This is a genomic window from Chrysiogenes arsenatis DSM 11915, assembly GCF_000469585.1.
Taxonomy (GTDB): Bacteria; Chrysiogenota; Chrysiogenetes; order Chrysiogenales; family Chrysiogenaceae; genus Chrysiogenes; species Chrysiogenes arsenatis.
On sequence record NZ_AWNK01000006.1, the window covers coordinates 115,344 to 230,686 of the forward strand.

107 protein-coding genes and 7 tRNA genes (2 of these 114 cut by a window edge) are annotated in these 115,343 nt (G+C 50.7%); 39 read left to right on the forward strand and 75 right to left on the reverse strand.

The genetic code is table 11. From position 1 onward, the window contains the following. From zupT to rdgB, 4 genes are all read right to left on the reverse strand, one after another. Positions 1-29 carry the start of a zinc transporter ZupT gene (gene zupT, locus P304_RS0104485; protein WP_027389566.1) on the reverse strand. It extends 805 nt beyond the left edge of the window, so the window shows 29 of its 834 coding nt (coding positions 1-29); the start codon lies at positions 27-29; the stop codon falls past the left edge of the window. Between the two features lie 59 nt (positions 30-88). Next, positions 89-164, reverse strand: a tRNA-Trp gene (locus P304_RS0104490). 35 nt (positions 165-199) lie between these two features. Next, complete coding sequence (locus P304_RS14035) at positions 200-1,699, reverse strand: bifunctional ADP-dependent NAD(P)H-hydrate dehydratase/NAD(P)H-hydrate epimerase (protein WP_051321407.1); 1,500 nt, start codon at positions 1,697-1,699, stop codon at positions 200-202. Further along, positions 1,696-2,283, reverse strand: a complete 588-nt coding sequence (gene rdgB, locus P304_RS0104500) for an RdgB/HAM1 family non-canonical purine NTP pyrophosphatase (RefSeq protein ID WP_027389567.1) — start codon at positions 2,281-2,283, stop codon at positions 1,696-1,698. The genes P304_RS14035 and rdgB overlap by 4 nt, the downstream gene beginning before the upstream one ends. A gap of 255 nt (positions 2,284-2,538) precedes the next feature. Here rdgB and ectA point away from each other — a divergent pair, with 255 nt between their 5' ends. Genes ectA through P304_RS0104515 form a run of 3 tightly spaced genes read left to right on the forward strand, consistent with a single transcriptional unit; the run spans position 2,539 to position 4,767 of the window. Next, a complete protein-coding gene (ectA, locus tag P304_RS0104505) occupies positions 2,539-3,069 on the forward strand; it encodes a diaminobutyrate acetyltransferase (RefSeq protein ID WP_027389568.1) in 531 nt (176 codons plus the stop codon). A gap of 29 nt (positions 3,070-3,098) precedes the next feature. Further along, entirely contained in the window at positions 3,099-4,373 is a 1,275-nt protein-coding gene (gene ectB / locus P304_RS0104510) for a diaminobutyrate--2-oxoglutarate transaminase (RefSeq protein ID WP_027389569.1), read from the forward strand. Between the two features lies 1 nt (position 4,374). Next, positions 4,375-4,767: an ectoine synthase gene (locus tag P304_RS0104515; RefSeq protein ID WP_027389570.1), complete on the forward strand. Its 393-nt coding sequence runs from the start codon at positions 4,375-4,377 to the stop codon at positions 4,765-4,767. Positions 4,768-5,222: 455 nt separating this feature from the next. On the opposite strand, the gene P304_RS17570 is transcribed toward P304_RS0104515, so the two are convergent. After that, complete coding sequence (locus P304_RS17570) at positions 5,223-5,501, reverse strand: DUF4143 domain-containing protein (protein ID WP_201766922.1); 279 nt, start codon at positions 5,499-5,501, stop codon at positions 5,223-5,225. Positions 5,502-5,780: 279 nt separating this feature from the next. Here P304_RS17570 and P304_RS0104525 point away from each other — a divergent pair, with 279 nt between their 5' ends. The 4 genes from P304_RS0104525 (at position 5,781) to P304_RS0104540 (ending at position 10,798) form a co-directional block, all read left to right on the forward strand. Then, entirely contained in the window at positions 5,781-7,337 is a 1,557-nt protein-coding gene (locus P304_RS0104525) for a PepSY-associated TM helix domain-containing protein (RefSeq protein WP_027389572.1), read from the forward strand. Positions 7,338-7,371: 34 nt separating this feature from the next. Further along, on the forward strand, positions 7,372-8,115 hold the full coding sequence (gene rph / locus P304_RS0104530; protein WP_027389573.1) for a ribonuclease PH: 744 nt from the start codon (positions 7,372-7,374) through the stop codon (positions 8,113-8,115). A gap of 104 nt (positions 8,116-8,219) precedes the next feature. Then, positions 8,220-9,476, forward strand: a complete 1,257-nt coding sequence (locus P304_RS0104535; protein WP_027389574.1) for a Crp/Fnr family transcriptional regulator — start codon at positions 8,220-8,222, stop codon at positions 9,474-9,476. A gap of 95 nt (positions 9,477-9,571) precedes the next feature. Continuing rightward, on the forward strand, positions 9,572-10,798 hold the full coding sequence (locus P304_RS0104540; RefSeq protein WP_152514489.1) for a hypothetical protein: 1,227 nt from the start codon (positions 9,572-9,574) through the stop codon (positions 10,796-10,798). An 18-nt stretch (positions 10,799-10,816) separates the two neighbouring features. Here P304_RS0104540 and gshA read toward each other — a convergent pair whose 3' ends face one another. From gshA to P304_RS0104555, 3 genes are read right to left on the reverse strand one after another with little or no spacing between them, the layout of a single operon-like run. Further along, positions 10,817-12,319, reverse strand: a complete 1,503-nt coding sequence (gene gshA / locus P304_RS14040; RefSeq protein ID WP_051321408.1) for a glutamate--cysteine ligase — start codon at positions 12,317-12,319, stop codon at positions 10,817-10,819. 3 nt (positions 12,320-12,322) lie between these two features. Further along, on the reverse strand, positions 12,323-12,589 hold the full coding sequence (locus P304_RS0104550; RefSeq protein WP_027389576.1) for a glutaredoxin domain-containing protein: 267 nt from the start codon (positions 12,587-12,589) through the stop codon (positions 12,323-12,325). A gap of 11 nt (positions 12,590-12,600) precedes the next feature. Then, positions 12,601-14,067 (reverse strand): YifB family Mg chelatase-like AAA ATPase, encoded by a 1,467-nt coding sequence (locus tag P304_RS0104555; RefSeq protein WP_027389577.1) that lies wholly within the window; start codon positions 14,065-14,067, stop codon positions 12,601-12,603. Positions 14,068-14,223: 156 nt separating this feature from the next. Here P304_RS0104555 and P304_RS0104560 point away from each other — a divergent pair, with 156 nt between their 5' ends. The 12 genes from P304_RS0104560 (at position 14,224) to P304_RS0104615 (ending at position 22,155) form a co-directional block, all read left to right on the forward strand. Further along, positions 14,224-15,648, forward strand: coding sequence for an FAD-dependent oxidoreductase (locus tag P304_RS0104560; protein ID WP_027389578.1), 1,425 nt, complete (start codon positions 14,224-14,226; stop codon positions 15,646-15,648). A gap of 61 nt (positions 15,649-15,709) precedes the next feature. Next, positions 15,710-15,787 (forward strand) — tRNA-Pro (locus P304_RS0104565). A gap of 16 nt (positions 15,788-15,803) precedes the next feature. Beyond that, a tRNA-Arg gene (locus tag P304_RS0104570) sits at positions 15,804-15,880 on the forward strand. Positions 15,881-15,915: 35 nt separating this feature from the next. Next, positions 15,916-15,991: transfer RNA gene (locus tag P304_RS0104575), tRNA-His, on the forward strand. 69 nt (positions 15,992-16,060) lie between these two features. Beyond that, positions 16,061-16,534: a phosphate-starvation-inducible PsiE family protein gene (locus P304_RS0104580; RefSeq protein ID WP_027389579.1), complete on the forward strand. Its 474-nt coding sequence runs from the start codon at positions 16,061-16,063 to the stop codon at positions 16,532-16,534. Then, positions 16,518-17,375 carry a class I SAM-dependent methyltransferase gene (locus P304_RS0104585; RefSeq protein WP_027389580.1) on the forward strand — a complete coding sequence of 286 codons (858 nt, stop codon included), beginning with the start codon at positions 16,518-16,520 and terminating at the stop codon, positions 17,373-17,375. Before P304_RS0104580 ends, P304_RS0104585 begins: the two co-directional genes overlap by 17 nt. Beyond that, positions 17,375-17,779: a peptide-methionine (R)-S-oxide reductase MsrB gene (msrB, locus tag P304_RS0104590; RefSeq protein WP_027389581.1), complete on the forward strand. Its 405-nt coding sequence runs from the start codon at positions 17,375-17,377 to the stop codon at positions 17,777-17,779. Before P304_RS0104585 ends, msrB begins: the two co-directional genes overlap by 1 nt. A 33-nt stretch (positions 17,780-17,812) precedes the next feature. Further along, a complete protein-coding gene (locus P304_RS0104595; protein WP_027389582.1) occupies positions 17,813-18,580 on the forward strand; it encodes an amidohydrolase family protein in 768 nt (255 codons plus the stop codon). A gap of 35 nt (positions 18,581-18,615) precedes the next feature. After that, positions 18,616-19,278: a paraquat-inducible protein A gene (locus P304_RS14045; RefSeq protein WP_034764166.1), complete on the forward strand. Its 663-nt coding sequence runs from the start codon at positions 18,616-18,618 to the stop codon at positions 19,276-19,278. Further along, positions 19,233-19,901 carry a paraquat-inducible protein A gene (locus tag P304_RS0104605; RefSeq protein WP_201766917.1) on the forward strand — a complete coding sequence of 223 codons (669 nt, stop codon included), beginning with the start codon at positions 19,233-19,235 and terminating at the stop codon, positions 19,899-19,901. The genes P304_RS14045 and P304_RS0104605 overlap by 46 nt, the downstream gene beginning before the upstream one ends. Then, on the forward strand, positions 19,898-21,556 hold the full coding sequence (locus P304_RS0104610) for a PqiB family protein (RefSeq protein ID WP_027389584.1): 1,659 nt from the start codon (positions 19,898-19,900) through the stop codon (positions 21,554-21,556). Before P304_RS0104605 ends, P304_RS0104610 begins: the two co-directional genes overlap by 4 nt. Further along, positions 21,556-22,155, forward strand: a complete 600-nt coding sequence (locus P304_RS0104615; protein ID WP_027389585.1) for a PqiC family protein — start codon at positions 21,556-21,558, stop codon at positions 22,153-22,155. Before P304_RS0104610 ends, P304_RS0104615 begins: the two co-directional genes overlap by 1 nt. Here P304_RS0104615 and P304_RS14050 read toward each other — a convergent pair. The 11 genes from P304_RS14050 to P304_RS14065 all read right to left on the reverse strand — a co-directional run bounded on the left by P304_RS14050 (position 22,152) and on the right by P304_RS14065 (position 34,788). After that, complete coding sequence (locus tag P304_RS14050) at positions 22,152-22,841, reverse strand: ABC transporter ATP-binding protein (protein ID WP_051321409.1); 690 nt, start codon at positions 22,839-22,841, stop codon at positions 22,152-22,154. The two genes, P304_RS0104615 and P304_RS14050, sit on opposite strands and share 4 nt — an antisense overlap. After that, positions 22,838-24,004 carry an ABC transporter permease gene (locus P304_RS0104625; RefSeq protein WP_027389586.1) on the reverse strand — a complete coding sequence of 389 codons (1,167 nt, stop codon included), beginning with the start codon at positions 24,002-24,004 and terminating at the stop codon, positions 22,838-22,840. Before P304_RS0104625 ends, P304_RS14050 begins: the two co-directional genes overlap by 4 nt. Continuing rightward, a complete protein-coding gene (locus P304_RS0104630) occupies positions 24,001-24,357 on the reverse strand; it encodes a single stranded DNA-binding domain-containing protein (RefSeq protein ID WP_034764286.1) in 357 nt (118 codons plus the stop codon). The genes P304_RS0104625 and P304_RS0104630 overlap by 4 nt, the downstream gene beginning before the upstream one ends. A 224-nt stretch (positions 24,358-24,581) precedes the next feature. Next, positions 24,582-27,809, reverse strand: a complete 3,228-nt coding sequence (locus tag P304_RS0104635) for a SpoIIE family protein phosphatase (RefSeq protein WP_027389588.1) — start codon at positions 27,807-27,809, stop codon at positions 24,582-24,584. Continuing rightward, positions 27,806-28,072, reverse strand: coding sequence for a hypothetical protein (locus P304_RS0104640; protein WP_027389589.1), 267 nt, complete (start codon positions 28,070-28,072; stop codon positions 27,806-27,808). The genes P304_RS0104635 and P304_RS0104640 overlap by 4 nt, the downstream gene beginning before the upstream one ends. Before the next feature lie 26 nt (positions 28,073-28,098). Continuing rightward, entirely contained in the window at positions 28,099-28,476 is a 378-nt protein-coding gene (locus P304_RS0104645) for a hypothetical protein (protein ID WP_027389590.1), read from the reverse strand. Between the two features lie 13 nt (positions 28,477-28,489). Then, on the reverse strand, positions 28,490-28,945 hold the full coding sequence (locus P304_RS0104650; protein ID WP_027389591.1) for a hypothetical protein: 456 nt from the start codon (positions 28,943-28,945) through the stop codon (positions 28,490-28,492). 146 nt (positions 28,946-29,091) lie between these two features. Then, the gene (locus P304_RS14055) at positions 29,092-31,653 is read right to left on the reverse strand and encodes an EAL domain-containing protein (protein WP_330216749.1); all 2,562 of its coding nucleotides are present in this window, start codon (positions 31,651-31,653) and stop codon (positions 29,092-29,094) included. Positions 31,654-31,736: 83 nt separating this feature from the next. Further along, a complete protein-coding gene (locus tag P304_RS0104660; protein ID WP_051321410.1) occupies positions 31,737-32,387 on the reverse strand; it encodes a response regulator transcription factor in 651 nt (216 codons plus the stop codon). Next, positions 32,384-33,799 (reverse strand): HAMP domain-containing sensor histidine kinase, encoded by a 1,416-nt coding sequence (locus P304_RS14060; protein WP_236613303.1) that lies wholly within the window; start codon positions 33,797-33,799, stop codon positions 32,384-32,386. The genes P304_RS0104660 and P304_RS14060 overlap by 4 nt, the downstream gene beginning before the upstream one ends. Before the next feature lie 56 nt (positions 33,800-33,855). Beyond that, on the reverse strand, positions 33,856-34,788 hold the full coding sequence (locus P304_RS14065) for a substrate-binding domain-containing protein (protein WP_051321412.1): 933 nt from the start codon (positions 34,786-34,788) through the stop codon (positions 33,856-33,858). 201 nt (positions 34,789-34,989) lie between these two features. Here P304_RS14065 and P304_RS0104675 point away from each other — a divergent pair, with 201 nt between their 5' ends. From P304_RS0104675 to P304_RS16005, 4 genes are all read left to right on the forward strand, one after another. After that, on the forward strand, positions 34,990-37,527 hold the full coding sequence (locus tag P304_RS0104675; RefSeq protein WP_027389593.1) for a molybdopterin-dependent oxidoreductase: 2,538 nt from the start codon (positions 34,990-34,992) through the stop codon (positions 37,525-37,527). A 20-nt stretch (positions 37,528-37,547) separates the two neighbouring features. Further along, positions 37,548-38,327: a 4Fe-4S dicluster domain-containing protein gene (locus P304_RS0104680; protein ID WP_027389594.1), complete on the forward strand. Its 780-nt coding sequence runs from the start codon at positions 37,548-37,550 to the stop codon at positions 38,325-38,327. Between the two features lie 121 nt (positions 38,328-38,448). Continuing rightward, the gene (locus P304_RS14070) at positions 38,449-39,102 is read left to right on the forward strand and encodes a TorD/DmsD family molecular chaperone (protein WP_051321413.1); all 654 of its coding nucleotides are present in this window, start codon (positions 38,449-38,451) and stop codon (positions 39,100-39,102) included. Between the two features lie 244 nt (positions 39,103-39,346). After that, the gene (locus P304_RS16005) at positions 39,347-41,329 is read left to right on the forward strand and encodes a methyl-accepting chemotaxis protein (RefSeq protein ID WP_051321414.1); all 1,983 of its coding nucleotides are present in this window, start codon (positions 39,347-39,349) and stop codon (positions 41,327-41,329) included. A gap of 77 nt (positions 41,330-41,406) precedes the next feature. On the opposite strand, the gene arsA is transcribed toward P304_RS16005, so the two are convergent. The 10 genes from arsA to P304_RS16015 are packed head-to-tail and all read right to left on the reverse strand — an operon-like array spanning position 41,407 to position 48,125. Further along, positions 41,407-43,119: an arsenical pump-driving ATPase gene (arsA, locus tag P304_RS14080; RefSeq protein ID WP_051321415.1), complete on the reverse strand. Its 1,713-nt coding sequence runs from the start codon at positions 43,117-43,119 to the stop codon at positions 41,407-41,409. Continuing rightward, a complete protein-coding gene (gene arsD, locus P304_RS14085; protein ID WP_051321416.1) occupies positions 43,119-43,514 on the reverse strand; it encodes an arsenite efflux transporter metallochaperone ArsD in 396 nt (131 codons plus the stop codon). Before arsD ends, arsA begins: the two co-directional genes overlap by 1 nt. Positions 43,515-43,546: 32 nt before the next feature. Then, positions 43,547-43,825: a 4Fe-4S dicluster domain-containing protein gene (locus P304_RS14090; protein WP_034764169.1), complete on the reverse strand. Its 279-nt coding sequence runs from the start codon at positions 43,823-43,825 to the stop codon at positions 43,547-43,549. Positions 43,826-43,856: 31 nt separating this feature from the next. After that, a complete protein-coding gene (locus P304_RS16010) occupies positions 43,857-44,234 on the reverse strand; it encodes a hypothetical protein (protein ID WP_051321417.1) in 378 nt (125 codons plus the stop codon). Positions 44,235-44,268: 34 nt separating this feature from the next. Next, positions 44,269-44,526, reverse strand: coding sequence for a hypothetical protein (locus tag P304_RS0104715; protein WP_027389595.1), 258 nt, complete (start codon positions 44,524-44,526; stop codon positions 44,269-44,271). 57 nt (positions 44,527-44,583) lie between these two features. Beyond that, positions 44,584-45,459 carry a universal stress protein gene (locus P304_RS0104720; RefSeq protein ID WP_027389596.1) on the reverse strand — a complete coding sequence of 292 codons (876 nt, stop codon included), beginning with the start codon at positions 45,457-45,459 and terminating at the stop codon, positions 44,584-44,586. Positions 45,460-45,473: 14 nt separating this feature from the next. Next, positions 45,474-46,532, reverse strand: coding sequence for an ACR3 family arsenite efflux transporter (gene arsB, locus P304_RS0104725; protein ID WP_027389597.1), 1,059 nt, complete (start codon positions 46,530-46,532; stop codon positions 45,474-45,476). After that, positions 46,532-46,912, reverse strand: coding sequence for an ArsR/SmtB family transcription factor (locus P304_RS14100; protein WP_084417535.1), 381 nt, complete (start codon positions 46,910-46,912; stop codon positions 46,532-46,534). Before P304_RS14100 ends, arsB begins: the two co-directional genes overlap by 1 nt. Before the next feature lie 47 nt (positions 46,913-46,959). Then, positions 46,960-47,646: an aromatic aminobenezylarsenical efflux permease ArsG family transporter gene (locus tag P304_RS0104735; RefSeq protein WP_027389598.1), complete on the reverse strand. Its 687-nt coding sequence runs from the start codon at positions 47,644-47,646 to the stop codon at positions 46,960-46,962. Then, entirely contained in the window at positions 47,646-48,125 is a 480-nt protein-coding gene (locus P304_RS16015; protein WP_051321418.1) for a nitrophenyl compound nitroreductase subunit ArsF family protein, read from the reverse strand. The genes P304_RS0104735 and P304_RS16015 overlap by 1 nt, the downstream gene beginning before the upstream one ends. 214 nt (positions 48,126-48,339) lie before the next feature. On the opposite strand from P304_RS16015, the gene P304_RS0104745 reads away from it, so the two are divergent. Genes P304_RS0104745 through P304_RS0104755 form a run of 3 tightly spaced genes read left to right on the forward strand, consistent with a single transcriptional unit; the run spans position 48,340 to position 49,975 of the window. After that, positions 48,340-49,296 carry a permease gene (locus P304_RS0104745; protein ID WP_027389599.1) on the forward strand — a complete coding sequence of 319 codons (957 nt, stop codon included), beginning with the start codon at positions 48,340-48,342 and terminating at the stop codon, positions 49,294-49,296. Positions 49,297-49,304: 8 nt separating this feature from the next. Further along, positions 49,305-49,742, forward strand: a complete 438-nt coding sequence (locus P304_RS0104750) for an arsenate reductase ArsC (RefSeq protein WP_201766919.1) — start codon at positions 49,305-49,307, stop codon at positions 49,740-49,742. Then, on the forward strand, positions 49,739-49,975 hold the full coding sequence (locus P304_RS0104755) for a thioredoxin family protein (RefSeq protein ID WP_027389601.1): 237 nt from the start codon (positions 49,739-49,741) through the stop codon (positions 49,973-49,975). The genes P304_RS0104750 and P304_RS0104755 overlap by 4 nt, the downstream gene beginning before the upstream one ends. 56 nt (positions 49,976-50,031) lie before the next feature. Here the strand turns inward: P304_RS0104755 and P304_RS14110 are convergent, their stop codons facing one another. The 14 genes from P304_RS14110 to P304_RS0104830 all read right to left on the reverse strand — a co-directional run bounded on the left by P304_RS14110 (position 50,032) and on the right by P304_RS0104830 (position 61,839). Further along, positions 50,032-50,385: an ArsR/SmtB family transcription factor gene (locus P304_RS14110; RefSeq protein ID WP_160165011.1), complete on the reverse strand. Its 354-nt coding sequence runs from the start codon at positions 50,383-50,385 to the stop codon at positions 50,032-50,034. Beyond that, positions 50,352-50,627: a 4Fe-4S binding protein gene (locus tag P304_RS14115; RefSeq protein ID WP_084417536.1), complete on the reverse strand. Its 276-nt coding sequence runs from the start codon at positions 50,625-50,627 to the stop codon at positions 50,352-50,354. Before P304_RS14115 ends, P304_RS14110 begins: the two co-directional genes overlap by 34 nt. Further along, the gene (locus P304_RS0104770; RefSeq protein WP_152514490.1) at positions 50,624-51,589 is read right to left on the reverse strand and encodes a hypothetical protein; all 966 of its coding nucleotides are present in this window, start codon (positions 51,587-51,589) and stop codon (positions 50,624-50,626) included. The genes P304_RS14115 and P304_RS0104770 overlap by 4 nt, the downstream gene beginning before the upstream one ends. A 123-nt stretch (positions 51,590-51,712) precedes the next feature. Further along, positions 51,713-53,344 (reverse strand): response regulator, encoded by a 1,632-nt coding sequence (locus P304_RS0104780; protein WP_027389604.1) that lies wholly within the window; start codon positions 53,342-53,344, stop codon positions 51,713-51,715. Continuing rightward, entirely contained in the window at positions 53,337-53,732 is a 396-nt protein-coding gene (locus P304_RS0104785; RefSeq protein ID WP_027389605.1) for a response regulator, read from the reverse strand. Before P304_RS0104785 ends, P304_RS0104780 begins: the two co-directional genes overlap by 8 nt. After that, entirely contained in the window at positions 53,725-55,689 is a 1,965-nt protein-coding gene (locus tag P304_RS16020) for an ATP-binding protein (RefSeq protein ID WP_051321419.1), read from the reverse strand. Before P304_RS16020 ends, P304_RS0104785 begins: the two co-directional genes overlap by 8 nt. A gap of 34 nt (positions 55,690-55,723) precedes the next feature. Continuing rightward, the gene (gloA, locus tag P304_RS0104795; protein WP_027389606.1) at positions 55,724-56,116 is read right to left on the reverse strand and encodes a lactoylglutathione lyase; all 393 of its coding nucleotides are present in this window, start codon (positions 56,114-56,116) and stop codon (positions 55,724-55,726) included. A gap of 11 nt (positions 56,117-56,127) precedes the next feature. Then, the gene (locus P304_RS0104800) at positions 56,128-56,616 is read right to left on the reverse strand and encodes a peroxiredoxin family protein (protein WP_027389607.1); all 489 of its coding nucleotides are present in this window, start codon (positions 56,614-56,616) and stop codon (positions 56,128-56,130) included. Then, a complete protein-coding gene (locus P304_RS16025; protein ID WP_027389608.1) occupies positions 56,613-57,875 on the reverse strand; it encodes a DNA-binding response regulator in 1,263 nt (420 codons plus the stop codon). The genes P304_RS0104800 and P304_RS16025 overlap by 4 nt, the downstream gene beginning before the upstream one ends. 12 nt (positions 57,876-57,887) lie before the next feature. After that, positions 57,888-58,709, reverse strand: a complete 822-nt coding sequence (locus P304_RS0104810; protein ID WP_027389609.1) for a 2,3,4,5-tetrahydropyridine-2,6-dicarboxylate N-succinyltransferase — start codon at positions 58,707-58,709, stop codon at positions 57,888-57,890. Positions 58,710-58,741: 32 nt separating this feature from the next. Continuing rightward, on the reverse strand, positions 58,742-59,884 hold the full coding sequence (gene dapC, locus P304_RS0104815) for a succinyldiaminopimelate transaminase (protein WP_027389610.1): 1,143 nt from the start codon (positions 59,882-59,884) through the stop codon (positions 58,742-58,744). 119 nt (positions 59,885-60,003) lie between these two features. Then, positions 60,004-60,079: transfer RNA gene (locus P304_RS0104820), tRNA-Phe, on the reverse strand. 105 nt (positions 60,080-60,184) lie between these two features. Beyond that, positions 60,185-61,261, reverse strand: a complete 1,077-nt coding sequence (gene dapE, locus P304_RS0104825) for a succinyl-diaminopimelate desuccinylase (RefSeq protein WP_027389611.1) — start codon at positions 61,259-61,261, stop codon at positions 60,185-60,187. Continuing rightward, on the reverse strand, positions 61,258-61,839 hold the full coding sequence (locus P304_RS0104830) for a LolA family protein (protein ID WP_027389612.1): 582 nt from the start codon (positions 61,837-61,839) through the stop codon (positions 61,258-61,260). The genes dapE and P304_RS0104830 overlap by 4 nt, the downstream gene beginning before the upstream one ends. Positions 61,840-62,036: 197 nt before the next feature. On the opposite strand from P304_RS0104830, the gene htpG reads away from it, so the two are divergent. Beyond that, complete coding sequence (gene htpG / locus P304_RS0104835; protein ID WP_027389613.1) at positions 62,037-63,920, forward strand: molecular chaperone HtpG; 1,884 nt, start codon at positions 62,037-62,039, stop codon at positions 63,918-63,920. Positions 63,921-63,982: 62 nt separating this feature from the next. Further along, positions 63,983-64,705: a SapC family protein gene (locus P304_RS0104840; RefSeq protein WP_027389614.1), complete on the forward strand. Its 723-nt coding sequence runs from the start codon at positions 63,983-63,985 to the stop codon at positions 64,703-64,705. A 691-nt stretch (positions 64,706-65,396) separates the two neighbouring features. On the opposite strand, the gene P304_RS0104845 is transcribed toward P304_RS0104840, so the two are convergent. The 6 genes from P304_RS0104845 to ribE all read right to left on the reverse strand — a co-directional run bounded on the left by P304_RS0104845 (position 65,397) and on the right by ribE (position 70,871). Next, positions 65,397-66,302 (reverse strand): NotI family restriction endonuclease, encoded by a 906-nt coding sequence (locus P304_RS0104845; RefSeq protein WP_034764177.1) that lies wholly within the window; start codon positions 66,300-66,302, stop codon positions 65,397-65,399. Continuing rightward, complete coding sequence (locus P304_RS0104850) at positions 66,295-67,476, reverse strand: DNA cytosine methyltransferase (protein WP_152514491.1); 1,182 nt, start codon at positions 67,474-67,476, stop codon at positions 66,295-66,297. Before P304_RS0104850 ends, P304_RS0104845 begins: the two co-directional genes overlap by 8 nt. A 98-nt stretch (positions 67,477-67,574) precedes the next feature. Further along, entirely contained in the window at positions 67,575-68,168 is a 594-nt protein-coding gene (locus P304_RS14130; RefSeq protein ID WP_051321420.1) for a hypothetical protein, read from the reverse strand. A 286-nt stretch (positions 68,169-68,454) separates the two neighbouring features. After that, positions 68,455-68,898, reverse strand: a complete 444-nt coding sequence (locus P304_RS0104860; RefSeq protein ID WP_027389617.1) for a deoxycytidylate deaminase — start codon at positions 68,896-68,898, stop codon at positions 68,455-68,457. A gap of 4 nt (positions 68,899-68,902) precedes the next feature. Then, complete coding sequence (glyA, locus tag P304_RS0104865) at positions 68,903-70,165, reverse strand: serine hydroxymethyltransferase (RefSeq protein ID WP_027389618.1); 1,263 nt, start codon at positions 70,163-70,165, stop codon at positions 68,903-68,905. 43 nt (positions 70,166-70,208) lie between these two features. Beyond that, complete coding sequence (ribE, locus tag P304_RS0104870) at positions 70,209-70,871, reverse strand: riboflavin synthase (protein WP_027389619.1); 663 nt, start codon at positions 70,869-70,871, stop codon at positions 70,209-70,211. Positions 70,872-71,240: 369 nt separating this feature from the next. Here ribE and P304_RS0104875 point away from each other — a divergent pair, with 369 nt between their 5' ends. The 4 genes from P304_RS0104875 to P304_RS0104890 all read left to right on the forward strand — a co-directional run bounded on the left by P304_RS0104875 (position 71,241) and on the right by P304_RS0104890 (position 74,339). Beyond that, a complete protein-coding gene (locus P304_RS0104875; RefSeq protein WP_027389620.1) occupies positions 71,241-71,435 on the forward strand; it encodes a hypothetical protein in 195 nt (64 codons plus the stop codon). A gap of 237 nt (positions 71,436-71,672) precedes the next feature. After that, entirely contained in the window at positions 71,673-73,010 is a 1,338-nt protein-coding gene (locus P304_RS0104880) for a PhoH family protein (RefSeq protein ID WP_027389621.1), read from the forward strand. Positions 73,011-73,061: 51 nt separating this feature from the next. Continuing rightward, positions 73,062-73,868 carry an energy transducer TonB gene (locus tag P304_RS0104885; RefSeq protein WP_027389622.1) on the forward strand — a complete coding sequence of 269 codons (807 nt, stop codon included), beginning with the start codon at positions 73,062-73,064 and terminating at the stop codon, positions 73,866-73,868. A 90-nt stretch (positions 73,869-73,958) separates the two neighbouring features. Further along, complete coding sequence (locus tag P304_RS0104890; protein WP_027389623.1) at positions 73,959-74,339, forward strand: desulfoferrodoxin; 381 nt, start codon at positions 73,959-73,961, stop codon at positions 74,337-74,339. A 7-nt stretch (positions 74,340-74,346) separates the two neighbouring features. Here the strand turns inward: P304_RS0104890 and pseC are convergent, their stop codons facing one another. The 7 genes from pseC to P304_RS16030 all read right to left on the reverse strand — a co-directional run bounded on the left by pseC (position 74,347) and on the right by P304_RS16030 (position 84,282). Then, positions 74,347-75,579 (reverse strand): UDP-4-amino-4,6-dideoxy-N-acetyl-beta-L-altrosamine transaminase, encoded by a 1,233-nt coding sequence (gene pseC, locus P304_RS14135; RefSeq protein WP_051321421.1) that lies wholly within the window; start codon positions 75,577-75,579, stop codon positions 74,347-74,349. A 3-nt stretch (positions 75,580-75,582) separates the two neighbouring features. Then, complete coding sequence (rnhA, locus tag P304_RS0104900; protein ID WP_027389624.1) at positions 75,583-76,038, reverse strand: ribonuclease HI; 456 nt, start codon at positions 76,036-76,038, stop codon at positions 75,583-75,585. A gap of 4 nt (positions 76,039-76,042) precedes the next feature. Beyond that, positions 76,043-80,614, reverse strand: coding sequence for a flagellin N-terminal helical domain-containing protein (locus P304_RS0104905; RefSeq protein WP_027389625.1), 4,572 nt, complete (start codon positions 80,612-80,614; stop codon positions 76,043-76,045). A 66-nt stretch (positions 80,615-80,680) separates the two neighbouring features. Further along, complete coding sequence (gene flgK, locus P304_RS0104910; RefSeq protein WP_027389626.1) at positions 80,681-82,393, reverse strand: flagellar hook-associated protein FlgK; 1,713 nt, start codon at positions 82,391-82,393, stop codon at positions 80,681-80,683. 56 nt (positions 82,394-82,449) lie between these two features. Continuing rightward, positions 82,450-82,914, reverse strand: a complete 465-nt coding sequence (locus P304_RS0104915; protein WP_160165012.1) for a flagellar protein FlgN — start codon at positions 82,912-82,914, stop codon at positions 82,450-82,452. Positions 82,915-82,968: 54 nt separating this feature from the next. Next, the gene (gene flgM, locus P304_RS14140) at positions 82,969-83,265 is read right to left on the reverse strand and encodes a flagellar biosynthesis anti-sigma factor FlgM (RefSeq protein ID WP_034764182.1); all 297 of its coding nucleotides are present in this window, start codon (positions 83,263-83,265) and stop codon (positions 82,969-82,971) included. Between the two features lie 114 nt (positions 83,266-83,379). Then, entirely contained in the window at positions 83,380-84,282 is a 903-nt protein-coding gene (locus P304_RS16030) for a peptidoglycan DD-metalloendopeptidase family protein (protein ID WP_051321422.1), read from the reverse strand. 56 nt (positions 84,283-84,338) lie between these two features. Between P304_RS16030 and P304_RS0104930 the strand changes: the two genes are divergently transcribed. The 3 genes from P304_RS0104930 to P304_RS0104940 are packed head-to-tail and all read left to right on the forward strand — an operon-like array spanning position 84,339 to position 86,120. Continuing rightward, positions 84,339-84,674 (forward strand): hypothetical protein, encoded by a 336-nt coding sequence (locus tag P304_RS0104930; protein WP_027389628.1) that lies wholly within the window; start codon positions 84,339-84,341, stop codon positions 84,672-84,674. Positions 84,675-84,714: 40 nt separating this feature from the next. Beyond that, positions 84,715-85,332, forward strand: a complete 618-nt coding sequence (locus P304_RS0104935; RefSeq protein WP_027389629.1) for an ABC transporter ATP-binding protein — start codon at positions 84,715-84,717, stop codon at positions 85,330-85,332. After that, on the forward strand, positions 85,320-86,120 hold the full coding sequence (locus P304_RS0104940; RefSeq protein ID WP_027389630.1) for an ABC transporter permease: 801 nt from the start codon (positions 85,320-85,322) through the stop codon (positions 86,118-86,120). Before P304_RS0104935 ends, P304_RS0104940 begins: the two co-directional genes overlap by 13 nt. Here P304_RS0104940 and P304_RS0104945 read toward each other — a convergent pair. The 9 genes from P304_RS0104945 to P304_RS0104985 form a co-directional block, all read right to left on the reverse strand. Then, on the reverse strand, positions 86,113-87,144 hold the full coding sequence (locus tag P304_RS0104945) for a hypothetical protein (protein WP_051321423.1): 1,032 nt from the start codon (positions 87,142-87,144) through the stop codon (positions 86,113-86,115). The two genes, P304_RS0104940 and P304_RS0104945, sit on opposite strands and share 8 nt — an antisense overlap. Continuing rightward, on the reverse strand, positions 87,144-87,971 hold the full coding sequence (locus tag P304_RS0104950) for a pyruvate, water dikinase regulatory protein (protein WP_027389632.1): 828 nt from the start codon (positions 87,969-87,971) through the stop codon (positions 87,144-87,146). Before P304_RS0104950 ends, P304_RS0104945 begins: the two co-directional genes overlap by 1 nt. Next, a complete protein-coding gene (locus tag P304_RS14150; protein WP_051321424.1) occupies positions 87,968-88,870 on the reverse strand; it encodes a formyltetrahydrofolate deformylase in 903 nt (300 codons plus the stop codon). The genes P304_RS0104950 and P304_RS14150 overlap by 4 nt, the downstream gene beginning before the upstream one ends. A gap of 81 nt (positions 88,871-88,951) precedes the next feature. Further along, entirely contained in the window at positions 88,952-90,424 is a 1,473-nt protein-coding gene (gene hldE, locus P304_RS0104960) for a bifunctional D-glycero-beta-D-manno-heptose-7-phosphate kinase/D-glycero-beta-D-manno-heptose 1-phosphate adenylyltransferase HldE (protein WP_027389633.1), read from the reverse strand. After that, a complete protein-coding gene (locus P304_RS0104965) occupies positions 90,421-91,764 on the reverse strand; it encodes a M16 family metallopeptidase (RefSeq protein WP_027389634.1) in 1,344 nt (447 codons plus the stop codon). The genes hldE and P304_RS0104965 overlap by 4 nt, the downstream gene beginning before the upstream one ends. Before the next feature lie 14 nt (positions 91,765-91,778). Then, positions 91,779-92,387 (reverse strand): phosphoribosylglycinamide formyltransferase, encoded by a 609-nt coding sequence (gene purN / locus P304_RS0104970; protein WP_027389635.1) that lies wholly within the window; start codon positions 92,385-92,387, stop codon positions 91,779-91,781. Then, on the reverse strand, positions 92,380-93,426 hold the full coding sequence (purM, locus tag P304_RS0104975) for a phosphoribosylformylglycinamidine cyclo-ligase (RefSeq protein ID WP_027389636.1): 1,047 nt from the start codon (positions 93,424-93,426) through the stop codon (positions 92,380-92,382). The genes purN and purM overlap by 8 nt, the downstream gene beginning before the upstream one ends. Beyond that, on the reverse strand, positions 93,423-94,895 hold the full coding sequence (locus P304_RS0104980; RefSeq protein WP_027389637.1) for a PleD family two-component system response regulator: 1,473 nt from the start codon (positions 94,893-94,895) through the stop codon (positions 93,423-93,425). The genes purM and P304_RS0104980 overlap by 4 nt, the downstream gene beginning before the upstream one ends. After that, on the reverse strand, positions 94,892-95,911 hold the full coding sequence (locus P304_RS0104985; protein WP_027389638.1) for a deoxyguanosinetriphosphate triphosphohydrolase: 1,020 nt from the start codon (positions 95,909-95,911) through the stop codon (positions 94,892-94,894). Before P304_RS0104985 ends, P304_RS0104980 begins: the two co-directional genes overlap by 4 nt. 103 nt (positions 95,912-96,014) lie before the next feature. Here P304_RS0104985 and P304_RS0104990 point away from each other — a divergent pair. The 3 genes from P304_RS0104990 to corA all read left to right on the forward strand — a co-directional run bounded on the left by P304_RS0104990 (position 96,015) and on the right by corA (position 97,283). After that, positions 96,015-96,091 (forward strand) — tRNA-Met (locus tag P304_RS0104990). An 11-nt stretch (positions 96,092-96,102) separates the two neighbouring features. Continuing rightward, positions 96,103-96,179: transfer RNA gene (locus tag P304_RS0104995), tRNA-Met, on the forward strand. A gap of 144 nt (positions 96,180-96,323) precedes the next feature. Further along, the gene (gene corA, locus P304_RS0105000) at positions 96,324-97,283 is read left to right on the forward strand and encodes a magnesium/cobalt transporter CorA (protein WP_027389639.1); all 960 of its coding nucleotides are present in this window, start codon (positions 96,324-96,326) and stop codon (positions 97,281-97,283) included. A 17-nt stretch (positions 97,284-97,300) separates the two neighbouring features. On the opposite strand, the gene P304_RS17505 is transcribed toward corA, so the two are convergent. From P304_RS17505 to P304_RS14170, 9 genes are all read right to left on the reverse strand, one after another. Next, positions 97,301-99,874, reverse strand: coding sequence for a flagellin N-terminal helical domain-containing protein (locus tag P304_RS17505; RefSeq protein WP_027389640.1), 2,574 nt, complete (start codon positions 99,872-99,874; stop codon positions 97,301-97,303). A 151-nt stretch (positions 99,875-100,025) separates the two neighbouring features. After that, positions 100,026-101,696 carry a methyl-accepting chemotaxis protein gene (locus P304_RS0105010; RefSeq protein WP_027389641.1) on the reverse strand — a complete coding sequence of 557 codons (1,671 nt, stop codon included), beginning with the start codon at positions 101,694-101,696 and terminating at the stop codon, positions 100,026-100,028. Between the two features lie 294 nt (positions 101,697-101,990). Further along, the gene (locus P304_RS0105015) at positions 101,991-103,625 is read right to left on the reverse strand and encodes a methyl-accepting chemotaxis protein (RefSeq protein WP_027389642.1); all 1,635 of its coding nucleotides are present in this window, start codon (positions 103,623-103,625) and stop codon (positions 101,991-101,993) included. 28 nt (positions 103,626-103,653) lie between these two features. Beyond that, on the reverse strand, positions 103,654-104,319 hold the full coding sequence (locus tag P304_RS14155) for an HD-GYP domain-containing protein (RefSeq protein ID WP_051321425.1): 666 nt from the start codon (positions 104,317-104,319) through the stop codon (positions 103,654-103,656). Between the two features lie 377 nt (positions 104,320-104,696). After that, a complete protein-coding gene (locus P304_RS0105025; protein ID WP_027389643.1) occupies positions 104,697-105,455 on the reverse strand; it encodes a hypothetical protein in 759 nt (252 codons plus the stop codon). Between the two features lie 221 nt (positions 105,456-105,676). Continuing rightward, positions 105,677-107,107: a sigma-54-dependent transcriptional regulator gene (locus tag P304_RS0105030; protein ID WP_027389644.1), complete on the reverse strand. Its 1,431-nt coding sequence runs from the start codon at positions 107,105-107,107 to the stop codon at positions 105,677-105,679. Between the two features lie 42 nt (positions 107,108-107,149). Beyond that, positions 107,150-109,477, reverse strand: a complete 2,328-nt coding sequence (locus tag P304_RS16035; RefSeq protein ID WP_051321426.1) for a PAS domain-containing sensor histidine kinase — start codon at positions 109,475-109,477, stop codon at positions 107,150-107,152. Then, positions 109,474-111,642 carry a putative bifunctional diguanylate cyclase/phosphodiesterase gene (locus P304_RS14165; protein WP_034764187.1) on the reverse strand — a complete coding sequence of 723 codons (2,169 nt, stop codon included), beginning with the start codon at positions 111,640-111,642 and terminating at the stop codon, positions 109,474-109,476. Before P304_RS14165 ends, P304_RS16035 begins: the two co-directional genes overlap by 4 nt. 3 nt (positions 111,643-111,645) lie before the next feature. Beyond that, positions 111,646-112,290 (reverse strand): histidine phosphatase family protein, encoded by a 645-nt coding sequence (locus tag P304_RS14170; RefSeq protein WP_051321427.1) that lies wholly within the window; start codon positions 112,288-112,290, stop codon positions 111,646-111,648. Positions 112,291-112,746: 456 nt separating this feature from the next. On the opposite strand from P304_RS14170, the gene P304_RS0105050 reads away from it, so the two are divergent. Next, complete coding sequence (locus P304_RS0105050) at positions 112,747-114,729, forward strand: HAMP domain-containing methyl-accepting chemotaxis protein (protein ID WP_027389645.1); 1,983 nt, start codon at positions 112,747-112,749, stop codon at positions 114,727-114,729. A gap of 63 nt (positions 114,730-114,792) precedes the next feature. Here P304_RS0105050 and P304_RS16040 read toward each other — a convergent pair whose 3' ends face one another. Beyond that, a protein-coding gene (locus P304_RS16040; RefSeq protein WP_051321428.1) for a cache domain-containing protein crosses the window boundary here: on the reverse strand, positions 114,793-115,343 show its final stretch. 958 nt of this gene lie beyond the right edge of the window; 551 of the gene's 1,509 nt are visible here — the last part of the coding sequence; the start codon falls outside the window, past its right edge — the gene reads right to left on this strand; its stop codon occupies positions 114,793-114,795.

The following is a 115,343-nucleotide window of genomic DNA, read 5'->3' on the forward strand; positions in this document are numbered from 1 at the left end:
AAGACAATCGCGCCAGTCGAAAATTCCACTCGACACCTCTCACAACAGAAAAAGCCGAAGCGTACAGGCTTCGGCAGAAATGATACGATGGCAGGACACGAGGGACTCGAACCCCCAACCCCCGGTTTTGGAGACCGGTGCTCTACCAATTGAGCTAGTATCCTGTATAGGCAACGGGTATGACTTGTAGCGGAACATACTACTGTTCGTCAAGTATTTTCAGCACACCGCCGATTTCGCTGATCAATTTTTGCGGAGTTCCTGCGAATAATCCTGTTTTCTGTCGCATACTCTGCCCCGCTCTGGCATGCACGAGGGCGCCGCCGAGCGCTGCCTGAACAGGCGGAAGCCCTTGTGCTAGGAATCCGCCGATAATGCCACTCAGCACATCACCACTTCCCCCTTTTGCCAGCGCATTATTGGGTGTGTCGAGTAGCCAGCACTCTCCCGCGGGAGTAGCGATGGCCGTACGAGCCCCCTTCAGAAGCAGAACACAACGATGCGTGGTGGCAAAGCCGGCGACAAGGTCAAACTTATTGGCTTCAATTTCAGCCGAAGCTATCCCCGTCAGACGGCTGAATTCACCGGGATGCGGCGTAATAATAGTTGGGATTTGACTGGCCGCCAGTGCATCCAACAGATCGCCGCGTGTTGTTTCATCGCAATAAAGGGCGTCGGCATCGACAACCATCGGAATTTGACTGTTGCGCAATAGGTCGATTACCACGTTGAACGAACGCGGCTCGCGCCCCATGCCCGGACCAATCACGCAGGCATTGGCGTTGGATTGAGTCATCAGCTTGAGATTTTCCTGATGATGTGAAGAATCGAGCGGCATAACCATACTCTGGGGTACAAGCGTTTGCAGAATGGGGATAATTTCGGTTGGCGCCGCAATAGTTACCAGTCCCGCACCTGCCTCAAATGCGGCACTGGCGCTAAAAGCAATAGCACCGGCCTTTCCCATAGAACCGCCAATGCAGAGCAAATGCCCGAAACTCCCTTTATGCCCCTGCGCTTCGCGCTTCGGGACTGGTGGATGATCGCCCAACGACAGCAGGACGGGCAAATGGGCGGGCAAACACGTATCGCTGATTCCAATGGGAGCCACCAACAGTGCACCACACACACCTGCACCGGGAAGAAGAAAATGACCCTGCTTGGGAAACTCAAACGTTACCGTAAGATGCGCACAAAATGCGACACCCTGAATACGCCCAGTCGTGCCGCACACACCGCTGGGAATATCGACCGCCACACGGAAGGGAACTTTCTGCGCGCGAGTAATCACTTCCGCTGCCATCCCAGCTAACGAGCCTTTAAAGCCGGTACCAAAAAGAGCATCTATCACGGCATCCCATGCTGCAGGGTCAAAATGTGCCACGTCATGACAAGGGATAACAAGACGCTCTGTACATGCGGCCATAGTTTGACTGTCTGGAGTTTTCGGAAGGCCAAGGCGAAATATTTCTACCTGATAGCCCCGCAGATGAAGGTGACGCGCAATGACATAGCCATCGCCACCATTGTTGCCCGTACCGCAGAGGATGGCGATTTTCTTCGGGCAAGGTAAGTGGTTGACAATAGCATTCACCGTTGCAACACCAGCGTTTTCCATCAGCAACATGCTAGGAATACCCAGCGTTTCGATAGTGTACCGATCTGCATCGGCCATCTGTGCTGCCGAAAGGATATTCATACAGATTGCCCTGCATATTGTTTACGAAAGGCTTCCAGCGCACGATACCGGTGCGATATCCGATTTTTTATATCGTGCGGCAGAGCAGCAAACGTCTGCGCCTGCCCATCAGGAAGGAAAAGGGGATCATATCCAAAGCCGCCGCCACCGTCTGGAGCGTGCAAAATGGTGCCGTGACATTCACCCGTCGCCACCATTTCGCCCGCTTGATCGACAAACGCAATGGCACAAGCAAACCACGCATGACGATCTGGCACTCCACTAAGCGCTTTGAGCAACGTATCGTTATTGGCTTCGTCGCTCGCACCCACGCCACTATAGCGCGCCGAATAGACGCCAGGGGCGCCATCGAGTGCCGACACGCAAATACCACTGTCGTCAGCCAACGCTGGAATTCCGGTAGCGGCAAACGCGCTACGCGCCTTTTTCAGGGCGTTCGCTTCAAACGTGTCGCCATCTTCTTCCACTTCAGGAAGTTCGATGCCAAGTTGTTTCGGGGTTGCTATCGAAAAGCCAAGATCAGCAAGAATCGCCTGCAGTTCGATGAGTTTTTTCTGATTGTGGGAAGCGAGAATAACTTGCATGGGGAAATTCCTCTCTCTTTCAGCATTAACGATTTATCCTACCTCAAGTGCTTGTGAATGATAAAGAAAAAGTCACGCGATAATGGAACTTGTGATTTAGCCTCGTGTTACAGGATAAAGCTACCTATAGCGTAACTTGAGTGACATCGCCTAAGCAAAACACATTTCTATATTTTTGAAACAAAATATCGTATATTTGACCAGCAAGCAAACATTGTGTATAGTTCCCATCAAAACGTTCACGAAAGGTTTTTTATGGGACTGACAGAAACATCTGATCCGTCTACGGTTCACTTTTCTCCGCCTACATTGGCTGATGGCGCAGAAGTTTATCAACTCATCAAAGCCTCGCCTCCGCTCGATGTTAATTCACAATACTGCTACCACATCGTTTGCGAACACTTTGCGAAAACCAGCGTGGTGGCGCGTCTTGACGGCGCAATTGTCGGGTTTATCAGTGGCTATACGCTGCCACAACACGATGACATTCTGTTTATTTGGCAGGTCGCCGTCTCCACAAAAGCGCGGGGCAAACAGTTAGCATCGCGGATGTTGCAAGAAATCATCGCACGTCCACGCGCGGTGACGATCCGCTTTCTGCACACGACCATTAGTCCGTCGAACATTCCGTCGCAAAAGCTTTTTCTGGCATTCGCACGAAGCGCCAACGCGCCCATGCGCGAGCGGGAATTTTTGGATGCACGCGTTTTTGGCGAGGGGCATGAAAGCGAAATGCTCTACGAAATCGGCCCGATCCGGCACGTGAATAGTAAACCAATCAAATAACATCACAACCAATCAACAAGGAGTTTCACATGCGTATTTTTGAACAGATGGAGTCACAAGTCCGAGGCTATATCCGATCCTTTCCCGCCATATTTGATCGCGCGAAAGGGTCGTACCTCTATGACGAACAAGGCAACGAATACATCGATTTTTTTGCCGGAGCCGGTACTTTAAATTACGGACACAACAACGACCGCGTCAGCAACGCCCTGATTGAGTATATCCAGAAGGATGGCGTCGTCCATGGACTCGACATGGCAACATCGGCCAAAAAACGATTCCTGAACAAACTCCACGAAACCGTTTTTGCACCACGTAACCTCGAATATAAAGTGCAGTTTACCGGCCCTACCGGTACCAATTCCGTAGAATCGGCACTCAAACTCGCCCGCATGATAAAAAATCGTTCCAATATCGTCGCGTTCACCAACGGCTTTCACGGCCTGAGCATGGGATCGCTGGCCGTTACCGGCAATAACTTCTACCGAGACGAAGCACACATCAGCCGCAGTAATGTCAGCTTTATGCCGTACGACGGCTATTTCGGCCCCGATGTCAACACACTCGACTACCTGCGCAAGTTTCTGGAAGACGGCAGCAGCGGACTTGACCTTCCGGCAGCGATGATTGTCGAAACCATTCAGGCCGAAGGTGGTATTAACGTTGCCAGCGTCGAATGGCTGCAAGGGCTCCAGCAAATCTGCCATGAGTTCGACATTCTGCTGATCGTTGATGATATCCAAGTTGGCAATGGCCGCAGCGGCACCTTCTTTAGCTTTGAGCGGGCAGGAATTTTCCCTGACATGGTTACCCTTTCCAAGTCAATCGGTGGCGGCTTGCCGCTGGCACTGCTTTTGATGCGCCCAGAACTCGACCAATGGAAACCCGGCGAACACACCGGCACGTTCCGTGGCAATAACCTCGCGTTCGTTGCGTCTGTCGAAACGCTGGCGTATTGGGATAACAACGACCTGAGCGACGCCATTCAGTACAAAGAAGCGATCATTCGCGAAGAACTGGAAAAAATCGCCGCGAAATATCCCGACCTGAACGCTGCGGTACGCGGACTCGGCATGATTTACGGGCTGGAAATCCCAGAACTCGGCTTTGCCAAAGAAGTATCACGCATTGCCTTTACCAAAGGGCTGGTGATCGAACTTTCCGGCGCAAGCGATCAGGTGGTCAAGCTGCTACCACCACTGACCATTGACGAAACCACCTTGCGCAGTGGACTTGCCTTGATCGACGAAACCATTGGCGAGATCATCGCCACCAAGCAAGAGCGCCTGAGCGGGGAGTTTTAAGATGTTGATACGTCGACTGGAGGGAGCCGAAGGCAACGAGCGCGATGTTATAGCCGAAAACGGCCAGTGGCGCAGTCAGCGGCTGCTGCTCAAAGATGACCAGATGGGGTTTTCTTTCCACATCACCACGATCTATGCCGGCAAAGACAACTTTTTCCATTACAAAAATCACCTAGAATCCGTCTATTGCATCAGCGGCGAAGGGGAAATTGAAGAACTGGATAACGGCACCGTGCACCAAATCCGCCCCGGCACCGTATATGCGCTCGACAAACACGACCGCCACCGCCTGCGTGCGTTTAGCGAAATGACGATGGCCTGCGTTTTTAACCCACCCGTTTCGGGTCGTGAAGTGCACGGGCCGGACGGGGCGTATCCGGCGGATGTTGATTGACAAGCAATGTAACGTGAACAATAGGATAATGTTGAATAGCTTGAGAATTTGGCAATAGCGCATAAAGAAAGCTTTGCGTCTTAGGACGCCGTGATATATGTCATGGCGTCCTAAGTTCAAGGGGGACAGAATAAATTCGGGATGGACTATGGCAACAGGCAACCCTCGCACTCAAAGACATCACTTTGGGCCTTCGATGCACTGACGCTGTGAAGTACGCTGTTATCGCAGCATTGGCAGGCAGCGCTGAGATACCGTTTTACGAAATCTTTAATGACGGAAAACATTTCAAGCTTCGACGAAAACTTGTCGATACTGGTGAGATGTGCGCATACTTTCCGTATAATGCCCAAACATCAATAGAGTCTTTCGAAGATATAAACTAATCGCCGAATAGCATCAGACACTTCACAGATAACAGAAATATTCCCAGAAAGGCTTCACGTCGATGCCGTCTAGGTGATAATAACCCGCTCATCGACGGCAAATGGAAGCTTCAGCAGGCCATTCAATTCTCTTTTCTGGTTGTGTTCATTCAGTTCGTAACAGACCTGGATAGCAATGGTTCGATCCGCTTTGCGGGCGATAAAGTCGCATTCAACTTCTTTGTGGTAAAAATAGATTTCATAACCGTTTTTCTGGAGTTCGTTGCATATAAGGTTTTCGAGCAGTTTCCCATGATTTGCCGAAATGCTCTGGCCAAGGCTCAGGAACCCGTTGTCGCTCGCGTACAGTTTTTTTTGTTATTCTGTTGCTCTCTTAGCGAGTAGGCATAGAGCTTGAGTTCGCTAAAATTGATTTTTCTGCCTGAAACAGTCGGGGAAGTGGCGGCTAATCAATAGTTTTTTCGCTACAGTGTAATTCGCTCGCACTATACTCCATGAAAATGACGCTTTTCTCGCACTGTAATATGAGATAGACGGAATCTGGACGTTTGGATTTGATCTCCGTCAAGTTCTTTTTGGCGCACGCGTGGTAAGCAACCCGCATTCAGATGCTGGAGGTTTCCTACTGTGCGTTATTTTTTCCGCCTTTCGCGTTTTCTTCACAAATATATCGGTCTGTTTTTGCTGCTTTATTTTCTTGCTATGGGGGTCAGCGGCTTACTACTCGCCCATCCGCAACTCATCCGTACCCTGCATGTTCCATGGTCGTTCCTGCCTGACAATTACATTCCCGACAATTGGAATCGCATGTATGCCCGCACCGGAGCAGTGATTGACGATACCAGTGGTCGCGTGCTGCTGCTGGCGGGAAAAGCTGGCATTGAATACAGTCGTGACGGTGGACACACGTTTGATCCGCTTTCGCATGGTTTGCCTTCGTCATACTACGAACGCGATGTCACGGCACTGCATGTGGAGCACGAAGCCAGCGGATCACCGGTCTTATATGCCGCAACACGTGGTGGACTGTTCCGCATGGAGTGGCACGAGCGAGTATGGCAGCAGGTGACGCTGCCAAATCATGGCACAGACCCCGTAGTGGATCTGATTCGCACACCACAACACCTGATAGCGGTTACGCCATACGCACTCTTTCGGAGCGAGGCAGGTGCGGATCATTTTACGCCAGTAGCATTTGATATTCTGACGCCGGAGCCGCGCCAAGTAGCATGGTTTCGCATTCTACATGACATACATAACGGCGCGATATTCGGGTTTGTCGGAAAACGTGTTGTCGATATCCTCGGTATTTCCCTGATTTTTTTCTGCATTACTGGCGCGCTGCTGTGGTATGTGCCATGGCATAATCGTCAGTTTACCAATAAGCGGATTCAGCCGGCGGGTGGTTTTGTTTTCAGTTGGCGCTACCATCTGAAAATTGGCATCTGGGTTGGTGCCTTCATGGCGATTTCCGCGCTCAGTGGCGCCTTGCTACGTCCGCCACTCTTGATTGCGGTAGCTCCGTATTCCGTGTCACAAGAAAACCCTTGGCTGGCATTTTCCGAGCGTGGCAGCGGCTTTGGTGGCAAAATGCAGCGTGGTATCTACAGTTCGGCGAACAATTCGATTATCGTGGCGACAGAGGGGGGATTTTTTGAAGCCCCAGCGCACCTGAATGCTCCGTTCATTCCACTGCATATTCCCGTCATGGTTCACGGGATGGGTACAACCGTTTTGCGCGAAGTCGAAGATGGCGGCATTTTGATTGGTTCATTTTCCGGCCTCTTCCTGTGGCACCCCCAGCAAGACGCGGTATGGCGTCTGCCACGTCCGGGATTACAGGGAACAAATCCGTTCATGAGCAATGATTTGGTGAGCGGCATTGTGATGCTCGGCGCCTATCCATATTGGCGTATTGACTATCACGATGGCCTACTACCACTCCTGCCTGATCGCCCAGCGCATGCGGCAACGATGCCAGCAAGAGTCATCGAACAAAGTCCGATGTCGCTCTGGCACTACTTGTTTGAGTTTCACAATGGAAGAATTTTTGAAAAGTGGCTTGGCAACGGGTACATGCTCATCGTACCATTGGGTGGTTTATTGTTGATGATTCTGTGCCTCACGGGGATTTTTGACTGGTGCTACCGTAAGGTAAAGCGCAAATCCCATACCGTCACATAATACCCAACGAACGATACCAACCAAAGAGGTTTGCATGCGTCAAGGACGAACACCACAGGAATTACGCCCCATCACCATTCAGCGCCAGTTTACAAAATATGCCGAAGGGAGCGTCCTGTTTTCCAGTGGTGACACGGTCGTACTCTGCAATGCGACCATAGAAGAGCGAGTCCCTCGATTTTTGCAGGGAAAAAACCAAGGCTGGATAACTGCCGAATACTCGATGCTGCCACGCGCCACGGGGCAACGGACGAAGCGCGAAGCGCGCAGCGGCTCGCAAAGCGGACGCACGCAGGAGATTCAGCGCCTTATTGGGCGGAGCCTACGCAGTGTGGTTGACCTAAAAGCCATGCCGAACATTACGATTACGCTCGATTGTGACGTTTTACAAGCCGATGGCGGCACCCGTTGTGCGGCGATTAACGGCGCGTGCGTGGCTCTTGCCGACGCGATCGATATTCTTTTAGAACGCCAGAAAATCACCACGTCGCCACTGTGCGATACGGTTGGCGCAATCAGTGCCGGAATTTATCAGGACTGGCCGATTCTGGATCTTGATTACCTTGAAGATAGCACCGCCATGGTTGATATGAATTTTGTCATGACCGGCCGCGGATTGCTGGTCGAAGTACAGGGAACGGCGGAAGAAAAGCCTTTCTCGAAAGACGATATGGACACGATGTACCAGCTCGGAAGCGATGGTATCGCGCAAATTAGTGCGCTGCAGTATCACCATTTACCACAACGGGTACAAGAAGCACTCCGCCACCACGCATAGGATTATTCTCTCCCGGGCTACGCTCGGGAGTTTTTTTTTTATTTCGCACGTGATACTATGCGCCTCTATCCCACTGAAGGGAAATCCAGCACCCGGGAATCGTTATGGCAAAATCGGATGTTCTCTTTTACCGGAAAGGGACTATCGTCTTTGAAGAAGGCGATAATTCGCGCGATGTCTTTGTCATCAAAAGTGGCCGCTTCGAAGTTTTCAAAAAAGTTGGCGGCAAAGTCATTACGATTGCTATCGTTGAACCTGGGGCAATTATTGGCGAAATGGCGTTTATTGACAACAAGCCCCGCAGTGCTGGCATCCGCGCCTACGAAGATGGCTACCTGATTCGCATCAGCGAAGATCAACTTCGCCGCGAAATCGGCAGCATGCCCAAGTGGCTGGGATCGTTGTTCAAAGTCCTTTCCTCACGCGTTCGCTCCACTTCCGAAGAACTCGCTAAACTCAGCTACAACAACTGGGTTACGATGGCCAACACGCTGGAACAAGATTTCCCGAAAAACCCAACCTTCCGCTTTACCGATTACGAAGGCGACAAAGTGTACATTCACTGCGATGCCACGGGGATCGATGTCGAAGACAGTATCGACCTGAAAGGGATTGTTTCCACCTACTTGACAGTTGGCCGGAAAAAGTTTTTTATCGACCTCAGCTCTCTTCTGAGTTTTGAAATGTTCAGCGTTGGTGTTATTTATTCGATTGTGATTGCTATTCAGCAATGCGGTGGCGAAGTCACGCTTTCCATCCGCTCCGGCCTTTTCAACCGGTTCATTGACGTATACGATACGACAGATCTCGATAAAGCCTGCCTCTACAGTGAAAACGAAAACGAAGCACTGCAAAAATATCTTGGCGATATCATGGGTCTGAACGAACGGTTCCGCACGACAAAAGTTTGCGGCTATTGCGCCTACGAGAATGACACCAAATCGCGCTACTGCATATCGTGTGGAGCGAGCTTTGTTGGCTATACCGTCGATAAACTCTTTTCAAAAATTAAAGGTCGCGTGAAAGTCACCCGCGAACAACCACTGATTCCACTGATTTCCCCATCGCAGGTCACGCTCTACCCTTTGTGTATCGAAGGGATGGCATCGCGCGTAAAAGGGTTGGTAATGAAAATCGCCCCCGACCATATTGAAATTGTGGCCAAGAATCCTGTCCCCAAAGACCAACTCTACGGGCTTGACTTCCAGTTGAGCGACCGCGCCATGAAGCTCATCGGGCTTTTAGTGAAAATCGAAGCACCCCAAGGGCAGCGCAATATGGTGCTCCGCTTTGATCTGGTAAAGGCCAATAAAAACGAGCTTGATGTAATCGCCGCTATCGTGACAAAGGCGCGCTCTTGACCCCTCCCCCCACGTTTCCCGGAGGAAGTGAAACACCGCCGGGTTACCGCGAAATTCTTTTTTTCTCCATCCCACTGCTGTTTACGACTCAATTTATGAGCATCAGTCATACCATCGTGCACGCTTTTTTAGCGCGCATGGACGAGGCAATTGTGATCCTTGCCGGCTATGGCATGGGGATGGCACTGTACCTTTTTATTGGTTCGCTCAGTTACTCGAACAATACCATTGCCTCGCGCACCGTGCGTGGGCGGCAGAGTTTTTTAACCGTCATGCAGTTTTCTCTGACGATTTCCGCACTGGTAGCAAGCCTGATTCTTGTAGTGCTTTTCAGTGGCTTGAGCGAATGGATCTTTTCCCGCTGGTTTCATGCCTCACCGCTCGTCGTGCAATACGCCAACGAAACGCTCCTCTATGTTTTGCCGTTGGCGCTGGTGACATCAACCCGAGGCATCTTCCAGGGAATCCTTGCGCAAGCGCGACAAACACCAATCATCACAACAGGCGTTGTCGTCCGTATTAGCGCGATGTTTCTCTTACTGCCGATTTTTTTTGGCTGGGGGCAAGGGTCATGGGTCGGCGCATTGGCCGTTACGGGGAGCGTCACCATCGAAACACTCTATGTACTTTTCATGGCGCGCCGTCCGCTATCGCGCATCTGGAATGAACACAACGAGACAAACCCCATGCCATTCTGGAAACTTGTCCGCTTTTCGATGCCGCTGATCTTTTCGATGAACGTCAGCCATCTGAACACCCTTTTGGTCACCGGCATTGTGTCACGCCTCTCTCCCACCGGTGAAGGGCTTGCCGGATTTACCGTTGTGCGTGGTTTTTTATTCCTGTTTTACGGCCCGTTTATCAACATGCAGCAAACCGTGGTAACGCTGGCAAACGGCGTCGAAGCGTTCCGGCGCATCGTGAAAAGTGCCGGATTCTTGTTCGCCATTTTTTCAGCCTTGTTACTCGGAATACAGTTTTTGTTTTACGAAACGGTTTTGGTCGGCTGGATGGGGCTTGATCTGATACTCGTTGACACCATCGCTCCCGCCATGGCGCTCATGGTGTTCTTCGGCATATTCTATGCGTCCAATCATCTGATGAAAGGGCTTTCAACGCGACAACTCAGTACGCGCAATGTCGGTGTTTCGAGTATCACAAAGTTGATGGCTGTACTGCTGGCAGGCGCTCTCACCCTTTGGTTCGGGGATATCAGCAATGGCGCACTGGCCGGGGTGGTCATCTTAATTATTGCCGAACTGACGGAGTTTTGCGTACTGCTCTACTCACAACGCAAACGGGGAACGTTGGGCATAACGTAAAATATCGTTTACCACCAGTTATACCTCATCAAATGCCAGTTGACACTCAGGACACTGTAGAAGCGCCTGCAGCGTCGGGTTCATTGAACCTTGCAAATAAATTTCCCGATACTTGCGTGCTTGCTTCAGGCCAAATTCCAGATAGCTACAGGTATGTTCGCGCATTTCCTTGAGCATTTGCGCCGAGGGGCAGAGATCGGGCTGCGTGAGTTTGCCAAATTGCGCGGCCACCGCACTACTGTGGCACACCGTCCCCGCTGCGGCATCAAGCAGTGCGGCCACTTGCATCATATCATTCAGGAGTGCCGTGCCAATTTCTGCCAAAGGTAGCGGCGCCCCACCGTGCGTCACGGTAAAGCCCGGCATGCGCCCTTCATGGGCAACACGGTACTGGTTTTGATCTATCTCCTGCATCGCTTCAGTGCTTAAATACGGACTTTCCTGCAGCAGACATGTGACCAGCATCGTGTGCATGAAATACAGGCGATGGTAGTCGACACCGCACGGATTAAAGGGATCAAGATCGGATGCGCGCACTTCGATATACGCGACACCACGCTTTTCCAGCGCATCCAACGAGCTTTCTTCGCCGTGCGGCGTCCGCTTTACGCGAATCGGCGCGTAGTATTCGTTTTCAATTTGCAGTTGATTGACGCTGAGTTGATGCGGCTCGCCATTCTGCGACAAACCAAAGGCTGCATACGGCGGATGCGGCGTCGCAATGGCGCGCCGTAAGTCGGCAATATACTGCTCCAGCGAATTAAAGCTGATCGACAGCTCGGCTCCTTCGGCATTCGAGTAACCCAGACGGCTCATCCGCAGCGAAGTGGCATACGGCTGATAATAGGTTTCACCATCAAACAGTTCCATCTGTTGCAGCGCTTTCGGAGTGTAGGAAGCGTCAACCGCCGCCGATGCACCAAAAAGGTAGATCACCAGCCAACGATAGCGCAAAAAGTTCCGTGCCAGTGCGAAGTAGTGACGGTTGATAAATGCTGGTAACGGTTCACGGCTCTGCGTGTATTGATGCAGTAATGGCCACAGTGCTTCACAAAACGAAAAATTGTAGTGGACACCGCATACCATCTGAATCGCCTTGCCATAGCGCAGCGCCAAACCACGTCGGTAGATTTCCTTGCTTTTGGCCGAGGGCGTATCGCCGTAGCGCGCTATCGGAATAGCGGCTTCGTCTGGCAAACGTGGCGGCATACTGGCCGTCCACAACAGCTCATCTCCCGCTGCCGTCACGGCAAAAGCGTGAATTTCCTGAAGAAATTCGTACGCGGCACGCGGGGTATCGAATGGCGGCGTGATAAATTCGGGCTGGCTTTCCGAAAAATCGGTCGTAATGTACGGGCAATGGAGTGGACTGCCAAGACCAACAGGGTGTGGCGTCAGGGCAAGTGCACCGTTTTGCGTGATGCGCAACGCCTCTTTTTCCAACCCGTGCTTTCCGAGCCCAAGGTGTTTCGCAAGATCATTCGGCAGGGTTTCGGGGTGGAATCGCCACGGTTGCCGCATAGACTAGGCTTTTTGCTGAAGCGCGGGCAACAGTTTCCCCGTTTTGTGCAGCGCGTCGATATCGCTGAATCCGCCCAGACAGGTGTCGCCAGCAAAAATCTGTGGCACGGTATTCAAACCGGAGCGCATTTTAACTGCGCGATAGGTTTCTTCGTCATGGGTCACGTCGATATCGGTAAACGGGACACCAAGATCCTTCAGAAGCGCTTTGGCTTTATGGCAATAGGGGCAGTAATCTTTGGTGTAGGTGGTGATTTTTTTCCATTGCATGAGAAGCTCCTTTATCGTCTTCGGTAATTGAGTGCTTGCAAAAGTGCAGCACGGTCAATCTGCGGTATTGGTCGCATATCGCTGAGGGTTCGCGCCACGCGCACAATGCGGTCAATGGCACGCCGCGAGAGGGCATATTGCGTGGTCGCACGGCGCAGCAACTCGTCTAGTTCGGGTGCAAGAGCGCACTGTTCGCGCATCGCTTCACCGCTCAGTTTTCCATTCAAACACCCTTGACGCTCCAGTTGGACGGCGCGGCATCGCGCAACCTGCTCCGCTAGTTCCGCAGAAGTGGGGTTGGTCGCTTGCGTGCTCTCTTTGCGCAGCGATAGATGCAGGTCTATCCGATCGAGCAGTGGCTCGCTCAGTTTCGCCTGATAGCGAATCCGGTCATATTCTTTGCAGGTACACTGCAAATCGTCAGCTCCAGTTTTGCCACACGGGCAAAGGTTCATGGTGCCTACAAGCAAAATTTCCGCCGGATAGCACTGTTTGGACGATGAGCGCGAGATATGAATCGTCCCTGTTTCGAGCGGTTGTCGCAAGGCATCGAGTGCGGCGCGATTAAATTCAGGCATTTCGTCGAGCAGCAAAATAGAGTGATGTGCCAAGCTGATTTCTCCCGGCCCATGACTCCCTCCAATCAATGCCACTAGACTCGCCGACGAATGCGGCGCCCGCAGTTTGCGACTGCGCTGCTGATAGGGAAATCCAGCGGCGCTGTGAATCTTTAATACTGCCATATAGTCGTCGGTGTCAAGCGGCGGAAGTATTCCTGTCAACGCTTGAGCAATCATGCTTTTGCCAATGCCCGGCGGGCCGCTCAAAAGAAGGTTATGGTGGCCGCAGGCTGCAATCAGAGCGCCCTGCACGCCGTGGCTTTGCCCGATGATATGCGCGAAATCGGTAGTGCTCTCGGAATCGCCATAAGGCACGTCGGGCGGCGTGAATGGTTCGACGCGAATTTCGCCATTCAAAACGCGAATCGCTTCACCAAGGGTCGCAACGGGGATCAGTTCGAGTCCAACATTGCCAAAGCAAATCAACTCACAACAGTCTTGCGGAATAAGCACTTTCGTGAAGCCAAGCTCATAGCAGGCAATCAGCAAACCGTTTATCCACGTACCGCCGTGCAAGGTACCGTCTAAACCCAGCTCGCCGACCAACGTCGTCCCTTCAACAATCGGCGGCACTGCCCCAAGATGGCTGAGGAGCGCGATGGCAAGTGGTAAATCGAAGTGAGTTCCCTTTTTACGAATGTCGGCAGGTGCCAGATTGATAGTTATTTTGCGTGGCGGAACTTTATGTCCTACTGCCCTGATAGCCGACTCCACCCGTTCGCGGCTCTCTTTCAGGCCAGTATCGGGAAGGCCGGTAATGATGAGCGAAGGGAGCATCCCCTGTGAGCTTGACACCTGAATAGTGATGCGGGTGGAATGGATACCGTCCAGCATGACGGTCGGCAGATTGACTATCAAATTTCCCTCGCTTTGGTAACATTCGCCTGTTTTAGGTTTTTAATGATACCATACTATTGCAACAGGAAAAATAGCGGATGTCATTATCCATTACTTTCTGCGAGGATGGTTGCAACGAACCAACAACTCGACCGAACAAACACAGGAGGCGACGGCATGGCGCAACTCTACGACTACGATCTGATTATTCTTGGCAGCGGGCCAGCCGGTTTAAACGCCGCACTTCAGGGGGTAGAGCTCGGCAAACGGGTAGCGCTTGTCGAAGAGCATGGTTTTGAAGGGGGCAATTATCTGCACAATGGAACAATCCCCAGTAAAACACTCCGCGAAGCCGTGCTCAAACTAACGGGACTTTCCAGTGTCCTCAGCTCACGAGCCTCGCTCCTACAATCCGGCGAATGCGAGATCGACACTCACAGCCTTGATCATTGCTCACACGTCACCTTTGCTGACTTAGAACGGGAAACGCGCGCCGTCATTGCCTACGAACTTTCCACCGTCAGGAAGACTCTGCAACGGCATAATGTCGCAATTATCAGCGGCAAGGGGAGTATTCAGGGCGCCCATTCGGTACAAGTGCGTTACGAAGGAAAACTTTCGGTGTGCAGCGGTGAACATATTGTCATCGCCACCGGCTCGGTGCCACGTCGTCCTGCCGATGTACCAATCGACAATGAAATTATTTTTGATAGCACCGGCCTACTTGCCGCCGGGCGCATCCCGCGCACTATGATTGTGGTTGGCGGTGGCGTCATTGGTACCGAATACGCAAGTATTTTTGCTCACCTCGGGACACAAGTAACACTCCTTGATAGTGGCCAACGTCCGCTGCGATTCTTGGACGAAGAGATTGGCGATCACTTGCTCGACTCACTCGGACGCCGTGGCCTGCGTTTTGTGCCGAATCAAGCTATCGTACGCATCTATCGCGACGAGCATGATGGCGTGGTTGAAACAACGGATGGAACATTTCGCGCTGACCTCGTGCTCTACGCCCTTGGTCGCCTTGCCAACACCACGGGGCTTGGGTTGGCCGAAGCAGGCATTGCACTGGATAAATATGGCTATATTGCGGTCAATAGCTTGTACCAAACGGCCATCCCCAGTATTTACGCTATTGGCGACGTGATTGGCTGGCCAAGCTTGGCATCTACCAGCGCCCTCCAAGGGCGGAAAGTCGTCGCGCAAATCTACCGCGCATCATCGTGCCATTTCCCAGAAACATTCCCCTTTGGTGTCTATACCATCCCAGAAATTAGTATGGTCGGACGCACCGCCGCTGAGTGTCGCGCGCTTGGTTTTGCGATTCAGGAAGGGAAGGCACACTACCACGAATTGCCACGGGGAATTATTTCGAGTGATATCGAAGGGATGCTCAAACTGGTAACGCATCGTGATACCGGTGAAATCCTCGGGGTGCATATCATCGGAACGTCGGCGACGGAACTCATTCATACAGGGTATGTTGCCATGATGCACGCTGATAAAGCTAGCCTATTTCGGACGCTCGTTTTTAACACGCCAACCTTCAGCGAGGCCTATCGCGTAGCCGCACTTTCGCTGCTCGCAAAAGAAGAATGAAATAATCGGTTGACATTATGCGAGAGTTGCTCTACAAATCCATCCCCGTGGGCAAAAGTGTCGGGATGTAGCGCAGTCTGGTTAGCGTACCTGTCTTGGGAACAGGGGGTCGGAGGTTCGAATCCTCTCATCCCGACCATCCACTTTAGCATTGGGCGCCTGTAGCTCAGCTGGATAGAGCAACTGACTTCTAATCAGTAGGCCTGAGGTTCGAATCCTCACAGGCGCGCCATATTAGAAGTCTTCAGGATACCAAAGCGCAATATGGTGGCTGTAGTTCAGTTGGTAGAGCACAGGATTGTGGCTCCTGGTGTCGCGGGTTCGAGCCCCGTCAGCCACCCCACCTTTCAAATATCCCCCTGATGAGGTATTCTCATCAGGGGTTTTTTACGTTGCACGCAAGGAGAAGTGTATGAGTACTACAATGGGGCTTTTTCAAAAGGTCAATGATCTCATTTTTAAGTTGATGATCCCACTGGTTATCTTGGCACTTTTAATTGGCTTCGCTAAAATAATTTTCGATCTCGGCGATTTATTCGGCGAAAATTCACTAGACCGCTCTTTTGCCATACTGGTTACGAATATCCTTTCCATGTTTGTCGTTATCGAACTTTTCAAAGGAATTGTCGAATATTTCGAAATCAAACGGATGCGGATCACCAGCATTATTGATGCGGGGCTGGTATTTCTGCTGCGCGAAATTATGATAGCCGTGTATCAACATAAACTAAGCGCTTCGGAAATTGGTTTTCTCTCGCTGGCACTAATAGCAGTAGCCATTACACGCACCCTTGCCGTCGTGTATAATCCGAATTATTACTACATGGATAAAGAGCCAAAAAAAACCGAGGAAGGGGAGCAAAAATCCGATGCTACTGGCCAGTAAATGGAAAGACTACCAACTGCTTGACTGTGGTTTTGGGATGAAATACGAGCGCTGGGGACAATACACTTTGGTGCGTCCCGACCCGCAGGTTATTTGGCCGGGCAAACACAGCGGAGAGTGGTCGGAATTTGACGCGTGCTACCACCGCAGTAATGCGGGTGGCGGACAGTGGGAGTACCGCCGCAAACTGCCGGAACAGTGGACGATTTGTTATGGCGACTTAACCTTTAAAATCAAGCCAACCGGCTTTAAGCACACCGGCCTCTTTCCCGAACAGGCGGTCAATTGGGATTGGATTCAGCAAAAAGTACAGCATGCGCCGCGCGCACCGCACGTACTCAATCTTTTTGGCTACACGGGTGGGGCAACGGTTGCCGCCGCCAAAGCTGGTGCCCAGGTCTGCCATGTCGATGCCGCCAAAGGGATGGTGCAGTGGTGCCGCGAAAACGCGGAACTCAGCGATATCCCTCACGACCGCATTCGCTACATCGTTGACGATTGCCTGAAGTTCGTGCAACGGGAAGCCAAGCGCGGTAAACGGTATGACGCAGTCATCATGGATCCCCCTTCCTATGGGCGCGGCAAAGAGGGCGAAACATGGAAACTCGAAAAGCACCTGTGGGAACTCTTGCAAGCCGTCAACGAAATCCTTGCGGAGCAGCCACTCTTTTTCCTGATTAACTCCTACACCACGGGGCTTTCGCCAACCGTTACGGAAAACTTGCTGCGCGAAATACTGGAAGGCCGCGGCGGGACATTCAGCTCCGGCGAAATTGGCATCCCGATTCAACATGATGGCAAAGTATTACCGTGCGGCATTTACGGGCGCTGGGAACAGTGATGAACGGAAAAACACAAAAAAGCCATGACGAGTGGCGCGCCCAGCTCACACCCGAGCAGTACCGCATCACGCGCGAACAAGGGACGGAGCGTCCATTTACCGGAGCAACGTGGAATACAACCGAAAAAGGTATCTACATTTGCGTTTGCTGCGGCAATGAGCTTTTTTATTCCGAGCATAAATTTGATGCCGGTTGCGGCTGGCCGAGCTTTTGGCAGCCAAGCACAGCAGACAACATTGAAACTCGGGCGGATCATAGCCATGGAATGGTGCGCACGGAAGTTGTTTGCCATCGTTGCGAAGCACATCTGGGACACGTTTTCCCTGACGGCCCACCACCCACGGGAGTGCGTTACTGCATGAATTCAGGTGCCATGACGTTTGTGCCAATCAAGACAGAATGAGCTGCATGCTGATATTATGACTGGAGGTAACCTATGTCGCTTGCAGATTTTCCTCTCTTTGACAGCCACCTGCATATTATCGACTCGCGCTTCCCCCTTATCCCCAATGAAGGCTATCTTCCCAATCCGTTTCCCTGCGAAGCCTATCTCTCCCAAATGCAAGCATATACACTGGTTGGCGGTGCAGTGGTTTCCGGCTCGTTTCAGGGATTTGATCAACACTACCTCATCGACACACTGCGCACGCTCGGCCAAAATTTTGTCGGTGTCACGCAATTGCCGGCGACGGTCTCCGACGCAACACTTCAAGAGCTTGATTGTGCTGGCATCCGTGCGATCCGTTTTAACCTGAAACGTGGCGGTTCTGCCGAAATACAGGATCTCGACCGACTAGCGCGACGCGCCCACGAAGTCGTCGGCTGGCATGCTGAGTTATATATCGATTCGCGGGAACTGGAGGCGCTCTATCCCGTACTGATATCGCTACCAGCCGTCAGTATAGACCATCTTGGCCTTTCTCTCGCTGGGTTCCCTACATTGCTCAGACTGGCCGAAAAAGGGGTACACGTCAAAGCAACGGGATTTGGCAGAGTGGACTTTGACATCGCAACCGCCCTGCGTACCCTTTGTCACGCAAATCCCGACGCGCTCATGTTCGGCAGCGACCTCCCTTCTACGCGTGCACCACGACCATACCAGCATAGCGATTTCACGCTGATTTTTGAAACACTTGGCGAAACAAATGCACAAAAAGTTTTACTGACAAATGCGCTTGAATTTTACCGCCAAGTAGCGGCATAGTAGGGGGCGATTCCTCACTCATTCTGGAGCATCTCATGAACCTCCCGACACTTGACTTGAGTACAGAAAACCTTACGGCCTGCCCCGATTGTGACCTACTCCAGCACATCCCACCACTGAAAGGGTCGCAAAAAGCACGTTGTCCCCGTTGTGGCGCTCTCTTCCGTAGCGACCGGGCAGAACATTGGCAACGGACACTAGCACTGGCACTTGCTGCGGCAATCATGTTTGTGGTGGCTCACTCAATCCCACTGATGGGACTCAGCGTCGTTGGCCGTCTGAACGAGGCGACTATGATCGATGGAATCATCGAAATGTGGTCACTTGGCGAGCACATCACCGCCACTATTGTAGCTTTCTGCGTCTTGATCGCGCCCGCCATCCAAATTGGATTTATACTGGTTATCCTGATTACCGCACGCCGGGAGAGTGTTCCTGCTTGGGTTGGCTCACTGCTACGGCTATGGGATTTTTCGCGCATCTGGTCGATGTCAGAAGTGATGTTGTTGGGCATTTTGGTGGCACTCGTCAAGCTTTCACAAATCGCAACTATTCTGCCAAACATCGGCTTTTACGCCACCGGCATCTTAGTCTTTCTCCTTGCGGCCATGATTACCAGTTTCGAAAGTGCTTCGATCTGGAGCCGCATCACGTGGCACAATGGAACCAGAAATGGGGACACATGCCGCCTGCCATGAAAAGCGCCCACCAACTTGGTCTTGTCCGGTGTAAAAGTTGCGGTCTTCTGTGCCGTGCCACGCAAGAAGAGGTAGCACACTACTGCCCCCGCTGCGGCAAAAAACTCCTGTATCGAATCACCCGCTCAGAGCAACGGACGTGGGCATTTACAATTGCCGCCGCCATTTGCTACTTGCCAGCGAATCTTTTACCCGTCATGAATTCCACTTCGTTAAGTGGCACGGTGGCCGACACTATCATCAGCGGCATTGCGAGTTTGTACGCTTCAGGCTCATGGCACCTTGCACTCATTGTACTGGTCGCCAGCATCTGCATTCCACTCGCAAAACTGTTGGCGCTGGTACATTTGCTAACCGCACGATATAATCATAAACAGTGGGGCAATCGCGAACGAACGCGACTGTATCGCGTCGTACGCTATATCGGGAGATGGTCCATGCTGGATGTTTTTGTGATCACGTTCGCCGTTGCACTGGTACAATTTGACTCACTCATGTCAGCAACACCTGGCCCTGGGGTGATCTTTTTTGCTGCTGTTGTTGTGCTCACAATGCTAGCGGCAGAATCATTCGACCCACGGATCATTTGGGATAGAGAGCAGACAGAAAAGGAGATACGATGAACGATACCCTGAACACTCTCCCAACAGCTGAAATTGTTGCACCCAAACGGAGCACGCTTTCTATCGTCTGGATTATCCCGATTCTGGCAGCGATTATCGCCATCGGCATTGCCGTGCAGAGCCACCTGAGTAAAGGGCCAACCGTCACTATCATCTTTCAGGCTGCAGCTGGCATAGAGGCGGGGAAAACATTTGTAAAATATAAGGATATCAATATTGGTCACGTAAAGTCGATCAGACTATCAGAGGATTATCAGAAAATAGAAGTCACCGCGCAAATCGACAAGCACGCGGCTGGGTTGATGGTCGAAGGGACGCGCTTTTGGGTTGTGCAACCGCGCATTACCATGAGCGGAATTTCCGGTATCGGCACACTCCTCTCCGGCAACTATATCGGGGTTGAACCGGGCAAAAGCGAGCAGGAGCAGCATGTATTCGTTGCACTCGACACTCCGCCGGTCATCCCTGACGACCAGCTTGGGAGCGCGTTTACCTTACAGACCGACAACCTTGGCTCGCTTGGTGTTGGCACACCGCTCTACTATCGTCAATTGAATGTCGGACAGGTTACGGGGTACGGCATCGACGACGATGGTAAAACCATCACTATCCAAATCTTTGTTCATGCACCGTACGACCGTTTTGTCTGGGACGACACCCGCTTTTGGCATGCCAGCGGAGTGGACATTTCGCTTGATGCGGGTGGGCTGGCGGTGAAAACACAGTCGCTTCTCTCGCTGTTTATGGGCGGTATTGCCTTTGAAGAGCCTATCGGAACACCACGCGGAGAACCCGCCGCCACAGCGTCTACCTTTACTTTGCACGACGACCGTCTGAAAGCTTTCAAGCCCATAGAAACGCAGATACATCGCTACACGGTTTCTTTCCAAGAATCGCTGCGCGGACTCACCGTTGGCGCTCCCGTCACCTTCCTTGGGCTCCCGATCGGCGAAGTGACCTCCATTCAGCTCGAATATCATCCAACCACATTTGGCATCCACCCGCGCGTAGAAATTGCGATTTACCCCGACCGACTCACCGGGCACCTCTACGGCGGAGCAGCTATGAAAGAGCACATCGTCAGTGATCTTGACCAAAAAAATCTCCTGCAAAATCTTGTCAAAAAAGGACTCCGTGCCCAACTGCAAACTTCCAACCTTTTAAGTGGGCAACTTTTTGTAGCCTTTGACTATTTCCCCAACGCGCCACAGGTAACGGTCGATTGGACGCGCGACCTGCCTGAACTTCCCGTTATGGCGGGTGGTATTGCGCTGTACGAAAAGAAACTTCTGACCATTCTTGATAAATTCGAGCGGCTCCCGCTCGAAACGCTGGCGCAAGAACTCACGACGGCATTGGCAACTTTTAACACCACCTTGCAGGAAACCAGACAACTGGTAAAACAGATTGATGGCGAAATCGCTCCTGAGGTACGCCAAACCCTCGACGCCTTGCAACAGGTGCTGGCAACAGCGCAAGGGGCGCTGGCCAAAGCAGAAACAAACCTGCTGGATACCGATGCACCGTTGCAACATGAACTCCGCGATATGTTGCGCGAAGTGACGCGTGCTGCCCAAAGCCTGCATCACTTAACAGAATACCTAGAGCGGCATCCCGAGTCGCTGCTACGTGGAAAAACAGGAGGAAACAACTGATGAAAAAAACACGAAACTGGCTCTTCGCTCTCATAGCGAGCCTCGGCTTCCTCAGCGGCTGCGCCACAACTCCGCCGGCCTCGTTCTACACACTCAACCCCTTGGCTATGACACACGAACAGGTGCTTGATGTGGCGCTGCTGGTCGAGCGCGTCACCATTCCGCCAACAATAGACCGTCCACAAATGGTACGGCAACATGGTGCCGACCAAGTTGTTTTTGATGAGTTTCACCGTTGGGCGGCGCCACTACGCTACGAAATGACCCGCGTAATTGCCATGAACCTCGCGACACTGCTCGGAACATCGCGCGTCGGCACGTATCCAGAAACCACTCACTTACGGGGAGAAAACAACCTGTACCGCGTGCAAGTCGACGCCACGCGCATCGCGGCGACATTAGGCGAAGCGGTGCTTTTTGATGCCACGTGGCGAGTGTACCCCAAAGACGCTCCCGTAGCGAAAAGTGGACGGACAAACATCACAATACCCACCACTGATAGTAGCAACAATGCGCTCGCCGCGGCTTACAGCGAGGCATTGTTGCGCGTCAGTCATGACATCAGTCTCGCCATTCGCGAGTTGCAGCAAAATCCTTAATTCAAGGGCTGACTGACTGGTGCCGGCAACCCGTGGCATATTTTTCCGTCACGCAGTCGGATCACCCGCTCCGCACGACTCGCCAGTTCATCGTTATGCGTAATCATCACCACCGTTATGCCAGTCTGGTGCAAATCACGCAGCAGACCGAAGATCTTTTCGCTGTTGGCAGAATCAAGGTTGCCGGTCGGTTCGTCAGCCAGAATAATTTCCGGATTCCCCACCAGCGCACGCGCAATCGCTACCCGCTGCATTTCGCCACCACTGAGTTGCCCCGGCGTGTGGTGGAGGCGCTCTTTGAGCCCCACCATCGTCGCCAATTCAGCAATGCGGGTCGGATTGGCCTTTTGCTTGGCAAACAGCAGCGGCAAGGCGATGTTATCCGCCACACTCAGCCCAGGTATCAGATGAAACTGTTGAAAAATAAAGCCGATTTTCTGGCGACGCAAGGCAACGAGTTCCGCTTCGCGCATGGTGTCAACACGGACACCATCAAAGTGCATTTCCCCTTTGGTAGGAACATCAAGGCAGCCAAGAATATGCAGTAATGTGGTTTTCCCTGCACCGGACTGCCCGACAATCGCTACCATTTCGCCAGCATTGATCTCTAAACTTACTCCAGCAAGGGCATGAACCGTTTCGACACCCCGCTGGTAGGTTTTTTCGATTCCTTTAAGTTGTATCATCCTTTTATCGCCTCGATTGGGTTAATGGTTGACGCTTTCCATGCGGGATAGAGACCGGCAAGCAGGCCGACCACGAAGATAAATCCAATGCTGGCAAGGGCAACGGAGGGTTCAAACTGCACCAAATCGCCACTGGGAACGTATGGCATAACACTACGCACAAAGGCTTCGATGCCGCGCGAACCAATCACGGCGAGGAGAATCCCGACGACTCCGCCAGCCAAACTGAGGATGGAAGTTTCCTTAATAATCATTTGGAAGATATCAAAGCGTGATGCCCCGACAGCGCGCATCATGCCGATCTCCTGCGTCCGCTCGAAAACGGCCATCAGAATAGAGTTCATCACCCCGACGGCGCTGATAAGCACGGCAATCAGGGCAATCGCAAGGCTCAGTGATTTCGCCGATGCAGCAAGGTTAGAAATACTATTCATCACTTCGCCCATAGTAACAATTTGAATCCCTGGAACTTCCTTGGAAAGCGCATCAGTTATATTCCACATCTGCTCAGGATGAGCGACTTTTACACCAATAGCAGTTGCACCAGTTGGATTTCCCTGCATCTGCTGTGCGGTTGTAATAGGAATGTAGATAAACGCATCATCAGGCGAACTGGTATTGCCAATGATCCCCGCAACGCGCAACGGTGTCGGGTGTTGCGGAAAACTCATCGTGTCGCCCGGTTTTATGTTGGCGTGCTCGGCAATTTCATATCCCAGCAAAATTTCGTCTGGGGCGGTCGGTATCGTGCCGGTGATTTCCCACCCCGGCTTAATATCGCGCACCGTTTTCATGTCGATGCCATACATCAAATCAATGCGGCCATGAGCGGGGTTGGGGAGCTGTGCGACCAGAATCGGCGTTGCCAGCGTTACCCCTTCAGCAGCAAGCACTTGCTCCATTACACCCGTATCAAGATATTTCGGAATAACGGTGCCATGCAGCACGAGGGATGCGACCTCATGCGCACACCCAGAAGGGACAACCATAAAATGCAGGCCGGTTTTGTCAAGCTGCTGCACTAAGCTCTGTTCAAAGCCACGGTTAAAGGAAAAAACAGCAAAAAGAACACCCACCGAAGCGGCAATCCCCAGCATGGTTAAGGCACTACGCGTGCGATGGCGCAGCAGGTTTTGTATGGCAAGATGAAGGTAGCCCGTCATTTGACCGCCACCCCGCTAGCAACCAGCAGCAGGTTGTTATTAAACACGGTGAGTGTGCCACTCGCAGTCACTTCGCGTCCACCACGAGCGGGAACGGTGAAATTGTTGCGTGCCAGATCGACAAATATCTGCCCCGTCGCATCGCGCAATATGAACCAGCAACCATTCGATGTGCACTGCGTTTGAATGTTTCCAGCTATGGTGATAGGGGCTTCTTTCTCCAGAAATTCAGACTTCAGGAACGCATCTTCGACCGTAATGACCGTTGCTTGAGGGTTTACTCCAGCGCCGTATTTTTCTTCTTTAGAACAACCAACAAGCAGGAGTGAGACAAGCAAAAAAGCCAGAATCATAGATTTCACAAAGCACCTCAGAAATAGTATCGAATCGGATCGCCGTGCAAGGTGCAAAGTGAATACCAAAGCAGGATACAATTGCAATTAAACCAATAAGCTATATGGATTGCGCGTAAAACCTTTATTGCGATATATGCTTTGGGAATTTATTGATCCAGAATGGAGCATTGCAGGGAGAGAGAACACAAGCATTGAGAAATTTCTGCTCATACGGGTAAAACTTACCCATCAATTTCCCGTTTCATCACCACCACCGAAATGTCGTCAACAAACTGATACAATCCCGTAAATAGCCGTGCCTGATCAAGAATCGACTCCACCATATCGGGGGCACTTAGTCTGACATAGCTGGCAATCAGCTCGCGCAAGCGGGCTTCTCCCAACATCTCACGCTGCCGATTCTGTGCTTCGGTAATACCATCGGTGTAGAGTAACAGCACATCTCCAGGAAGTAACACAGTTGATTTTTCTTCGAAATCAACTTCCGGCTGAATCCCGAGCAATAAACCGTCAGCATCCAACTTTTCACACATTTGTTCCTGATAACGCCATAAGAGTGGCGGATTATGCCCTGCGCTGGAGTAGTACAGCGTGTTCGTATCCGCATGGTATTGCGCATGAAACATAGTAATAAAGAGTTCCGCTTTAATCAGATCATCGCAGAGAAAACGGTTCAATTCCCCCATCAATTCCGCTGGACGCCGTTTATCGCGCCCGCGCGCCTGAATATACGTTCGCGTCTGCGCCATCACCAGCGATGCCGCAATGTTATGCCCCGAAACATCAGCGATCACAATGTCGAGCACCCCGTCATCGCGCAAGAAAAAGTCGTAGTAATCACCACCAACCTGATGCGCTGGCAAGCAAATTCCTGCCAGCGAAATAGCAGGGAGCTGTGGCACTTCCGACGGCAGTAGTCCCATTTGGATTATCCGCGCAATATGCAATTCACGCTCTTGCTCGCTATAACTCACCAGCTCTTGCGTCTGGCGATCGTTACGCCATGCAACGCCGATTTGCGACGCTATATTCTGAAAAAGTTCCATAAATTCATCGCTAAAAATACCACGTGAACTTTTCGAAAACGCGGAAAGCACCCCTGCGGGTTCCCCTTCAATGGTGATGGGAACGTGAGCAAATGAAGTAATCCCCTCTTCATGAACCAGCTTGGCGGCAACGGGTTTATCCGCGATATCGGCATCGTTCACCACAACGGAAGAATTCGTGACAAATGCCGTACCAATATAGCTATCCAACCCTAAATGGCGCTCCGAACGACCCATATGCTCGGAGCTCATGCCACGCTGCGCACGAACGATCAAGGCTTGCTTATTCTCATCGAGCATCCGAATAATCGTCAGATCAAATTTAAACTGTTCCTGCAACAGCCCCAGTACGTTGTCAAGCTTTTGTGGCAGCGCCGCCGTTCCTGACAATTCACGCGCCACTTCGTACAAGACACCCAACTGCTCGCGACTTGCCGACCGACTGAGCGTGACCGACCCAAAGAGATCGAACACTCGCTCCATACGACTCCCCTTGGCGCTCAGATAATTTTCGAGAATCACCCGTGCAGGAGCCGCACCAACCGACCCCGCCAATGTCCGCTCCGTAAACTGTTTCATAGCGACAACCGCTTTTTCTGGGAGCCGCTTCGTATCAGGCGCCAGATCGTGTACTTCAAGGTAGCGCTGAATCGCCACTCGCGCTTGTTTTTCGCCAATGAATTTCGCCATTAACTCTTCAAATTCCCGCACGCTCGGAGCTTGCGTGATCCGCTCGCGTTGTGGTGCGATCCGCGACGATCCACCAAATACATCGACAAACTTGACGGCCTGGCGCGCTTCTATTTCCGTAGGGCGTGTCAAAAGTGAAAGCGCAAGGTAGCTTCCAAGATTAAAAAGCATCGTCCAGAACAGCGCGTGTGTCCAAATATCAAAACCGGTAAGGCCAAAGAGTTCCAGCGGCCGCAAAAAAGAAAAACCGAACAGTCCATCATCCAACAGCGTGCTTTCAAGCCATCCCGAACGGATAAAAGAAGGAACCAGCAACGTGTAAAACCAAACGGCAAAGCCCAGCACTAACCCAACGGTCGCCCCGAGATGGTTACCGCGTTTCCAGAACAGTCCGCCAATCAGTGATGGAGCAAACTGCGTGGCGGCCAAAAAGGATATCAAACCAATATTCACCAGTGCATACGTGTCACCAATAATGCGGTAGTAGAAATATCCCAACAAGACAACACCGACAATCCCGACCTGTTTAATAGAAAGCAAAATGCCGGAAATGTCAGCCGTTTCAATACGCAGACGGAGAATGATAGGCATGATCAGATGGTTCAGAATCATCGTCGACAACGCTACCGAACAGACCATCACCATCCCAGCAGCCGCCGAAAATCCCCCCAGAAACACCAGCATCGCCAGCCATGGGTGACCATGTTGCATCGGCAGGAGCAGGACAAAAAAATCAGCCTGAGTCGTATCGCCACCATTCAGCAGCAATCCACCAAGCGCAAGGGGAATCACAAAGAGGTTAATCGCAAACATGTAGGCCGGAAAGCACCACATGGCCGTTTTTATGTGTTCTTCGTTGGAGTTCTCGATCACCATAGCGTGGAACTGGCGCGGCAAAAACATCACTGCCATCATAGAAATAACAATCAGTGTGAACCAAGTCGTATAAGGCGTGTGCGCTGTATTTAACAACAGTAAATTTATCCGATCCGGATACTCTGCTAGGAAACGGGTGAAAATATCGCTAAACCCACTAAACAGCCCATAGGTCACAAAAATCCCCGCCAGTAAAAATGTCACCAATTTTACAATTGATTCGGTCGCAATCGCAGCCACCAACCCCTCGTGACGCTCGGTGGTGTCAAGTCGACGCGCCCCAAACAGCACACTGAAGAGCGCCAGCAAAAGTGCGGCTATAAGTGCGGTATCAAAAGTGCCGACAAGGGAAGTTGAAGTACTGGTTTCAAGCGAACGGAGTGACTCGGCAGGCGTAGTCAGAATTTCAAACGTTTTGGCGAGGGCTTTCAGCTGTAAAGCAATGTAAGGCATGATGCCGATAACCGCAAAGATGGTCACCACCGCCCCAAGGGTGGTCGATTTTCCATACCGGCTCGAAATGAAGTCAGCAATACTGACGATGTTCTGCTCTTTAGAAATGCGCACGATCTTGCGCAGCAAAAACCACCAGCTAAATGCAATGAGCGTCGGCCCAAGGTAAATCGGTAAAAAATCAAGCCCCGACGTAGCGGCACGTCCGACACTGCCATAGAATGTCCATGTAGTGAGATATACCGCCAGCGAGAGAGAATACACATACGGGCTGGCAATAATACTGCGCGTCGCATCACGCCGCTTATCGGCATACCATGCGATGGCAAAGAGCAGAAAAAAGTAGATCAGTGTGACCGATGCAACGGTTGCAAAAGGGATCATAACGGATCCCGTGACTCGTCCGTCTCGTCTGTTTCACCGTCACTGCTTTCATCATGGTGGGATGCTAACGTGCGGGTAAAAAGATAGATCACTCCAACGGATAGCGGCCACCCGACCAAAAAATAGAGTACCATAAGCGGAATGCCGAGTATTGTACTCGCCTTATTAAAAATGTGCGTAAAAGGATAATTGATCATAACAACACCGAGCAGGAAACAGAGAATCCATGCCTCTTGCAATGTGCGGTATCGTTGCTCGCTCATAGCTCACCCCTTACGACTTTGTGTGACTATTTTTTTTCGGGAACCACCCCTACAGCACCTGGGCTCATCGAAACGTTTGGCGCTTGCCCTGCCGAGATGGTTGGCAGTTGTCCAGGAATAACCACACCGACAGGGCGGAACGCTTTCCGCTTTTCGTACGTTATGACAGGAACGTAGACTTCAACCTCTTCATACGCAGGCTGTGGCGCGTACGAGTAGGTTGCGATTGGCGGCTGTTGCACCGGATACACCGGATATGGTGCCGCAGGATACGGAGCGTAGGGTTGCGGCGGTGCGGGTTGCGGATAGTAGGGATACGGCGTTGGATACCACGCCAGCGCGCTCAGCGCGCTGCTCGAAACAATGGTTCCAACAGCAAAGAGACGACGGATTAAACCGGACATGCTTCCTCCTCGCTTACGGTTGAACATAAAAAACTGGTGGCATAGCTACCGGTACCGGATAGTGCATCGGCGCGGCTGGCATCGGATAGTACCCAGGATAGGTCGGATATGTTGGCGGCATCATACCATAGGGAGCATAGGCTGGTTGTTGGTAGCCATACGGATATGATGGCGGTGCGATGCACGGGTGTTGGGGTGACGACTGAAGCGTCTGGCACGGGTCAGGTGCCGCAGGTGGACGATTGAATTGCGGCACGCGCCCTTGACGCCCAACTTCAATCGTTGTGGTGTTGGAAGCCCGCTCTTTAATCACAAAAAAATGCTCATCGCGACTTCCGCTGGCATCTTCAAGGAGAACACTGGAGCCGAGTACCGTAATTTGTGAATTCGATGGTGCGTAGACTTCCTGTCTGCCGCAGCCGGTCGCAGCAAATGCGACTACCAACCCCATCATCAATACCATTCGCATGAAAACCTCCGCAAAAGAACATTTGCGAGGGAACAGAGTGCCTTCATGGCTCGCCCGCTTCCCTCTTCCGTGAGTGATTCGAATGAAGATAAGGAGATTTCACCGTGTGTCAACTCATTTTGCAGGTAAATACCCCCCTGAAGGATTCATTTCACCGCAAAAATTTGCTGTAGAAGCTCCATCTCCGGTAATGGTCGACTAAAAAGATATCCTTGGAAACGATCGCATCCCATTGCAAGGAGCGCATCGCGTTGCGCTTCAGTTTCCACCCCTTCGGCAATGACCTGAAGATTCAGGTTGCGGCCAAGGGTAATGATCGTGCGGATAATCGCTTCATCATTTTTTTCTGACAAAAGATCGCGCACAAAGCTCTGGTCGATTTTCAACTGATCAAGCGGCAGGCGTTTCAACAGGTTCAGCGAAGAATATCCCGTCCCAAAATCATCGAGCGAAAAGCTCACCCCTCGCTCACGCAAGGCGAGAATTTTGATGATCGTCTGTTCAACATTCTCTACCAGCAAACTTTCCGTTAATTCCAATTCTAGCAGGTGCGGGTCGGCACCGGTTTGCTCCAGCACATTGAGCACGTCAGCGACAAATTCGGGGTCGTGCAGTTGTCGCGCGCTCACATTGACCGCGACTCTCCAATGCGCCGTTTCTGGCTGTTGCGCCCAGCGTGCCAGTTGCCCACAAGCGGTACGCAAAATCCAACGTCCGAGGGGGAGAATCAAACCACTGCTTTCTGCAATCGGAATAAATTCTGCCGGCGACGTCAGTGGTTTACCAGGTGGCTGCCATCGCACCAGCGCTTCCACACCGAGCATTGCCCCTTGCGCGGTATATTGTGGTTGATAATAGAGGATAAATTCATTTTCTAACAAACCACGCCGCAAACCTGCTTCCATTTCTATCCGCATATTGGCTTGTTTTTGCATGGACGGGTCAAAATACCGCACCGCATTGCGGCCACTTTCCTTGGCCTCAAACATCGCTAACTCGGCGCTTTTTAACAGTTCATCGCCGCGACCCGTGTCGGATAAAAATGCCGCGCCAATACTTGCGGTAACAGTGTACGACGCGTGCTCCAGCACAATCATGCCACTCAACTGTTCGACAATTAGTGCAATCACGTGTTCGACTTGCTGCAACGCTTTCTCGCGATTCGCACTCAGATTATCTTTTAACAAAACAAACTCATCGCCCCCAAGACGCGCCATGGTATCGCCTTGTTGCACAACTGCCTGCAAGCGTGTCGCAATAATCTGCAAGAGCCTATCGCCTACTTGATGCCCAAGGGTATCATTGAGGTCACGAAAATGATCCAGATCGATATACACAATCGCCATATCATGCGCATAGCTGGTGATATTCGCCACACCATCGCGCAATCGATCAAGAAACAAGCGGCGGTTCGGCAATGCGGTTAGCGGATCGTAAAAAGTTAACTGATGGAGCTCTTCTTGATGACGCCGCTGCTCCGTAATATCTGTTGAAATACCGCACAGCGCGACAACTGATCCACGGGCATCCCACAAAGGAATTTTTACCGAAAGATAGGTGCGCGTGATGGATTGCAGCGGGAAGTGATTCGTCTCTTCGATAACCAGTTTTTCCCCTTTTTTTAACACCCGGCTGTCATTTTCATACAGGCGTGCCGCCGTTTCGCTATCAAATAAGCTATCATCGCGCCTGCCAATAATCTGCTCGGCACTTAATCCAAAAACTTCACACACCTTTTGGCTTACAAATTGGTAGCAGTGATGGGAATCCTTGATATACACATACGCATCTAAATGGTTCAGGATCGTACTCAACCGCTCGTCACTTTCCGCCAACTCACGGGTTTTCTGGCGTACCTGATAGCGCAGTAGATATATGAACGCCACCGTGACGGCCAGCAAAGCAGAAAGAATTCCCAGCCCCCACCAAAGCGCTTTCGGGATTGGCTGTGGTTGCGTTTCACCGCCCCAACGCCGCAAAATCTGATAGTACATCGAATCGGGATTATCGCGCCACCGCGCTAAATGGGCATCAATCTGCGCACGCAGGACGTCTCCCTGACGTGGCGGCGTGGCATAAAAGAGGCGTGACGGAAGAAACATCACCGGTGTCGGAAAAAGATGGAAGGTTGGCGCGTTATAATGGCCATGTAAGTGATTGGTCACCATGGCATCAGCATTGCCATCCGCAACGGCTTGCAACGCCCGTTCTAATGTTGGCACAACGACAAAGTCAGGACGGATATCAAATTCGTGCGCTAAGCCGCGCAGGTAACTGAGTTGTATAGAGTCTTCCAGAATCGCAATCCGTTTTTGATCAAGCTCCAGAATGGTGGTGATAGATACTTTTTCGCTGCGGTAAACCTGTGACCAACTGTGCAACACCGGAATGGCATGGAATTCCATCTCGGTTCGCCGTTGTTCGTTTTCCGCCACATCCGGCAAAAGATCAATCTGCCCCGTGCGAACCAGTTCCATACACTGCTCCCACTCGCACGGCACCACCTCAAGCTGCCACCTCTCAAGGCGTGCTATCTCAACGATCAAATCGCCCAAAATACCAGAAGGCTTTCCGGCACGATCAACCGTAATTTTCGGCACGTTCTCATACACCCCTATGCGAACCACAATCGGAGTCGACAATGCGGGGGAAATACTTATCAATACGCACATTAAAATACTCAATGAAAAGAGAACGAGGTTTTGCATTGCACGACCTTTCCGAAATGCGCCTTCTCGGATTCATACCATATTCGCTCTTCGGAAAACAGGGCGAATTCGGTGGCGATACACTACGTTGCCTGAATAATCCCATGCGCCAGCGCATACTTTACCAATGTAGAACGCTTCTTGGTGTTCAATTTCTCCATAATATTCGACTTGTGCGTTTCTACCGTTTTCGAACTTACCCCCAACTCTTCGGCAATTTCTTGTTGCGTATATCCCAGTGCCACGAGTCGAAGCACTTCAAGCTCCCGCTTGGTGAGCGAAGCGACCGGTGGCACACTGTCGCTGGTGCGTAGCTTGCGTGCTGTGCGACGAGCGATATTTTCGCGCAACCCTTTTTGCAGAGCAAACTCACCACTATAGACCGCACGAACAGCATCAATCAGCTCGGTATCTGCCGCGCTCTTCAGGATATACCCCGATGCGCCAATTTGCAGCGCCCGACCCACATATTCCGGCTCATCGTGCATGGTAAGAAAAAGGATTTTTAACAGCCCATATTGCCGCAAAATATCTTCGGCCAGCTCAAGGCCATTTTGGTCGGGCAGATTGACATCGAGTAAAATAATATCAGGGCGCGAATGCTTTAATATTGCGCGTGTTTCCGCAGCATTACTGGCTTCAGCAATGATTTCCATGTCCGATTGCGCACTGAGTAACATGGCAAGACCACTGCGTATGACGGCATGATCATCGACAATGAGAATCCGTATCATGCAAGAGCCTCGCTTTCTTCGTACGTTATGGGAATGCTGACATAAATGGTCGTTCCGACACCACGCGTTGATTCGATCTGAAACGTACCACCGACAATCTCAACCCGTTCCTGCATGCCGTGTAAACCCAAATGCTCGTGGCTGGTATCGCCAGCAAAGTGGCGTTCAACATCAAATCCTTCACCATCATCCTCGATAATCAACTGCAATAAATCACCACGCAGCGTAAAAATGATGCTCACATTTGAAGCCTCTGCATATTTGGTGACGTTAGTGAGCGCCTCTTGCACAATGCGGAACAAGGTAATTTCCAATTCTGGCAATAAGCGCCGACTGATTTCGCGCCCCTGAATCACGACATCAACTTCAAACTGAGCATTCTTTTGGTATTCGCGTCCCAAATGCTCAACCGCTGGCAAGAGTCCCATGTCATCCAAGATACTCGGACGCAACTGACGTGAAATCCGTTTGACTTCGTGAATCGAGTGCTCCACAACGGCGCGCATCCTTTCAATCTCTTCGTCGATAAGCACGTTCCCCTCGGCGCTCTTCAGGTGGCGCAGATGGAGCATGAGCGAGCTGAGCATTTGCCCGGTTTCGTCATGCAACTCCCGACTTATCCGTTTCCGTTCAGATTCTTGCGCGGTGATCAATGTTTTCAGCAAATTACGCCGCACACTCTCTTTTTTTTCCAACTCCGCAAGAAGGCGGCTGTTCTCCCCCTCTTTGCGCGCCAGATTTTCCCCCATTTCGTTAAAGGCGCGCGCCAAAATGCCGATTTGATCTTTGGTGTGAATCACCACGCGCTGCGCAAAGTCACCGAGCGAAACGCGCCGCGTTGCATCGACCAGCAAATTGATGGGGTAATGCAGCAAATTCGTCAGCAAAAACGCGGCGAAAATGCCGACAATTGACATCATAATTGTCGTTTGCACAATCGTGCGCGTCACGTGAATAATCGACGCGCGGATATTTTTTTCGTGTAAACCAACTCGGGCAACGCCAACGCGACCGTCAACTATCGGACGGGAAAAATCGTGCACCACCTGCTCCTCAATTTCAAGAAGACGCTTCCCCTGGTTCATGGCAGGAACTTCCTGTGCTACACGCAATAACGCCACCGGAAACCCGCCGGAAAAAGTATGCGCCACCACCTCGTTTTTCTCGTTCGTCACAAAGGCGTACTGCACACTATCGTTGTTGTTCACGGTATCGTGTAAGAGCTGGTGCATGGCATAGACATTGCTGGTGAGCACTAAATCAGCACTGCGCGCCGCCAAATCGCTTGCCAGCGAAACCCCCTGCTTATCAAGTTCGCCCAGCAGCAGATCACTCACAATGCTCCGCATCTCCAGCGCCACGCCTGCGCCAAGAAAGAGGATAAAGCCAATGGTGATCGAAAGCACTTTCATCTCCATACTGACACTCTGTGTNCCGGAGTAATAACTCCCAAAACTTGGTAAACATACTACTCAACCACCTCTATTTTACCAGCAATCTCGCGGATGTAGTCATAGTGGCCAGAATTCACCATCACAAAACGGTCGATAAACAAGGTGTCCAGCGCTTGCTTCCCCAGCGGTTCGTTATGCATATTCAAAAAGGCACGGCGAATAAGCTGATAGTCCTCCTCCGATAAACCCGGACTGACCACCACGGGCGGAGCCCCGACAAGCGGCGAAACATGCACCACTTGCAACGCCGCGCCAATTTCTGGATAGAGGATGTTCGACGAGCGAAAGACAAGACTGTCGATGGTTGCCCCATCCACAATCCCGTCATACACCGCCCGCAAGGAGTTGTCGTGACTATACGTATAAAACGTGCTGGCAAAAAACGTTTCTGGGGTACGATCAACCTTTACCAACTCGCCACGAAGCGCAATGTGACCAGAAAAAGACATAGGATCGGTAAAGGCAAACCGCTTATTGCGCAGCTCTTCCAGCGAATTAATACCACTATCGCGCCGCGTAATCACCACCGCCTGATAGTAAGGGTTTCCCTCAACTTGCGGGACAGCGACAGGCCTTGCACCGAACAATTCCGCTTCTACAAATGAATAGGTGCAGATAAATGCCAAATCAATTTTATTTTCGCGGATCAGTTCATTGACCTCGCGATAGGTACGGCGCTGCACTAACTCAACCTTGCGTCCCGTTTGTTGCTCGATATAACTCAAAACCGGCCCATATCCCTTCATCGTCTCCAAAGGCGAGATCATTGATGAAACTGCCACCCGAAAAACCCCCGGCGAATCGACAGTGGCGAGGCGCGTGCTGCGTTCCGAAAGATCAACCGGAATAGGTTTTACCGAACGAAAACTTACACTGTTGTAGAGCGTCAGCGAGATAAGGATGGTCAGCGAAATTGACCAAAACATCAGTAATACTTTATAGTTCATACGTTGCACCTCATGTGTGTTCTGTGAGCGTAGACGTCGGGTAAAGATACGCATATTTCTGTTGCGAGAGTATCAGGTTTTTCCCTGAGAAAAAAACGGATTTCTACCGATGGTTTTCTGGCCGCAGAAGTCTTACAAATTCAAACGTAGTTATCCTGCNAGGAAGTTCAACAACCCTATTCACAGATTGTGGAGGTAGAAATGCGGATTAAAAGACGAGAGTTTTTGAAAGCCAGTGCAGCCGTTGGCGCTGTAGCGGTAGCTTCACCCACCCTGAACGCTTTTGCTCAAACAGGAACCGGCGCAAGCGCGATGGGCGAGGCGGAAGGTAAGTGGATTCCAAGTACCTGCCAAGGGTGTACCACATGGTGCCCAGTTGAGTTTTTTGTTCAGAATGGCCGTGCGGTCAAAGTACGCGGCAACCAGCTTTCCAAAGCCAACAACGGCTACTGCTGTGTACGCGGCCACTTAATGCTGCAGCAACTTTATGATCCAGACCGTATCAAGACTCCAATGAAGCGCACCAATCCGGTAAAAGGTCGCAAAGAAGATCCAAAATTTGTCCCTATCACATGGGATGAAGCAATGGATACCATTGCCGACAAGATCATGGAACTACGCAAAAACAATGAAACGCATAAGTACTTGCTCATGCGCGGTCGCTATTCCGACCACAACAGTATCTTCTACGGCGATCTCACCAAGATGATCGGCTCACCAAACAACATCTCGCACAGCGCTATCTGTGCCGAAGTTGAAAAAATGGGCTCGATGGCCACCGAAGGATTCTGGGGCTATCGCGATTACGACCTTGATAACATGAAGTACCTCATTGCATGGGCGTGCGACCCGCTTTCTTCTAACCGTCAGATTCCCAATGCCATCCGTAAAATTCAGGGTGTTATGGATCGCGGTAAAGTCGTCGCGGTTGACCCGCGCATGAACAACACGGCCTCAAAGGCGCAAGAGTGGCTCCCAATTAAACCTTCGGAAGATGGCGCACTCGCATTGGCGATGGCGCATGTCATCATCACCAAGGGTCTTTGGAGCAAAGAGTTTGTTGGCGACTTCAAAGATGGCAAAAACAAATTCGTTGCCGGAAAAACCGTCAAAGAAGAAGACTTCGAAGAAAAACTCACCAATGGCATTGTTAAGTGGTGGAATCTTGAAGTGAAAGATCGTACCCCGAAATGGGCGGCGAAAGTAACTGGTATTGACGAAGCGACCATTATTCGCGTTGCCACAGAGTTTGCTCAGGCCGCTCCAGCCTGTGCCATCTGGTACGGCCCGAACATGCAGCCACGCGGCTCGTATGCCGTTATGTGTATCCATGCCCTGAACGGCCTTGTTGGCGCCAGCGACAGTGAAGGCGGCCTCTGCACCGGTATGGGATCACCGAGCAGCAGCTATCCAAAAATAGATGCTTATCAGGATGATGTTGCCAAAGCGGGAGCAAAGAACAAAAAGATCGACCAGCGCGGCACCCTCAAGTTCCCTGCCATGGGCAGTGCGAAACCCGGCACTGGAGTTGTTACCAACAACGTCGCCGATGCACTTCTGGCGGCTGACCCGTACGACATCAAAGTGGCGATTGGCTACTTCTGTAACTTCAACTTCTCCGGCACAGATGGTGCCCGTTGGGACAAGGCGCTCGCGAAAGTTCCCTTCTTTGTCCATTGCGTTCCAATGTTCTCCGAAATGACCTACTTTGCGGATATCGTACTTCCTGCAGCACTGCACCATACTGAGGACTGGGCGGTTATCCGCAGCAAGGCCAACCTTCACGGCCATACTTCCATTCAGCAGCCTGTAGTTGAGCGGATGTTTGACGTAAAAGGGGTTGAAACCGAAATAACGTGGTTGCTGGCGGAAAAACTCAAAGCCAAAGGTTTTGAGAATATGTACAACTGGCTCTATAACGAATACAAAGATCCTGAAACTGGCAAAAATCCGACTAACAGCCTTGAGTTCGCCCTCTATGCGACCAAGATCCGCAGCAAAAAGTGCTGGGATCCGAAGGAAAATGCGGAGTACAAAGGCGACAAGCTGAACGGCTGGGCAGACTTTATGGAGAAGGGTATCGTGAACTCTCCGAAGTTTAAGTTCCGTCAGAAGTGGGAAAAAGGGTTCCCGACCGAAACGAAGAAATTCGAATTCTACAGCGAAACCCTCAAAAAAGGCCTCTTGGCACATGCCGAGAAAAACAAGGTCACCGTTGATCAGGTGATGGAAGCGACCAACTACGAAGCTCGCGGCGAATTGGCTTTCATTCCGCACTACGAATCACCAAAACGCCATGGCGACGTAAAAGAGTTCCCATTCTCACTGATCGACATGAAGTCACGCCTCAACCGCGAAGGTCGCAGCACTAACGCCACCTGGTATCATGCGTTCAAAAAATGCGATCCGGGCGATGTAAACCAAGAAGACGTACTCCAAATCAACCCCGCTGATGCGAAGAAGCTTGGCATCAACGAAGGCGACATGGTGAAAGTCACTTCGGTTATCGGCAGCCTTACTGTCAAAGCGCGTCTGTGGGAAGGGGTACGCCCCGGCTGTGTGGCCAAATGCTACGGCCAAGGACACTTCGCTATGGGTCGCGTTTCGGCTAAGGACTTCGGCAAAGCGGTCGCACGTGGAGCTAACTTTAACGACATCATGCCTGCCGATTATGATCGCATCACCGGCGCAACGGCCCGCAACGGCGGCTTTACCGGCGTTAAGATCGAAAAAGCGTAAGGTAGAAGGAGGACATACACATGGCTAAATATGGAATGGCGATAGATCTGCACAAATGTGCCGGATGTGGGGCGTGCGGCCTTGCCTGCAAAACCCAGAATAATACCGACGATCCCCGTGATGGACAGAATTTTAACTGGGCAGACTACTGCTCAAGCGTAGAAGGAAAATTTCCAAAAGTTTCCTACACCATGCGCCCGACACTGTGTAACCATTGCTCCGACGCTCCGTGCGTTGCCGCATGTCCGGTTACCCCGAAGGCAATGTACAAAAAAGACAACGGCATTACCATGCACAACGAAGCACGTTGTATTGGGTGCGGTATGTGTCAAAACGCCTGCCCATACAGCAGCGCGAACCTTGATACCGACAAAGCAGCTCAATTCAGTGTTATCAGCATCAACCGTGGCCAAGTGCAACCACGCTATAACGATGGCACAGAAATCATCAAAGGGTGCACGACTTCCGGCAAAGAGATTGCTGCCAAGGCTGGAGCAACACCTCCATACCAGACGGCGCACACTCACCCAGACTACAACCCTGTTCGTGGCACTGGTAAAGCTGAAAAGTGTATCTTCTGTGAACATTTGGTAACCAAAGGCAGTCAACCGTACTGCGTACAGGCTTGCCCATCAAGCGCCCGTATCTTTGGCGATCTTTCTGACGCAAACAGCGAAATCAGCAAAGCAGTAAAAGCGTATGAAACGCACGCACTGGCTGATAACAAAGGGAAAGTACAGAAAGCAAGCGAAGGCACGAAGCCAAACGTTATCTATCTCCGCAAATACAGCGCGAAGTAACCTAACAAGTCGTTTGCAATGATGAGGTGACTAAGGGACAACCCTTCGTCACCTCTTGCAATTTATACTCATTTGAGTACGATACAGTCCCTTTAACAGAGCTCTCAAAAACGGAGTCCACATGACCATTACCCAGTTTGCCGATTTTGAAATGCAGCGCGCCGAAGGGTACCGTCTTCTTGCTGCATTATTCTATCAACCAGAACTTGAGATGTATCGCGAGAATAACATTTTTCCGCACCTTCTCACTATTGCTCATGCACAAGCGCCGGAAGCCGTAGCGCCACTGAACGCTCTTGAAGCCGCACTTCGTAACGTGGAGTCTGAAGAAGCCTTACTGGTCGAATACGCCGCGCTCTTTGTTGGCCCAGGAAAACTGCTTGCGGCTCCATACGGCTCTATCTATCTCGATGATGAAAAACTTTTAATGGGCGACTCAACACTAGAAGTTATCAAAACCTATCGCGAACACGGACTGGCTATAGACAATGAATTCCACTGCCCGCCAGATCACATCACGGTGGAGCTGGAGTTTATGTACTTTCTTCTCCACAAGGAAGCTACTGCCTTGCACGAGAGCGATATTGAAACCGCCAAAAAATATCTCGCAACGTCCGAGAGTTTCCTTCAGGCAAATCTCCTCAAATGGGTTCCACAATTTGCTGAAGATATTATCACAGAAAGCACCGTTGAGTATTACCGACTCCTCGGACAAGCCTTGCAAGCATACGTCAGTTCAACCGCATGGAAAGCCCATATTCCTGAATCGCTGTAGGACACACCTTATAAAAAACACTGAAAACAAAGAAGCCAAGGGGAGATTCCTTGGCTTCTTTGTTGCTTGAAGGAAACCTATTCTAGGCTACTATGTGCCAACTTGATTCTTTCTGAATATTTCGCACCACCATTGCGTAATTGACAATTGTCAGATATAAAATGTGTAAAAAAATGCGCCGTCCAAGAAATGCACTCCTTCCTCAAAGTGAGCACAGAATCAACAAAATTTAAGGAGAATTTACGTGAGCAATACGAGTTCAAATGCTTTGGCTCTACGACAACACCAAGGCGCATCGACCCCGAAAACGCGCGTGCTTTTCCCAAATTTCACGATGCGCGCCAAGTTGATTGCTTTTTTTGTCGCGATGGTAGCATCAGTAGCCGTTGTGATGGTCGCTCTGGTGGTTATCGCAACACACACAACAATAGAAGAAGATTATGAACTACTTGTCCTTAACTCTGCTACCAGCACGGCCGCGACGCTCACAAACCTTCAGGAGCGAGTGACCACCTACACGGATATTTTTTCCCGCAAAGAAGGCATTGCGAACGCCCTAGCCTTTAACGATATACAACGATTAGAACAGATTTTAACGGCTGACTATCAAGCGCTCTACGCCAACGACTCCACGATTGCCACGCTAGAAGTGACCGACAATCAAGGGATCGTCATTATGCGCGGTCACAACCCTTCCAAGCACGGTGACAATAAATCCGCCGTCCCTATGATCCGCGATGCTCTCCAAGGAAAAGCAAGCAATGGCTTAACTGTTTCAATTACTACTGGTGAAATGGCAATGGATGCCGTTATGCCACTGCGCCATCAGGGCGAAGTCGTTGGAACCATAAAAGTCGGCAGTTATCTGCGGCAGAATACCGTGCAGTATCTTTCCGCAATATCCAATTCTGATGTCGCCTTTATTGCGAAAAATCACATCAATGCGTCAACCGTATCGGGATTTCAGGGTGAACATGCCCTTCCCGCAGAGGTTTTGAGCCGGTTAGAACGGAAAGAAAAGTTTTTTGACATCCTTACGATCAACGATCAAGAGTACAATATCGTGTACCAAGCGCTGTATGACGGTCGCGGACAAATGGCGGCCATCGTAGCAAACCTGCTTAACCGTGAACATCTGGATCAGACCAAACAATCAGCGGCTATAAACACCGTATTAGTCGTGCTCGTACTGGCGACCGTTTCCTTGATCAGCACAACGATAATCGCCTTTCGCATGACTAAACCACTCTTAGATATGCAACAAGAGTTTATCGATCTCGCTGCTGGCAATGGCGATTTGACCAAGCGCTTCCCCGAATATGGTAAAGACGAAATATCCAAGGCCAACGAAGCCATCAACCGTTTTCTTGAGTTAACCCATCAAATCGTCAGAGAAGCGTCCAATGGTTCGCATGAAACCGCGACTGCCAGCGAAGAACTTTCGGCAACCTCGGAATCACTTGCCAGCAATATTGCGCAACAGTTTGACCTGGTGGAAAGAACTGGCGTACTGGTGAATGAAGTCGGAGCCAACCTTGATGCAACCGAAGAGTTGGCGGTTACGTCAACGCTTGTTCTGGAAGAGGGCTACAAGATGCTCTCGACACTCTTGCAAGATCTTGCCAAAGTGAACGAACAAATCCTGCATGACAACAAAGATCAGCAAGAAGTGGCAAAGAAAATGGAATCACTGAACCAAGAGGCCAATCAGATTGCCAGCGTTCTGGCCATTATCTCTAACATTGCCGACCAAACGAATTTGCTGGCACTCAACGCTTCGATAGAAGCGGCGCGAGCAGGAGAGCAAGGACGCGGATTTGCGGTGGTCGCCAATGAGGTGCGCGTTCTCGCGGAACGGACGCAAAGTTCACTGGGCGATATCCGCACGATCATCAACAGTATCACACAAGGAATTGGCAGCATTCATGGCGACGTGAATCAGGTGGCCAACAGCATTCTTTCCATCGCCAACAACTCGCAAGGGCTGATGGATCAGGCGGGCGTAACACAACAAAAGCTCTACCATACCGTTGAATCGTCGTCTGAGTTAGTGCGGAAGAGTACATTTATCGCCAAAAAGACCAAAGATTTGATTGAAATTATGCAGGAAATGGTCATGCTTTCGCAGGAAAATAAAAATGCGGGCGACAACATTAGCGATGTCGCCGTGACACTGGCGCAAAAATCACACTCCCAACTCGATATGCTGCAACGATTTAAAACATAATACTTTTGTCATTCAACGCAAAAAAGGCTCGACACAATGGTGTCGAGCCTTTTTTACTTCCGCGGGCATCCTATCAACTATCCCCACGCTATCAGAAATGGTTTTTCTGTCAAAGCCAGCACTTCATCAAGATACCGCCCTTCCTGCTCCTTGCGACGATGCAATACCGTGTTGGTGATCGGCAACGGGGTGAAGCTTTGATTGACCACCCATCCCCACGGTGCGATTCCAGCACGCTTCAGGTCATCCTGCAGGGCGCTCGCTTCGTGCACCGGAGTCGCTTCCGGCAATGTCACCACAACGATTTTTGTAAATTCAGGGTCGCGTAGGCGCGGCAGCAATGCCTTGATCTCAGGTGGAATATCGCCCATCGACCGTGAGACCTGACGGTGATACGCTTCCGCCGCATCAAGCAGAAGCAACGTGTGTCCCGTCGGTGCCGTATCAATCACCACAAACGCATCAGTTCCATGAGCCACCGTGCGAGCAAAAGCACGGAAAACCGCAATCTCTTCAGCACACGGCGAACGCATTTCTTCTTCTAACAGCGCACGCCCCGCTTCGTCAAGTGTGGCACCAGTCGTAGCCATCACTTCAGCAATATACGCCGCCTTTTCGACTTTCGGATCAATACGACTGACGTGCAGATTGCTAGGGAGAACATCACCAGCAGCCGCCGCAATATGAGCAGCGGGATCGGTCGTGGTCAAGTGCACCGAGTGACCGGCTGATGCCAGTGCCAAAGCAATCCGTGCGGCAAGCGTCGTTTTCCCCACGCCCCCCTTACCCATGGTCATAATCACCCCACTGCCCGCTTGCGCGAGCTCGCCAATCAGGCAATCAAAGGTGCCGAAAGGTGCGGTGTTGTAGGCAAAGAGCGGCATTGCCAGCTCATCAGGTTCTTCGTCAGTTGTCGTAAAGAAGCCCCTGAGTGCATCAATACCCAGCAGTGGACGGGAAGAAAGCGGCAGCTCAACCCGTGGCAGATCGCGCAGCGCAGCAGGAACCGACGCCAATGCCGCTGCCGCCCGCTGGGAAAGCGCCCGTGCAACGGCATCGCTGCCGTGCTGGCACCGGAAAATGCCATTTATCACCAGCATCTGATGCGTGATATCAAGCGCTGCCAACTCGGCTGCCGCCCGTGCCGCTTCATCGAGTGTCGCCACCTCCGGTCGTGCCACGACCACGACCAGCGTTTGAGCGGGGTCGGCGAGCGCCGCACGGGTTCCCTGATAGAGTTCTTTTTGCGCGCCCAAGCCAGAAAGCGGTCCGAGGCACGAAGTCCCCCCAGCATTATTGGCCAGAAAATCGCTCCACGCCGCAGGGAGTTCCAGCAGACGGAGCGTATGTCCAGTCGGAGCGGTATCAAACACAATATGGGCAAAGCGACCACTGAGTTCGCGATTGCCAATCAATTTAGTAAATTCATCGAAAGCCGCAATTTCGACCGTACACGCGCCGGACAACTGCTCTTCGATGCTGACCAGCGCCGCCTCCGGCAAAATGCCACGATACGGCCCAACAATCCGTTCGCGGTACGCCGCGGCAGCGGCTTCGGGATCGATGTTCATAGCAAACAGATGCGGCACTGCGGCTATGGCGCACGGCGCATTGGTCAGGTGCACGCCAAGCACTTCATCCAGATTTGACGCGGGATCAGTGCTGACCAGCAACACGTCAGCGCCATTGCCCGCCAGTGCGATGGCCGTCGCCGTGGCGGTCGTTGTCTTCCCCACGCCCCCTTTTCCGGTGAAGAAAAGGTTGCGCGGCGCGTTATACAGCCACTCCATCAGCAACACTTCCCTTTTGATACTCCCGCAACAGAGCTACCGCAGCAACTTTCGGCTTTTTTGAACCGTGGCGCTTCGATGGGTACGACGACACCATTCAGGCGGAAAGCCGCCATGAATTCCTCGTTACTGGGATAGCGCCCCTGCATAAAAAGGACGTCGCCAATATAGGTTATCGGCAGGACACCGTTCCCTTCACTTTGCAGCAGGCGTGATACTTCGACTTTTTCAACAAAGGCTTGCGGCGTGGTCGAAAGGCCATAGCGGGTTACACTGACACCAGCCGCCTCAGCTTTTTTCATCAGGTCATTGACGCGAACGAGTTCCGGGTCGACAGATGGGCCGCAGACGCCGGTTGGACAGCACATCGCCGGATCGTAAATCGTAATGTTCATAAAGGCTCCTTGAGTGTATTCGTTGTTCTTGGCTACTTCGCGAGTTTGTCCGCGAGGAGTTTTTTTATCATCGCACGATCGGGAAAGCTGATGGCGTCTTTTGGGCAAAATTTTGAACATTTATTGCACAGAACGACGCAGTTATAGGGTGACTCCACCACCATTTTTTTGTGCTGGGTATCGAGCACAAAAACGTTGTTGGCGCAGACCCCGAGGCATTCCCCACAGCCAATACATTTCGCTTCGCTTATTTCGGGAAACCACGGAATTTCGCCCCGTGGGATGCCCATATAGGTTCGATCATCCGACATGGCTTTCTCCATTCTTTTGCTTCAGTGGTCGCTATGCACCAACCGCCGCTTTAATTTTTTGGAAAACCGATTCGTTATCTTCCATCCCCATCGAGACGGGGATCCAGTGCGCTTCGTCCATAGGAACGCCGGCATTGTCAAACCCGTCGCGGAGCAATTTCTTTTGTTTGGTTTCATTGCAAGCCGGTGTAATAAAGAGGATGTCTTTGGAAAGAACATGTCCCATAAAGCGCTCCCCATCCGGCTCACACAGGCGCGGATGCAGGGCAAGAAATTCGATCTCATCTTCGAGTTCCAGGCGTACCCGTTCTGCGAGTGACCAGAAGTCAAGTTTTGCCATACTAGCGCACGCACCGCTACAGGTACAAAAGAGAACGGCTTTTTTCTGTTTTTCCGTTGAACTGCTCATGATAATTCTCCTTCATGGTGGCGTGATACTAAAATTAACCGCAACACTTTCCGCCAAGGGTGTCGGTACATCCACAGGATTTTGATTTCATTGCCTGCATCATGGTCATCATCTGTGCCATATCCATGCCGCAGCCTTCCATCATTTGGCGGCACAGAGGCATCATTTCGGCCATCATACGCTGAGGGTTTTCACTGAAGAGCGTGCAGACCTCTGGCATGATGGATTGCAAAAAGGTGATTTTTTCATCTGCTGATAAATTCCCAAAAATGCTTTTTAGATCTTCACGCATACTGTCATCTCCTTAAAGAGGTAAATGGTTTATCGGTATAGACAGAAAAACTTCGTATCACTCCGGCATTGGTATGAGCAGTACTGGCACCAACGAATTGCGCACGACACTGTGACTGACGCTGCCAAGGAAAAACTCACGCACAAACCCCCGCCCTTGTGTTCCCATGACAACCATTGTAGCGCCATTTTCTTGAACGGAACGGCAAATCTCTTCATGAGGAATGCCGTAGCAAACCTCTGAGTGTACTTGCAATGTTGGTGCATTTTTCAGGAGAAGTCGCTTTAAGTGAGCGAGGCGACTGCGATCGTGTTCATTAAACTCTTCAAGTCGATCTTTCAGGTGTTGTTCGATTTTAATTTTATCTTGCACGTGCACCAGTGTGATCTTTTTTACCGCTTTTGTAATCAACTTTTGTAGTTCACTAAAGGCATTATCCGCCATTTCAGAGAAATCTGTGGCAAACAATATGTGCTCGCCAAAACCGCAGCTCCCGAAAGGTGTGCAGGCAGAATTTTCACCCGATTTTTCCACCGGAACCACCAATACTGGCTTTTGGGATTTGTTGAGCACCCCAAAGGCAACGCCACCAAGAATTTTTTCTTCCGCCAACGATTGCCCTTGGGTGCCAAGAACGATGAGATCGTACTGTTCTTTTGCCGCAATACGGTTGATTTCCTGTTTCGGGGAACCAACAACGATACGGGTTTCTACGGTAAATCCCTGCTGTTCGAGGTTCTTTTTCTGCGCATCCATAAGCTCTTCGAGCGATTCAGTTTGGTACGAATAGGCGGTAGCAGCCGCATGCGCAAAGCTCAGGCACTGCAATAATAAGCAATCGGTAGCCTCGAAATCTTGCAGCCCTTTTAAGCATTCAGTCATAGCGTACGATGCCGGTGAGAGATCAGTCGCGACAATAAATTTCTTAAACATAGTGTTACCTCCCATTACGTTGTGCGAGATTCAGGAAACCAGTCACGGGTGTTATTGGCAAAACGGACAAGCGCTAACATGACCGGCACCTCGACAAGTACGCCAACAATCGTTGCGAGCACCGCTGGGGAAGAGGCTCCGAACAGCGTAATTGCAACCGCAACGGAGAGTTCAAAAAAATTCGACGCGCCAATCATTCCCGCTGGCGCCGCAATATCGTGGCGCAAGCGCAGCTTCTTACACCAGAGATAGGCGATAAAAAATATCAGGCACGTTTGCAGCGTTAAAGGGATAGCGATCAGAAGAATATGCAAGGGGTTGTTGATAATAACGTCACCCTGGAATGAGAAAATCAATATGAGCGTCAGGAGCAACCCAACAATCGTGATATTGTTGAATTTTGGGATAAAGCGTTTATTGAAATACTCTTCCCCTTTGCTTTTAATGACAATATTACGGGTAATAATGCCACCCGCGAGCGGAATAACGACAAACAGCAGGACGGACAGCAAGAGAGTATTCCACGGAATGGTGATGCCGCCAACACCAAGCAAAAGCGCAACGATCGGCGTAAAGGCTACCAAAATAATCAGATCATTCGTAGCAACCTGTACTACCGTGTACGCTGCGTTGCCTCGTGTCAGGTGACTCCAGACAAAAACCATTGCGGTGCAAGGGGCAGCGCCTAGTAAAACAGCACCAGCGAGGTAGTCTTTTGCCAACTCTGGCGGGATGAGCGATTTGAACACAACGTAAAAGAAAAATGCGGCAATGCCAAACATGGTAAAGGGTTTAATGATCCAGTTGACAGTCCACGTCACATACAGACCCGCTGGATTTTTGCGAACATCTTTAATGCTCGCAAAATCGACCTTCATCATCATAGGGTAAATCATCAGCCAGATCAGCACCGCAATAGGTATGGAGACCTTCGCATACTCAAACTGAGCCAATGTCTCTGGGATGGCGGGAAGGAACTGACCAATCAGCACCCCAACGACCATACACAGGACAACCCAGAGGGTAAGATTCCGTTCAAAAAAACTGATTCCTGACGACGGTTGGTTTTCCATTATACATCTCCTTCTTGCAATTCTTGAGTACTCAAGCATGAGGCCTCTTGTGTTGCTGGCGCGCAACTCAGAGACAAGAGCGCACGGTCGCGCTGCACCTGTTCTTGCTGCCGCAAGTCTGTCAATAAACTCCATAAAAACGTTGTCTGTGAACCGTGCCAAATCGGCGCGAGGCTGTACCACATCCACGTTCCATGGCGGCGATCTTCTACCAACCCAGCTCCGCGTAGTACGGCTAAATGGCGCGACACGGTGGATTGCGGCAAGCTGAGCACCGCCGTGATGTTACAGACGCACAACTCTTGTTCCGCAAGGAGCGCAATGATGCGCAGGCGGGTTTCGTCGCAAAGTGCTTTGTGATAACTAACGAGTTGTTTCATAAATATCCCTATATCCGGATTTTCAAATATTGTCAAGCGACTCTTCGCTACCAACCATACAAATGAAAGATGCTGTAATAGAGCCCCACCACAATAAACACCGCTCCGGCCAGCGGGCGCACGTACCGTTCCACCAGCGAAACCTTTTCAAAAATGCGACCGACAGAGGCACTGGCAAAAGCGAGCACAAAGGCGAACACGATGACGGGCAAGGCGGTGCCGATGCCATAAGCGGCGGGCATCAGGAATGCGGACTGCTGTTGAAGCGCCAACGGGAGCAAGCCGCCAAAAAATAAGCCGGCGGATATGGGACAGAATGAGAGGGCAAACAAGGCTCCCAGCGGAAAGGCCCATGCCACACTGCCGCCAGCGATGGTATCTTGAAATTTCCCAAGGTGGAGTCCGAATGAAAGCCCTTTGCCAATCCAACCCAGCAACAGGAGTCCAGCCAAAATGAGAAGAGGGCCAAGGGCGTCGTTCAGGTATTTTTGCAAGAAAAGTGAAATATCGCTACTCTGAAACAGGCCAAAAACGATCAGTGCCCCCAGCGCTACATACGCTACGGTACGCCCCGCCGCATAGAGCAGGCCAGAGGCGAGCACGGAGAACTTCTTCCCCGACTGCCCGCCGATAAACGAGACGGCGGCGATATTCGTGGCCAAAGGGCAAGGACTCATGGCCGTAATGATGCCCAACCATGCCGCCGAAATCAGTGCCAGCAAGGATATATCCATCACAAGGCTCCTGCTGGCAATTGAGCAACGTGACGGTCGATCGCCGCCTGAATGTACGCGGTCAGCTCTTCAGGCTTCTCGGCAAATGTCCAAATTTTATCCAAGCGCTCAAAGTCGCGAATGCGGCCATTGTCAACCAACGCGACAACTACGCTGGTCGCAACGACACGAAACTTCTTGGCGAGTGCTTCGTTTTCCTGAAAATCTACAACGCTCCAGCGAATGGATCCGTTCGCCAACGGCTCCGCATACGATGTGTCCAATAACCCTTTGGTAAGCGCTTCAATTGCGTTGCAACTGACACAGCGAAAGGTAGCGTGTAGGTAATAGACCGCCACGTAGGTTCCTGCGGCAGGCGCACCATTATCAATCCCATCAGAAGCCGAATGCTTGCCAAACAAAAAGCCGATACTCACCAACGTGAATATCAGCAGAGCGGTGGTGAGTATTTTTTGTAGCTTTACCGCGTTAAAAATCATTACAGAGTACCTACTCCCTTAACCTGACGTTCGTCTCAAAAAAATTTATTTACGCTAAACCATTCACGCTTAATGCCTATATCCGGATTTACGAATATAGTCAATAAAAAAACAATTGACACCATTTTAAATATGGCGCATGAGGCATAGACATGCGGCGGGATACTCCGTTCTCGCCAACACTTTGATCACGTTTTGAAAGGGTGGTGTAACCATGTGGCAAGCATTGGTTGACCGTATAATGTATGAGTGGCTGGCACTTTCACCAGAAAGCCAGCTCAATCAAGCGGCCAATTTTTTCATTTACGATGTGATAAAAATTTGGTTTCTGCTCATTTCGATTATTTTTGTGGTGACGTTTGCTCGGAGCTACGTTGATGCCAATCGCGTGCGAACCTGGCTGCAGGGAAAATCAGAGTTTGTCGGCAATATTTTAGCGGCGTGTTTCGGGATTATTACCCCGTTTTGCAGTTGTTCGGCTATCCCGCTCTTTCTTGGGTTTTTGCAGGCACGGATTCCGCTGGGGGTAACCTTTTCGTTTCTTATCAGCGCACCGCTCAATAACGAAGTGGCGATTGCCCTCCTCTTGGGGTTATTCGGCTGGAAAGTTGCGGGGCTCTACGTGGCGCTTGGCCTCACGGTCGCTATTTTAGGTGGCTTTGTGATTGGTCGCCTCAAGATGGAACGCTATGTCATCATCAATGTTGAACCCATGGAAGGCGAGCTTGATCCAGGCGAAATAGAAAAGCGGCCACTCGGTGAGCGTGCTAGTGAAGCGTGGCAGGGAACCGTTGAAATTTTCCGCAAAGTGTACCTGTACGTCATGCTCGGCGTCGGGGTTGGTGCCTTTATTCACGGCTACATTCCGGCAGATTTAATTGCTAACTGGGCAGGGCCCGGCAACCCTTTCGCCGTACCCATTGCTGTTCTGCTCGGTGTACCGATGTATTCCAATGCGGCTGGCGTTCTCCCCCTGATTTCGGTATTGACCGCCAAAGGGATGCAAATAGGCTCGGCGTTGGCATTTATGATGGCCGTCACGGCACTTTCGCTCCCTGAAGCGATAATTTTAAAACAAATCCTACATGCGCGCCTGATCGCTCTCTTTTTCGGAATCGTCAGCATCGGGATCGTTGTTGTAGGGTATGTCTTCAATTTCTTTCTTTCGTGAGGTGAATGATGAAACCAGAGAAGTGGCTTTTTGTTTGTATCCATAATAGCGCCCGTTCGCAGATGGCCGAAGCGTTTATGAATCAACTCTCCGGCGGACAGATTGTGGCGGAAAGTGCTGGTATCGAGCCGGGCAAGCTGAACCCGATTGTGGTCAAAGTCATGGCCGAAATCGGCATTGATATTAGCGGCAATGGCACGAAAAGCGTGTTTGAACTGCTCAACCGTGGCAAGCAGTACGATGTTGTTGTCACCGTGTGCGACGAAGCCTCCGCCGAACGGTGCCCAGCGTTCCCCGGCCTGAAGGTCAAGCGACTTCACTGGGGTTTTCCAGATCCGTCTGCTATCAAAGAGGGCAGCGAAAGCGAGCGTTTACAGAAAATTGGAATTATTCGTGACGATATTCGTCGCACAATCGTTGACTATCTTGCTCAGGAGGCACAATGAAACTCGAAGTATACGGCACGGGATGCGCGAAATGCGAACGGTTGATGGAAGCGGTCGATCGCGCCGCCAAGGAACTGAATCTGGATTTCACCCTCGAAAAAGTGAGCGACATTCAGCAGATCGTCAAAAAAGGGATTATGGGCACCCCAGCTTTTGCCATTGATGGCACGGTCAAAACGACGGGCAAAATCCCCAGTCACGATGAATTACTGAGATTACTGACAGCTCAATAACGCATTTTGTTTTGCGGGCATCTCCACAGCTGGGGTTGCCCGCAGTAACACACTACTTACGGCTTCCGTGGACAGCATTCCTGATAGTGGCGTAAAAATTGTTGCATCTGCTCCAGCGCCGCGCCATCGCTGAAAGCATACACGGTACGATTCCCTTCACGCCGCCGCTCCAATATCCCCCCTTCGCACAACGCTTTTAAATGTTTTGAAACCGTTGGCTGATGCAAGTCGATATGCGCCTCTACATCGCTGACACAGCAACCACCCTGTGCATCGCGGCAGCAATGGGTGGCGAGTTGCTGTAAAATCTCTAAACGCATGGGGTTCGAAAGGAGCGCAAAGAGTCGGGAAAAATGTTTGGCGTCAAAATTTTGCATCAGCAACACCGCTTCGACTGCGGCCCACCGCAACAGCCGCTCCCTTTGGGCACGGTTTTCAGAATATCTTCGCGCAAAACAGCAACGAGGCAGCCGGTCCCTTTTTCCAGCGTAATCGCGCCAAACACACAGTTATTCTGGCAAGCACCACACTCAAGGCAACTTTCGAAATCGGTCACCTGTGCTTTGGCGTCCACGAAAAAGATAACTCCGCGTGGACATACCCGCTGGCACACACCACAGCCAACACATTTGCTGTGATCAAACGCTATCATGCTTGCACCGCCTTATACACAATGATCGCCATGCTGGCGATAAGCAAACCAATGCTGATTGGCAAATAACGAAGTGTTTCGTACTTCACAATCGAGTAATTACTGACACCACTGTTGCCCGTATAATAAAGACCAAAAAACAGACTCCCTCCCAAAACAAATAGTATGGCAAAAAGAGTATCCAGCCAACTCCATCCCCCGTAAGCGAACATCAACAATGCACTCAACATGAAGGCACTTCCAAGCCAAAGTCCTTTGATGGCAAAACGTTTGGAAGGAAGAATTGGAAACAACACTATATAGAGCCACGCGATCGCAATACCGCCAGCGAAAATCTGCCACCAGATCTGTGTCGCAAAAAACTGGTGCAACACCCACGCCGCAACAGTCGGAAGTGCCAGATACGTGGCAATCTGTATCGTGCTCGGTGGCAGGGTAAAAAGGCGGTCGCGCAGGGTAAAGCGATAGATACCAGCAAAGTCGGCGTGCGGTTGTTGCGCAAGATACGCGGGAATATCCGTCATGTAGATGGGACCAATGCGCGGTGTAATCCCCACACGCTGGAGCGTTGCTAATTGCACACCGGAGAAACCCAGTTTCGGCAGAATCAATTCCATCCCCTTCAGTGAACCCGTTACGGCTTCTGGATAACGGGCAAGTTGGCGCAAAATTTCATCAGCGCTAAACGTCCCCTTACCACTGGCACACCACACGTTCACTCCGGCAGTGTCGAGCACCAGAATCCGCTGCGGTGGAAGAAAGCGTAAAACTCGCCACCAAAGAAGAAAGACCGTCAAATGGTAGTTGCAGGTGACTAACATGGGGCTGGAACTGGGATAGTGAGCGCCCGTATAGTACAGGCCGGGAGGAATCTGTTCAAACAAGCGATAGGAACGCATCCATTGCCAAAATGCGAGCCAAAAATCCTTCAGGCCGAAGTGGAGGAGGGTTGGTGTTGTCATTGACGCACCCCTTCAATAAATCAATATCATGAATATTCAGAAATATAAATATGCCAACGAAAGAGAGCTGCTCGCGGGATTGCAGCGTCTGCACAATGGCTTCGCGGTTCATGGTGTTTTCCCTTACGAGGACGTGCGCGGCAAGACAATACTGAATTCGGCGCCCTGTTCGGTGTTGCGGCATTCGAGTTTTCCGCGCATGCTTTTTTCGACAATCATGCGCGCCATGTACAAACCGGTTCCCGTCCCTTTTTCCCCCTTGGTGGTGTAATACGGGTCAAAGATATGCGGCAGATGGGCACTATCGATACCGCCACCGTTATCTTCAAAGGCAATGCGGATAGATTCATCGTCGTGTGTGATAGACACCTTCAGCCAATATTCCCGCGTGGCGCTGTCGTGTTTTTGTTTTTCTAGCAGCGCGTAGCGCGCGTTGCTCATAAAATTGATGGCGACCTGCTGAAATTCATTTTCATAATTTTCAATAAAAATGGCCTCAGGGTCTTCCACTGTCAGTATAATGTTATCAATTTTCAGATCGCTAAAGAGCATTCTCGCAATCGCTTGCACGGACTCGGCGGGGGAAAAGCGCTGCCATATTTTAGTCGGACTGAAAAACCGACGAAAGTCGTCAATGGTACGCGATAAAAATTCAGTCACACTTTGCCCTCGCGAGCATGCGTACACAATTTCCTCTACGTCGGGCGGAGTGGAGTTAGCCGCATCGAGTGCCAACGCCATCATCGAATGGAGCCCAGTTAAGGGTTGACGCCATTGATGCGCGATCGAGTTCACCATATCGCCGAGGGCGGCCATTTTACTTTGCTGAATCAACAGGTGATCTTTATCGCGCAAGGATTTCACTTGGGCTTGCACTTCGTTTTTGAGCGAGGCATTCAGCGCGGCCATTCGTTCTTGCAGGGCAATTTGTTCGGTAATATCCGTGAGTGTGCCAATAATAAACGGCTCAATATTCGCTTTGCCTTCCTGACAGATGGCCATACCCAGCACCCAGCGTGGAGTGCCTGAGGTTTGAATAATCCGAAAAACGTGATGGAACGGCTCGTTGGAGTCCAGCATACCCTGCCATTGCGCACGCGTGGCAGGAGCATCATCAGGATGGATTTGCTCCATCCAATCGGACTGCAAGAGCTGCGAGAGGGATTTTTCGACGATTTCCACCATTTTGCGGTTGGCATATTCGAGCTTGCCCGCAATATTTGTCAGGAAAATGCCGATGGGCGATATTTTGGCGAGAATTTTAAATTTAGTGAGGCTCTCTTCGAGTTCCCGCGCGGTGAGCTGGACTTTTTCTTCTATCGTGCGGTGGTATTCTTCGAGCTCGCGGTGAATAGCGTATTCACGCAAAATACTGCGGACAATATGCTGCAACTCATGCGAATCCCATGGTTTGGCAATATATTTACGTAGGTTAGCGTGGTTGAGCGCGGCGCCAATTTCGTTAACATCGGCTTGCCCGGTGAGCATCATCGTCAATGTTTCGGGTGACTTTTCGTGAATCAGCACGAGCAGCTCCACCCCCTTCATGCCGGGCATAATCTGGTCGCTGATGACCAAGGGAACTTCGGCTCCTTCAGCGATAAGTTCTTCAAACAACTCTAACGCTTCTTCGCCCGTCTCGGCCATTTCCAAGCGATACCCAGCGGCTAAAAGCGGGCGCAGTTCTTCGCGCAGGCTGTTCAGGACAAGGTGTTCATCGTCAACGCACAAAATCACCTGCTCTTTTTTACCCATGACGAATCCCTTCACGGATGATGGTGATGAGCTCTTCGGCTTTCCACGGTTTTGCGATAAACTTTTGCAACTGCACCTTTTCATGCAGCATTTTAATGGAACTTTCGTCAGCTTGACCCGACAGAATAATTTTTGCCACTTGCGGCATTCGCTGGTGAATTTCCAGCAACAACTCGTCGCCTTTCATGCCCGGCATCAGCCAGTCAGAAATGACGACCAGCATACTGACCGATTCGCTTTGTAAGTCGTCAATAATCTCTAACGCTTCATCGGCGCTGAGCGCGAGTTCAATAATGTACTCTTTGCCAAACTCCTGCCCCAGCTGGTTTTTCAGAGATTCGAGAATAATTCTTTCATCGTCAACACACAGGATGGCACCTTTATACATGAGTCACCTTTTTCTGTACGGGAAGAAAGACGATGAACGTCGTCCCTTCATTTGGGGCACTGGTAAATGTCACCGTCCCTCCATGTTTTTCTACAATCTTACGGACGATATCAAGCCCTAAGCCGCTCCCTTCGCCCGCCGATTTGGTGGTAAAAAACGGCTCAAAAATTTTCGTTGCTATGGTTTCTGGAATGCCGGAACCTGAATCGGCAATTTCAACACGTTGCCCAGCTTCCTGTACCCGCAGTGCGATGCGCAGTCGACCGCGATATTCCATGGCCTGCAGTGCATTATGGATAATATTCGTCCACACTTGGTTCAGCTCATCGTGACAGGCCAGAATTTGCGGCGCTTCGTCATAGTCGCGATGGAGTTCAATATTATGCTTAATTTGGTTCTGATAGAGGGTGAGTACGGTTTCCAGCCCATCCTTCAGGGAGCCGAGGGTCATTTCGCCACCATAATTATGACGGGCATACGATTTGAGGGCAAACACGATTTTGGATGCTTTTTTGACCGCATCCATGATCGTTCCGGCGCTAGCAAAGATAACCGAGAGCGCTCCAGCGGTCTCAAGGATCAGCCGCGCGTTAGGATGGCGCAAGAGCGGCATAAAGGTCTCAAAGCCCTGATAGATACGGAGTCGCAAAAACTGTTCGGCAATTTCGCGACTATTGGCAAACCCCTGTTCGCTCAGTTGCGCTTCCATAGCCTTGCGTTTTTCACGCTGTTCACGGGTGGTCAGGAGAATTTCCCCCTGCGCGGAGCGCTCCAACAGCGCAACAAAGTGTTGCTGTTCTGCTTCATTCAAGGCGGATAATACCTGCGGTAATTCACGGATCGCCTGTGCCAGAGAATCGAGAATGTTCCCTGCCGACGACTGAATGGCGCCCAGTGGTGTATTGATTTCGTGAGCAACGCCTGCCACCAGTTGACCAAGTGCCGCCATTTTTTCTTGCTGCACCACGTACGACTGTGCCGATTTCAACTCTTCAAGGGTATGATTCAATTCGTCATTCGCTTTGGAAAGTTCGGCTTCGGCTTGATGCCGCCGCCGGATCTGCACTTGCAGCGTGCGATTCCACCACACGATAATCAACACAATAACCGTTGCGCCGGCGAGCACCTTCCACAACAATGCGTAGTCGCGTCCGTGCTCATACCGTACTGAAACCCAACGATTAAGAACCTCGTCTTTTTCGTGTTGCGTAACGCTTTCTAACGCTTTTTGCAACGCGCTGCCGAGTGCTGGCTCGTCGTTGCGGGAGGCAAAGGCCAGATCAATTTTAAAATCGGTATGACCCGCGATTTTCACATTGGAAAGCCCCAGCTTGCGAATCGAATAATTGATACTCGCGAGCACATCAATGTAGGCGTAGTAACGACCGCGCGAAACGCCTTCCAGCCCCTCTTCGATATTCTCTACGAGAACTAAGTTAATATCAGGATAGCGCTCGCGGAGCATGTCGACACTAGCAAAGCCACGTATGACGGCAATGTCGCGGTGCAGGATATCGCGTACACTGTGAATAAAGGGTTCTTCTTGGCGGGTCGCAATGACAAAGGGAAAAGTGAGGTGCGGGGTAGTGAAATCAAGAAATGAGCGGCGCTCTTCGGTTGCCGCAATATTTGAAAAAACATCACACTGGCGACTGCGCCCCAGCTCAAGCGAGTGGCTCCAGTTTTTGGAAGGGACGGCCACCGGCGTTAAACCCAATTTCGCCGTCACCATGCGCAACATATCAACCGCTAGACCTTCCGCCTCGCCAGTCGCGTTAAAATATTCAAACGGAGGAAATTCAGGATCAATACAAAGGTTGATTGTGGAGCGCCCGCTCAGATAATGACGCTCCTCAGAAGAGAGGATTGATTCGAGATCAGGCGCAACACTTTTGGCTACCCCTGGGAGACTCACGCACAAAGTGAGTAAGAGAATGGCAATGCCGCGGCGAACCATAAAACGCTCCTTGAATAGCGGTCTATCGCGAGTATTAGTCGCGCCGATCAGGACTCAAAAACTCGATTTTATACCCGTCTGGGTCTTCAATAAAAGCCAAAATACTCGAACCCTGCTTCATCGGTCCCGCTTCGCGGAGAATTTTTCCCCCTTGGGCGCGAACGTCGTCACACGCACGGTACACATCGTCGACCTCAATGGCAAGGTGTCCAAACCCAGTGCCAAGTTCGTAATGCTCGGTATCCCAGTTATGAGTCAACTCCAGCACTGTTGTATTGGATTCGTCACCATATCCCAAAAAGGCCAGTGTAAAGCGCCCTTCGGGGTAATCGGTGCGCCGTAATAACTTCATACCGAGGACGTTTTGATAAAATGCTATTGATTTCTCCAGATTTCCTACGCGTAGCATAGTGTGCAAAAGACGCATGCAAGCTCCTTTTAACGAATTGCCCAGAGTAAGGCGTCGATTTCTTCGAGAAGTTTGGTATTCGGAATAATCCCTGTATGTTCGTAGCGGATGACGCCATTGCGGTCAACGAGAAACAGAAAGGGGACAATTTTGATATTCGAGAAAAACTCCAGCGAACTGGGCGAAAGCTGCGCGAAGCGAAACGGGACGTTATGCGTGTCGACAAAGCGTTCAACTTCGCTTGTTACGGGATCAAGCGCCAGTGCAATCACTTCTATATTCGCCCTTTGCAGCCCTTCAGCTTCGAGCGCCAGTGCCTCGATTTGTTGCTGGCACGGCGGGCACTGGGAAGCGAAAAATACGACGAGATAATTGTCGCCCCGTTTGTCCGAAAGGCGAAAGGTTTCGCCACTGCGGATGTCACGCGCTACCGCATCAAGCATCGGGTCACCAATCAGTGCCACAGCGGGTAGCGCACTCCACAGCAAAAATACAGTAAGGCCAATCAGCCGTTTCATGAGCGCGGCTTCCGCTTTGATTTATCCTGTAAAAGGTAACCGACGCCCCAGATAGTTTGGATTAACGGCTGTTCGCGCGTATCATCACCAAGTTTTCGGCGCAGTTTGCGGATAGCAGTATCTACATTGCGCGGCGAGGTTTCCGGGTTCAGAGCATGACTATCGTGAAGAATTTCGTCGCGCGATAAAACGCGATTACGGTTTTCCAGCAAATACTTCATCAGAATGTATTCGGTGGTCGAAAGAGCAATAGCTTCCCCTTCAATTAACAACTCTTCCTTTTGACGATCCAACGTCAATTTCACCGTGGGAAACGTGAAGGTTTCAAGCAACCCTGAATGCTTATTACTCCGTGCAGGAGCCGGTTTTTTCGAAACGGTCTCCAGCAAGCTTGGAGTGAGTGGCATGCTCGACTTAGGAAAGATTGGCTCTATTTCGCTTGGAACAACCGGTTGACGCTTCGCACGAGTTTTTTTGACGGGTGCTGGAGCCGCAACAGGTTCGGCAACTATCGGTTCCGGAACTTCAATCGGTGGCGTCGGAGTAGCCGCGATTACGGCTACTGCGGATTCGCGCTCCAACTTTGGTTTTGCTTCGCGCGGTGGTCTGGCTTCGCGTTTTGGTTGTGGTGCTTTTGCTGCCGGCTTTTCGCGTGGTGGCTTCGGCACACGTGGTGCTGGTGTGGCAGTCGGTGCCGGAGCGGATTCTACGGCCACAAGCGCTTCAAGCTGTGTTGGGGGGAGCGCGATGGGATCGCGCCGTGGTGACTCATGGCGACGCGGCTGTTGCGACATTGGGCGACGGTCGCGCGCGGCATATGGCTGTTCACTGGCACTGTGCGCCCCGTTTTGCTGCGGAGTTGGTTCTGCATTCCGGTTTACATTGCTTCGTCCGCTGTAGCGCAGGGTACGCAAGGTATTTTTTATCCGTTGTACCAGCGCGGGGAGTTGCAAGGGTAACGCGATGTGTTCATGGTGTTCCGGTAAGGTGTCGGCCACATAGTCTTTCGGGGCGAAGAGAAAAAGAGGTAGTTCAGGAGCGTGTGCGAACAGTGTATCGTAATTCGTTTGCAGGTTTTGCGCAGTGCCACTGGAAGCACACATAATAATCCGGATATCATCGCGCTCAGCAAATATTGCCAGCGCTTCGGCCAGCTTGCCACAGAGAAGCGTTTTGTAACCATACTTGCCAAGATACTTCCCGAGCAAGTCGAGCTGTTTGGCGTTATCATCAAGGATCAAAATTCGTTCGCCACTCATAGTTCACCTTTGTTAGACGGAAACATTAAATTCCCGCAGGGCATCGTTTAGGGATGTTTTTTGATCGGTTGATTCTTTCCGTTTGCCAATGATCAACGCGCACTGCACACCAAACTCGCCAGCGGCAAATTTTTTGGTGGTTGTGCCAGGAATAACGACGCTGCGTGCCGGAATGCGACCACGGGTAATCACAGGCTCTGATCCCGTAACGTCGATGATCTGTGTCGAAGCGGTCAGCGTTACATTCGCGCCTAATACAGCTTCGCGTTCGATATGTACCCCTTCGACAACGATACAGCGCGAACCAAGGAAGGCACCATCTTCGACAATCACCGGAGAAGCACTCGGTGGTTCCAAAACGCCGCCAAGTCCAACGCCGCCAGAGAGGTGCACCCCTTTACCAACCTGCGCACAACTGCCAACCGTCGCCCATGTGTCAACCATCGACCCCGTCGCCACATACCCGCCAATATTGACGTATGAAGGCATGAGAATCGCTCCGGCTTCGATGTGCGCTCCGTAGCGGACGGTAGCAGGAGGTACAACACGTACACCAGCGGCCTGAAAATTGGTTTTGAGGGGGATTTTGTCATAATACTCAAACGGGCCGCATTCGATAACTTCCATCTGTGTTACACCAAAATACAGCAGAATAGCCTCTTTCGCCCAGGCATTGACCTGCCATTCGCCTGCGGTAGCCGTCGGCTCGGCAACACGGAGTTTGCCGCTATCGAGCAGGGCAATCGCTTCGCGCACCGCTTGGGCATACTGAGTCTCTTTGAGGAGTTCGCGGTTGCGAAAGGCTGCCTCAATCATGGTTTGGAGTTGTTGCATACATATCCTTTTTTATTGATAGTTTCGGATGATTAGAGTTTTTCCCACAGTGCAATCGCCTGTTGGCACTTTTCTTTGTCGGGCACAAGTGCAATGCGAATATATTCAGCAGAACCATCGCCAAAGAAGCTGCCTGGACTGACCACAATGCCGTGTCGTAATAAATGCGTGGCATACGATTGCCCATCGTATCCCGCTGGGGCTTTTACCCACAGGAAGAATGTTGCAGGGCCACTGTGACACTCCAGCCCGTGCCGTGCAAAAAAGTCGAGAAAGAGCTGCTTCCGTTCACCGAAAATACCGCGACGCCATGCCACATGCGCATCGTCGCTCCACGCCGCCGTTGCTGCTGCCTGAATAAAGGTTGGCGATGCCACACCCATCGAGGTGCGAATCTTTTTATAGGTTGCAACTAATGTACTGTCGCCTGCCATAAATCCAGAGCGGTATCCTGTCATCCCACTCCGCTTGGAAAGCGAGTAGAACGCCAAAATATTCTCGCGCCCGAATTGCAACATACTGAGCGGCGCGGCATCATCATGGTCATAAATATCGCAGTAACATTCATCGGAACACACGATAAAGCCATACTCACGAGCGAGCTCAGCGACGCGCTGATAGTAGGCGGCCGTCGCGATTGCACCAGTCGGATTGTGCGGGTAATTGATCCAAACAATAGCAGTCTGGCGTAGAATATCGCTTGGAATGGCATCAAGATCGAGCAAGAAATTGTTTTCAGGACGGAGAATAACCGGATAACACTCACCTTCTGCAAAGAGGGTTCCGCGCTCATAAACGGCGTAGCCGGGTGTCGGATAAATAACATATTTGCGAGGTGTATGCGGGTCGAGAAAGGCGAGTGGAAAGTGAAAAACCGATTCTTTTGATCCAGCCGATGGGAGAATTTCTGTCGCCGGATTGCACGATACCTGAAAGCGGCGCTGCAAATACCCAGCACACGCCGTGCGCATGGTGGATTCTCCGGCGACAGTCGGATACTGACTGACGCTCGGGATGGCATCCCGCAGTGCCTGAATGATAAAATCAGAAGTTGGGATAGTCGGGTCGCCGGTGCCAAAGTCATAGAGCGTCACCCCTTGCTGCTGCAATTCAGCTTTCAGGCGGTTGAGTTCATCCATTGGGTAGGGCTGTAAAGCGCTAATTCGAGAATTCACATATTCCTCGCGGAAACTCTTGGGGTTAATGCTGCGCTGTTCGCAGCACGAACGCAAACACACGCCGGAGCGTGTTTGGCAATCGAATAATCTGGAAGAAAGAGAAGTGGAAAACTGGATGGTGCCCAGAGGCGGAATCGAACCACCGACACGAGGATTTTCAGTCCTCTGCTCTACCGACTGAGCTATCTGGGCACAGGGTCCATCGAGCGACGGGGGGGACTATACGGAAATTTCGACGATGGTGTCAAGCCTTTCTTTCACGCTCAGCAGAAAAAGCGCACTTCCCCAAAACACACCCTATGAGCCGCCTGCCAGAAAGCGTACCATCACGGCATAATTTCTTTCCAGCGCGTCAAGTTCAATGTACTCATTCTCCTTGTGCGCCATCTCCGGTATTCCAGGGCCAAAGTTAATCGCATCAATGCCAAGTGCCGCAAAACGCGCCACATCCGTCCACGCCTGCTTGGCCTCGGCGGCGGCTTGCGACAGGGAAATAAGCTCTTGAATGGCGGGATTATCCAGCGCCACATTGCCAGACGGAGAGACGTCGGTAAAGATCACTTCGTCGGCACCATGCTTACGGGCAAAGGCCTCCAGCTCGGCACACGCTTGGTCGGTACTCTTGCCCGGCGCAAAACGGTAGTTAAGGTTGAGCGCAAAACGATCAGGGACAATGTTGCGCGCACCGGAAAATTCCGCCGTCGTTGCACTGAGCACTTCGCGATAGCAGAGTTCCCCAAAACGGTAATCGACCGGATTGCACACCGCCAAAGCCGTTAAGAGTTGGCTGGCACGATGAATCGCATTGACGCCCAGCCACGGACGCGCCGAATGCGCCCGCACGCCATGAAACACAACCAAAGCATGCAGCGTGCCAAGACAACCAATCTGCACACGATTGCTAGTGGGCTCTAAGCAGATAGCGAGCTGCGCGGTTTGGAGTTCGGCTCCGTACTGTTCCATAAATGGCCCAAGACCATTTTCCAGATATGGCCCTTCTTCGCGGTCATAAAAAATGCAACGCAGATTATAATGGGGCGAATGCGTCGAAAAATGTTCCAGCAGCGCGAAAATGACGGCATCGCCACCCTTCATATCCGACGTGCCAAGCCCGTAGAGCTTCCCCGAAAGTTCCTGTCCATGAAATTGGTTGACACTATTCACCGTATCAAGATGCCCCGCGAGAATAATTGTCTCATACGCAGGATTGACGATGAGACTTGCCATAACGGTATGACCAACACGCACCACGTTCGGCGCGCCAACCAATTCGGCACAAAGCGCTTCCGTCATATCTGCAATCTGTTTTTCATGACCAGTAAGGCTGGAAATAGCCAGTAGTTGATTCAAATAGTGGCGGGAGCGTGATGTCATTGGCGGATAACCTCCCAACCAACAGGAATAACCGGATCAAAAAGGGATTCGCCAAGAATCTGATTGGTGAGCACCTGCTGAAATTCGAGCGTCGTCACTTCCTTCGTCGCACTCTCAATCTGCACTTGATGCAGCTTACCATCACGAAGCTCAATGGTAATGTTCATCTTGGGCTCGCGCAATGTTTCAAGTCGCAAACGGGTGTCGGTCTCTTCGATAATGGTATATTGATTCGCAAGTGATGCACGACTCAGTTGCGCAAAATCAAGGCCGTGGCCATCCTCCAGCGTTCCAATCGTTAGTTCCCGTTCCTCATACAAATAAAGCCACAGTTGATTATTGCGAATCAGATATTTTTGCCGTTCTGGCTGACTGTACTCCCATGCTGTCGCCTGCACCGCGCGGGAGACAAAAAGCTCACCCGATCCCGACTGCGTGAGCCCATCGCTGGCAACCGTTGCTTGCGTAAACTCCGCACTGAAGTCATCAAGCGTTTCAAGGTAGTCGATGACGCTTGCCGAACCCAGACAAGCCAGAGAAAAAGCGGTAACCGTCGCCAAGAGCGTTTTACGTATCACGATGAACTCCTTATGAGAGATGATCACTGTATGCTAGCGGATAATTCTACCCCTGTCAGCAGGGAATATTCGCCCATTGTATGCGAAAAAACTCATTCCGAGAGTTGATTTTTTTATCGGTTGCGGTATGATAGCGCCGCTTTTGGCACTCGACAGACTCAAGTGCCAACACTTTACTCCGAGAGGGACGACGCACTATGAGCGCACAAACGATGGAATTTAAAACCGAAGTCAAACAACTTCTCGACCTGATGATCCACTCACTGTACTCGCACAAGGAAATTTTCCTGCGCGAGCTTATTTCCAACGCTTCTGACGCTATCGACAAGGCTCGCTATGAGTCGCTGACCAATCAGGCACTCCTTGAAGGGGGCGGCGACTGGAAAATCGAACTGATTGCCGACAAAGAAGCAGGCACGCTGACCATCCGCGATAACGGCATTGGCTTGACGCGCGACGAGGCGATCACCGCCCTTGGCACGATTGCCCACTCTGGCACCAAAGAGTTCATGAAAGCGCTGCAAAGCAAAGAAGTGAAGGAAAACCCTGAACTGATAGGGCAGTTTGGCGTTGGATTCTACTCTTCCTTTATGGTGGCCGATAAGGTATCGGTACGCAGCCGCAAAGCCGGTGCCGCGAACGATCAAGGAATCGTGTGGGAATCATCGGCTGACGGCTCATACACCATCGACACCATTACCAAAGAAACACGCGGCACCGACGTTATCCTCTACATGAAAGAAGAAGAGAAAAACCTGCTCGATCAGTGGGAACTGCGCCGCATCGTCCGCAAGTATTCCGATTACATCGAACACGCCATCTGTATGGAAATCGATAACTACGACGATAAAGGCGAAAAAGACGGCACCAAAGAAGATATCCTGAACTCGCGTAAAGCCATCTGGCTCAAAGACAAAAGCGAGATCACCGCAGAGGAATACAAAGAGTTCTACAAGCACGTCTCGCACGACTTTACCGACCCCGCCGAAACCATCCACTACCGTGCCGAAGGGACGAACGAGTTTTCTGCACTCCTCTATATCCCTAGCCGCGCGCCGTTTGATCTCTTCTATAAAGAGTACAAAATCGGCCCAACGCTGTACGTCAAGCGCGTCCAAATCATGGAGCACTGCGAAGCACTGATGCCGGTTTACCTCCGCTTTGTCAAAGGAGTCGTTGACTCATCCGACCTACCGCTGAACGTTTCACGCGAAATTCTGCAAAACAACCGCATGATCGAAGTGATCAAGAAAAACATCACCAAGCGGGTGCTTGATGCGCTTTCGCACATGAAGCAAAACGATTTCGACAAATACCTCGCGTTCTACAAAGAGTTCGGCAAAGTGCTCAAAGAAGGAATTCATTACGATGCCACACGCAAAGAAGCCATTGCAGAATTGCTCCTCTTTGAATCAAGCAAAACGGCAGCGGGTGAATTCACCAATCTGAGCGACTACGTGACCAATATGCCGTCCGACCAAAATGAAATTTACTACATCACCGGTGAATCGCGCGGCGAAGTTGCCAGCTCGCCGTACCTCGAAGCGTTCCGCGATAAAGGGTACGAAGTGCTCTTTATGTACGACGAAATCGACGACTACATCATCACCAACCTTGGCGAATTCAAAGGGAAAAAATTCAAGTCCGTTATCAAAGGCGACATTGCCCTTGATAAGGATAAAGAAGAGCAGAAAAAAGAAGCCGAGAAAAAATACAAGCTTCTGATTGATCTGCTGAAAGATCGCCTGAAAGACGACGTCGGCGAAGTTCGCCTTTCTGGCCGCCTGAAAGATTCCGCGTGCTGCCTAGTGGCTGGCGAAACCGACATGGATCCGCAGATGGAAAAACTCCTCAAGTCAATGGGGCAGGAAGTTCCTGATACCAAACGGATTTTGGAACTCAACTCCGAACACCCCGTAGTCGCCAAAATGAACGCCCTTTTTGAAGAAAATAAAGAAAACCCCATCCTCGGCGAATATGCCGAAATGCTGTACGACCAAGCGCTGATTATGGAAGGCTCGAAGCCAAAAGATCCTTCGCGCTTCGCGCAGCGGATTTCTCGCCTGATGGCTGGCGCTTGACACCGGATTAAGAAGCANAGTGCCTTTTTTATTGATCGACCAACCAACCAAAGGAAAACCCTATGATGTTCCAAAACCCCATCGCCATTGACGATCAACGCACCAAAACCACAAAAGTTCGCCAAATAACCGGTTTTAGCCACGCCGCCGATATGCACTGCTGCGCCGTCACCGTTGACGAATACGAGCGCGCAGCCCGTTCCTTACCCATTGTGTTTATTAAAGATAACAACGGCGTGTGGACGTCTATGTGCATGCTCGGCATGAAGCAAGACGTGAACCTGTGTGTCGATGCGGACGGCAATTGGGCACCGAACACCTACGTTCCCGCCTGGATTCGCAGCTACCCCTTTACCTTTATCCGTCAAGACGACAACACCCTTGTTCCGGCACTTGAGCAAGCCGCCTTCAGCCTTGATCCAAACGAAGGGACACCGCTCTATAACGAAGCTGGCGAGCCAACAGAATTCATGAACGCCGCCCTCGGATTTCTGAAGGAATACCACGAAGCGCAAGTGCGGACACGCCGCTTTCTGATGCACATGGAAAAACATGACTTGTTTGAGCAGATTTATGCAGACCTGAAAGTCGGCGAAGAGAGTTTCCGCCTTGCGGGAATCTATCGTCTGGATGAAGCCAAAATAGCGAAACTCCCTGCTGACGTATTGGCAGAACTGATGACGACTGGCATCTACCGCTTAATTGCCACACACCTCATGTCGCTGTCGAACCTCGATACGCTGGCAGCATTGTATAAGCAGCGAAGTAACTATTCAGCTTCATAGCACCAGAGTCTTTTCGAAGCGTTTTTATGTCATTTCGAGCGAGCGTTAGCGAGGAGAAATCTGACCTCCGTGAGTATTGAATATGTGCCATTTCGAGCGAAGCGTTGGCGAGGAGAAATCTGACCTCCGTGAGCATCGAATGTGTGTCATTTCGAGCGAAGCGAGAAATCTCAAAGGCAAGATCTCTCACGTACGTTCGAGATGACGGGTAAAAGTGCTGAACAGTTACGCAGCTGATTGGTTGATCGACGAAATACACATCGCGAAAACAGGCTGGAGACTACTCTCCAGCCTGTTCGTAGTTACATTGCTCCATTACCACGCCCGCTACACGACACGAATTCCGGCACTGCCGATCATCTTAACCTACGAAATTTGTGACCCCTGACACGTGCTCAATCAACCATTACTATGAGTGCAACGAGAACTGTGCTTCGCATGAAGACATCCCCTGACTAGCTACCAAGCTCAGCGGCGGCAATGGAGTGCAGCGGCTTCGTCCAACAAAATCATGGCAGCAAATGATCTGCACCTACTTCCAACCTCGCGACGATTCAATTTACTGATCTAGCAACCCCAGATCCTAAAAGATATTTTCATGCAACATGACGGTCACCGCCGGGCTTGTCCAACAAACGGTTCAGATCGTGGCTCGCTTCGCGATCACGATCTAACCTTATCCGTTAGGCACTTAGCCAACCCCAAGAACCCTTTTGACTACTTGATCTAAATCTTCACCACTTGGTAAATTTGGGCCTGAAATAAAACGATTTGAAAATTCATCTAAATTGAATCTCAATTTTCTAACTTGAACTAAACTTCTCTGACTACCATGAGGTACTGATCCGCCTAATTCATATGTGTAAACCGTTATAGTATCATGACTTAAATCGTCAACCAATGGAATATCACTACCAACAACCTCCTCAAATTTCTGGTAGACAATATCTGGCAATATGAAATAAAGGCCTTTCTTTACCAGCCTTGATCTCGAATACACAACACTTTTTCGAATTATTTGGGGTATTAAACGTTTGTGAACATTGGCCCAGTTGAGGCCATGCTGTGATGATGGGAGCGTATCTCGATCACTGTTCTTTGTGAAATTCTTGTAGGCATGCCACGCATCGCGATAATTCCCTGTAATGTCTATGCTCTGGACCTCTATGCCTACATACCCAACCAGTTTGGCCTCTGAAATATGTGCCAGAACCCAATCCATTGATAAAGATCGACCGACTTGTATCTCTCTTCCAGAATTTTTCCCGAGTGCAACAATACATTCTGAATGCAAAGCCCTTTTTTCAATAAATTGATCATACATTAAGAACGGTAAGTCATCCCCAAAAGCATCTTGACTTACCTTAGCCAGAACGTCGTAAGCATTAACGTACAGTCTGTTTGGACAAATAATAATGTCGCCATACGGCGAAGTCACACTGCACGTTCCATAGGTTATGGTTTGATCGTGATTAATTTTAATGCAGCCTTTATTAGTGAACGGGCATCCGCCCATACTCCAAAGCGCTCGGACACTTTGTGTTAAGTCATCAGGACTGTATCCAAACATCTCAATTAAATCTCTTTTTCTACTCATCACCATCCCCAATCATTTTTAATATAGTTTCACCGATTGATTTTGCCAAAAACGGTGGAACCGCATTGCCTACTTGTTCATATTGTTGTGTGGTACTTCCGTAGAAAATATATGAATCTGGGAACGATTGTATTCTTGCAGCTTCCCTAACAGATATAACCCTATCCTCCACCGGATGGAAGAAGCTTCCCCAATGCGGGTCGCATTTAGTTAACACCGTTGAACATAATCCTTCGGGGTGAAGTCTTCCATATCGCTTAGTGTGATCGCTTCGACGCGCACGCCTTAATCCCGCTGGCAATAAATCAAATGGAATATCTCTCCAGCTACCACCTTGCGGTATATGTTTAAGCCGTTCTAAATTAATACTGCCAAGCTTTGAGCAAATATGGTTTTCAATGCGCCTAGAGCCTATGCGGAGAATTTGTTGATATTCGCTTTTGGGTTCTGTTGGATAATCAAATATACCGTTAGCGTCTCCCGGCTCTATTTCTGGCAAATCGGATATTGCATCCCATACACTTGTGTGGGCTTTTAAGTGCTGCGTAAACAACGGCGGGATATTAATGCAAAGTTCTTTTGCACCAGTGAAATTGGCAACTGCTGTTGCGTTATATGTAGGCTCAGGAAAAATTATCTTTTTTCCACTACCTTTAATTGCAATAAAGGTAGTTCTGAATCTCATTTGCGGCACTCCGTAATGGCCTGCAAATAATATTCTATGGGCTACGCTATAGCCCATCCTGTCAAGCTCTTTATAAATCTGCTCGACAACTGTTCCTTTTCCTAAAGATACAATGCCGGGCACATTTTCAATCAATACAGCTTTGGGTTTGAGAGCCTCTGCGATACGTAAATAATCTTTAAATAGATGATTTCTTTTATCATCAAGACTTCGGATTGGCGCATTTATAGAGAAGCCTTGGCAAGGCGGCCCGCCTGCAAGCAAATCTAGCTCGCCAACTTTCAACCCAAGGCTTTTCTTCAAGCTTCTATCACAGACCTCTCGGACATCATCGACTACAACCTCTGTGTTTGAATGGTTTCGCTTGTAGGTATCTGCATAATTTGGGTCAATTTCATTTGCCAATATTGGTGAAAAGCCAGCCATTTCCAAACCACATGAAAGGCCTCCAGCACCTGCAAATAAATCAACTAAAAGTTTCTTTTTCAAATTTCTCTTTCCTATCTACACACGTAGGATGGTTTTTATTGTGCCTATTGCCTTGGGTAAGCCGCCGGGACGAAGCGCAGCGTAGNTTCACCCACTGGTTAAGTTTTGTCTGCGGCTGCCACAAACAGATCATAATACTTCTCAGCCTCTTCCTCTGGTCCCAACGCAACATCTATAAGCATTTGGAGACTCCAGACTGGCCCCGGAATCACCTGATCCAGATCTAAATCGTCTGGATAGGATTCCGGGTCTATTGCCATTTCAAAATGCTCGAACCACCACATTTCGATCTTTCGTAACAGCGCCACCATTTCGTCGAATGCTTCCGCAACGTTGAAATCTACCCCACTGGAAGCGAAAGAAAGCATTTCGTGTGTCAGCGTGTTGCGGCACTTTTTAACGTGTTCAAACTTCCCCATGTCCTCATCATTGATGGCGTCCATTTCCTGCAGCCACCTCAATGACGCGTAGACGGGACTTCTATTCAGGGAAAGAACCTTTTCTTTGTATTCTGGGCTAACAATCGAGCCATTCTGATCAAACCCGTTCGTAAAGAAACCTTCGATTTTTTCTACAATGCTGCTCTTCAGCATTTCGAAAGCCATCGAGAATATTGAAGCCGTGATGATGTTGGTTTTGAGGGTTTCTGGGTGAAGAGTCCGTTCCCAGGATGCCCGTATTTTTTCATCCATGACCGATCCCGATGTAAACTTAACAGTACAATAAATAGAATTTTTTCCACATATCACACCCCTATATCTGGAAAATTTTCCATGTTTCGTGATAGTAAAGCCATAAACACGGAAAACTGTATCCCGTATTTTTCCGTGTTACAACGAAAAATATAAAAAAGTTTTATTTTCTATCTATTGCGATATCAGGGGACAAACATGGAAAAAGTCATACATTTCATCCTGATCCAAGCTTGAAACTCATAGATCAGGTTCGTGCGGTGTTGCAAGGCCACCACTCCTAGCGCTACTCTCCAGCCTGTGCTTCCGTAAATTGCTCCATACTTACACCCGCTTCCTGAAAATACCCTTCGCTTAACTCATCGGGATAGGCTTCCAGGTATTTCACCGCCCGTATTCCCGCGCCAATAATCATTTTGGCGCAGATGGAACACGGCTGATGCGTACAGTACAGCGTGGCGCCGTTAATGGAACTGCCAAACTTTGCAGCTTGTAAGATAGCGTTTTGCTCGGCATGTAGCCCACGGCACACTTCGTGATGTGTTCCACTGGCAATGCCCCGTTCGTCACGCAAGCAGGAGCCAATTTCATGACTGGAGCGCACTCCAGAAGGTGCGCCGTTGTAACCGGTCGAAATGATCCGCTTTTCCACCACAACTACCGCCNGGCGTGCAACTTCGCGGGTGATATTGAAAAAATATTGATCCCAATCGGGGCGTGCGTGTGGCATTGGCTTAGTCCTCGAAACGTTTGACGAGATCAGGATAGAGTGGAAACTGACGTGTCAGGAGTTGCACGGCATGGCGCACTTCGGCATAAATATTTTCGTTTCCAACGTTATCAAGTACGCGCGCGATCAGCTTGGCAACCTGAATCGCTTCTTTTTCTTTAAAGCCACGGCTGGTAATCGCTGGAGTTCCAACGCGAATACCGCTGGTTACAAATGGGCTACGCTTATCGAACGGCACTCCATTTTTATTGACGGTAATGTCCGCAAATCCAAGCGCTGCTTCGGCGTCTTTTCCGGTGATTTCGCGATCCGAAAGATCAATCAACATCAAGTGATTATCGGTGCCACCGCTGACGAGCTTGAAGCCGCAGCCGACAAGTTCTTTTGCCATCGTATTGGCATTATCTTTGATCTGCTGCTGATAGACGCGGAATTCATCGCTCAGGGCTTCTTTGAACGCCACGGCTTTGGCAGCGATGACGTGCATCAATGGGCCGCCTTGCATGCCGGGGAATACGCGCGAGTTGATTTTCTTTGCCAGTTCTTCGTCGTTCGTCATCACCATTCCGCCACGCGGTCCACGCAGGGTTTTGTGGGTTGTTGTTGTAATGATGTGAGCGTAGCCCACGGGCGATGGATGGAGTCCAGTGGCAACCATGCCAGCAATGTGCGCGATATCGGCAATCAGGGTTGCGCCGACTTCATCGGCAATAGCGCGGAATTTTGGGAAATCAAGTGTCCGTGGATAGGCGGAAGCGCCACAAACGATGATGCGCGGTTTGTGTTCTTTGGCAAGGCGATGCACTTCGTCATAGTCAATCAGGTTGGTGTCGGGGGTCACGCCATACGCCACGATGTTATAGAGTTTACCAGAAAAATTCACAGGGCTACCGTGGGTAAGGTGACCACCATGCGCCAGATTCATCCCCAGAATGGTGTCGCCTGCTTCGGCCACGGCCATGTAGGCGGCCATATTGGCTTGCGATCCGGAATGAGGCTGGACGTTCACGTACTCGACACCAAAGAGCTTTTTTGCCCGCTCGATAGCAAGGTTTTCCGCTTTATCAACCGAAAGACAACCGCCGTAATAGCGCTTGCCGGGATACCCTTCGGCGTATTTGTTGGTAAGTGTTGAACCAGTCGCTTCCATCACGGCTTGCGAGACAAAGTTCTCGCTGGCAATCAACTCAATGCCATGTTCCTGACGGAGGGTTTCTTCTTGCAAGATGTCAAAAATTTCACGGTCGCTGCTCTTGAGAAATTTCATACCATTCACCTCGATATATTTTAGATAAAGGAAAAAACGTGTGCTATGCGAATCCATTTTGGCGCAGTGTTTCGAGCGAAAGCCCGACTTTAGCGCGGGAACCAGTACCGTTTGGTTGCACCAGTCGCTCAACATATTTGGCAATCACGTCACATTCGACGTTTACCGTATCGCCAACCGTGCGAAGTGGCAAGGTTGTTAGCGTCTGCGAGTGCGGAATCAGCGAAATAGAAAATTCTCCGTTGGCGTCATCAAGATCAAAAATGGTCAGGCTGATGCCGTCAATTGCTGCTGATCCGCGTTCAATGCAGTACCGGATAGCGGCTGGATCCTGCAAGCGAAAGCGGAACATGCGTGCCGAACCGTCAGGGACAATGCGCACAATCTTCGCGGTGGTGTCGATATGCCCCGAAACGATGTGTCCATCAAACCGCCCATCCGCTCGCATTGCTCGCTCAAGATTGACTTTATCGCCCGCCCGAAGCGAACCAAGATTCGTGACGCGCAGGGTTTCGTTGGCAATATCTGCCTGAAAGCCTGCGGGTTGAAACGTGATTGCGGTCAGGCACACGCCGTTCACAGCAATACTATCGCCGACCGCCAGCGAGTCTGTAATGCGTTGGCAAGAGAGGTGAATGCGCGCCCCTCCGCCGTGATGTTGCAATAAGGCAACGGTGCCAACTTCCTGTATGATTCCGGTAAACATTTTCGCTCCATTCGTGTCAGGAAAGGCGCAAAATTAAACGATCGTTGGCCGAAAGGCAAGTGAAAGGAGAAAAACCGTTTTTTTATATTGTAGCAAAAAAACTCTTTTCACTTGTTGACGTTTCTTGGTAGTATTTACTTGTTGGTAGGGAAGAAAGAGTTCTTTAATTACAAAAAGATGGCGTAAAATGCTGGTGTGTCCTTTGTGCCGAATGGGTCGAAGGAGTTACGAAATGAGTTTTTTCGTAGAAATCTCGCCAAGTTTTACGAATTACAGCCATTTTTTTGACAAATAACAGTTGGTGGTCGGTTACAAAAGCGCCGACCACACGGTTGAAAGATCACGGGATCTATTCCAGAGGAGGGCTTTATGCTGATGCACACCTTGGAACAAATTCGTATCAACCTGCTCAAGCGCCATGCAACTATGGAATTGAGCCAACGTCCTGAACTGATGAAAGACCTGTACGACTATGAGACGAAGCGCCAGGAACGGCTTCGCGATTGTACGGTTCCGCCGCGTCGCTTGACTGGCCGCGGTTTTGTGTGGGGAGCAGAAAGCTAACCACTCCACTTTGCTACACACTACAACAATAGACTGGTTCGTTTAGCCGCGTTCGCGAGGCTAATACTGTTGGGTTTTGTTTTGACTCAACCGTATGTGCATCCGGAAAATGCACCCGTGTAGTTTTGTGCATATTCCACGCGCTACTGTAGATTGGCGAAAGCACGTATTTTCTCTTCCCCCTTTGCATTTTTTTGACGTATAACCTCACTCTATAGTCTATCCTCGGGAGGGTTCATGGGTCAGAAATATGTATTGGATACAAACGTTATACTTCTTAATCCCCACGCAATTTACACCTTCGGCGATGCCGATGTCGTTATTCCAATTGCTGTTATCGAAGAGCTTGACCGCTTTAAGAAGGATATGGATCAAATCGGCCGCCATGCGCGCGAATTCAGCCGCATCCTTGATGACATGCGGCGCCAGGGGAGCCTGCACGATGGCGTCAACATTGATCAAGAGGGAAACCTCGGCAAACTCTACGTGCTCCTCCCATCTGAAGAAAGCATCAAACAGCTTCCCGTAGCCCTGCGTGGCGATCTTGCCGATAACTACATTCTTGCCACGGCGATGGAACTCGACCGCAAAGGTGATGATGTCGTATTCATCACACAAGATACCAACCTACGCATTAAAGCCGATGCCTGCGGCATCCCTTCCATGGAGTGTGAAACTGGCAAGGTTGATATAGATGAGCTTTACAGCGGCGCTGCCGAAGTTTTCACGAACGAAACCGTTATCAATACCTTCTATCGCGAGGGAAAAATTGGTATCGATGCACTCGATCTGGAAAACGACCCTTATGACAATCAATTTTTCATGCTGCAAAACAGCGCGAATCCAGCCAATACCGCACTTGGACGCTACTCACAAGCCTTTCGTGAAGTACGCAAGATATTCAGTGAGTATGGCGATGAGGGGATTTGGGGACTGCAACCGCGTAACCGCGAGCAGCGCTACGCCTTTGACCTTTTACTTGATGACTCTATCAAGCTGGTGACTCTTGTCGGCATTGCGGGCACAGGAAAAACCCTTCTTGCTATTGCGGCTGGCCTCCTAAAGGTCGCTGACGAAAGCAAATACAAAAAACTTCTTGTATCGCGCCCTGTGTTTCCTATGGGCAAAGACCTCGGTTACCTTCCAGGGAGCCTGAAAGAAAAACTCCATCCATGGATGGCACCTATTTACGACAACGTAGATTTCCTGATCGGCTCTCCTGAATCTTCAATAAGTCGTCGTGGTTATGAAGAACTTTTAGAGCAGAATGTCATGGAAATTGAGGCACTTACCTACATTCGCGGCAGAAGTCTCCCCTTCCAGTACTTGATTGTTGACGAGGCGCAAAACCTTACTCCGCACGAAATCAAAACGATCATTACGCGTGCCGGACAAGGGACAAAAGTTGTATTTACCGGCGACCCATATCAAATCGATAACCCGTATGTCGACTCTAGCTCAAATGGATTAAGCTATATTGTTGAACGCTTTAAAGGGCAAGCAATCGCTGGCCACGTTACCCTGCGTAAAGGAGAGAGGAGCGAGTTAGCAGAGCTAGCCGCCAATATCCTGTAGTCGGCACTCGCCGAAACTCACTTGGTATTTGGCACGCTCTAAACTCGGCCTATGCGTTTTTTTGTTTTTACTGTTATTTCGGTTTGCATACATCTTCTGTTGGCATTGGCCGTGTTAGCGCCAACGCCAACAGAATCGCCTGTGCGCGCCGACCAACCAATAGACGTCGATTATCAGGTGGTGACGGCTCCCCCAAAGCCACTCCCGCCCAAACCTCAACCGCCAGAACCAGCGCCTGATGTCATCCCTGAACTGCTGCCAGACACGCTGATCGATCACTCTTTGCCGAGCAAAGGAAAACCCACAGGGGCTCCGCCTGCACCACCCAAAGCGGCCGCGCCCCCCGCGACGCGCGCGCGCATCGGCATGGAACAACTTTTAGCGCCAGAACGCACAAAACCGAGCCAACCACAACCAAAGTTCGACCCATATCGACTGGAAGAAAGTGACCTGCAAGCACTCGCCGACATACTTAACAAAGAATCGACCCCGGAGATACTCGGAGCCGAAACCAGCGAAGTGATTCACTTCGACGCTATTTCACAAAAAGCGCGTCATGTTTCGTTTCTCTGGCAGATGAAACGGAAAATAGAAAACGTCTGGGTGTATCCACGGGAGTCCATTGAACGCGAGGAACAGGGAGCAGTATTGATACGCTTTCACGTCAATCAGGACGGATCACTCGACGGAGTCGAATTGATACAGAACCCAAGCCAGTCAATTTTTCTGGCCAATGCCGCGGTGAAAGCCGTGCGCGATGCCGCCCCCTACTTACCACTGCCAGAACCATTGGAAAGGCTCACCATCAATGGCGTGTTCGTGTACCACTTTGGACGGTATTATATTTATTATCGGTAAGGGGCGACCTGTTTCACTTGAAATATCAGATGGGCTCACATAGAGTATCAATGTTACGTATTCAAGATATGAAGCGAAGGGAGATTTAGCATGGCAAAACATTTAGGTATCTACAAATGCGAAATTTGCGGCAATGTGGTCGAAGTTGTTCACGCCTCAGGCGGCAAACTGGTTTGCTGCGGCGAGCCGATGGTACATTTATTTGAAAACACGACGGATGCGGCGAAAGAAAAGCACGTGCCCGTACTGGAAGTTGTGGATGGAGGCGTACGCGTTTCGGTTGGTAGCGTCATTCACCCGATGGACGAAAAGCATTATATTGAGTGGATTGAACTCATTGTCGACAATAAAGCGTACCGTGAGTTCCTGAAGCCCGGCGACACTCCCGTAGTTTTCTTCCCCGTGACTGGCAGCACCATGACGGCGCGCGAACACTGCAACCTTCATGGCGTCTGGGCCGCTACAAACTAATCACACGCTACGGACTGCACACACTTTTGCTCGCACCATCTTGGTGCGAGCTTTTTTCGTTGGCGAATACTTCAATCACCGCATCGCACACGTAGCGAATATCGCCATCGCTTAACCCATAATAGAGTGGCAGGCTCAAACACTGCCGATAATAGCTCCATGCATGCGGAAACAACGCTTGGAGATCTGCTATCGATTTTCCCTGCGCATAACATGGCTGCACCGGCACAGGGATATAGTGAACCTGCGTACCAATGCCACGCTCATGCAGTGCACGCATCAGGCGCGCCCGCTCTCCATCGCAGGAAAAGGCAAATCGGACGGGAGCAAGGTGAAACGCATGCCGGGGGATTTCGCTACGCGTATAGGCACATTCAATCCCAGCAATTGGTTCCAAGTAATCAAGGTAGTGTGCGGCAATCTCGCGCCGACGCTCAACAAAGCGCTTCAGCTTCGTGAGCTGAGACGTTGCCAAAGCGGCATGGATATCAGAAATCCGGTAGTTAAATCCCGGAGCATCGAATTCGTGATACCACGGAAAAGGATTTCCAGCCGCACTGGCCGCCAATTGCGGGTGGGAAAACCCATCGCGCACGATAGAATGGTGGCGTAATTTCTTCATTTCTGCCGCAAGTCGAGCGTCATTCGTGGTAATCGCCCCACCCTCGCCAGCCGCAATATGCTTGACCGGGTGAAAAGAAAATACCGCGGCTTGGCTGTACACACAGTTGCCAACACGGTTCCCCTCGGGATCGATACCACCAAGCGCATGACACGCATCTTCAACAACCACTGCACCAAAACGGGTCGCCAGTGCGGCAATTTCACACATCGGCAATGACTTTCCGGCAAGATGCACGGCAACTATCAGCTTATGCGGTGCCGTTGAGCTTCCTAAGGCTTGCTCAAGCGACGGGAGCGAAAGTAGCCCATCTTGTGGGGAAACATCGACAAATACGGGAGTAGCTCCAGCATGAACAAACGATGCCGCACTGGCGGCAAACGTGATAGCAGGGACAAATACTTCCCATTGTCGATCGACGCCCAGCGCCATAGCAACCAGATGCAGCGCGGCGGTGCCATTACAACACGCCACCGCGCACGTGGCACCCGTCGCCTCCACCAGCGCTGTTTCAAGGGCTTCTATTGCCGGTCCGGTTGTCAGGTAGTCCGATCGGAGCACCGCCCGTACCGCAGCAATATCATCTTCATCAATCCATTGGCGACCGTAGGGTAACATAGGTTACTTCCCCTTATGACGTTCTGCTTCGCTTTTGGCGATCGCATCGCAACGCTCGTTATAGTCGTGTCCGGCGTGCGCTTTTACCCAATGCCATTCGAGCTGATGTTGCTGTGTAAGACGATCGAGATCTTCCCAAAGATCGCGGTTGAGTACTTCTTTCTTCGCCGCCGTCTTCCAGCCATTTTTTTTCCAGTTATGGATCCAGCGGGTAATGCCATCGCGCAGGTAGGTCGAGTCGGTGTGAATGGTCACACGGCAGGGGTGGCGCAACGATCCAAGCGCGCTGATAACCGCCTGCAACTCCATGCGATTATTTGTGGTCTGCGCTATGCCGCCTTGTACAATCTTCTCATGCAACATACCGTTGGCATCGAAATAACACAAGATAGCGCCAAAGCCGCCGGGGCCTGGATTCCCAAGACAAGAACCATCGGTATAAACAGTTACTTCCTTCATCGCGTTAAATGAAGTTGAGCAGTGTGAGTTTTGATGATTTCCCATACATCGCAAGCGCCGACTCGTACGTGGTTTTATTGCGCTCCAGCGTACTGGCTACTTCGATCATATCTTGCGTGGTTCCCTTCAGCTCAGCGGTAATAAAATCTTTGCGCATGATCGAGAAACTTTCGTAGCGCTCATGGGTCAGCTCAAGCCGATACGCTGTTGATCCAACATGACTCAGCGCACTGAGAATTTGATCGAGCCCATTCTCCAAATGGTTGATTTCCCCTTGAGCGCCAACGCCAACCCGTGTGGAAAAACGATCTTTGCTCACAACTGCCCCTTCGCCCATGGTAATGCTCACACCATCGCGGATATACACCTCGTCGAACGCAGAGTGAACGTACACTTTTCGAATATGATTTCCCTGAGAATCGGTGATTTTATAATCGACGCCGGCACCCGGCTTGCGCAGACCAAAGAGATTTTGCGTACTATCGTCAATACCAGTAATATCTTTACCACCTTGCTTGAATGACAACGTCATGGGCGAGAGTGCGGTGTTAATCTCCGCCGTAATCGGCGATGAGCCTGGGCCACCAAAATGGTCATCCAGCCGCTGTTGCAAAGATGTGGTCATGGCGGTCGTAATCTCGTTCGCCGTTCGCGCACTTCCATCGGCGTTTTTGGTGAAATCGAGCTTTAGGGTTGCCGAAGCGCTTTGAGGCTTGGTTAAGTCTTCCACAACCAGACCAATATTTTCGCCAAGGTAAGGGATGTTAATGGTTCGCTTGTCAAACTCATAGTGGTTATAATTGACCTCAAACCCAAAATTCACGGCAGCGTCGCCACTCGCTTGGGCGTACGATCCCCCGAAAAGGCCATTATCCCGGCCAAGCTCCCCATAAGGCTGTCCGCTTGGGTTCACCGTTACCGCATTCACGTTGGAGTTCCCATTCGTGAGCACCTTAAAACTCACCGGCTCATTCTTCTTGGGATCACCGGCAAATTGCACTTCGATCCCATTATTGACGGCGGTTTGATTCTTCTTTAGCTCGCTATTGATATAGTCCGTTATTTCACTCAGGCTGCTGAAAATACCATTCGTCGGGCTATTGCTAATGTTGATCGAAATATTCGCAGAGCCGCCATATGCAGGGTCATAGTACGCGATATTCAGCGTCCCCATGGCACTCAAATGGTAACGCTCAGTCACGGGGTTATAGGCGCTCAGTGTCCCATCAGTAGACGATACGTCGGAACTCCGCGTATATTCACTGCGCTGTTTAATGCCGGAAGTTGAGCTATTGGTCTCATAGACTTTATCTACCTCAAAATTCCACTGGGAGTTATAATTACCGGTAAACTCCCCTACTAACGCCGGTTGCGCGACAGAACCAAAGCTCCAGTCGCTCGGAGCTTTTATTCCCCCTTGCCCAAGATCAAGCGCCAATGCTTCTTGCAAATTACTGATGCTGCGGAAAACATCGACTCCTGAACCATTGATAATCGTAGCAGACGAACCAAAGGCCAGCCCGCCGTTCCCTTTCAACTGAATTTCGCTGATATTCTGATAATTCGACACAACAGTGCCAAGCGGAATGCGAATACTTAAACCATTGGCAACATAAATCTCTTCCCCGAAATACGGCGAATCACCTACCGTCGCCTTATAGGCGTCCAGCGGGTAATTTTCTAGAAGTTTATTGCCGTATTTATCCTCAACGGTAAGTGTAATTCCATTATCCTGCCCAACAATCGCTGACGGGTTTGGCGCATTGAGCTTAATACTCCACTGATTGTCGTCGCGTGCGGCATATTTTCCGCTGATGTAGTAGTTATTCAGTTCGCTGCCAAGCGGGTTCACATAGCCAAGTGAAGTGGTATGCTTCACCCCTTCGTTATTACTTACCACCTGTATTTCAAACTTTGTCGCGCCGGGGTGCTTGTCGAGAAAGGCTAACTTCCCGTTTTCCGTAATGAAGGCATCAATGGTATTGCCGTACAAGTTTTCGATAAATTTCAACATATCTTCAACGGGTTTATTTTCGTCAATCACGTACGTGGTGTTTAAGCCCGTTGTCGTAATAACGTTGTGGTCGAAACCGAGCGAAGAATAGGGATCGGCAACAACGGAAAAGCTAATGTCATCGCCAATCGCACGCGTTTCCAGCATGAGGTTCGAACCATCGGCAATAACGTTAAAGCTATTCTCTGAGATAAGCTGGAACGATAGTAAATCGCCAGTGCTGAATTTTGAGTCAGGCGAAAGCGTAATCGTCGCCCCATTTACTAAGCTCGAGCGGCCATCTTTCGAGATAAAAATTGTTTGCTGCAAATTCCCATGATTATCCAGCACATCAAAGAATCCGCCCTTTATTGTCGGATCGGAGAAATCTATCGTGCTGGCGGAGGAATAATTCTCGGGGATCGCTGTTGTGTCGGCCACATCAACACCCGAGCGGAAGCGGAGCACCACCGACTCCCCCGGACCATTATAACCGGTCAGGTCAACATAAGGGGCAGGGTGTGTGCCACCGCTAAAATCGGCAGTTACCACATTGCCAGCGTTAAATGTTGCCACACCAAGTGAGTTATCAAAGTGCAACGATAGCCCTGTATCGGGCACCTGAACCGGATACGAATAGGCATCAGCACCAAGTGAAATAGTGCCAGTACGCACTCCCATATTCGTTGTGATGGCATAATTCAGGTCGGCTGGAGTATCGCCGGGGCTAAATGTTGCCGATGCGCTGAACTCGATGTTGAGAATCGTCTCGCTCTGTCCGGTAGTAGGGTTTGTGTACTGCAGATTATCGTACTGCAAGCGCATACCGCTCAGGTCGCCACCTACTAAGTCTCCCGCAGTATCCGAAAGCGCCATAGCCGGTGCGCCGCTCATGGTAAAGTCAAAAGTCGATCCTGCACTGAAGGCTTGATTGCTTAAAAAGCCGATATTCAAGCCATAATCATTCCCACTGATTTTCCCATCATCCTTCAGTGAATACTTAAAGCCAACCATTGGATTATCAATCGTCATCGTACCCAAAAATGAGCCTGAAGCACTCGTTAAACTTGCCGTATCGCTATACTCTGTCTTCTGTTCAAAGCCGAAAATCTGAAAGGTCAGCGTGTTACTTGCACTCACGGGAACTGTCATGTCATTGACCGCTTTGATCGTAATCTGCTGATGTTGATCGTAGGCAATATTCCCCGTTACAAACAGGCGGTTCGTAATGACACCGCCATTGTCAAATGTTGTAGGTATGTCTGTGCCAGCAGCATTTTTGCCTCCCTGAAACATGACCGGCTGGTTCGCATTTGGATTGATGGTTTCGTTGATCGAAGTCTGCAACGCAAACGCCAAGCGATCATGATTTTGATAGCCACCGGGAGGCAATGTCACGTTTTTAGAAAAGCTATCCAGCGTGCTTGTGCTGTAGTTGAGTGCCAATGTGCGTTGGTCTACTGATGTGTTAATTTGGCTTAACAAAGCATTTTTGGGCGAAAGAACCGTGGCCGAACCAATGCGGTTCCCTGAATGGTCAAAACCACTGATATCGATGGTGTTCCCCGTCTGCACGTTAGCTTTATCTATTTCGCTAAAGAGAGAAATGTTTTTCAACGGTTGACCGGAAGTATTATTGCCGAAGGTTGTTTCAATATATTTTGCCGTTTGGGCGAAAATTTCCCCACCCGTAACGTTAATATCAATTTGGTCGCCGGGACCAATTTGAGATTTAATTTTTCCGTCATCACCTTGATACGACAAGCTATCGCCTGGACTATAACTGAACATAATCCGCTGGCCGTCGCGGTATCCTTCAGGAATTTCAACCGCAATGCCGCGACCAGTATCAATAAAATCGCCCGGATTTGCCTGATAACGCGAAACCGTAGTCAGACGATTCATGTTGTCGTTTCCACTATCATCCGACCCGTTTGAGTCCAAGGCAATCGATTCACCCGTCGCAACATTACGCAAAGACGCTATCGCAACACGGCTTTGATTGTCATAGTTGATCATGATCTCATAATCGCCTTTTTCGAGCTCAGGGAGATCGGAGAAGACTTTCTTCGTGTACAATACGGCGCCAGCCGTACCGATATAGGTACCTTGACGTAAAATTTGGAGCTGTTGCTTGGTCTCTTCAAAAGGTTTTGTGCGCGTCTCATACCCTGCAAAAATATAGCGATCCAAGTGTTTCGCATTGGCAAGGTTAATCAACTCATTTTTCAGCGCATTAACGTCATTACTCAGTGCAATACGTGCTTCCGGTGACATGGAGTCAGAAGACCCCGCTATAGCATACTCGTTTTTCAGGCTGCGTGTGATAGAACTCATGGCCTGCAATTCACCATCAGCCAAATCCAGCCACGCTTTCGAGCCGGTAATATTCCGCTGATACTGCGCCGCAAGGTCAATACTATTTTGGAATGACAGCGAGTTGGCCACACGCAAAGGCGAGTCACTCGGCTTGAGAATTTGCCGATTTCCTGCAATTTGCTTATTATTTTCAAGCATTCTGGAAAGGCTACGGTTTACCCCTTCCAAAAAATTCGAAGTCATCATATTTCCTGTGACACGCATAGCATTCACCTACAGTACGTTTGCGGCATTACAAGCCCAAGTTCTCAGTGTCGATCGTTTCTTTACTTATCGTCCCATTTGATTAACAATCTTATCAAGCAATCCATCAATCGTCGTAATAAAGCGCGCCGACGCTTCAAACGCCCGCTGGAACTTGAGCATATTGGTCAACTCTTCGTTTTCGTTGACTCCCGAAAAGCTTTCGCGCCGTAGGTTTAACTGCTGCGCCACCATGGCGTTCGCTTCAAGCGAGTCGCGATTCATCAGGGTATCCAAACCAACTTTACCGACAAAACTATTATAGAATTCATCAAACGTCACACTACCTTTGCTCATAGCCAGCGAGTTGCGCAACTCGGCAATCACGTTCGCGTTTTGGTTGTCGCCTGGTTGCCCGGTAATGCTGGTTGCCAGTTTTGACGCATCGTGCTTCACGTAGCTGTTGATGTCGATATTGCGGGAATCATTCCCCGTAAAGAACGTATTCAGACCCAAGGCCACCAACGCATTACTGCTGTCGTTGAAAAAGGCGAACGTGTGACCATTCATCCCCTGAATTTCCATTTGATTTTGGTTATTGATCCGTACTGAAAACTGCCCACCCTCAGAAAGGCCGTCAATTCCATCCATACGCACCGCAAGAGAATGCAGAGAATCGGTGGCATTGACACGAATTTCATGCGTACCGACTTCTTCACCGTTCGGCCCAAAAATTTTCATCTGAAAACTGCCGTTCTGAATAGGAAACGGAATATTTGATTGATTCAGTTGTGTGCGCGAATTCGATGGAAAATACTGTGTCGATACAGCACCAAACGGTTGCGTCACCAACCCACTGGAGTGTGCTTTATTCACCGTTTGAATCAAGCCACTCGCAAGCTCATCTATTTTATCAACATAACCGGGAATCATCTTATCGCGCACTTCAAGATAGGCACCAATCTTTCCACTGGTGACACGCTGAGTGATATCTTCTGTATAATTCGGCCCGACATATAGGAGCTTTCCTTCACTATTCCCCGTTATTTGATGCTGCAGCTTTGAGGCATGCGACCGGTCGACCAATGTTTTTCCGGCAAAAAAGACAGCGGCTTGACCATCTGGGGTCACATCGACATTGATTTCAATCAGCGAAGCTAGCTCATTCAGAAGATTATCCCGCTTATCAAGCAAATCGAACGATGGATTTCCCATCGCCCCCATTTTGCCAATCTGGGTGTTCAGTGATGCTAGGGAGTCGAGCATCGCGTTGACATCACCAACCATCGACGTAATCCGTGTCGACGCCTGCGTCTGCATGTGTTCCAAATCACTGCGAGTGGTTTTTATCGTATTAATCAGGTATTCCGTACTCTGTACAACGTTTGAACGCTTTGACGCCGCTTCCGCTGAAGTATCGGTCGGCGAGTTCGCCAAATCACTCCATGAGTTCCAGAATTTCGTCATGGCATCGTTCAGTCCAAGACCATCCGTTTCATTGAAGAGCATTTCGATTTCTTGGTACGAGAAATCCTTCGCTGACATTTCGCCGGTTTTTGTAAGTGTGTTGCGAATAGTAGACTGAAGGTATTCATCATGAATCCGCTGGATTTCAGATATATTTACCCCTTGCCCAAATTGGAGCGTCGTGGTGCGTAACGCTTGATTTGACGCAAACACCACCCGCTGGCGATTGTAGCCTTCGGTATTCATATTCGTCAGGTTGTGACCGATCGTCGTGAGAGCACTCTGGTGTCCGAGCACTCCCGTAAGACCGATATGTAGGCTTCCAAAACTCATGGCGCACCATCCTTATAAAAAAAAGGGCCGATGACATTCCTGCCACACAGCCCGCACTATGCTTTCTGACTCAGAAGAACCGCATTGCGCTTCCCTGAAACCTCACCTTGCGGTGAGTATTGCTTGGAACTCTTTAGCTCTGTATCGATCAACGATAAAAACTGCGAGTTCAACTTTAACGCCGTTTGAAGCAATTGCCGATTTACTTTCGATTCACGATCTATCCGCTTAACGCATTCTCGTAACGACCGTACCGATTCGGTAAACGTACCACCGTCCGGTTCCCAAAGCGCCGCAAGCGCGCTCAAGGTAACTTTACCGTCCGGCTGCTCTTGAAAGTCACCCAGATGTGACTCTAGTGTTTCTTCGAGCAGGCGTATTTTCAGCACCACAGTTTCCATCAGCTTGGTAAATCGCTCTACTTCACTGACGCTTCCGCGTATAATATGCTCCCGATTTTCGGCAAGCAGCGCCTCTAATTTCTGGTAGTGACCGAGTACTTCCGTTAAGAGTGCACTCATTTTGCACTCATCCATTGCTCTACCTCACATTTCTTGGGTTGAGCGAAGGGAACCTTACCGGATTATGTTAGCCAACTTACTCGCCAGATTCTCGAGGTCAATTCGGTACTCGCCCCGCTCGATAGCTTGCTTGATCTCTTTGATCCGCTCGCCACGAGTTTCTGGAGCTTCGCTGGCAATCTTCGCAGCTCGCATCGCTTCGAAGGAGGTTCCTGAGAGTTGAACCTTATCCCCCTTGCTTTCTGCGGCAGCAACATCGCCAGTGCGACCGTTCCCTGACTTGTTTTTATCGGCCCGGTTATTTTTGAGATAGGCGTCAATAGCCGGACCGCCAAAGCCGCTGATCTTCATTTCATGCCTCCTTGTTAAATTCCTGCCTGTATCTCCTATCGGACAAAAAACATAAAACTTTAATCTTTTTTTCAAAAAATTTATCACACTTTTCGTGTGACGCAAAGTTTTGTTTTACCGATAGTTGGCAGAATTTTTCGGTAGACTGGCATGTAAAGCCGGATTGATCGCTTGAGAATCTTTGCGGATTTCGAAATGCAGGTGCGGGCCTGTACTTCTTCCCGTCGATCCCACGAGTGCGATGGTGTCTCCAGCCTGAATCTGATCCCCCTCACGCACCAGTAAAGCACTGGCGTGAGCGTAGCGGCTCTCGAATCCTCCAGCGTGTTGCACGATTACGACATTGCCGTAACCTCCCATATCTCCCGCAAACGTTACCGTTCCTGAACCAACAGACTGAATCGGCGTCCCAATCGGCGCTGCAATATCTACTCCTTGGTGCATCCGCTTTTCTCCCGTAAAAGGATCCTTGCGCATGCCAAATTCAGAAGAGATTTCCCCAGTCGAAATAGGTGCCGTGAATTTTCTTCCATACTGTGCATACTGATCATTCAGCTGCTGAGCTGAACGAATCAACCCTCCATTGTCCAAAGAAGACATCTTCGGAAACTGATCAGGGCGCATCGGCGGTAAAGAAGAAAAGCCAGTGTTCATCCGTTGTTCAATAGCTCGGCGCATTTGCGGATCGTCAGGAACGTTACTCAGGGATTCTTTGGCCAGCTGTTCGTACATCGAACCTGCTAACCCCAACCCCCCTGGTCGCTGTGTACTGGCAACCTTGGCATACTCTGTATCCAACATTGACGTAAACAACGACTCGGCATGGGACTTTTCAAAAAGCCCCCCTTCTGGTATCGTCTCACGCATCGTCGTCAACATGGTGTTCACCAAGAATGACTCGAACTGTTGACATGTTGCCAGCAACTCTGCCCGACGCTCGTCGGTCAAGGTATCGTTGCGTTCTCCAATGCCGTACAGTGATGCTCGTGGTACTCCCGAAAGGGCCGCCGGTATCATCGTTTCAACCTCGCTTTATATTCATGAAAGGGAGACATGCAATAAGCAGGCCAACTATGTCAGAACGAAAACTCGCCATTGAAAAAGCCCTTCAAGCCATACGCGAAAAACACGACACCGTGCGTCATTCCGAACGGTCAAGCTATATCAAAAAACGGTATCGCCTTGTCCCCACGCTGATCAAACTTCTCAGCACTCCAGAAAAACTTTCCCGCGAAGAACTGGCCGTACTGCTCCGCGAGCAATTCATTCACATCCTTGCCAAGCAGGTAATACCAACCAAAAAAGCCTACGAACATCTGGCAGCCTACTTTCTCTATATTGAAGCCATGCACGGCACACCTGGGAAAGAATACCTGCAAGCTATTGAAAGCGCCTTTGCTAAGGAGTGAATACCATTCGGCACGAAACAAAAGCAGTGGAGAACTCCAGATGAACACTGTCGCACTTCACACCGTCCAACTCGGCAATGATCTCTTACGCCCTACAACTATCGAATTGCCAGCCGGAACTATCAGCTGCCTGAGTGGTGCTTCCGGCTCTGGCAAAAGCCGCTTTCTGCGCGCCTTGGCCGACCTTGAACCTCACACCGGCGACGTACACCTTGGCGATACCACACAATCCCTCTGTCCAGCACATCAGTGGCGCCAACATGTGCGTATGGTGCCCGCCGAAAGCCAGTGGTGGAGCGACCTTGTCAGTGACCATTTCCCAGCTCATTACACCGCTGAGGAGTTTCCAGCGCTCAGCCTCCCTGCCGAAGCACTCCACTGGCACATCAGCCGCCTCTCCTCCGGCGAAAAACAACGGCTTGGCCTGCTCCGCGCTCTGGCATATCCACTCCATGCCTTGCTGCTCGATGAACCGACCGCCAATCTTGACAGCCACACCGCCCACCAAACCGAAGTATGGCTGACACAAAAAATCCAGGACAACCGCTGGCCATGCCTCTGGGTATCGCACGACGAAGCACAGATTCAGCGCATTGCGGCACGCTGGTTCGCCATCAGTGAGGGAAAGATTGAAGAGGTGGTATCGTGGAAATCATAGATCTCAGTTGGTGGAAACTCGCCTTGGCCGTGTCACTCATCAGCCTGCTGGCACTTTTTTCTTACTTCGCACAGCTCGATTTTGGCCGCAGCCTACTGATAGCCACCATACGCACCGTGGTACAACTCACATTGGTTGGGCTCGTACTGGAATTACTTTTTTCTCTTGGTAGCTTGTTGTGGGTAAGCCTGATGGCACTCACCATGCTTCTCCTTGCTGGGCGCGAAGTCATGGCACGCCAACGCCGCCGCCTGACCGGAGGCTGGGCATACGGCATTGGCACTGTCTCAATGTTTGTTTCGTCATTTTCCATGGCTATTATCAGCCTACTGATCTTTATCGGCCCCGACCCATGGTACACACCGCAATACGCCATCCCGCTTTTGGGGATGCTGCTTGGCAACACCATGAACGGCGTCGCACTGAGCCTTGACCGACTCACGGAAATGACGTGGCAACAACGACTTATCATTGAGAATAGATTGATGCTTGGTGAACACTGGACGCTTGCCATTGGCGCCATCCGCCGCGAAGCCATGCGCGCCGGGATGATCCCGATCATAAATTCCATGGCAGCTGCCGGTATCATCAGCCTACCAGGTATGATGACGGGGCAAATACTCGCTGGAGTACCTCCAGCGCTGGCGGTAAAATATCAAATTCTGATCATGGTAGTGATTACCCTTGGCACAGGGTTTGGTTCTCTCCTAGCGGTCACTGTGGGAAGCAGACGACTGTTTGACGCAAGACAACGACTACGAATTGATCGCATGGAAAAAGTCAGGTGATCAGCATCAACGCCTGAACTTTTGCCGCTTCTATTGCCTGCGGACGCAGCAATGTCCGCTCATCGCCTTCGTCGCAATACACGCCGTAGCCAGCATTACGGCTTTTCGGGGAAAAATATCCCACGATATCGACAGCAAGTTGACGGGATTCTTCCGTCACCGCTCCGCGAAAAATCGCCAGCGTGCCGATGCCACCTTCGAGCGAAAGAAACGCATCGTCTGCTTGGCGCTGCGCCTTCAGCACATCGCATTCTTCACTGTTTCTGGCAACCACCAAACGCCCTTCGCCAAGGAGAAAGTGACGACCGACCGTCAACAGACGAATATTTTCCGGCGTAAAAGCCTCCCAGTTATTTTCCAGCAATTGCTTGATCCGCTCCGCACTTTGCGGAACCGTCAACGAGCACCCACCTGCAGGCGTTGGATATTCGGTAATTCCCAGCTCTTCGGCCAGTTTGATTTGCGGTTTGCGCGAACGACCATTGAACGCATAGAGCTGTTCGTGCGTGTAATACCCTTGTTGCTCGGCATCGGTTGGTGGCAACAGCCGCCCACACAGCGGGCGGATAATTTTCCCTGCCAGTCCGGTAAGTTTTTCGAGACGTTCTATCTGGTGACGGGTTTGCGTCATCGGACGCTGCCCGAGCACATCGCCCGTCACAATTCCGACTGCCCCTTCAGCACGCATGATTTCAGACAATTTTTCCCAGAACAAAAACTTGCAGTCGATACAGGGGTTAACGTTCGAGCCATAGCCGAACTTCGGGCTTTTCACCATCGCAAGGTGTTCGGCAGTTACATCAATCTGGCGCAGCTCAACCCCCAGTGCTTCGGCACGCCGAAACTGATTGAGCCGCACCGCTTCCCCGTACTTTGACCAACCAAGAAATGGCGACGTAAATTGCACGGCTATGACACGAAAACCGAGCGTTACCATCAACCGAGCGGCGAGCGTAGAATCAAGCCCGCCACTGTAGCCCGCAATAACCGTCGGGAGCGTCGTATGTTTGGGTAGCGTAGACACTATAAGTCAATCTCTCTTCCGTAAATATAGCTGACAATTTCACGCGCCGTTTCTTCGACCGACTTATTCGTCGTGTCGATCAAATGCCACTGGCGATTTTTCCGGCACAGCTCATACATAAATTCGACCTCATCGAGTATCCGGTGAATGTCAGTGTACTTACTGGTTGTACCGTACCCCTGAATCCGATTCGAGCGCACCTTCTGCAAGACCTCCGGATCCATCACAAGACAAACGACTTTGGCAGGATCTACTGTGAAAATCTCTGGCGGAACCCCAAGTTGCGGCACAATTGGCACGTTCACCACCTTGTATCCCTGCTGCGCCAGAATAAATGAAGTCGGCGTTTTCGACGTGCGCGAAACACCTAAAACAACAATATCGGCATGTTCGATACCAACAAGGTTTTTTCCATCATCATGCGCCAGCGTATATTCAATAGCATCAATGCGACGAAAATAACGATCGTCAACTTTGCGAAGTGCGCCGGGTTCCTCGACGGGACTCATCCCCATAAAATTCGAGAGTTTACGCAAAGGAGTGCCGAGAATATCCAAATGACACAGCCCATTTTTATGGCAAAAATCGTGAATATGATCGCGCAGTTTCCGACTCACGACAGTGAAGGCGATAAAGCCGTTCACCGCAACCGCCTCTTGCAAAATAGGCTCAACCCCAGCAATCGACTCCGCTTTTGGCGAAAGGGTGAACTTCACCTGAGGATCAGGGAACTGCAAGATAACCGCCTGCAGCAGGTTAATCGCGCTTTGCCCGGTACCATCGGAAATGATGAAAAAGCGAAGGGGTTGCTTCTCAGTGACACTCACGCGGTGGCATCCTGACAGACGCCATCATGGTACGGCGATTTTTTCCAGTACACCTTCCCCCAGTGCATGCTGAGTTCGCCATCGACGAACATCCGCACGGCTCTGGCCAGTATGCGCCGTTCCAATGCTTGCCCTTTGGCAACAACATCTTGCAACGTATCGCATGACTTATCGATGGTAAAGGCCTCTTGATAGATAATCGGACCCCGATCCAAATCCATCGTCACAAAATGCGCCGTTGCTCCGGCAATGCTGGCTCCATTTTCAAACGCCTGACGATACGCACGCGCTCCGGGATAAGCAGGAAGCAATGACGGGTGAATATTGATGATCCGCCCTTCATAACGGAACGTAAATTCAGGTGAAAGGATTTGCATATAACGAGCCAGCACCAGCAGATCAACCGTGTATTCTGGTTTTTTTAATAGCTCAATAATAGCCGCTTCGTTTTCGGACTTGATGCGAGAATCAAAGCAGAAGAAGGGAATCCCTTCACGCTCAGCGAGCGGACGCAACTCTTCGTTATTGCCAATCATGACAGCCACTTCCGCTTTAATGCGGCCAGCTTTGATTTCGTCGATGATGGCCTGCGGCGTAGCGGCCTCTTTCGTCACCAAAAGCGCCATGCGACGAATGCCGGATGATTGGCGCGTATCAAGCCGCACTTCCATATCCAGCGTTTTCCCTGCTTGGTGCAACATTTGCTCTAAACCAGCGAGCGAAACCGTTAGGCCAGTGACATTCGCTTTGACCTTCATCATGAAAAACTCTTCGCGTACCGTTTGTTCAAGGTCTTCAATATTCACGCCACAATCAAAGAGAAGCGAAGTGAAGGTCGCGATAACCCCTTTTTTATCTTTGCCGATAACCGATATTTCTACAAATTTGCGCGCTGTCACAGTGTCTTCCCCCAAAGAGTATTGTTTTTACATTGAACATGAACGCTCTTCTGACGCCTGTCGATGTACGTGCCACACTCGTTAGCTCTCGTGGCGATTTGCCAGAATCCGCTCGATAATCCCCGTTGTCGATTTCCCTTCGACAAACGGAATGATGACCACTTCACCGCCATGCGCTTCGACCACCTCGCGCCCGACAACTTTATCCGGCGTATAGTCGCCACCCTTCGCTAGGCGGTACGGCTGAATCGCTTCGATCAAGCGCAACGGTGTATCTTCATCAAAAATAACCACATAGTCAATACACTCCAACGCGGCCAAAACGTGTGCCCGCTCATCCTGCCCGATAATGGGGCGACTCTCCCCTTTCAGGCGACGGATGGACGCATCGGAGTTCAGGCCGAGAATCAACAGATCGCCCTGATTGCGCGCGTCCTGCAAATAGGTGATATGACCATAGTGCAGGATATCGAAGCAGCCGTTGGTGAAAACAATTTTTTTCCCGCTCTGCTTCAGCCGCTCGACAATCGGCACGAGCGCATCGAGATCCTTGATTTTTGCACCGAGGTGATTTTGCTCCCAGCGGAGGTTTTCCAGAATTTCTTCCGGCGTTGCTACCGAAGTCCCCAGCTTGCCGACCACCACCCCTGCGGCCGCATTAGCCAGGCGAGCGCAATCCACAAACGGCAGACCACACGCATGGGCTACGGCCATGACGGATATCACGGTATCGCCAGCGCCGCTGACATCGAACACTTCGCGTGCCATGGTAGGAATGTGTTCGACGGCTCCACCGGGGAAAAACAAGCTCATCCCCTCTTCGCTGCGGGTAATCGTCATGACTTCCAAATCGAGTTCGTGCAGGAGCTTTTCCCCGGCCTGTTGCAGCGTTTGTGGCGAGTGAATCGCGATGCCCGATGCCAACGACGCTTCCTTGCGGTTTGGTGTGATGGTCGTCGCACCACGATACAACGAATAGTCGTTCCCCTTGGGGTCAACAAATATTGGCACGCCTGCGAGTCTGGCCTGTTGAATAATTCCTTGCGTTAATTCCTGAGTGAGCAGCCCTTTGCCATAGTCACTAAGAATCACAACCTGAAAGCGGCTGATATGCGCGGTGACCCAGCGCAGCAAGAGGTCAACCGCCGAAGCTTCAATTGGCTCCCGACTTTCCCGGTCGATGCGTACCATCTGCTGGTGCGCCGCCATCACGCGCGTTTTGCGCGAGGTGCGTCGTCCATTTTGTACGGCAATGCCGCTGATATCGACGCCGAGCGCGGCAATCATGTTGCGCAGTACGGTGCCGTTATCATCGTTCCCGACAACGCCAACTACCGCACTGGGAACTCCCAATGCGGCGAGGTTATGCAGAACATTGCCGGCACCGCCCAAGCGGGTATCTTCACGCAGGACATCAACGACGGGCACCGGTGCTTCGGGAGAAATCCGCTCGGCATTGCCCCAAAGATACTCGTCAATCATCAGGTCGCCCACAACGAGCGTATGTATGTTGGGAAACCGCTTGAGGGCGGCTTCAAAGGTGCGGTATGTCATGGTTGCGTGCTTCTCACGGAATCGGGAAAACCCAAAAGTGCGGTGGGTGGTAACACTGCCCCTTCAGGTGCACCATAGGCAAGAATCGCTGGCGGCTGCGCAAAAATTTGCTGTGCGCAGGCGTGTACTTCCTCCGGTGTCACGGCGGCAATGCCATCGCTGTAGCGGTCGTCAAACGCTACCCCAAGCCCCATCAGTTGGTAAATCCCCTTGAAGTGCGCCATATCGGCTGCGCTTTCGTGCGCCATGGCAAAATTGCCAATGATGTAATTGCGCGCCCGTTCCACTTCTGCTTCGTCTGGAACTTCTGCCGTTATGCGACGCAGTTCCGTGGCAATCCCTTCAAGGGCAGTGATGAATTTATCTTGCGATGTTCCCATGACAATATCAAATGATGGATTGGCCGTTTCAGTACCAAAACCGGAATGCACGGAGTAGGCGAGCCCCTGCTTTTCGCGCAGTTCGCCAAACAATCGACTGCTCATGCCACCACCGAGCACGGCGCTGAGCACCTTTGCCGGAAAGAAGCACACTTCGCGTGGCAGCGGGGCGCGATAGCTGACAAAAATCTGCGCCTGATTGAGAGCGGCAGGAACCGCAGTCGCAAGTGGCTGTTCTGGGAAGTCGCGCAAAGCGTCGGCGCGAGCAGAACGCTCCGGCAGCGCTTCGACCAGTGCCAGAATCTCCGTCTCGGTAGCGTTTTCTATATCACCGCTCAGGATAAATACTGCCCCTGCCGTGTGCTGAATGTGCGCGGCATAGTAGGCGCGAACATCGTCAAGCGTCAGTGCCGCGGTAAGGACATGATCGCCATGGAGACTCATGGCACGCGGCGTGGCGCGGTAGCGCTCCCGTTCGAACAGATAACGCCCATAGGCGGCGGGTGAGCTTTGGCGATTGGCAATGGTCGCAAGTACCTGTTCTTGCAAAACGGGGAAGCGTACTGGATTCAGTGTGGCTTCGCGAAACATGGAAAGTATATAGGTTGCGGCTCTGCTGGCATCTTCACGCAAAACAGTAGCACTGATATTTCCACTGCGCAAAGACGCGGACGCACTGATGGAACCACCGGTTTCTTCCAGCGAATAGATCTCTTGCTTCGTAAAACGTTCCGTCCCTTCCAGCAGGAGCGCATAGGCCAGTGATGCCACGGAGTTATCCGTATCCTGTACCACAACGCCACCAGGAATCAGCAGGCTGAGCGATATAATGGGTATAGTATGGTCAGGGATCGTGACGAAAGTAATACCGTTTGCCAATTCGCGGGTCGTTGTCGCCTGCACCATTGCTGGCAGCGCAAGCAACAGCATGAGCAGTGAAATCAATCCAATTCGATTCATATATTTCCCCTTCGTCAGCGCCGCCGGACGCGGCGCCCATCAACGTAGACTTTTCCGTGAACAACGAGTTCTAACGCTTCCGAATAGGCGATATGTTCCTGTTCCAGAATACGGGCGCACAGAGAAGCTTCGTCATCGTCATCGAGCACCGGCACCACTTTTTGCAGCAGAATCGGCCCACCGTCGAGTTCATTGGTTACGAAATGTACCGTACATCCGGCCACTTTTACGCCATAATCAAGCGCCTGTTTCTGCGCATCCAGCCCGATAAAGGCAGGAAGGAGCGAGGGATGGATATTGAGAATTCGTCCAGCAAATGCGTCAATGAAGTCTGCGCCAAGAATCCGCATATAGCCCGCGAGGACAATCCACTGCACGCCACGCTCGCGCAGCAGTGTGACCATCGCCTGTTCGCAGGCCCCTTTGTCGGCGTAATCCTTCTGACGAAAAACTGCCGTCGCGATGCCCATGTCGCGCGCGGCTATCAGCCCAGGGGCGTCACTTTTATTGGAAAGCACCACATCGATCGCGCAGCCAGTCACTATGCCTGATTGAATATTGCGCGCGATGGCCAGAAAGTTCGAGCCGCGCCCAGACAGGAGGACGGCGATTTTTTCAGCCATACTCAACGACTCCCTCGCCAGCGACGATCGAGCCGATCACCACCGGCGCTTCTCCGCGCTGACGAAGAATTTCGAGCGCTGTATCGACTTCATCTTTTGGCAGAACAAAGAGATAACCGCAACCAAGATTGAATGTTTTTGCCATTTCTTCGAAAGGAAGGTTACCGAGTTTCTGCAAAAGGTCGAATACTGGCAATGTCGGGAGTGACGCCACTTCGACACGCGCGTTCACATTGGATGGGAGGATACGCGGAATATTTTCGGTCAGTCCGCCGCCGGTCACATGCACCATGCCACGCACGGCCACTTTTTCCAGCACAGCGAGCACGCTTTTCACATAAATGCGCGTTGGGGTCAGTAATACCTCGCCAATCGGCACATCAAAACCTTCCGGCACCCAGTCGAGCGTTTTACCGTGATGGGTCAGAATGAGTTTACGTACGAGACTATAGCCGTTGGAATGGACGCCGCTGGAAGGCAGCGCGACGATGACATCGCCGGGGATGATGGTGCTGCCGTTGATCACGCGATCTTCGTCAACGACGCCAACCACAAAGCCGGCCAAGTCGTATTCACCATCGGGGTAAAAGTCGGGCATTTCGGCTGTTTCGCCGCCAATCAAAGCGGCGCCTGCCTGGCGACACCCTTCGGTAATACCCGCAATGATATCAAGGTTTTTGATGGACGCGAGTTTACCACATGCCAGATAATCAAGGAAAAAGAGCGGTTCGGCACCCAACACCAGTACGTCGTTGACACACATTGCGACGAGGTCGATCCCGACGGTGTCGTGTTTGTCCATCATCTGCGCGATTTTTAATTTTGTCCCAACGCCATCAGTTCCCGACACGAGACATGGCTTCCTATAACGGCTGGTGTCAAGGCGAAATAGTCCCCCAAAGCCGCCAAAGTTGTCGACGACCCCTTTGGTGAAAGTCGAGCGAACCATCGCCGAAATCCCTTTGACAAAAGCATTACCGGCATCGACATCGACACCGGCATCCTTATACGTTACCATTTTTTGCGGAGCTTCACTCATAGCTTATCTATCCTTATTTTTTTCAGGCGTTCAATTTCTTCTTGCACTACTTCCCGCGCGACACGGGGGAGAATTTCCTGTATCTGTTCCTGTACAAGTGTACGGAGCGAATCTTCTAAATTGTTCCGCACCATTTCGTCAAGATACTCATTATCAATCACTACCCGCAATTCGGTGAATGGCCCTTTAGGTTCACTAAAAAACACCTTCGGGGTAAATTCGTCCGGTACTTTGAGTTCGAGTTCGCTCATATGCACTTGCGGATTGATTTCAATGCGTGGTTCGAACTGGAATGTTTGGGCGGCAGCGGCTGGCCGTGAAGGGGCAGGTGCTCCGGAAGCCGCCTCATCGTCAAAGTCAAAGTCGGCATCACGGCTGGCGGAGCGTGCCAGAGCAAAGTCTTCATCATCGGCAACTTCGGCTTCCGGTTCGTCATGTCGTGCCGGTTTGGCCTGCGGTGCGGCGGGAGTAGTCTCGATTTCATATTCATCAAGCAGTGATTGGTCAATCGTCGCGGGGCCGCTCAGGTTCAGCTCAGGCAGCGGCTCGTCGCCATAATCGCCACTATCCTGCATGGCAAGTTCTTCAAACGAGCTGATGGTATCCATGATGTCATCATTCGCCGATGACGCCGTTGTGCTAGCAATAGGCTCTTCTTCTGCTGCTGCTTCTATTTCTGTTTCCGGCTCTTCTTCGACCGCGGGATCGTCATCGCCAAAATCGATATCGGCAAACTCATCGTCATTGGCAACATCGACGCTTTCGGTCACTTCCTCTGCTGCATCATCATCGTCTAGGAGTGATGTGTCTGGCATCTCGGGTATATCAAGGTCATCAAGTCCATCGATATCATCAAGGGAGTCGAGCAGATCATCCGAAATTTCCTCGTCAGCGCCCTCGTCAAGGAGTAGGTCTGCCTCCTCCTCAGCCGCTTCATCCGGCATTTCGAGCGCTGCATCCGCCTCATCAAGTAATCCGGAAAAGTCATCGGCAGAGAGTTCACCGGTGTCCGCGTCATCATCATCTTGGAATAAATTGCTGATTTTATCAGACACTTCGCGATCGACAACGCTAATTCCATCCATATCGTCGAGTAAGCCAGCAAAGTCATTGCCGCCACCCGTCTGCAAGGCAAGTTCATCGTAGCAGGCAATGAGATCTTGCGCTTCAAACGGCTTTTGCACAACACGGTCAACTTCATCAATATCGCCCACTTCGCTAAAATCACTTTTAAGCAGAACAACGGGAATACCACTTGCCGACTTGACTTCGCCAACCAACGCTTCGGTAGCGTCGTGAGAATCGGCAAACTCAGCATCAAGAAAAAAGAGTTCCGGTTTATGCTCTTTAATGAGCGGAAGGATATCGGCTTCGGTGCCAGCAAAGTACAGCTGATACTCATCGCTAAACGTGAGTTCAAAAAGCTTGCGCAGGCTTGGACTTTTGTCGGCAATCAGAATGGCACTCATGAGACCCCCCACGGTTTTGGTAGGAAAACAGCGTGATACTGATCTAAAAGATAGCGATCGGTCATTCCTGCTACATGGTCACAGACCCTTCGTGCAGGTGAATCGCCATCCACGCTGATTGATGGGAGGGAGTTTATATGCGAAAGGTAGTATTCGTAAAGTTCTTTTATAATCTTATAGGCCTTATCAAACTCAGTTTGAATAAACGGGTGAGGATAGACGTTTTCGTACATAAAATTTTTTAGCTCCTCAGTGGCCTGATTGATAGCTGAACTCATCGTAATCCGCTCATAATTCGCCGCTAAGGTCGCGGTAATAATATCGGTCACCATCGTATGAATGCGTGCCCCATGGGTCGCACCAAGAAGATCCACTACCGCTTTGGGAAGTGCTGCCGAATCGAGCAGTCCGGCGCGCAAGGCATCGTCAATGTCATGATTCAAATACGCCACCGCATCAGAAACGCGGACAATTTGCCCCTCCAGCGTCATAGGGCTTTTATCCGTTAGAATTTTCCCTTTCCCTTTGGAGTGCCGCAAAATACCGTCGCGCACTTCGGCGGTCAAGTTTAATCCCTGCCCTTCACGTTCTAAAATGTCCACTACGCGCAGACTTTGCACCGCATGATGAAACCCTCCAGCGTAAATATCTGCCAGCACTCGCTCCCCAGCATGCCCCATCGGGGTATGACCCAAATCGTGCCCCAGCGCAATCGCTTCGGTGAGATCCTCGTTCAGTGCTAACGCACGGGCGATAGTGCGGGCAATCTGCGCCACTTCCAACGTATGCGTCAGACGAGTGCGATAGTGGTCATTGGACGGCGAAAGAAATACTTGCGTTTTATGCTTTAAACGACGAAAGGATTTACAATGGAGAATGCGATCTCGATCACGTAAAAAATCGGTGCGGAAATCGCAGGCCAGTTCTTTATGCAAACGCCCCGCGCTTCGGCTTGCGAGCATAGCGGCCGGATGCAGGGTGAGCGATTCGCGGTGTTCAAGTTGGGTTCGTATCATCCAGCTAGATTACTGTATTTTGTGGCGCTGTCAAGAATTGGAAAACAATTTGAAATAACTGTTGACTTTATAAATGCCGATTGCTATAAGTCCCCCTCGTTGTCGCGGGGTAGAGCAGCTAGGCAGCTCGTCGGGCTCATAACCCGAAGGTCGTCGGTTCGAATCCGGCCCCCGCAACCAACTTTATCCTCGGCGGTGTACCTCAGCTGGTTAGAGGACCCGGCTCATATCCGGGGTGTCCGGTGTTCGATCCACCGCACCGCCACCATTCAGCCAACACAGAACTAGCGACGCAACTCGCTAGTTCTTTTTTGTCTGCACTCCAAAAACTTTCTTACGCCACGTGTTACTTTTTTATCGCGCTTATGATATACGCAGAGAGTCCAATTCTGAGTGTTCAAAGGAGTCCGTTATGGTGCGCAGCTTTGTTAAAATCGGCGATACAATCCAACTCATAGAAGGTATTGAATCTCTGATGGCAAGTCAGTCGCAAAATGATCAATTCCTCTGGATCGACCTTTTGAGCCCGACACCAGAAGATGTGCGCATTGTCAAATCACTGTTCAAAACCTTTATCCCTTCGCAGCAGGAAAGCCAAGAAATCGAAATCAGCTCACGTTACTGGGAAGAAGATCGACGCATAGAAATCAACAGTTACTTTTTGATTACCAACGAAAACAACCCGCATAACGAAACCGTCTCCTTTATCTTGCAAGATAAAGTACTCTTTTCTGTCCGCTATAAAGAACTAAACAGTTTCCACGAATTACACCGCAAGTTGATTAACTCACCCAACGATTTCCGCGATGGCGACGACGTATTCTGTAAAGTTCTTGATATCCGGATTGATATCGATGCTGATACCATTGAGTTCCTCTCTAAGGATCTTGCAAAAATCAGACGACTGGTATTTACCGATTACGCCAACGACGATGAGGAAATCCTGCAAAAAATTGCATCATACGAAGATCTCAATATGAAAATGCGTGAAAACCTCACCGATAAACAACGCATCCTTACCTCAATACTGAAATCAAAAAAATTCAAAGAGTCGCTGAAAAGCGAAGTGCTCATCATGCTCAAAGACATAAAATCACTGATAGAACATACCGATTTTAATTTTGAACGGCTTGATTACCTACAAAACGTTTTCCTTGGCCTGCTGGGAATTGAACAGAACAAAGTCATCAAAATCTTCACTATCGTGAACGTTATTTTCCTGCCACCGACACTGATTGCCAGCATCTATGGTATGAACTTCGACTTTATGCCGGAGCTTCACTGGGACTACGGCTACATCTTTTCCATCGTACTCATGGTATTCGCCGCCATCATGCCGCTCGTCGTATTTAAGCGCAAAGGGTGGATTTAAAATATTTTATACTTCACTTACCGCTGCTGAAGTAATTGCATCAACCCCTGTGGCAACTGATTCGCCTGCGCCAGCATCGCTTGTGCCGCCTGACTGAGCATCTGCATAGAGGTGAACTTTGACATCTCCTCCGCCACATCAGTATCGCGGATACGAGCTTCTGACGATTGCAGATTTTCTTCAGCCACACTCAAGCTGTTGATGGTGTGGTCAAGGCGGTTGGCAATCGCACCAAGCTTGGAACGCTCTGCCGAAACAAGGCTGATCGCCTTATCGATACTGGAAATGGCCGACTGAGCTGCCTCTTGCGACACCACCACGACATTCTCCAACCCTAAAGATTTCACATCCACCTGCCCGATACTGGCATTCATCGTCTGCCCTTCGTTCGCGCCGATCTGGAAATCCATCGAACTATCAACCAAATGAATGTACATAGAGGTTGGTACATTGGCTGAGGTGAACCGAACTTTTGCCGTAGTCGGATCCCACTCACCATTCACGCCAATGCTCCCTTGGAATTTCACGTCAATCCCTTGGATAACGTTTTCCATCACCCCATCGCCAACCACATCGCTCCCAATCGGGCTTCCTGTATGAGCATCAAACACACTGACTTGGTACACATTTTCTTGAGCTTTTTGCAGGCGCTGCAGGTTCAAACCGTCAATGACCCGCTGATCCGCAACCAAGCTGATTTCCCCTTGTACACCATTAAGCAAAGAGCGAATCAATAACGTCCCCTCAACTGCGGCATGGGTATTGGCAATCGCCGACCCTTTTCCGATAAAGTCAACACTGTGCGCATCGGTAGCAGTACTTCCAAGCGTAATGCCAAGACCAGAGACTTTTGACGTAATTGCCGTTTGAAATTTGATTTCAAGATCGCTCAGCGTGTCATCGGCTTCAAGGTAGATATCAACCGTCTTCCCATTCCCGTACAGGGTTACACGCTGTGAAATATCAAAAGCATTCGTACCATCAGGCGTTGTAAACGTCTCGATATCGATCAATTTTGTGTAGCTTGAAGCGATCCCGCCCACACCACGAATCTCCATATTCAAATCATTATCCACCATCGTTCCCGCCTGATTCGACTTGAGCGCCAGGGAGATAGAACCAATGGTTAATGAACCGTTACTTTCGTCCAATTGCGCCAGATGATAGGTGATCTCTTTGTCGCCAGCCGTGAGCGCCGTGCTCTGCAATCCACCCGCCGTATACGTTACATAGTAGGCACCGCGAATTTCGCGTGGCGCACCTGTCGCCCCATCGTCAAAGCGCTCGTCAATCTTGATCGCTCCAGCCCCTATCGACATGGTGTCATTCAACGTCTCACCAGCATCAAGGCTCAATAACACTTTATCACCAGCCTTGATTTGGCTGCCGCTTCCAAAATAGAGGAGATTTTGACCGGCGATGGCCGTGTCAAAAATAGAGTTCACCGCACCGGAGCCACCTGTGGTAAGCACTTGCCAGCCGGAAACATCGTTTGCAGCAAGGTGTAAGCCACCGTTGGCGCTCATCGTAGCGTCCGCCCACTGACCCGTTTCGCCTGTTTTCACGTCAATAAAGCGTATACGTGCCGCTCCGGTAACCGCCCCAGCCGTTCCACCTGATGAATTCACCGCAATATCATGCATAAATTCGACTTCTAAATATCCGTGTACGCCCGCCACCACGTTGATCCCTGAGCTCAGCACCAGAGAGTTATCTTGCAATACCGCCGTTTGCGACGAAGCCGTGCCACGGATACTGAAGCTCGACCCAACCTGTTGGTACATCCCCATCACGCCTGCCATGTCAGTGCCTGACGACCAGACTTCGCCCACCGGAACCCCAGAAATCCCCATCGTCGCGCCGCTACTTTGGGCGGCCACGTTAATGCGATACGTCCGCTCGTCAATCGATCCAGAGCGAACCCCCTGCGCATCGATGATGGCGGTAATACCCGAAGAATTCACCGCACCATTGGCACCACTGACACCCGCTGCGGTCAAAATATCGCCAGCGAAAGCTCCAGCACGCAACGTCATAATGTCAGACTTGAGCACCTGATTTGCGCCAACCTTGGTTGTCACATCAAGACGGTAGTTGCCACTGATAACGCGATCGCGGACAATCGCTTCGATTTTATCGCTATCAGAAGTTGACCAGCGTGCCGTAGCATCGCCATTCAAGAGCTTCTTTGTATTGAATTCGGTAGAAGTTGAGATACGGTCGATCTCATTTTTGAGCTGAAGAACTTCTTTTTGAATCTCTTCGCGGTCGTTAGAAGTGTACGTTCCGTTTGATGCCTGAACCGCAAGTTCACGCATCCGCTGCAAGATAGCGGTCGTTTCGCTGAGGGCACCTTCCGCCGTCTGAATCAGCGAAATACCATCTTGAGCGTTGGAAACCGCGCGGGCAATCCCCCGAATCTGTCCGCGCATTTTTTCCGAAATTGCCAAACCAGAAGCATCGTCAGATGCCCGGTTGATGCGCATGCCAGAGGAAAGACGTTCGAGAGATTTTGCCAAACTTCCCTGATTCACGCGGAGCGCGTTCTGGGAATTCATCGAGGCAATGTTGTTATAAATTGAGAGGGACATCGGGGTATCCTCCTTGAGTTTTCCACTGGCATCCTTGCCGGTGAATTACTTTTCGGATGATGTCCGAAATACTTGAGATATTTTTCGGATAGAATCTGAAAAATATCTCAAGTACACTACCTAAAATAACTTATATCGACAACATCCCTCGTCACACATACGCACTCGCCAACTGATTACGGCTGTCGATAATAAATGCACAGAGGTTGCGCTGCACTTCCGCCGCTAATCGCGCCAAGTCGTTGGCCGCAAACGCCACCTCTTCGGAAACTTTCGCCGATTGCTCCGTTGCCGAAGAGATACACTGAATATCGTCGCTGACTTGATCGGAAGCCTTGTGAATTTCTCCCATAGCATTGGCATTCTGCGCAATCAGTTGATCAAGTGCCAGAATGCTGTTTAATACAACCTGAAATGAATTATTCGTATCACGCGACAGCGAAACGCCCTGCTGCACCTTATTGTTGATAACATCCATAGCTTCAGTAACTTGCGTAACGCCACCCTGAATGGTTTTGACAATATCGATAATCTCCGCTGTCGATTGCGCACTCCGTTCCGAGAGTTTACGCACTTCGTCAGCAACCACAGCAAAGCCACGCCCAGCGTCGCCCGCTCGCGCAGCTTCAATCGCCGCATTGAGTGCCAAGAGATTGGTTTGATCGGCGATATCGCTGATAACCCGAATCACCTCTTCCACCCGCTTCGTATTCAACACCAACTGTGCGGTGAACTCAGTCGTTGTAACGACCTGCGTCGCAATCCCTTCCATCTCTTGCGCCGTCTGAGCCACCTTGCCACCACCATCACGCGCCGCATTCAGCGCTTGAACGGCATTGGTGCGCACGCGCTGATTATTTTCGCCTAACCCACTCACCGTCTGCGACATTTGCAGCGAAGCCGAAGCAATCTGCGATACGCTTTCAGCCTGTAAATTCATGGTTTGCGACATTTGTGAAGAAGAACTGCTCAGTTGTTCACTCGCCGACGCCACCCCTTCGGTACTCTGCCGCACACCGACAATAATATGTTGAACCTTTTCGATAAACTGGTTTACATACCCCGCCACCTGCGCCAGTTCATCTTTGCCGCTCAGTGGAATACGCTTTGTCAGATCACCATCACCCGTAGCTAAATCGCGTGCCAGTGTTGCAATCGTCGACGTTGAACTGATGATAGTTTTCAAAATAAGCACCATCGGTACACCTGTCAGGAGCAACAGCACCCCGACAATCAGCGCCATCCGCTTCACTTCCGCCCATAACAGAGCATTGATGTCGTCAATATACACTCCCGTCCCAATCACCCAACCCCAAGGCTCAAAACCAATTACATACGAAGCCTTTTCCACTGGACGATTAAAGCCCGGCTTCGGCCAAAAATAGTTCACCAGCCCCTGACCATCGCGACGTACCACTTCAACCATATCCACAAAAAGTTTCTTCCCGTTCGGGTCAGCAAAGTTACCGAGATCGGTTCCGTCAAGCTTTGGATTCGTCGGATGCATTACCATACGCGGCTGCATATCGTTGACCCAAATATAGTCGTTATCGCCATATCGCACAGCGCGCAACGCACGCAGCGCGTGATCTTTTGCCTGTTCCACACTGATTTCGCCCGCCTCTGCCTGCTGCCAATAATTCTGCACGACACTGTGTAACGCTTGGGCCATTCCCATTACGGCATCGTTTTTAATCGTGTGCATATTGCGATTCAGCGCACTGAGCGAAACAGCCAGTAAGATAAACGTGCCAACCGCTGCCATACACATAAAAACCAAAAGCCGCCCTTTGATCATCTGTGGAAAAAATGGTAACTGCATACTCTGCTCCTTTTTCGGTAACATGTGAGAGCGTGGTGATTGCTGAATGCCGATCACACGACCCTGCACTCTCTATTACAAGGAGCATGCCAACCAGTAACTCTTTTATTAAAAAGCGATTACCACAAAACCACCCCCAATATTTGATTGACAGCTAGCAAGCAAAATATGGTTACCGGCATCGCATCTCTCTTTTTTATAATGAGTTGAAAGAGCGTCAACGCCAAAAGCCCCCGTCAAGCGTACTTGACGAGGGCTTTTGCGAATGCGAGAATCGCGCGCTTACCGTTCGGATTATCTTCTGGCAACCATTGCAGGCGATGATACCTGAAAGAATGAGACACTTTGTTGAACATCGGACGCCAGTGCGGCTAGGTCACTTGAGGCACGGGAAACCTCTTCCGAGGAACGCGCAGTCTGTTCTGACGCCGAAGCTATCGCTTGAATATCTTCCGTAATCTGATCTGCGGTAACCGACATCTCTTCAACGGAAGCCGCATTCTGTATGATCAACTCTTGCAGCGTTTCCATGCCACCAATGATTTCGGCAAAAGCCGCATCAGTTTCCTGCGCTAACACATTCCCATTTTGCGCTTTCGTGTTGACCAAATCCATCGAACTGACCACTTGGTCAACCCCACCTTGCATACTGACAACAATGGTATTGATTTCGCTGGTCGACTGCGCACTTCGCTCTGCCAGCTTACGCACTTCATCCGCAACCACCGCAAACCCTCGCCCGGCGTCTCCGGCACGCGCGGCTTCTATCGCCGCATTCAGCGCCAGCAGGTTTGTCTGCTCCGCAATGTCGTCAATCATACGGATGACTTCCTGCACCCGACCCGCTTTTTCTTCTAGTGAACGGGCATAATTTGACGCTTCCGCCACTTGTTGCGCGATGGAAATCATCTCTTTGGCCGACAATTTTACTTTCTGTCCCCCTTCGCGCGATAATTCAAGCGCCTCTACCGTGCTCTGCTGAATAGTATTCATATTGCCAGCAATGGCGCTTGATGTTTGCGCCATTTCCGTCGACGCGGAAGCGATTTGCGAAACCCGCTCGGCCTGTAAACTCATGCCAGAACTCATCTGCACCGAAGCGCTGCTTAACTCTTCGCTCGCAGATGCCACGCCCGTAGCCGTTTCATGAATTTGCTCCACGGTAGCGCGCAAACTTTCCACCATGCGATTCAACGCTAAGACCAGCAAACCAACCTCGTCGCGCTGTTTCACCGGAAGTGTCCGCGTCAGATCGCCCTGCGAAACGGCTGTGGCAAAATCTACCGAGTGATTTAATGGCCCGACAATCGTGCGAGTAATAAACCCCGCAATGAGCACACCAACAACAATCGCACCAAGTAACAATCCTATGGTTAACCATAAGTTGCGCTCATAACGACTCTGCGCACTTTCATACTCCACGCGCGCCACATTGAGTTGCACCTCGATAAGTTCGGCAAATTTATCCGTCAAGGGTTCTACCACTTGATAGAGTTCATCGTTGGCAAATGCCGCCAGTGCGCGCCCATCGCTATCATAAAGAATTTTTTTCAATTTTTGGATGCTTGCCTCAGCGCGAGGCATCAAGGGACGGATCTGATCGATCAGCCGTGTTTCTTCTGCCACTAACTCCGTCGCTAAATAGCCACTCCACAACTTCGCAATCGCCTCTTCCGCATTTTCCACTAACTTTAATGCCGCGGCCATGGAGATATTGGCATTACGTGATTTATGGGTCGCATCGACAATATTGATCGCATACAGATCAGAAATCTGCTTTAAATCGCGCAGAGGAACAACGCGGTCGTGATACACGGTGTGTAATCCATCCTGACTCTCTTTCATGCTGGAAAGCCCAATTCCACCAACGACCACTAAAAAAACTACAAACGAAAATACCAAAACCATCTGCCTGTGCACGACTCGCATAGAACCCCCCTACCCACATCTTCTCCACTCATACCGCCCATAGGTCACGCGCGGGTGCGTCATCTAACTCACGACGAACCGACCACATATCTTCCTCGCAGTGGTAAAATGCTGACACGACTGAAGGGTCAAACTGCCGCCCCATTTCGGCGGCGATAATCGTACGACACTGCGCTGGTTGATACTCATCCTTATAGCAACGTTTACTACTGAGCGCATCAAAAACATCCGCTAACGCTACAATTCTGGCTGCAAAGGGTATCGATCCCCCACGAATCCCGTGTGGATAGCCAAGCGAATCATACCGCTCGTGATGATAAATCACGATATCGCGCGCCATATTAAATGCCTCGTGATCAACAAATTGATCGACCATATTTTCCAGCATATCGGCACCCAGCGTAGTATGCGTCTGAATTTGACGAAATTCATCCCGACTCAGCTTCCCCGGCTTCGTGAGAATTTCCGGCGAAATAGCGAGCTTCCCGATATCGTGAATGGCGGCAAGTGGAACAATATAGTTCCGCAACTGCGTGGTAACTTCGGGATGCCCCATCTCCCACAATTGCTCCGTCAGTATTCCGGCGTAATGTTGAACGCGGCGCACATGTTCTTGCGTTTCGGTGCAATAGCCAATCGCCAGTGCATTCAATCCATTGCGCTTCGCTTTATTCGTAAACGGTGACGTAACCATACTATCCCCCCTCCGCCCTCCTAAATGACGATTATACCTTCTGCGTACACGTGTTGACTGCTCTTTGTTCGCTCCCAAAGACACTATACTGAGTGTCGCATCGGCTTGACTGGTTGCTGTGCACATAAAGCACCTCTCCAAACTGGAAGTAATTCCTATGCGACTCTCTATTACAAGGAGCGTGCCAAACCGTAAACCACTCATTTTTAATACCTTACGCGAACAAAATGCCTCTCGAACGGTTGACCAATGCCAATTGACCAAAAGCGCATTGCGACATAAGTCGTTTTTTCATAGTCACTTTCATGCGACCAACAGAAAAAGACCCGTCAACATAGATTGACGGGTGGTATAGTGATCGCATGTGGCACTTCTCTTTACGCGGGTTGCTGCATGCAAAAGAGCGGTACTATCATTACTAACGAAAGCGTGGCACCGATCGCGTCATACGTATAACTCAATTCCGCACCTTCTATGGCCTGGCGTAGTAAACCGCGCAGGAGCCGTGCGCGGGAATCAGATTCATCAATCACAACCGAGTGGGCAAGTATCTCAACCCGTATGGCATCAGGCTGTGATGCTAAGCGAAAGCATAGCATTGGCACCACATCGGGCTGGCGATCCTTTACCGCAGCCACCATACGGTTCAACCATGCCAAAATGCCCAGTGCGGCATGAAACAGCTTGGCGGAATCGGCAAGCACATAGTTTTTCCGTGCAAGCAGGGCACACGCCTCATTGTGCGACGCTCTCATGTGCCGCGAAATATTCAGCCGCTCTGCCACCGCAACTGGTTTACCGCAGAGCTCCAGCACAATATTATTGTGCCGCAACAGAGCAGCAGAGGCATCAAGCACCATCTCAATAACACTATTCAGGTCAACCGGTTCGGGATCTCTGCCAAGCGCAAAGGTATGCTGAATGGTATCAAGACACTGCAAAATTTCCTGAATCCCCTCACTGGCTTTTTTCGGCCATAATCCAGCGGATTCATTTGCCTGAAATGTGTTATCAAGCGCCAAGGCAACAATATTGGACGGCTGGCGCAATCGTTGCAGCAGCAACGCCATAACGTCGTGTTGGTGGCGTTGCAGCTCTTCAATCGAAAACAACGCTGTATAATGTGGTGCCAACATGGCATGCCTCCCGTTGCAACGTAGGGGAGTGAGTTCCCGAAACGCGCATCAGAAGTGCAAAGAGACTGCCATCAATGTTTCTTTGTTTACTAATAGTTACAAAAAGACAAACGTTCATCGGGGTCAACCTATATTGACCCCGACACGAAAAAAACAACATCAGAAATGGTTACTTAACGATAAAAAAACGACTTACAACGATAATCAACCATCATTGACCGTCAATCAGCGTTGACGCTCCCATTTCCTTTTTTCAACTTCTGACTGAGCGCCTGTTTCGATATTCCCAGCAATGAAGCGGCTTTGCTCTGCACACCATCCGTAAGTGTCAACGCTGCGCTGACCGCAAAATCCTCAACCTCCTTCAGGGTGGGAAAATACCCGAAAACGCCGCTTAACACACAGCCATTCCCCGCACCGCCAACCGGCTCACCTTCTAACGACGAGTGCAGCTCGGAATGCTCACGAATATTCGCTGCCATGTGCACCAGCTCCAGCCGCTCACCACACCGCGCAACAGCATCAAAAACCAACGTCTCTAACTCGCGCACGTTTCCCGGAAAGGCGTAACTGCGCAAAAACGAAACCAACTCAGGAGCAATCGTTGGCGCGGGGCGTTGATAACTTTCCGCTGTCCGCTCAACAAAATGGTTCAGCAACAGTGGGATATCTTCTGGACGGTCACGCAACGGTGGTATAATGACAGAGTGCGTCCGAATCCGGTACAACAAGTCCTTCCGGAAAACCCCTTCCGTCGTCGCTTCAATTAAATCACGATTGGTTGCCAAAACAACGCGGGCATTGGTCGAACGCAACGAATCAGAACCCACCGGGTAGTAGCGACGATCCTGCAAGAGGCGCAGTAACTTCACCTGACTTGCCTCGCTCAGCTCTCCGATTTCATCCAGAAAAAGGGTTCCATTTTCGGCTTGTGCAATCAACCCTTCACGCGACCGTTCTGCGCCAGTAAAGGCCCCTTTCACATGACCAAATAGCGTGTCCGAAAACATCGTGTCATCTAGCCCCGCAATATTGACCGCCACAAACTGACCCGTCCGGCCAGACGCACAGTGCACGGCTTCCGCAAAAAGCTCTTTGCCCGTTCCGGTCTCCCCGTTAATCAATACTGGTTGAGGCGAACAGGAAATCGCTTCGATATAGCGGAACAACGCGTGCATCCGGCTACTCTGCGACACGATGCGCGAAAATGCTTTATTATGCTGAACTTGCGAGTTATCCAGCACCATATGCTGCAAAGAGCGCAACTGACCGCGCAAGCCGCTCACTTCAATCGCCTTCTCCACCGTCGCCAAGAGCCGTTTTTTATCTACCGGCTTGACAAGATAATCGAACGCACCACTCTTCATGCAGCCGAGCGCCGTATCGACATCATTGACCGCCGTCATCATCACCATAACCGTATCCGGCATCGCTAAACTCAGCTCGCCCAACAGCTCCTGCCCACTCATATGCGGCATGATCAGATCAATAATCGCGACCTGCGAACGATGTTTTTGCGCAGCTGCCACTGCCAGTCTCGGATCAGAGACCAGTTGCAGATTGCGAAAACCGGCCGAATAGAGCGCTGCTTTCGTAGAAAAAAGACTATCTTCTTCATCGTCAACAACAAGAATCGCAATATCCTGTTCCATACTGCCCCTCCTTCATCAATCAAATTCATGGAAACCTATTCCCTACTTCCCGACTGGTAAGAGTAAACGGAACGTCGCCCCTGCCCCGACAGTTGACTCAACAACAATACTACCACCATGCTCTTCAGCGGTCGCACGTGAAATCGACAATCCCAAACCCGTGCCACCGCGTCCACGTTTGGTAGTATAAAACGGCTCGAAGAGGCGCGCCAGTGTTTCGGTGTCAATACCGCATCCGTTATCGCGCACTTCGACAGCCAGCATATCGTCACCTTTCAATCGATATGTCGCCACGGTTATTTCCCCGCGCTTTTCGGGAACGGCTTCCAGCGCATTCATAATGAAATTAATGATGATTTGCTCCAACCGCGCCGCACTTCCGCGCACCGTTGGCAGATTTTCCCCTAACTCGAAACGTAAAGCCACCGCCCGTTTTTTCGTTTCGCTTGCCAGCATAGACGTTGCACCATGCACCACATCGTTGAGCTGCACCGGCTCGTTGAGGGACATCTTATCTTGCGTCGAAAAAGCTTTTAAGTGCTCAACAATCCCTTTAATGCGCTCCGTTGCACGATGAATACGCGCCAACATTTCTGGAACCTCATGACGCAATTCGGGGTACGTAAAACCACCCGCACTAAAATCCTCCAGCGTCTCCACGTGTTGCGGTAAACTACGGATCATATCGCGCCAGATATCGTCTAACACCGACGTATTGAGCATGATAAAGCTATTGGGGTTATTGATTTCATGCGCTACTCCAGCGCTTAACTGCCCCAACAGGGATAGGTGCGCCGTGCGCATGGCATCCTGCTGCATCTGCACCCGCTGTGTGATATTGCGCGATATCGTAATAAACGTGGCAATCTCTTTCTTGGTGTCAAAGCTTCCGGGAGCCGCATTAACTTCCCACGTTGTCGCGCCGAGGGTAATTATTCCTGTACTTTTGCGCCTTCCTGCTACATAGGCTTCGATAGGACAGGTCTCGCAGGGCTCTGTGCGCCCTTGTAGTATCTCGTAACACCGCTTTCCGGGAAGCATTGATGCTGGCTGGCGATAAAACTCTGCGGCACCATCATTCGCCCACCGAATCACATATTCACGGTCAACTTCAACAATGGCATCGGGAATAGCATCCAGTAAAGCGCGGAATTGTTCCGAAAGCTTCTGGTAGCGCACCTGATTCGCGCGCAACGCATTTTCGATCATTTTCACGCGCGTTACATCCTGTATCGTTCCCATCATCCGTAGCGGCGTTCCCGAGTCGTCAAATTTCACTTCGCCCCGCTCGTGGACATACTTCAACGTACCATCAGCGAGGATAATACGGTGATCGATGCTGTAGGGGCGTTTTTCCTCCAGCGCCAGCCGAACACTCTCTTCCACAAAATGACGATCTTCAGGATGAACGTACCCGAGAAACGCTTCGTAGGTTTCTTCAAATTCACGCGGAATCAGCCCGAAAATACGGTAGACCTCATCCGACCAGTACAGACTTCCGTCCTGAATCAGCCACTCCCAGTTGCCGATACTGGCAAGCTGTTGTGCCTCCAACAGGCGTGATTTTGTATCGCGAAAGGCCAAAAGCGCGCGAGCCATTCTGCCAAAATCCCCATCGGAATGTTTTTGCAGCGCTTCAATAGCGGGAAGCTCGGGCAAATGGTTCTTGTCGCGCGAAAGGTCAAACAGTGCATTGGCAATCACGCGCAACTTTTGACTCACGCTCGCGGTGATAAGCAGCGCCAACATCAGTATAAGAAAGAGTGCAACACCGCCGACTATCATAATTTGCGTTAGGTACTGCCGCGACTCACGTGAAATGCTCTCGATACGCACACTCGCGCGCTCCACAAAAAGCTGGCTGATACGGTGCGGATAGAGGGTGAAATTCGCAAAGTGCTGCCCTGCCGCATCAAGATAGTGGTGCGACATCGTGTAATCGACCGCGGCAATGTCAGTCGCTTGCAGCACAAAACGGCGGTATTCGTGAAACTCATGCACCAACGCGGCCGCACTCGACTCGTCAATTTCCTGAAGTAAATCAGAGTGAGCGAGGTGCGCCACACGTTCACCAAATTGATTCAGCTCTTCGACAAACTCAGCATGCAGGAAATAGAGTTGCAACTCAGAGAGCGCTCTCTCTTCCGCCTTTTCCAGCGTTGCCACCACACGCATATGCAGCAAACTCATCCCTTCGCTGAACTTGGCCGCATCGCGAATAACTTGTAAATCATTATGCTGCAATGCAGAAGCGGACTGCTGCCGTTCATCTACGGTGCGAATGGACCAATACCCCAACGCCAATGTCAGCAGAATGACAAAAAGAGCTGGCAACAAAAAGAGTAATATCAGGTTGCGGCTAGCGCTCATGACGCCCCCAAGCGGGCAGAGTTTCGCAACCGTTGGGTGAACTCTTGCGCCGGAATCGGACGGCAGAAAAAGTACCCCTGAAATGCGCGGCACCCTTGCGACATCAGAAATTCCACCTGTGCCGCCGTCTCAACCCCTTCGGCAACCACCTCTAAATTCAGGGCATGACTCATAGCAATGATGGTTTTGACAATCGCCGCATCTTCAGGGTTATCGTGAATATCGCGCACAAATGACTGATCAATTTTCATCTGATCGAGCGGCAGCCGCTTCAGATATTGCAGCGACGAATACCCCGTACCAAAGTCATCCATCGAAAACGTAATCCCGCTCCGCTTGATCTCCTGCATTTTGGCAATCGTCTCTTCGACGCGCTCCAACACCGCGCTTTCGGTGAGCTCCAGCTTCAAGCGGTCGGCGCGAGCCCCGGTTTCATGTACTATCCGCCCGATATGTTTCACCAGCGCCGGATCTTTAAACTGCCGTGCACTCATATTGACTGCCAGCGTGAGGTGCGCTGACTCTGGCCGTTGCTGCCACGCTACCAATTGCTGACACGCTGTTTCCAACACCCAATACCCGATCGGAACAATCAAGCCCGTCTCTTCGGCCAGTGGAATAAAATCAGCGGGCGACACCACACCTCGCACGGGATGATGCCAGCGTAGCAATGCTTCGGCACCAAAAGGACGACCTTCGCCATCCACCTGAAGTTGGAACACCAAACGGAATTCCTTCTTTTCCAACGCTTGCTGCAAATCGTGTTCCAGCGACGTGCGATACTCCAGTGTGGCCTGAAGGGCGGGATCGTAAAAACGGATGGTATTGCGACCGGCATTTTTCGCCTGATACATGGCGGCATCGGCACATTTAAACAGCTCTTCCGCATCGTGCGTACCATCCTGAAACAGCGCAACACCAATACTCGGCGTCACGCGGTACCCCTCGCCGTCAATCACATACGGCACACTTAACGACAGTCGCACCTGTTCTGCAAACAACTCTACTCGGTGTACCGCTTGGGCGCGATTCACTCCCAGAGTATCGAGCAGCAAAGCAAACTCGTCACCACCAAAACGTCCCATCGTCAACATTCCTTCAGCAACGGCCAACGTACGTAAACGAGCGGTAACTTCTTGTAAAAGTTTATCGCCAATACTATGCCCACGGGTATCGTTCACCGTTTTGAAATTATCGAGATCCAAATAGAGCAAAGCGCCATAATGGCCGGAACTGGTGCAGAATTGCAGAGCGTGGTTGATGTATTCACTCAATAAATGGCGATTCGGCAACCCCGTCAGCGTATCGTAGTGCGCCAGATAATGCGCTTGCTGCTCCGCTTCACGCCGCCGCACTTCGGCATCGCGAAGTGCCAGCAGAGCCTGCGCCACCTGCCGTACTTCACCCTTCGCTTGTTGCGCCAGAGCGTCGACTTCAGGGAGCGGTGGAAATTTTCCATCGGACAGAGCAAGATCACTCAGCGCGTCGGTAATAACACGCAAATTGCGACCAATGAGTCGACCCGAAAAAAGTGCCGACAAAACCATGAACACTAAACTGAGCCCGCCAGCCCAAGCGACCCAGGAAAAATAGTCGTACAGCATTTCCATGGCTTTTGCATGGCGAATGTCCGCTCTGGCGGACAAGAGTTCTGTAATGCGGTGGGCATAGCTAGAAAAATTGATAAAGTGTTTCTGTGCCGCATCAATGTAATTTTCCGCCGTGGAAGGGTCGATAGCGGCAATATCCGTCGCCATAATCACAAAATACTGATACCGCTGAAATTCCTGCAACAGCGCCACGGTGCTGCCATGATTTACTTCGCGTAACAGTTCTGACGCGGCAAGCGCTTCGGCTTCGAGCAAACGAGCTGACAACATATCAACAATTGTCCCATGACGGTAATACAGCTCAATTTCCGAACTTGCCCCTCGGCGGGCAAGTTCGAGTGTGGCAGTTATGTGCTTATGTAAATCCCCCACACTACGACTGAACTGTGCCGCAGCGTGAATGGTCTGTAAATCGCGCGCTTGCGACGCACTGACGTCAACATAGTGCCCTTTCAAAGTCGAAAACGACCAATACCCGAAGGCAAACGCCAGCATGACGACCAACATCGCCGGAAAAAGAAACGCGAACAAAAGGTTTCTGCTGGTCGCTTTCATATCTTACTGCCAGGGTGGGGGGAGCAGCAGTTCATCCCACTGCTCGGGGCGAACGCTCCCGACATATTCGAAGGAATCCGCACCAAGCGGGCGCACTACCACCAACGTCCCTTCCGGAGGGAAATAGTTCATGATTTCGGCCATATTCGGCCCGTGAGCAACGAGTGCCCGGTTTTTCCCCGCCGTTGTCACCGGCAATGACACCAGTTCGCGCGTACGCTGAATTACCGGTGTTTTTTCGACTCGAGTCATGGCAGCGGTATATTTCAGCAACTCTTCCACAACAATTTCGCGCTCCCCGAAAGCAGCCTGCGCACTTTCAATCGCCCGACAAAACGGACTCACATATATTTCGCCTACCGGAAAACCTGCCTGCGCAATACTTTGACCAATAAACGCCATCTGTTTCCGCCCTTCAGTCGTCAACGGACGCTGCGTAGAACAATCATTCAGATCAACCGGAACCTGATCGGGAATAGCGGAGTCAGTTATGCCATGACGCAAGTAGAGCACATACCCACCCTGTTGCACCGCATGAATCGTCTGCGCATCAAGTGGTGACTCCCGAAAGGTCTCCGCCAAAGAGGGGAGAACCGTACCTACACACAACCCCAAAGCTACCAGACATTGAAGAACACGATGTGACATTTCCCCCTCCTGATCAACATAGTGATAAGAATCACTATAAAATAGCTTGCGGCGCCAATCAACTTATTTTACAGAGTAAAATCATCAACAAGCCAAAAACAGATAACTTTTGCGATTATATGATACAAATAAACGCAATATGAACAGCATAAAACACTCTCCTAACGGCGCTCTACTGTCATGATTGTGACAAAACAATGTCAGCAAAACCAATAAATACCAAACAAATCACTAAAGACTATTTTAACATCTGCTAAACATCTACAGAACATCGGATTACCAATAACTACTGGTAGAATCTCTTCAAAAGCTATTGCGCAACAATTCACTTTTATGATACCCAATAATAGCTTTCCATACTAGAACCATGTTCTCTTCATGGTACTGTCGTAGCTCCCTTCGCGAAGGGGTACCCTAAAACCCTATTATATACTGCAAAACCCTAAGGACGACGCAATGAAAAATCTTACAATGAGCACGAAACTTGGAAGTGGATTCGGAATACTGATCCTGATCTCATTAGTGGTAGCTATTATCGGTTACTCTTCGATGGCAACGCTCAACAAAGGAGCTGACACTGCCCTTTCCACCAGCAATGTCGCCGTGATGGCGCTGGAAGCTGCTGAAAACATCCAGATTTATCTGCGCAATGAAAACGCAACCCGTGCCGAAACAGCCGAAGAGTTGCTAAGACAAGGCGAGCTCGCCCTTCTCGCACTCCAGCGCGACACCGACCATCAAGCGTTGACTCGCTTCCTGCAAACCGCAATCGACGAAGTGAAAATAACCATCAGCGGATTTAAGGACTACCGTGTGGGAGTCCGTGAACGCAACGCCCTGTTTGATGAGCTTATCCGCCTCGGTGTATTATCGCGCCAAACCTCACAGCAAATCAGCGATGGCATGACAGCGGGCATTGCCGAGCAACTACGCCTTACAAGCGACCCAACCCAAATTAACCAAGCTCTTCACATGCTGCGCACAGAAGCGGGCATTGTGGAAAACATCAACCGGGTGCATTTTTATGTGCGCGAATACATCATCCGTGGTGACATCGCATCCATAGAGGCCGCCAGAAGGCTTGTTACGGATGAAATCATTGCTCGCTTTACCGAAATAGGGCAATGGATGCGCATACAAGGGATTAACAGCGAAATGCAGCGCGCCGTTGAGCAGTCAACCACTATTATGCAGCAGTACCTTGGAGCACTCAATACGTGGGCAGAGCGGGTGCAGACACTTGATCAGGAATATCAGGCCATCCGGCAAAATATTGGCGATATCAATCAGGCGATCAATCAAGCCCTGGCGGTGGGGAATCAGGTCATGGATAGCGAAACCGTCCGAGCCGAGCGGATTATCCTTATTGCCGCTGCCATTGCGATTGCTCTTGGCATATTCCTCGCTATTTCGATCACCCGTATGATCGTCGGCCCACTCCAGCAAAGTGTCAATTTCGCCAATGCGGTGGCCGATGGCGACTTGACGCGAACGCTCCCCATTCAGCAGCGCGACGAAATCGGCCAGCTTGTCCACTCACTGAATACCATGGTTGGTAGTCTGCGCGACACCGTAGGGAATATTCAAGAAACGGCAACTGGTGTGGCTTCTGCCAGTGAAGAACTTAGCAGCGCTTCCGTACAAATGAGTTCCGGCATGGCACTGCAAGCAGAGCGAGTTTCACAAATTGCTTCCGCGTCGCTCGAAATGTCGCAGACCTCGACGGAGATTGCGCAGAACATGAGTCAGATTCAAGGAAACACCTCAAACGCACTCGATTTATCGCGTCAAGGCGGCTCGAAGGTCAAACAGTCCGCCAAAGAGATGGAAAATATCGCCGAACAAGTTGATATTGCCTCTGGCCATGCCCGTTCGCTCGAAGAAAAAGCCGCCCGCGTGCAGCAAGTGATTGAAGTTATTAACGATATCGCGGAACAGACCAATTTGCTTGCGCTGAATGCGGCGATCGAAGCCGCCCGCGCTGGCGACGCGGGACGCGGTTTTGCTGTTGTTGCGGATGAAGTGCGCAAGCTTGCCGAACGGAGCGCCAACTCAACCGAAGAGATCAGCTCCATAGTGGAAAGCATTCAGGGTGGCGTTGATCAGGTCGTCCGCTCTATGTCTCACGTTGACGAAAAGGCACAAATCGGCAATCGCTTGGCGCAAGAAACCGATGCCGCCTTTGCCGAAATCATTGGAGGCATGGAAAATCTACAGGAATTAATTGTACAAAACGCCGCCGCAATTGAAGAAATGTCGGCCACGGCGGATCAAATCACCGAGGACATTCAGGCCATTTCGGCAGCTTCGGAACAAACCGCCGCTTCTTCGGAAGAAGTCTCGCGCGCCTCAAGCGATCTGGCACTGCTTGCCACAAACGTTCAGGAGAGCGTTGCCGTATTCCAGATCGAAGAGCGCAAGATGCTTCCCCGCGCATAAATCTTTCTGTGCCGCGCATCTGTCATCACCGTTTCCGGCAGATGCGCTGCTTGTGTATCACTCTCACACAACGTCTGTAGTTCTCAGTGTAATACAAAACTCTGCGCCACCGTCAGTGTTGCGCGCCTGAATGGTTCCACCCATTTTGGCAACAATCTGCCGGCAGAGCGAAAGACCAATCCCCGTTCCATGCTCCCCTTTGGTTGAGGTGAAAGAATCAAAAAGAGCATCAGGAAGGAGTTCGTCGGGAATGCCGCCACCATTATCACGCACGGTGAAACGAAGCATACCTTCGCTGACACTGGCCGTGATCGTGATCATCCGCTCATCTACCTTGCGTTCCTGAAACACGTCGCGCGAATTATGGATCAGGTTCAAAAACACCTGCTTAAACTCATTTGGGCAACCGTAGACCTGCGGGGATACTTCCGAAGGGAAAAAGGTTAATATAACCTTATCGCGCATCAGTTGCCCACGCATCAATTCCAGCACATCACGAATCTGTTGCTGCGGGCAAAAGTTTCTGGTCTTATCTGACGGCTTATAGAAGTTGCGGAAGTCGTCGACCGTCTGCGCCATATAATCAACCTGCTGCTGAATATGCGTGGTGGAGA

Bases quoted from the DNA above. Each gene is read 5' to 3' on its own strand.
- P304_RS14130 (WP_051321420.1), bottom strand. From the start codon at position 68,168: ATGGATGAAAAAATACGGGCATCCTGGGAACGGACTCTTCACCCAGAA.
- dapE (WP_027389611.1), bottom strand. From the start codon at position 61,261: ATGACATCACGCTCCCGCCACTATTTGAATCAACTACTGGCTATTTCC.
- P304_RS0104880 (WP_027389621.1), top strand. From the start codon at position 71,673: ATGGGTCAGAAATATGTATTGGATACAAACGTTATACTTCTTAATCCC.
- P304_RS0104635 (WP_027389588.1), bottom strand. From the start codon at position 27,809: ATGATCCCTTTTGCAACCGTTGCATCGGTCACACTGATCTACTTTTTT.
- P304_RS0104615 (WP_027389585.1), top strand. From the start codon at position 21,556: ATGAAAAAAACACGAAACTGGCTCTTCGCTCTCATAGCGAGCCTCGGC.
- ribE (WP_027389619.1), bottom strand. From the start codon at position 70,871: ATGTTTACCGGAATCATACAGGAAGTTGGCACCGTTGCCTTATTGCAA.
- P304_RS0104965 (WP_027389634.1), bottom strand. From the start codon at position 91,764: ATGAATCGAATTGGATTGATTTCACTGCTCATGCTGTTGCTTGCGCTG.
- P304_RS0104985 (WP_027389638.1), bottom strand. From the start codon at position 95,911: ATGATACGAACCCAACTTGAACACCGCGAATCGCTCACCCTGCATCCG.
- P304_RS0104930 (WP_027389628.1), top strand. From the start codon at position 84,339: ATGTCAGAACGAAAACTCGCCATTGAAAAAGCCCTTCAAGCCATACGC.
- P304_RS14055 (WP_330216749.1), bottom strand. From the start codon at position 31,653: ATGCAAAACCTCGTTCTCTTTTCATTGAGTATTTTAATGTGCGTATTG.
- P304_RS0104780 (WP_027389604.1), bottom strand. From the start codon at position 53,344: ATGGGTAAAAAAGAGCAGGTGATTTTGTGCGTTGACGATGAACACCTT.
- P304_RS0104675 (WP_027389593.1), top strand. From the start codon at position 34,990: ATGCGGATTAAAAGACGAGAGTTTTTGAAAGCCAGTGCAGCCGTTGGC.
- P304_RS0104680 (WP_027389594.1), top strand. From the start codon at position 37,548: ATGGCTAAATATGGAATGGCGATAGATCTGCACAAATGTGCCGGATGT.
- P304_RS14060 (WP_236613303.1), bottom strand. From the start codon at position 33,799: ATGAAAGTGCTTTCGATCACCATTGGCTTTATCCTCTTTCTTGGCGCA.
- pseC (WP_051321421.1), bottom strand. From the start codon at position 75,579: ATGTTACCCTACGGTCGCCAATGGATTGATGAAGATGATATTGCTGCG.
- rph (WP_027389573.1), top strand. From the start codon at position 7,372: ATGCGTCAAGGACGAACACCACAGGAATTACGCCCCATCACCATTCAG.
- P304_RS0104585 (WP_027389580.1), top strand. From the start codon at position 16,518: ATGCTACTGGCCAGTAAATGGAAAGACTACCAACTGCTTGACTGTGGT.
- ectB (WP_027389569.1), top strand. From the start codon at position 3,099: ATGCGTATTTTTGAACAGATGGAGTCACAAGTCCGAGGCTATATCCGA.
- P304_RS16035 (WP_051321426.1), bottom strand. From the start codon at position 109,477: ATGAGCGCTAGCCGCAACCTGATATTACTCTTTTTGTTGCCAGCTCTT.
- P304_RS0104630 (WP_034764286.1), bottom strand. From the start codon at position 24,357: ATGATTCTGGCTTTTTTGCTTGTCTCACTCCTGCTTGTTGGTTGTTCT.
- P304_RS0104770 (WP_152514490.1), bottom strand. From the start codon at position 51,589: ATGACAACACCAACCCTCCTCCACTTCGGCCTGAAGGATTTTTGGCTC.
- flgK (WP_027389626.1), bottom strand. From the start codon at position 82,393: ATGAGTTTTGGAAGCCTACATATCGGTCTTACGGGAGTGCTCGGACAC.
- P304_RS16025 (WP_027389608.1), bottom strand. From the start codon at position 57,875: ATGAGTGGCGAACGAATTTTGATCCTTGATGATAACGCCAAACAGCTC.
- P304_RS0104540 (WP_152514489.1), top strand. From the start codon at position 9,572: ATGAGCATCAGTCATACCATCGTGCACGCTTTTTTAGCGCGCATGGAC.
- P304_RS14090 (WP_034764169.1), bottom strand. From the start codon at position 43,825: ATGTCGGATGATCGAACCTATATGGGCATCCCACGGGGCGAAATTCCG.
- P304_RS0104580 (WP_027389579.1), top strand. From the start codon at position 16,061: ATGAGTACTACAATGGGGCTTTTTCAAAAGGTCAATGATCTCATTTTT.
- purN (WP_027389635.1), bottom strand. From the start codon at position 92,387: ATGGCTGAAAAAATCGCCGTCCTCCTGTCTGGGCGCGGCTCGAACTTT.
- P304_RS0104660 (WP_051321410.1), bottom strand. From the start codon at position 32,387: ATGATACGGATTCTCATTGTCGATGATCATGCCGTCATACGCAGTGGT.
- P304_RS14165 (WP_034764187.1), bottom strand. From the start codon at position 111,642: ATGAAAGCGACCAGCAGAAACCTTTTGTTCGCGTTTCTTTTTCCGGCG.
- P304_RS0104735 (WP_027389598.1), bottom strand. From the start codon at position 47,646: ATGGATATATCCTTGCTGGCACTGATTTCGGCGGCATGGTTGGGCATC.
- P304_RS0104980 (WP_027389637.1), bottom strand. From the start codon at position 94,895: ATGAGTGCCATTCTGATTGCCGACAAAAGTCCAAGCCTGCGCAAGCTT.
- P304_RS0105050 (WP_027389645.1), top strand. From the start codon at position 112,747: ATGAAAAATCTTACAATGAGCACGAAACTTGGAAGTGGATTCGGAATA.
- P304_RS0104875 (WP_027389620.1), top strand. From the start codon at position 71,241: ATGCTGATGCACACCTTGGAACAAATTCGTATCAACCTGCTCAAGCGC.
- P304_RS16010 (WP_051321417.1), bottom strand. From the start codon at position 44,234: ATGAGCAGTTCAACGGAAAAACAGAAAAAAGCCGTTCTCTTTTGTACC.
- P304_RS0105015 (WP_027389642.1), bottom strand. From the start codon at position 103,625: ATGCGAGTCGTGCACAGGCAGATGGTTTTGGTATTTTCGTTTGTAGTT.
- P304_RS16030 (WP_051321422.1), bottom strand. From the start codon at position 84,282: ATGATACCGGCGGCCCTTTCGGGAGTACCACGAGCATCACTGTACGGC.
- P304_RS0104810 (WP_027389609.1), bottom strand. From the start codon at position 58,709: ATGCAACAACTCCAAACCATGATTGAGGCAGCCTTTCGCAACCGCGAA.
- P304_RS16015 (WP_051321418.1), bottom strand. From the start codon at position 48,125: ATGATTTTTAACGCGGTAAAGCTACAAAAAATACTCACCACCGCTCTG.
- P304_RS0104650 (WP_027389591.1), bottom strand. From the start codon at position 28,945: ATGCGAATGGTATTGATGATGGGGTTGGTAGTCGCATTTGCTGCGACC.
- hldE (WP_027389633.1), bottom strand. From the start codon at position 90,424: ATGACATACCGCACCTTTGAAGCCGCCCTCAAGCGGTTTCCCAACATA.
- P304_RS0104515 (WP_027389570.1), top strand. From the start codon at position 4,375: ATGTTGATACGTCGACTGGAGGGAGCCGAAGGCAACGAGCGCGATGTT.
- P304_RS0104610 (WP_027389584.1), top strand. From the start codon at position 19,898: ATGAACGATACCCTGAACACTCTCCCAACAGCTGAAATTGTTGCACCC.
- P304_RS0105010 (WP_027389641.1), bottom strand. From the start codon at position 101,696: ATGCAGTTACCATTTTTTCCACAGATGATCAAAGGGCGGCTTTTGGTT.
- P304_RS0104935 (WP_027389629.1), top strand. From the start codon at position 84,715: ATGAACACTGTCGCACTTCACACCGTCCAACTCGGCAATGATCTCTTA.
- P304_RS0104745 (WP_027389599.1), top strand. From the start codon at position 48,340: ATGTGGCAAGCATTGGTTGACCGTATAATGTATGAGTGGCTGGCACTT.
- P304_RS14050 (WP_051321409.1), bottom strand. From the start codon at position 22,841: ATGATACAACTTAAAGGAATCGAAAAAACCTACCAGCGGGGTGTCGAA.
- P304_RS0104785 (WP_027389605.1), bottom strand. From the start codon at position 53,732: ATGTATAAAGGTGCCATCCTGTGTGTTGACGATGAAAGAATTATTCTC.
- P304_RS0104840 (WP_027389614.1), top strand. From the start codon at position 63,983: ATGATGTTCCAAAACCCCATCGCCATTGACGATCAACGCACCAAAACC.
- gloA (WP_027389606.1), bottom strand. From the start codon at position 56,116: ATGCGTCTTTTGCACACTATGCTACGCGTAGGAAATCTGGAGAAATCA.
- P304_RS0104885 (WP_027389622.1), top strand. From the start codon at position 73,062: ATGCGTTTTTTTGTTTTTACTGTTATTTCGGTTTGCATACATCTTCTG.
- P304_RS0104640 (WP_027389589.1), bottom strand. From the start codon at position 28,072: ATGAGCGAGCAACGATACCGCACATTGCAAGAGGCATGGATTCTCTGT.
- rnhA (WP_027389624.1), bottom strand. From the start codon at position 76,038: ATGAAGGAAGTAACTGTTTATACCGATGGTTCTTGTCTTGGGAATCCA.
- P304_RS16020 (WP_051321419.1), bottom strand. From the start codon at position 55,689: ATGGTTCGCCGCGGCATTGCCATTCTCTTACTCACTTTGTGCGTGAGT.
- P304_RS0104915 (WP_160165012.1), bottom strand. From the start codon at position 82,914: ATGAGTGCACTCTTAACGGAAGTACTCGGTCACTACCAGAAATTAGAG.
- P304_RS0104625 (WP_027389586.1), bottom strand. From the start codon at position 24,004: ATGACGGGCTACCTTCATCTTGCCATACAAAACCTGCTGCGCCATCGC.
- arsD (WP_051321416.1), bottom strand. From the start codon at position 43,514: ATGAACATTACGATTTACGATCCGGCGATGTGCTGTCCAACCGGCGTC.
- P304_RS0104645 (WP_027389590.1), bottom strand. From the start codon at position 28,476: ATGTCCGGTTTAATCCGTCGTCTCTTTGCTGTTGGAACCATTGTTTCG.
- rdgB (WP_027389567.1), bottom strand. From the start codon at position 2,283: ATGCAAGTTATTCTCGCTTCCCACAATCAGAAAAAACTCATCGAACTG.
- glyA (WP_027389618.1), bottom strand. From the start codon at position 70,165: ATGAAATTTCTCAAGAGCAGCGACCGTGAAATTTTTGACATCTTGCAA.
- P304_RS17505 (WP_027389640.1), bottom strand. From the start codon at position 99,874: ATGTCCCTCTCAATTTATAACAACATTGCCTCGATGAATTCCCAGAAC.
- P304_RS14045 (WP_034764166.1), top strand. From the start codon at position 18,616: ATGAACCTCCCGACACTTGACTTGAGTACAGAAAACCTTACGGCCTGC.
- P304_RS14035 (WP_051321407.1), bottom strand. From the start codon at position 1,699: ATGAATATCCTTTCGGCAGCACAGATGGCCGATGCAGATCGGTACACT.
- P304_RS14100 (WP_084417535.1), bottom strand. From the start codon at position 46,912: ATGAAACAACTCGTTAGTTATCACAAAGCACTTTGCGACGAAACCCGC.
- arsA (WP_051321415.1), bottom strand. From the start codon at position 43,119: ATGGAGTGGCTGTATAACGCGCCGCGCAACCTTTTCTTCACCGGAAAA.
- P304_RS14170 (WP_051321427.1), bottom strand. From the start codon at position 112,290: ATGTCACATCGTGTTCTTCAATGTCTGGTAGCTTTGGGGTTGTGTGTA.
- P304_RS14155 (WP_051321425.1), bottom strand. From the start codon at position 104,319: ATGGTTACGTCACCGTTTACGAATAAAGCGAAGCGCAATGGATTGAAT.
- flgM (WP_034764182.1), bottom strand. From the start codon at position 83,265: ATGAAGATCAGCGGCTTTGGCGGTCCGGCTATTGACGCCTATCTCAAA.
- P304_RS0104750 (WP_201766919.1), top strand. From the start codon at position 49,305: ATGAAACCAGAGAAGTGGCTTTTTGTTTGTATCCATAATAGCGCCCGT.
- msrB (WP_027389581.1), top strand. From the start codon at position 17,375: ATGAACGGAAAAACACAAAAAAGCCATGACGAGTGGCGCGCCCAGCTC.
- P304_RS0104550 (WP_027389576.1), bottom strand. From the start codon at position 12,589: ATGCAATGGAAAAAAATCACCACCTACACCAAAGATTACTGCCCCTAT.
- arsB (WP_027389597.1), bottom strand. From the start codon at position 46,532: ATGGAAAACCAACCGTCGTCAGGAATCAGTTTTTTTGAACGGAATCTT.
- P304_RS14070 (WP_051321413.1), top strand. From the start codon at position 38,449: ATGACCATTACCCAGTTTGCCGATTTTGAAATGCAGCGCGCCGAAGGG.
- P304_RS0104890 (WP_027389623.1), top strand. From the start codon at position 73,959: ATGGCAAAACATTTAGGTATCTACAAATGCGAAATTTGCGGCAATGTG.
- P304_RS0104595 (WP_027389582.1), top strand. From the start codon at position 17,813: ATGTCGCTTGCAGATTTTCCTCTCTTTGACAGCCACCTGCATATTATC.
- gshA (WP_051321408.1), bottom strand. From the start codon at position 12,319: ATGCGGCAACCGTGGCGATTCCACCCCGAAACCCTGCCGAATGATCTT.
- P304_RS0104535 (WP_027389574.1), top strand. From the start codon at position 8,220: ATGGCAAAATCGGATGTTCTCTTTTACCGGAAAGGGACTATCGTCTTT.
- P304_RS0104755 (WP_027389601.1), top strand. From the start codon at position 49,739: ATGAAACTCGAAGTATACGGCACGGGATGCGCGAAATGCGAACGGTTG.
- P304_RS0105030 (WP_027389644.1), bottom strand. From the start codon at position 107,107: ATGGAACAGGATATTGCGATTCTTGTTGTTGACGATGAAGAAGATAGT.
- P304_RS14065 (WP_051321412.1), bottom strand. From the start codon at position 34,788: ATGAACTATAAAGTATTACTGATGTTTTGGTCAATTTCGCTGACCATC.
- P304_RS0104800 (WP_027389607.1), bottom strand. From the start codon at position 56,616: ATGAAACGGCTGATTGGCCTTACTGTATTTTTGCTGTGGAGTGCGCTA.
- P304_RS14115 (WP_084417536.1), bottom strand. From the start codon at position 50,627: ATGATAGCGTTTGATCACAGCAAATGTGTTGGCTGTGGTGTGTGCCAG.
- P304_RS0104720 (WP_027389596.1), bottom strand. From the start codon at position 45,459: ATGTTTAAGAAATTTATTGTCGCGACTGATCTCTCACCGGCATCGTAC.
- purM (WP_027389636.1), bottom strand. From the start codon at position 93,426: ATGAGTGAAGCTCCGCAAAAAATGGTAACGTATAAGGATGCCGGTGTC.
- P304_RS0105025 (WP_027389643.1), bottom strand. From the start codon at position 105,455: ATGTTGGCACCACATTATACAGCGTTGTTTTCGATTGAAGAGCTGCAA.
- htpG (WP_027389613.1), top strand. From the start codon at position 62,037: ATGAGCGCACAAACGATGGAATTTAAAACCGAAGTCAAACAACTTCTC.
- P304_RS0104845 (WP_034764177.1), bottom strand. From the start codon at position 66,302: ATGAGTAGAAAAAGAGATTTAATTGAGATGTTTGGATACAGTCCTGAT.
- P304_RS0104905 (WP_027389625.1), bottom strand. From the start codon at position 80,614: ATGCGTGTCACAGGAAATATGATGACTTCGAATTTTTTGGAAGGGGTA.
- corA (WP_027389639.1), top strand. From the start codon at position 96,324: ATGGTGCGCAGCTTTGTTAAAATCGGCGATACAATCCAACTCATAGAA.
- P304_RS0104715 (WP_027389595.1), bottom strand. From the start codon at position 44,526: ATGCGTGAAGATCTAAAAAGCATTTTTGGGAATTTATCAGCAGATGAA.
- ectA (WP_027389568.1), top strand. From the start codon at position 2,539: ATGGGACTGACAGAAACATCTGATCCGTCTACGGTTCACTTTTCTCCG.
- P304_RS0104560 (WP_027389578.1), top strand. From the start codon at position 14,224: ATGGCGCAACTCTACGACTACGATCTGATTATTCTTGGCAGCGGGCCA.